Raw genomic sequence first — 112,570 nt, 5'->3', positions numbered from 1 at the left:
GTGGGCGCCTACGACCTGCTGCGCGACCGGCTGAACGTCATGGATCGCGCCGACCGCAACGTGCGCGCGAAAAACGTCGAGATCGCAGGGCTCTCCGATCCGAAGCTCGCGGACCACATGAGCCCGGAGCAGGCCGAGACGCTGGCCGAGGAGGTCGAGATGGCCCGCGGCCTGCTCCCCGCCTTCGACGGCCAGGCCTTCCGCGAGGGGCACATGACCCCGATCTGGTTCGGCTCGGCGCTGAACTCCTTCGGCGTGCAGGAGCTGATCCAGGGCCTCGCCGACCACGCGCCCCCGCCGCAGCCCCGCCCGGCCGAGCCGCGGCAGGTTTCGCCTGAGGAACCGAAGGTTTCCGGCTTCGTCTTCAAGGTCCAGGCGAACATGGACCCCAAGCACCGCGACCGCGTGGCCTTCCTGCGCCTGTGCTCGGGCCACTTCAAGCGGGGCATGAAGCTGCACCACGTAAGGTCCGGGAAACCCATGGCGATCTCGAACCCGGTGATGTTCCTGGCCTCCGAGCGCGAGGTTCTGGACGACGCCTGGGCGGGCGACATCATCGGCATTCCCAACCACGGCCAGCTTCGCATCGGCGACGCGCTGACCGAGGGCGAGAACCTGCGCTTCACCGGCATCCCCGCCTTCGCGCCCGAGCTGCTGCAGACCTGCCGCGCGGGCGACCCGATGAAGGCCAAGCACCTCGACAAGGCGCTGACCCAGTTCGCCGAGGAAGGCGCGGCCAAGGTCTTCAAGCCTCAGATCGGCTCGGGCCATATCGTGGGCGTGGTCGGCCAGCTGCAGTTCGAGGTGCTCGCGAGCCGCATCGAGCAGGAATACGGCCTGCCCGTGCGCTTCGAGCCCACCCAGTTCACCGGCGCGCGCTGGGTGAGCGGCCCCAAGGAGGCCGTCGAGGCCTTCATGAAGGGCAACAAGGGCCACATGGCCGAGGATTCGGACGGCGATCCCGTCTACATGATCCGCCTGCAGTGGGACCTCGACCGCATCGCCCGCGACCATCCTCAGGTGACGCTGTCGGCGACCAAGGAGATGCTCACCTGAAGGGCGCCGTCGCGCCGCATCTCCGACACGGTCCGCGCCACCATGGATGACGGCCGCAGCCGTTTCCGCGGCCTGAAACGGAGATTCGCATCATGATCGCCCGCAAGACCCTCGTGACCCTGATGGCGGCCGGCTTCGCCGCCGCCGCGCTGTCCGCCTGCAACACCGTCGACGGCGCCGGCCGCGACATCCAGGCCGCCGGCAGCGGCGTCTCCCACGCCGCCAACGAGGCCGAGGAAGAGCTGGAGGAAGCCGCCGATTGATCGCGGCCGCCGCCCGGCGCCGCCGCTCCGGGGCGGCGCGCCGGGCGCGGGTGCGCCCCGGCGGGCGCCGCGCTCACTCCGCGGCGATCGCCGCGCCGGGCATCCATTGGGGCGAGCGGTCCGCGGCCTCGGCGATCAGCCGGCCCAGCCCGTTCTCCTCCAGCGCGGCGAGGATCTCGCCGGCGTTGGCCACCGCCTCCTCCAGCCGCGGCGAGAGGATCTTGCGAAGCGGGCTCTCCACCGGCCCGGGGCGTGCGCCGAGACGCGCGCAGATCCGGTCGATCGTGGGCTGGTGCGCCTCGGCGGGCAGCAGGTCGCGCTCATAGTCCACCTGCATGTGCGGCAGGCCCGAGAGCGCCGCCCGCTCCATCTGCAGGAGGCCGAGCTGCATGCGCGCCTGGGCCACGAACGCCTGCGGATCGAGATGCACCGGCGCGCGCCCCGCCCCCGCCCCGCGGCCCACGTGATAGAGCGCCGTCTGCTGGGCGACCGCGAGCGAGGTGGCCTGGGCGAGCGTCCCGCGCGTGAGGTGGATCAGGACCGTCCCGTCCTCGACCAGCCCGCGCAGGAAGGCCGCGACAGAGCGCATCCGCTGCACCTCGACCAGCTGGTAGGAGAGCAGCTTGCAGCCATGCACCGGGGCCTTGCGCAGGGCCGCGAGCCGCGCGAGATGCGCGCGCGGGGCCAGCACCCCGAAATGCAGCGCCTCGCCCCGGCAGTGGATGTCCTCCACCTGCCCCAGCAGCTTCACCAGCAGGGTCGAGCCCGAGCGCGCCCGCCCGAAGATCACGAAATTCGGCCCCTCCCGCCCGCCGACCAGCAGCCGCTTCACCAGCGCCCCGGCCTCGTGCACATAGCCGTGGCGGGCGAAGACGTCGGGATGCCATCGGCCCCGGTAGGGCGCGCCGATCGGGTTCAGGCCGTTGAGCAGGCTCATCTCGCCGGTCCTTCCGACGATCCTGGGGTTGGTCGCCATGGGTCTGCATTCCGTTTCTGGCGATCTCGACCAGACGTCGAGATCCATGCAGCCAGTAGCGATCCCCATGGTTAAAGCGCATTTAACAACTTGTTAAAGAACCAATAACATGAATGATGCGCATTTACTTTCCGGTCATGATCCTGCCGGGCCGCCGGCTCCCGCCCCTCGCCGGCCGGGAGCGAGTCGCCGGGGCGGGGCGAAACCTCCGCCCGGGCCGTCCCGAGGCGGTCCTTGCGGGGACGGCGAAAGGAAATCTGCGTCCAATCCGCCCGTTTCGCGCCGGTTTCGTTGACTTTCGCGTCCATCTGGGCAAATAGGCCGCCAGACGCGCCGTCCGGGCGCGCGACGACGGGACCGCGCGGAGAACAGCGGTCCACTCACGTGACCGCAGATCCACTCCGCAAAGGACCGTTAATGAAATTCTCCGATCTCGATCTCGACCCCAAGGTGCTGCAGGCCGTCGAAGAGGCCGGCTACGAGACGCCCACGCCGATCCAGGCGCAGGCGATTCCCCATGCCCTGATGGGCCGCGACGTGCTGGGCATCGCCCAGACCGGCACCGGCAAGACCGCGGCCTTCACCATCCCGATGATCACGATCCTGGCCCAGGGCCGGGCCAAGGCGCGCATGCCGCGCTCGCTGATCCTGTGCCCCACGCGCGAGCTCGCCGCCCAGGTGGCCGAGAACTTCGAGACCTACGGCAAGCACCACAAGCTGACGATGGCGCTGCTGATCGGCGGCGTCTCGTTCAAGGACCAGGACAAGCTGATCGACCGCGGCGTCGACGTGCTGATCGCCACCCCCGGCCGCCTGCTCGACCATTTCGAGCGCGGCAAGCTGATGCTGACCGGGGTGCAGGTGATGGTGGTCGACGAGGCCGACCGGATGCTCGACATGGGCTTCATCCCGGACCTCGAGCGGATCTTCGGCCTGCTGCCCTTCACCCGTCAGACGCTGTTCTTCTCGGCGACCATGCCCCCCGAGATCACCCGCCTGACCGAGACCTTCCTGCACAACCCGCAGCGGGTCGAGGTGGCGCGCCAGGCGAGCACGGCCGAGACGATCACCCAGGCCGTGGTCCGTCACAAGCCGTCGCGCAAGGACCGCTCGGACGGCGACAAGCGCGAGATCCTGCGCCGCCTGCTGCGCAACGAGGGCGAGAGCCTGACCAACGCCATCGTCTTCTGCAACCGCAAGCGGGACGTGGACGTGGTCTACAAGTCGCTCAAGAAGCATGACTTCAACGTGGGCGCCCTGCATGGCGACCTCGACCAGTCGGTGCGCACCCGCACGCTGGACGGGTTCCGCTCGGGCGAGATCACGGTGCTGGTCGCCTCCGACGTGGCCGCCCGCGGGCTCGACATCCCCTCGGTCTCCCACGTGATCAACTTCGACATGCCCATCCACTCCGAGGACTACGTCCACCGGATCGGGCGCACCGGCCGCGCCGGGCGCAAGGGCAAGGCGATCTCGATCTGCTTCCCGCACGAGGAGAAGCACCTCGCCAAGATCGAGGAGATGATCGGCAAGGAAGTGCCGAAGATGGACAGCCCCCTGACCGCCGAGGCCGAGCCCGAGGTCGAGGAGACCGCGGGCGCCCCCGAACCGTCCGAGCGCGAGGCCGCCCGCGCCTCCCGCCGCCGGGCCCGCACCGCGCGCGGCCGCAAGAAGGACGAGGCCGAGACGCCCGAGGTCGAGACCGCCGCGTCGGAGCCCGAGGCCGCCGCGCCCGCCGAGGCGCCCGAGGCCGAGGAGGCCCCCAAGGAGCGTCGCCGCAGCTCGCGCCGCCGCAAGGCCGCCTCGGACGACCCGCGCGACGCGGCCCCCGTCGAGGATCCCCGCGACGCCGCCCCCGCCCCGCGCGCCGCCGAGCGCAATGCCGAGCGCGAGGAGCGCCCCGCCCGCCGCGAACGCGAGCGGGACCGCGACGAGCGCGCCGCCGACCGCTCGGCCGAGCGGACCCCGGATCGGAACGCCGACCGCAACGACCGGGGCGGGCGCCGCCGCGGCCCCGTGGTGGGCATGGGCGACCACGTCCCCGCCTTCATGCTGCGCGAAGTGAACCTGGAGCGGATCCTGGGCCGCAGCGTCTCGACCGAAGACGACGAGGCCGAGAGCGACCGGCGCAGCGAAGCCGCCTGACCTCTCGCCGGATCGCGATGCGACAGCAGCCCGCCGGCGACGCCGGCGGGCTTCTTCATGTCCCGGCCCGCCCGGGACCGCGAGCGGGGCGGGGGCGGCCGAAGGGCGCGGCCCCGCCCCAACCGGCATCAGGTGGTGTATTGTTCCACAATGATGCAGATGCGAGTCGCAATGGCGCCGATCCACCCCGGGTTGCCGTCAGTACGTTGCGTCAAGCGAATGCGTGCAGCCTTTTCCGCCCTCGATTGATCTGCCTATAGACTCCGTTCATGTCGACGCCGAAGCCATTCCCCTCTCAGCCACGGCCGCGCCCCGGGACGTGCGTGCCGGCATGAGCGCCCGGGTCCCCGTCGTCGTCATCGGCGCCGGCCGCGAGGGCCTGCGCCAGGCGCGCCTCGCCGCCGACTGCGAGGGGCTGTCCCTGCTCGCGGTCATCGACCCCGCCGACAGCGCGCGCGAGCGGGCGGCCGAGGCGGGGTTTCCCGTGGCGGCAGAGCTCGACGAGGCGCCCGCCGGCGTGGCCGCCGCGATCATCGCCCTGCCCATCGCCAGCCGCGCCTCGACCGCCGAGGCGGTGGCCGCGCGCGGCCTGCCGACGCTGACCGACCGCGGCCTGTCGCAGTCGCTGCGCGACGGCCGCCGCATCCGCGACGCCTACGCCCGCTCCGGCGCGCCCCTGCTGGTGGGCCACCACCGCCGCCACCATCCCGCCGTCGCCGCCGCGCGCGAGGCCGCGCGGGGCGGGCTGCTGGGCCGGATCGTGGCCGCCGACGCGGTCTGGATGCTGCGCCAGCCCGAGGACGGCGGCGGCTTCGCCTGGCGGGTGCGCTCGGGCTCGGGCGCCGCGCTGACCCAGTTCGCCAACGAGGTCGACCTGCTGCGCTGGCTGATCGGCGACATCGTCTCGGTCTGCGCGCTGACCTCGCGCGCGACGCCGCAGTCGCCGGAGACGGACTCGGCCGGCGCGGTGCTGCGCTTCCGCTCCGGCGCGCTGGCCACGGCGCTGCTGAGCTCGGTCGCGCTCTCGCCCTGGGGCTGGGAGGCGGGAACCGGCGACGACGAGGACATCGCGCGCAGCGGCGAGGACGCGCTGCGCCTGGTGGGCTCCGAGGGGGCGATGTCCCTGCCCTCGCTGACCTACTGGCGCCACAACGGCGCGGGCAAGGGCGACTGGTCCCGCGCGCTGTCGCGCCTGCCCCTGCCCAGTCCGACGCTGGACCCGCGGGCGGCGCAGCTCGACCATTTCGCCCGGGTCGCCCGGGGCGAGGCGGCGCCGCTGGTCGATGCGGACGACGCGTTGATGAGCCTCGCGGCCGCGCTGGCGGTGGAGGAATCGGCGCGCACCGGCAAGATGCTGGCCCCCGACCCCGACCGCCCCGACGCCTGGGAGCCGACCGCGGCCGCGATCTTCCGCGGTCTCGCCGCCCCCGACCCCACCTCCGGAGACGAGTAGGGCCATGGACCTCGAGGCCGCCCGCGCCTTCGCCGAGGACTGGGAGGCCGCCTGGAACAGCCATGACCTCGACCGGATCCTGGCCCACTACGCGCCCGACGTCGTGTTCCGCTCGCGCAAGGCGGCGGCGCTGGTCGGATCGGGGGAGGTGCGCGGCCTCGAGGCCCTGCGCGCCTACTGGGGCGCGGCGCTCGCCCGCCAGCCCGACCTCGCCTTCACGGTGACGCAGGTCTACGCGGGCCACGGGATGCTCGCCATCGCCTACCGCAACCACCGCGGGGTGGAGGCGCTGGAGACGCTGCGCCTCGGGCCCGACGGGCGGGTGGTCGAGGCCTCGGCCTGCCACGCGGACTGAGGGCGGTGGCCGGATCGCCTCGCGATACGGGCGTGTTGGATCTTTTCTCCGCGGGCGTTGGGGGCCATCATGGGCCGTCCCCTCTGCCAGCGGAGCCTGCGCCATGTCCCTCTCCGACGCCTACGAAGATCTCGACGCCACCGCCCTCGCGGGCCTTGTCGCGAAGGGCGAGGTCACGCCGTCCGAGCTGCTGGACGAGGCGCTGGCCCGCGCCGAGCGGGTGAACCCGCAGATCAACGCCCTGGTCAACCTCGTCCCCGAGACGGCCCGCGCCCTGATCGCCGAGGGCCTGCCCGAGGGGCCGTTCCGCGGCGTGCCCTTCGTGCTCAAGGACCTGGGCGCGGCGGCGGTGGGCTTCCCGGTCTCGTCGGGGTCGAAGCTGCTGGCGGGCTCGCAGCCGACCTTCGATTCCCACTTCTACGCCCGGCTCCGCGACGCAGGCCTGGTCACCTTCGGGCGCGGGACCTCGCCCGAGTTCGGCTGCGGCCCCGCGACCGAGAGCGCGGTCTACGGCGGCCCCACCCGCAACCCCTGGAACCTCGGGCGGACCTCGGGCGGCTCCTCCGGCGGTTCGGGGGCGGCGGTGGCCGCGCGGGTGCTGCCGGCGGCGCATGCCTCCGACGGGGCGGGCTCGACCCGGATCCCGGCCTCCTCCTGCGGGCTCTTCGGCTTCAAGCCGACGCGCGCGCGGATCAGCCAGGGGCCGAGCGTGGGCGAGGGCTGGGCGGGGCTGTCGTCCTCGGGCTTCGTCACGCGATCCGTTCGCGACAACGCCGCCCTGATGGACGTGGTCTCGGGCCCGATGCCGGGCGATCCCTACTGCGCGCCGCCGATGGAGATCAGCTACGCCCAGGCCGCCGACCGCGCGCCGGGCAAGCTGCGCATCGGTTTCCTGACCACCACCTTCACCGGCGCCCCGATCCATGCCGACGCGAAGGCCGCGGCCGAGGACGCCGCCGACCTGCTCGCCTCGATGGGCCACGAGGTGTTCGAGGCCTCGCTGCCCGAGGCCGACGTGATGGGCATGCTGCGCGCCACCGCCCGGGTGATCTCGGCCGGGACCGCGCGCACGCTGCAGGCCATCGAGGCCGCCCGCGGCCGGCCGATCCAGCCGGGCGAGGTCGAGCCCCTGGCGCTCGACGCCAAGCGGCTGGCCGAGACGATCTCGGGCGCCGACTACCTCGCCGCCATCGAGACCATCCACGCCTTCGGCCGCGCCTTCGCGCGCTATCTTTCGGATATGGACGTGCTGCTGACCCCTACCCTTGGGGAACCGCCCGCCGAATGCGGCCGCTTCACCCATGCCCACGGCGACTTCGAGGCGTTCCGCTTCGGGCCCGGCGGGGTGGCGGACTATTCGCCCTTCACGGCGGCCTTCAACGTCTCGGGCCAGCCGGCGGCCTCTGTCCCGCTCCACTGGAACGCCGAGGGGCTGCCGATCGGGGTGCAGCTCGCCTCCGCCTTCGGCGAGGACGCGATGCTGATGTCGCTCTGCGCCGATCTGGAGCGGGCGCGGCCCTGGGCCGACCGCAAGCCCCCGGTGCGCTGACCCCCGGGCCCGGAGGGCGACCCCCTTCGGGCTTCCCATCCCGGCCCCGTCCCGCCACTCTGCCCGCACCAGAAACGCACGGGAGGAGACGGCATGGACGGGACCTGGGAGGTCTACGCCCTGAAGTACGGCGAGGTGACCGCGCGCAGGCGGGCCGAGGCCTTCATCGGCGGCGATCCGCACGACGGGCCGATGCCGCTCGACTATTTCACCTGGGTGCTGCGCTCGGGCGAGCGGGCGATCCTGGTCGACACCGGCTTCGAGGCCGAGGAGGGCGCCCGCCGCGGCCGGGTGATCGAGCGCGCCCCGCACGAAGCGCTGGCGCCGCTGGGCCTCTCGCCCGAGACGGTGGACACGGTGATCGTCACCCACCTGCACTACGACCACGCCGGCGGGCTGCACCGCTATCCGGCCGCGACCTTCCACCTGCAGGCCGCCGAGATGGCCTTCGCCACCGGCCCCTGCATGTGCCACGAGCACCTGCGCCACCCGTTCACCGCCGAGCACGTCTGCGAGATGGTGCGCCACGTGTTCTCCGGCCGGGTGATCTTCCACGACGGCGACGCCGAGGTCGCCCCCGGCGTCACCGTGCACCGCATCGGCGGCCATTCCCGCGGGCTGCAGGCGGTGCGGGTGCGCACCCGCGAGGGGTGGCTGTGCCTCGCCTCCGACGCCTCCCACTATTATGCCAACTACCTGCAGGGGCGGCCGTTTCCCATCGTCGTCGACATGGAGGAGACGCTGGCGGGCTACGGGCGGATCCAGGCGCTCGCCTCCCAGCCCGGGCTGGTGATCCCTGGCCACGACCCGCTGGTGCGCCGCCTGTTCCCCGAGATCGCCGGCGGCTTCGTGCACCGGCTGGACGTGGCGCCGCGCAGCTTCGACCCGCTGGCGATGGCGGCGGAGGGATGAGGGCGGCGCGGGCCGCGACTCCGCCGCGGGTTGCGGCGGGGTGCGGCGCGGTCCATGGTCCGCCGACCGCGCCGCCGATCTGTGGAGCCGTTGTTTGACCCGTCGCCGCCGCTGGACCGACCGCCTTCCGCGCGCCGCCGCCGGGCGCCCCCGCCGGGCCGCCGGCCTCGTCGCGCTCGTCGCGCTCGCGGTCCTGGGCGGCGCCGTCCTGTCGCCGTGGGAGGGGGCGCCGTTCGGCGCCGGTCCGACCTCCGCCCAGGAGACCGGCGGCGACGCCAAGGCGAAGCGCGAGGCGCGCGCGAAACGCGAGGCCGAGGCCCGCGAGGACGCCGCCCGCGTCGCCCGCGAAGCCGCCACCCCTGAAGAGGTGCCGGTCTTCCAGCGCCCCCGCTTCCAGGCCCAGCTCGGCGAGATCCGCGAGGCGTTCCAGGACGGCCGACCGGTGGAGGGCGACGCCGCCCTGCAGCGCGCCGTCGCCGTCTGGCCGAAGATGCAGGGCCTGCGCGTGGCGCTGGCGCAGCTGCGCGCCCGCCAGGGCCGGCTGGAGGAGGCCGAGGCCCAGCTCCAGGCCGCCGCCGACGCGGGCTTCCGCAGCCCCGAGCAGATCGTCGGCGCCCAGGTCTTCGCCCCCCTGCAGGGCCGCCCCGCCTTCCAGGCCGCGCTGGCCTCGATGCAGGGCCCCGCGCCCGGGACCGCGCGCCCGGCGCCGGTCATGATCCCCGCCCCGATCGTCGACGGCGAGGCGGTGATCGCCGAATCGAACAGCGCCTGGTCCGAGGTCGACGGCGTGGTCCGCGCCGCCTTCATCCTGCCCGCCGCGACCGGCCCCGAGCCGCTGGTGATGGGCGGCGACTCGCCCGAGGCGCAGGCGCTGCGCCGGCTGGTCGCCTCGGGCGCCGCCAGCGGCAACCGCGGCGACTTCTACGAGAACCGCGACGACGACCACGCCCGCCTGCCGGTCGGGGTCTTCCGCCAGCTGCTGCGGCTCGAGCATTCGCCCGCCGTGCGCGCCCAGGGCTTCGGCCACGGCCTGGCCGAGGGCATCGCCGTCTCGCTCGACGGGGAGGACTATCCGCCGATCTTCGGCAACTCCTCGACCGCCTACACCGGCAAGCCCTACTGGCGCAGCATGGCGCGGCTGGGGCTGACCAAGGCCGGCGCGCCGAAGGAGCTGTGGCGCGAGTACGCCTCGAACCAGCTCTACATCTACCCCGAGCACAAGGACCACGACGGCTTCTACGGCGATGTGTTCCCCGCCAACACGCCCTACATGATCGTCAGCCAGGGCAGCTCCGGCTCGCCCCACACCGCGATGCGCGCGGTGGCGATGATGCTGGCGGCGCTGCGCCCCGACACCAAGGCCGAGCTGATCCGCCGGCGGATGATCGCCCCCACCCTGCAGATGCTGTGGCGGCGCGGGCAGGAGGGGATCGAGACCGACGAGGATTACCTCTCCGCCGCCGCCCACCCCACCGTCTTCGATCCCAAGACCGCCGAGCCCTTGCGGATGATCGAGATGGCGAACGCGCTGACGCCCGATCAGATCCCCCCGCTCGTCACCCTCCAGGTCCTGCAGGAGAGCCAGCCGACGCCCGGCATCACCCTGTTCGGCGACGGCCTGTCGGAGACGCTGTTCGACACCCCCTCGGCGATCGCCCGCGCCTTCCGCGGCACGGGGCGCACCCTGCGCCTCGAGGTCGCCGCCGCCGCGCGCAACGGGCCCGAGGGGCGCCCCGTCGCCTTCCGCTGGCGGGTGCTGCGCGGCGATCCCGACAAGGTGCGCGTGACCCCGGCCGGCGAGCGGGGCGAGCGCGCGCAGATCGAGGTCGACTGGCACGATACGGTCGCCGCCCCGCCGCGGGGCCTGCGCTCGCACCGCGTCGACATCGCGGTCTTCGCCGAGGTCGAGGGCGCGCCTCTGTCCGCGCCGGCCTTCGTCTCGGTCGCCTTCCCCCCGCGGCAGGAGCGCGAATACGACGCCGACGGCCGGATCCGGACGATCAGCTACGACGGCGCCGAGACCCAGGCCGAATACGCCGACCCCTGGCTCTGGCCCGAGCGGAAGTGGCGCGACATCTACCAGTACGACGCCCGGGGGAACCCCGACGGCTGGAACCGCGGCCCGACCGACGGCTACGCCTCGGAGCGCTACACCCGCCACGGGGCCGCGGTGATCGCCAGCGACGCGCAGAACCGACCGCTGCGCGCGCGGATCATGGCCTATCCCCTGGCCCCCACCCGCACCGGGCGCGAGGTGCTGCGCCGCGGCGGGGACCACGTGCTCGACTACAGCTACGAGGGGCCCGACGACCTCGTCGGCTACGCCACGCCGAACGTCGTCGCCGTGCCCGAGACCCCGCTCAGGAACTCCACCCGGTGACCGCAGAGACCGAAGACGCCCCGACCGACCCGCTGGAAGCCGCCTACGCCAGGGCCCTGGCGCTGGAGAAGGCCGGAGAGGCCGACGCCGCCGCCGAGGCCTGGCGCGAGGTGCTGGCGCTGGACCCCGAGGACCACGGCGGCGCCGCCGTGCGCATCGCCTCCCTTCAGCGGGGCGAGGCGCCCGACCGCGCGCCCCCCGCCTATGTGGCGACGCTCTTCGACCAGCACGCCGCCTCCTTCGAGGAGATCCTGGTGGGCCAGCTCGGCTACCGGGCCCCCACCCGGCTCGCGGAGATGCTGGCCGAACGGCTGCCCGCCGGCGCCGAGCCGAGCTTCCTCGACCTCGGCTGCGGCACCGGCCTGATGGCCGCCGCCCTCGACGCGGCCCTGCCGGCGGAGCGGGGGCATTCCACCGGCCTCGACCTGTCGGAGGAGATGCTGGGCGAGGCGGACGAGCGCGGCCTCTACGACGCGCTCTACGTGGGCGACGCGGTCGCCTTCCTCCATGCCCCGCAGGAGGACGAGGACGGCGACGTCTCCGGCCCCTGGGACCTGATCGCCGCGGCCGACGTTCTGCCGTATCTCGGCGCGCTGGAGGAGCTTTTCGCAGGCGCCTTCGCCCAGCTCGTCCCCGGCGGGCTGTTCGCCTTCTCGACCGAGACCCTGCCCGAGGACGCCTTCCCGCCCTCCGGCTGGACCGTGGGCCCCCACCAGCGCTTCCACCACTCCGAGCGCTACATCCGCAGCGCCCTCGCCGAGGCCGGCTTCGAGATCGCGGCGCTGGAGCCCTGGACGATCCGCACCAACCTCGGGAACCCCGAGCCCGGCCACCTGGTGATCGCCCGCCGCCCGGCCTGAGCCGGCCGCGGGCGCCCCGTCCCCGCCGTTCCGCGAAGCGCCCGCCCAGCAGGCGCCCCGGGCTCGACCCGGGGCTTTCTGCCCGCCGTCGCGCCTGGCGCAGGACGGCGAGGTCGGCGCGACGCCGGCGGCCGACGCGCCCGGCGGGCGCCGAGAGGACCCGGGTCAGGCCCGGGGCGCTCCCGTGACGACCGCCGCGCTCGGACCGCTCAGAGCTTCGCGAGGAAGGCGTTCACCGCCTCGGCCGTGGCCTCGGGCGACTGGACGGGCAGCAGGTGGCCGCCGGGCAACACCTGGAACTCGCCCTTGGGCAGCTTGGCGGCCATCTTCTCCATGGTCTTCGCCGGCGCCGTCTCGTCGGCGTCGGCGGCGAGGCACAGGACCGGCTGGCTGACCTTCTCCAGGTCGTCGCGACGGTTGAACGTGGTCAGGCAGCGGACCACGTCGCGATAGACCGTCTCGTCGAGCCGCCCCATCGAGGCCGCGAACCGCTCCATCCGCTCGGGCGAGACGCCGGACCCGGCCATCTGCTCGGAGGAGCGGCGGGCCAGCTCGGGCATCGTCATCCCCTCGTCCAGCGGCTTCAGGCGCGCGGCCAGGAACTGCTCGGCGAAGCTGGGGTCGCGCCCGCCGAAGGCCGGCGAGGTGGCGCAGGCGACGAAAGCCTTGACCTTGCCCGGATGGGTCAGCGCCGTCTCCAGCGCCAGCATGCCGCCGAAGGAATGCCCGAAGATCACCGCCTCGCCGCCCGCCGCGTCGATCTTGCCCGCCAGCCAGTCGGCGAGCGCGGGGAACGAGGCCGGACCGCCCCAGGGCTCGTCCCCCCAGCCGGGCATGTCGAGCGCCTGGGAGCCGGGAACCAGGGGCACGACCTCCTCGAAGGTCTCCTTGCCGGCGCCGATGCCGTGAACGAACAGGACGGTCATGATCTTCCTCCTCTCGGCCGGCGGGAACCCGGCCTTGTCTGTCGGGGGCGAACCGAACCCGGCCGGAGGGGGCGCGTCAAGCGCCGCCGGGGCCGCGCATGAACCCTGCGCGGATCCCGCGGCACTCATCTGCAACGCCGCCCGCCCGCCCGCCCCCGGATTTCACCGCCGCCCGATGGACAATGACAGACATCGCCGCTAGCGTCCGCGCCTCGGCCCGCTTCCGCCGACCAGCCCTCGGACGACCTCTCATGCCTCGACCCGAACCCGGACCCGCCATGCCCGGCGGCGGAGCCGTGCCGGAGCTTTCCCCCGCCCCCGTGCTCTCGCCCGAGGCCGCGCCCTCGGCCGCCGCGTCGCGCCGCGGCCTGCTGGTGGTGGCGCTGGGGGTGCTCGTCTTCACCCCCGACGCGCTGGCGATGCGGCTTTCGGGCCTCGACGGCTTCGCGCTGGCGAGCCTGCGGGGCTTCTTCGGCGGCACGGTGCTGACGCTGGGCTGCCTCGCGGTCTTCGGCCGCGGCCTGCCCCGGGCGATCCGCGGGCTGGGGCGCTGGGGCGTGGCGCTGCTGGCGCTGGAGGCGGCGACCACGGTGCTCTTCACCCTGTCGATCATGTGGACCAGCGTGGCCAACGCCATGCTGGCCTTCGCCGCCACGCCGATGCTGGCCGCGCTGATGGCGCGCGCCTTCCTGGGCGAGCGGATCCCGCCGCAGACGGCGGCCGCGATCGCCGCCACCGCCGCCGGCCTCGGCCTCGTCGCCGCGGGCGCCTGGGGGGAGGGCGCGCTGTCGCTGACCGGCATCGCGGCGGGCTTCGCCTCGGCCTTCTGCATCGCCTCCTTCTTCGTGATCCTGCGCCGGCTGAAGGCCGCCTCCGCGACGCCGGTGATCGGCCCGGGCTGGCTGCTGGGCGGCCTGCTCGCCCTGCCCTTCGCAAGCTTCGGCGCGCCCGAGCCCGCGCAGATCGGCTGGGCCTTCGTCTCGGGCGGGATCGTCATGCCCGCGGCCATCGCCCTGATCTCTTGGGGCTCGCGCCGGCTGCCGGCGGCCGAGACCTCGATGCTGACGCTGCTCGAGGTCGTCACGGGCCCGATCCTGGTGTGGATCGTGCTCGGCGAGAACCCGGGCCCCTGGACGTTCGCGGGGGGCGCGGTGGTGCTCTCCGCGCTCGCCGCCCATGCCGCCTGGCGCTGGCGCGCCGCCTCTCCCGCCACGGAACAGCCTGCCTGACATGCGCCTGCTGATCGTCTACTGCCACCCCGTCGAGGGCAGCTTCGGCTCCGCCGTGCGCGACGCGGTGATCGACTCCGCCCGCGAGGCCGGCCACGAGATCCGCCTCACCGACCTCTACGCCGAGGGTTTCGACCCGGTGATGCGCCGCGAGGAGCGCATCGGCTACCACGAGCCCGCGGCGAACGAGGTCCCGGTGGCCGAGCATCTCGCGAACGTGCGCTGGGCCGAGGGGCTGATCTTCGTGCATCCGACCTGGTGGTACGGCCCGCCGGCGATGCTCAAGGGCTGGCTCGACCGGGTCTTCGTCCCCCACGTGGCCTTCCAGATGCCGACCGAGACCACGGGCATCCGCCCGGGCCTGACCCACATCCGCCTGATCGGCCAGGTCAGCACGCTGGGCTCGTCGTGGTGGCTGTGGCGCTTCATGGGCCAGCCCGGCCGCCGGATCATCCTGCGCGGCCTGCGCGCCTGCTGCGCGCCCGCCTGCCGCACCTTCTGGCTCGGCCTGCACGCGATGGACACGGTCCCCGAGCCGAAGCGCCGCGCCTTCCTCGCCCGCGTCCGCCGCCGCATCGCCCGCATCCGCTGACCGCCCGCCCTCCGGCGCCCCCGGCCCCACGCCCCGCCGGGAGCGCCTGTTCTCCGGAGCCGTCTCTCGCTGATGCCGATCGGAGCGACTCGGTCGAAGCGGTCAGGGATCGCGCAGCGACCCGCCGCAGGCGGGCTTGTCCTTGACCGCTTCGACCGAGTCGCTCAGGCATCTTCAGCGAGAGACGGATCCGGAGGACAGGCGCGGGCGCTTCTGTTCTCTGGTGGGTCAGGAGCGTCCTCCCCACTGGCCCCCCGCGCCCCCATCCGCCAGACTGCCCCCAACAGGAGCCCCGCCGATGATCCCGATCACCCCGCCCTCCATCCGCCCCCCCTTCGCCCGCTACGCCCACGCCGTCGAGGTCACCGCCGGCGCCCGCCTTCTCTTCGCCTCCGGCCAGCTCGGCCTCGCCCCCGACGACACCCTCCCCGAGGGCGCGCAGGCCCAGGCCGCCCGCTGCTTCGCCAACCTCGCCGAGATCCTGGCCGAGGCCTCGATGACCCCGGCCAACGTCGTCCGTCTCAACGCCTTCGTCTCCGCGCGCGAGCACATGGCCGGCTACATGGCCGCCCGCGACGCCTTCGTGGCGGACCTGCCCACGCCTCCCGCCTCGACGCTGGTGATCGTGACGGGCTTCACCCGCCCCGAGTTCCTGGTCGAGGTCGAGATGATCGCCGCCGCCGAATAGCCCCATGGCCACCACCTGGCGCGACGAGGGCCTGCTGCTGGCCGTGCGCCGCCACGGCGAGGGCGCCGCGGTGCTGGAGATCCTGACCGCCGAGCACGGCCGCCACGCCGGCCTCGCCCCCGGCGGAGGCTCCCGCCGCATGGCGCCGGTGCTGCAGCCCGGCGCCCAGCTCTCGGTCGAGTGGCGCGCCCGCCTCGAAGAGCACCTCGGCTCCTGGCGGGTCGAGCCCGCCCGCTCCCGCGCCGCCGCGATCATGTCCGACCGCCGCTCGCTGGCCGCCATGTCCGCGATCAGCGCCCTGCTGGTGGCCTTCCTGCCCGAGCGCGAGCCGCACCCCGAGCTCTACGCCCGCACGATCGCGCTGGTCGACGCGCTGGGCGCCGACTCCGACTGGCCCGCCCTCTACGCCCTGTGGGAGCTGGCGCTGCTGGGCGAGCTCGGCTATGGCCTCGACCTCTCCCAGTGCGCGGCGACGGGCGCCTCGGGGCCCAACGCCGACCTCGCCTGGATCAGCCCGCGCACCGGGCGCGCCGTCAGCCGAGAGGCCGGCGGCCCCTGGTCCGACCGCCTGCTCCCCATGCCCCGCCTGTTCCTGGGCGACCCGAAGCACGGCGAGCCCGACATCGCGCTGGCCCTGCGCGCCACCGGCCATTTCCTCGACGCGCAGGTGGCCCCCGCCTTCAACCGCCGCGCCGCCCCCGAGGCCCGCGCCCGCCTCGTCGCCCTGTTCCGCCCCTGATCCCCGCTCCCCCCGAGTCGACAGCTGTCGACGCTGCAACCCGCGCGACGCCCGGGCGCCCCGGCGCGACGCCGGCGCCCCCTCGCAGAGCGCCTGTTCTCCGGAGCCGTCCATCGCGGATGCCGATCAGAGCGAGTCGCCCCCGGGGGTCAAGGATCGCGCAGCGACCCCCCGCAGGGGGGCTTGTCCTTGACCCACGGGGGCGACTCGCTCAGGCATCTGACGCGATGGGCGGATCCGGAGGACAGGCGCGGGGCTTGTTCTTTGGTGAGTCAGGAGCCCGCCGGAGGCTCCCCCCGTTGCCGATCCCCGACCCCGCCCCCACCCTCGCGACGCAGCCAAGCCCGCCCGCAGGGCGCCTGTAGACCGCTCCCTTCCAGGCCGCCCCCGGCGCCCGATGCGTCGCCCCCGGGCTCGCATCCCCGCCCCTGCCGGTCTAGGACTCCCCCTCGAAGCCGCCCATCGGAGCCGCCATGACCGACGCCCCCGCCGATCCTCTCGTGATCTTCACCCCCTCGGGCCGCCGCGGCCGGGTGCCCGTCGGGACCCCGGTGCTGCAGGCGGCGCGCAAGCTGGGGGTGGACCTCGACTCGGTCTGCGGCGGCCGGGGCATCTGCTCGCGCTGCCAGATCGCGCCCAGCTTCGGCGAGTTCTCCAAGCACGGCGTCGTCTCCCGCCCCGAGGCCCTCTCGGAGTGGAACACGGTCGAGCAGCGCTACAAGGACAAGCGCGGCCTCGCCGAGGGGCGCAGGCTCGGCTGCCAGGCCACCATCCAGGGCGACGTGGTGATCGACGTGCCGCCCGAGTCCCAGGTCCACCGCCAGATCGTGCGCAAGCGCGCCGAGGCGCGCGAGATCACCCTCGACCCCGCCCTCCGCCTGCATTTCGTCGAGGTGGCCGAGCCCGACATGCACCTTCCCTCCGGCGACCTGGAGCGGCTCTGCACCGCGCTCGAAGAGCAGTGGGGGGTGAGCGGGGCCACGGCCGGCCTGCCGCTCCTGCACCGCCTGCAGAAGGCGCTGCGCGAGGGCGGGTGGAAGGTCACCGCCGCCGTCCACACCCCCGCCGAGGGCGCCCCGCCCCGCATCCTCGAGGTCTGGCCCGGCTTTCGCGAGCGGCCCGTCTGGGGGGCGGCCATCGACCTCGGCTCGACCACCATCGCCTGTCATCTGGCGAACCTTCAGACCGGCGAGGTCGGCGCCTCGGGCGGCGTGATGAACCCCCAGATCCGCTTCGGCGAGGATCTGATGAGCCGGGTCAGCTATTCGATGATGAACCCCGGCGGAGCCGAGGAGATGACGGCCGCCGTGCGCCGCGCGCTCGCCGAGCTGCTGGCCGGGACCGCGAAGGAGGCCGGCGCCGAGCCCGCCGACATCCTCGAGACGGTGATCGTGTGCAACCCGGTGATGCACCACCTGGTGCTGGGCATCGACCCGGTGGAGCTCGGCTGGGCGCCCTTCGCGCTGGCGACCTCGGACGCGGTGAGCTGCTCGGCGGCCGAGCTCTCGCTCGACATCCACCCCGACGCGCAGGTCTACCTGCTGCCCTGCATCGCGGGCCACGTGGGCGCGGACGCGGCCGCGGTGGCGCTCTCGGAATCGCCGCACACCTCCGACGACCTTGTGCTGATCGTCGACGTGGGCACCAACGCCGAGATCCAGCTCGGCGACCGCAACCGGGTGCTCGCCTGCTCCTCGCCCACGGGCCCCGCCTTCGAGGGCGCGCAGATCTCCTCGGGCCAGCGCGCCGCCGACGGCGCGGTGGAGCGGGTGCGCATCGACCCCGCCACCAAGGCGCCCCGCTTCCGCGTCATCGGGCAGGAGGCGTGGTCGGACGAGGCCGGCTTCGACGCCTCCCGCATCACCGGGATCTGCGGCTCGGGCATCATCGAGGCGATCGCCGAGATGCGCCTCGCCGGGATCATCGACGAGGACGGGGTGATCGGCTCGCCCGAGCAGACCGGCTCCGGGCGTTGCGTGGCGGACGGGCGCACCTGGGCCTGGGTCCTGCACGACGGGACCGCCGAGGGCGGGCCGCTGGTCTCGGTCACCCAGAACGACGTGCGCGCGATCCAGCTCGCCAAGGCGGCGCTGACCGCAGGGGCGCAGCTGCTGATGGACCGCATGGAGGTCGAGACGCTGGACCGCGTGGTGCTGGCCGGCGCCTTCGGCGCCCATATCTCGCCCCTGCACGCGCTGGTGCTGGGCATGATCCCGGACTGCGCGGTGGACAAGGTCACCTCCGCCGGCAACGCCGCCGGCACGGGCGCGCGCATCGCGTTGCTGAACCGGGGCGCGCGGCGCGAGATCGAGCAGGTGGTGCGCCGGATCGAGAAGATCGAGACCGCCATCGAGCCCCGCTTCCAGGAGCATTTCGTGGGCGCCATGGCGATCCCCCACAAGACCGCCCCCTACCCCGAGCTCGGCCGTGTCGCGACCCTGCCCGCCGTCTCCTACGGCGGCGCGGGCGGCGGCGATGCGGGCGGCGGCCGCCGCCGTCGCCGCCGGGGCTGAGCGAGCCCCGCGCCGCCCGCCGCCCTGGGCGAACCCAGCGCCCCGGGCGCTCCGCCCGAGACCCCGGGAACGCCCCCTGCCAAGGGCGTGCCCCGGGCCTGACCCGGAGCCTCTCCGCCCTCGCCGCAACGCCTCGGCGGGGCGAGGGCGCGCGGGCGACCCTCGCCCGACGCCCCCTACGCCGACGTCGGTGGGACGCCCGCGGCCCTCGCCTCCTCCCGCCCGACCCCGCGCCCCCGTGGCCCGGCGCGGCGTGTCCCCGGGGCCACGGCCGGGCGCGACGGGGCGCGTCAAGGCTGGGCGAGCGCCCCGCGCGGCGCATCTTGCACGGCGAAGTTGAACGTCCGGCCCGCCGGCGCCACGCTCGGACCGCGCCCTGGGGCGGGCCGGCGCCGGGCCGGCCTCGCCGTCCCGCAACCGGCCGGAGCCTGCGCCAGATGACCGACGATCCCCGCCCCTCCTCCCGCCGCCTGCACCCGGCGTTGAAGCCCTGGGCGCGGGAGGCGAGGGCGGGACGGATGGACCGGCGGGAGTTCCTGGGGCTGGCCACCGCGCTCGGCGCCTCGGCCGCCGCGGCGCACGCTCTGCTGGGGCTGCCGGCCCCGCGCGCGCGGGCGCAGACCGTGGCCCCGGGCGGAACCCTGCGCTGCCAGATGCCGGTGAAGCCCGTGGCCGACCCGCGGGCCTTCGACGGCTCGGAGATGGGCAACGTCGCCCGCGGCTTTGTCGAGCCGCTGGTGCGCTACACCGCCGATTTCGTGTTCGAGCCCTGGCTGCTGGCGGACTGGGAGGTCGCCGACGACGCCCGTGCCTGCACCCTGCATGTGCGCAAGGGCGTGACCTGGTCGAACGGCGACGCCTTCGACGCCGCCGACGTGGTCTTCAACCTGACCCGCTGGTGCCAGGCCGGGGCGCCGGGGAACTCGATGGCCTCGCGCATGGCCGCCCTGATCGACCCCGAGACCGGCGAGGCCGCGGCCGGCGCCATCGAGCAGGTCGACGACCACACCGTCCGCCTGAGCCTGCGCATGGGCGACGTCACCCTGATCCCCAGCTTCGCCGACTACCCCGCCCTGATCGTGCATCGCGGCTTCGAGGCGGCGGGCGCCGACCTCTCGACCGCCCCCATCGGCACCGGCCCCTACCGCCTGGAGGAGATCGTCCCGCGCGAGCGCGCGGTGCTGGTCAAGCGGGGCGAGTGGTGGGGGGGCGACGTGCCGCTGGAGCGGATCGAGTATCACGACCTCGGCCCCGACCCCCGCGCCTGGGGCCGGGCCCTGCGCGACGGACGCATCGACATGGTCTACGAGACCACGGGCGAGTTCGTCGCGCTGTTCGACGCGATGGAGCTGACCCGGTGGGAGACGCCCTCGGCCGCCACCATCACCTGCCGGATGAACGTGGCCGCCGAGGTGGACGGCCGCCCCCCCTACGCCGATCCCCGCGTGCGCCAGGCGATCCAGGCGGCGGTGGACCCGGAGGTGGTGCTCGAGCTCGGCTACGCCGGCCAGGGCCGGCCGGCCGAGAACCACCATGTCGGGCCGATGCACCCCGAATACTTCCCCCTCCCCCGCCGCCGCCCGGACCCGGAGCGCTCCCGCGCCCTGCTGGCCGAAGCGGGGATGGCGGATTTCGAGCATGAGCTGATCTCGATCGACGACGACTGGCGGCGCGCCACCGCCGACGCGGTGGCGGCGCAGCTCCGCGACGCCGGCATCAGGGTGAAGCGCACGCTGGTCACCGGGCCCGACTACTGGTCGCGCTGGACCCGCTTCCCCTTCGCCGCCACCGACTGGAACATGCGCCCGCTGGGGGTGCAGGTGCTGGCGCTCGCCTATCGCTCGGGCGCGGCCTGGAACGAGACGGGCTTCTCGGACCCCGAGTTCGACGCCCTGCTGGACCAGGCGCTGGCCCTGCCCGACCCCGAGACCCGCCGCGCGCTGATGGAGGAGATCGAGCGCCGGCTGCAGGACTCGGCCGTCATCGTGCAGCCCTACTGGCGCACGCTGGTGCGCCACGCGGTCCCGCAGGCCAGGGGGGTCGCGATGCACCCGATGCTGGAGCACCACCACGACCTGTGGTCGCTCGACGCCTGAGGTCGCGGCCCCCCGGAACGCCCCCCTGAAACGAAATGGGCCCGTCGCAAAAGGGCAAGCGACGGGCCCGAGGCCAGAAAAGCTTTCGCGTGATCCGACGGGGTCACCCGACGATGAGCATCGCCATGGCGACCAGCGTCATCAAAGGCCCGGCGACCGTGCCGAGACTGAGAAGAAGCGCTTCGATCTTGTCCATGACACCCTCTTCTTCGTGAACCTTAGCATTCGATCTAGGCGCGCCTCATTCGCCGTCAAACCGGCGCCGTTGTTCCAAGCCGCGGAATCCCGCCTCGCGGCCGGCAACCCTTTGGTCGTAATGCAATTTGTTAACGCAAAAAAAATGCGCGGCCGTGTCGGCCGCGCAACGCTTGGTTTTCCAAGGGGATCGTCGGGCCCGTCCGCGGGGGTTCCGCAGGGCGCGCCGGTCACGCCTCGGTGGTCAGGACCACGCGGCCCACGACGTTGCCCTCGGCGAGGTCGACGATGGTGTCGTAGGCCTTCTCCAGGGGGCGGACGGTGATCGGAACCGACTTCACCTTGCCGGCCTTGACCAGCTCCATCAGCTCGCGCAGGTCCTTGCACGAGCCCACGTAGGAGCCGCGCACGGTCAGCGCGAGCTGCGGCAGCTTGGGCAGCGGCGCCTTGAAGGTGCCGCCGTGCAGGCCGACGATCACGTAGCGCCCGGTCTTGACCAGACCGTTGAAGCCGAGCTGCGCCGTCGCCTCCATGCCCACGGTGTCGAGCACCGCCAGCAGCTTGCCCTGGGACTTCTTCTGCAGCGCGGCGAGCGGGTCGGCCTCGTCGCGCACGTCGATGGTCTCGTCCGCGCCCATGTCGACGGCGGCGGCGAGCTTCTCCTGCCCCATGTCGACCGAGATCACGTTCTTGAAGCCCATCGCCTTGGCGATGGTGATCGCGGCGAGGCCGAGGCCGCCCGCGCCCATCACCGCCAGCCACTCGTCGTCATGGATCGGCAGCAGCTTCTTGAGGGCGGTGTAGACCGTCACGCCCGAGCAGGCGTAGGGCGCGGCGACGGTCGGGTCGACGTCGCCGATGTCGACCAGGAACTTGGCGTCCGGCACGATCACATGGGTCGAGAAGCCGCCCGGGCGCGCCACGCCGAGCGCCTGCATCTTCTGGCAGTCGTTCTCGCGCTCCTCCTGACAGGCGCGGCACTCGCCGCAGCCGATCCAGGGGTGCACCAGCATGGTCTTGCCGATCGGCGGGTCGACCACGTCGGGGCCGGCGGCGATCACCTCGCCCAGGATCTCGTGGCCGAGCGTGTGCGGCAGCTTCATGCCGCGGTCTTCCATGCGGAACTTCTGGCCGTCGCCGTAGTCGAAGTAGCCCTCCCAGATGTGCACGTCCGAGTGGCACACGCCCGAGCGGCGCACCCGCACGACCACTTCGCGGCCCTGGGGGGTGGGATCCTCGCGCTCGATCATCTCGAAGGGCTTGTGCCACTCCACCACGCAATAGCTTTTCATTTCGCTCTCCTCCCATTCGACGGACCGCGCCGGCGGGCGGCGGCCCCAGAGTCCAGCCGGCCCCCACACGGGACCGGGATTCGGCCGGCCCCCTGCGGGGCCGGCGGTCAGATCGTGCGGCCCCCGTCCACCTCGAGGATCACGCCGGTGATGAAGTCCGCCTCGTCCGAGCACAGGTAAAGCGCGGCGTTGGCGATGTCGCGCGGGGTCGACAGGCGCCCCAGCGGCACCGAGGCGCGGAAGGCCGCGCGCTTCTCGGGCGTGTCCTCGCCCATGAAGGTGGCCAGCAGCGGCGTCTCGCCGGCGACGGGGGCGAGGCAGTTGACCCGGATGTTCTCGGGCGCGAACTCCACCGCGAGGGAGCGCGAGAGCAGGTTCACCGCGCCCTTGGTGGAGTTGTACCAGCTCAGCCCCGGCCGCGGCCGGATGCCGGCGGTCGAGCCGATGTTGAGCATCACGCCCCCGCCCTGGGCGCGCCAGGCGGGCACGGCGACCTGGCAGAAGTTCCAGATCTGCTTGACGTTGATCGCGTAGACCCGGTCGAATTCCTCCTCCGTGGTCTCCAGGGCGGGCTGGTTCCTGTGCGACCAGCCGGCGTTGTTCACCAGCACGTCGACGCCGCCCATCTTCGCCTCGCAGGCCTCCCAGGCCTCGGCCACCGAGGCGCGCGAGGAGACGTCGCAGCCCACCGCGAAGGCGCCGTGGCCGATGCGGCCGGCGGCCTGCGCGGCCTTGCCCTCCTGGATGTCGAGGATGGCGACCGTCGCGCCCTCCTTCGCGAAGCGCTCGGCGATGCCTTCGCCGAAGCCCTGCGCTCCGCCGGTGACGATGCACCGCTTGCCCTGCATCCGTCCGGCGCCTGCTTCGAGCGACATCGCATTCCTCCCGGTATGTCGTTTGGGCCGAACCCTGACGCGGGCGCGCGGGAAGATCAAGCGGCCTCGCCGGCTTCCGCAACGCACCAATCCGATGCCGCAACGCCGCGAAAGCGCCGGGGAATCCTTGACGCGCCGGCCCGCTTGGCGGTCCTTGGAGGGCGGAGCGGAGCGAGGGAGGCCGGCATGGGCATCGGCGAGTGGATCATCGTGGCGCTGCTGGTCGTGGCGGGCCTGATCGGGCTGCACGCCGCCCGCCTGAAGCGGGGCCAGCGGCTGGCCGAGGCGGCGGCGCCGAAGACCGGCAGGACCACACGGGTCCCCGGCGGCGCGATCCACTGGGTCGAAGCGGGCGAGGGCCCGCCGATCGTGCTGATCCACGGCCTGGGCGGCAGCCTGCGCAACTGGACCTACGCGGTGTCCGAGCGGCTGGCCGACCGTCACCGGGTGATCTCGATCGACCGCCCCGGCTGCGGCTATTCCGAGCGCGCGGGCGACGATCACGCCGCCCTCTCGACCCAGGCGCGGATGATCGCCGACTTTCTCGACGCCGAGAAGATCGCCAAGCCGCTGGTCGTGGGCCACTCGCTGGGCGGGGCGGTGACGCTGACCCTGGCGCTGGAGCACCCTGAGAAGATCTCGGGCTTCGCGCTGGTGGCGCCGCTGACCCATCCCGTCTCGAAGCCGCCCGAGGCCTTCGCCGGCCTCGCGGTGCGCAGCCCGCTGATGCGGCGCGCGCTGGCCTGGACGGTGGCGGTGCCGTTGGCGAAGAAATACGCGGCCCGGACCCTCGCCATGGTCTTCGCGCCCGAGCCCGCGCCGGAGGATTTCGTGATCCGCGGCGGCGGCGTGCTGGGGCTGCGGCCGCGGGCCTTCGTGGCGACCTCGGCGGACTTCGCGGCCTCGGCCGGGATCGCCGAGCTGGCCCCGAAATGGGAGGCGATCGCCCTGCCCGGCGGCGTGCTCTACGGCGACGAGGACGCGCTGCTCGACCATCGCGAGCAGGGCGAGGCGCTGGTCGCGCGCCTGCCGCACCTGGAGTGGACGGTGCTCGAGGGACGGGGCCACATGCTGCCGATCACCGCGCCCGACGAGACGGCGGCCTTCATCCGCCGCATGGCCGAGCGCGCCTTCGCGACGCCCGCCTGACGCGCGGCCCGGCGCTGGCTCAGACGCTGGCGACGAGCACCACGGCGATGACCACGACCCAGACCGCGAGGCCCGACATCATCAGGTATTTCGCGTTGGTCAGCGTGTAGCGCCACATGAAGGCGCGCTGGATCGCGAACAGGATCGGCGTGCCGAAGAGGTAGAGCCAGATCAGGATCTGCGGCAGGCCCAGCGGGCGCGCGGCGCGCTGCGGGGCGACGCCCGGCAGGTTCACGCCCGACAGGCGCTGGGTGTCGGGGGTGTTCAGCGTCAGCGTGTCGCCCGACATCAGCCCCTTGGCCAGCGCGAAGGCGAAGCCCACGCCCAGCAGCAAGAACAGCGCCACCATCCCGTGCGGCAGGGACAGCAGGGGACGGTTGTACTTGCTCTTGCGGCGGCGGTTGCGGCGCTTGTCGCGGGTGCTGATCCGCGCCATCGGCCGTGCATGCGACCGGCCGGCCTGCTCGTCGTCGTTCACGCTCGCCCCCAACAACTCCGCGGCACGGCGCCTGCGCGCGCCCGTCCACTGACATCCGGCGCCCCGTCACCTGTCGGCGTCGGGATTCCGGTTCCACGATTCCGCGCCCGAACCGGACGACCGCCCGCCTCCGCCGCCGCCGGAGGCGATGGAGTCCACCACCCCCGCGATGAAGCTGCCCACGGCCCCCAGGCCGTCCTCCAGCGCCTCTCGCGCGCGGCCGCCCGCGCCCCCGCCCGAAGAGGACGAGGCCACGCGATCGGCCGGCGCACCGCTTGCCCCGGCGGGACGTTCGCTGTCAAGTTCGCGCATCGGCAGGCCCTCGTGCAGGCCCAGCATGGCGCGCCGCCAGATCTCGGCCGGCAGGCCGCCGCCGGTGACGCCGGTCAGGGGCGTGTTGTCGTCGTAGCCCATCCACACGCCCACCACGTAGTCGGCGGTGAAGCCGATGAACCAGGCGTCGCGCGCGGCCTGGGTGGTGCCGGTCTTGCCCGCCGCCTCCCGCCCGTCGAGCTGCGCCCGGCGCCCGGTGCCCGAGGAGATCACCTCCATCATCATCCCGGTCAGCCGGCGGGCGGTCCGCTCGGACATCGCCCGCCCGCCCTGGTTGCCGGAGTGGGTCATCAGCGGCGAGGACTCGCCGCGCAGGGTCACGCTGCGGATGCCCCAGGGGTCGGTGCGCACGCCGCCGTGGGCGATGGTCGCGTAGACCCCGGTCATGTCGAGCAGCGTCGCCTCCGAGGTGCCCAGCGCGATGGCGGGCCCGGGCGCGAGCTCGGCGGTCATGCCCATGTCGGCGGCCATGCGGCGCACCGCCGGCAGGCCGGTCTCGACCGCGGTGCGCACCGCGATGGTGTTCACCGACTTGGCCAGCGCCTCCGACAGGGTCATCCGCCCGAAGCGCTCGTCGTTGTAGTTGGAGGGGGTCCAGCCCTTGATGGTGATCGGCTCGTCGCGCACGATGTCGGCGGGCGAGCGGCCGGCCTCCAGCGCCGCGGCGTAGACCACCGGCTTGAAGGCCGAACCGGACTGGCGCAGCGCCTGGGTGGCGCGGTTGAACTGGCCGCCGAGCCCGGTGGGATTGCGCCCGCCGACGATGGCGCGCACCGCCCCGTCGGGGGTCATCACCACCACCGCGGCCTGGGCGTCGGAGCCCTCGCGCACGTTCTCCTCGAAGACCGAGCGCACGGCCGCCTCGGCCGCGAGCTGGGCGCGGCGGTCGAAGGTGGTGCGGATGCGCACGTCCTCGGTGGTGTCGCGGGTCAGCCAGGCGGGGCCGGATTCCATCACCCAGTCGGCGAAGGCGCCCCCCGCACGGTCGGAGGCGGCCTGCGACAGCTCCGCCGGGCGCGCGCGCGCGGCGTCCGCCTGTTCCTTGGTGAGGTAGTCCTGCTCCTCCATCAGCCCCACGATCACGTTCGCCCGGTTCTGGGCGACGGCGAGGTCGGAGGTGGGGGCGTAGCGCGAGGGGGCCTTCAGCAGACCGGCGAGCATCGCGGCCTCGGCCGGGTTCACCTCGCGCGCGGACTTGCCGAAATAGCGCTGGGCGGCGGCCTCGAACCCGTAGGCGCCGGCGCCGAGATACACCCGGTTGAGGTAGATCGAGAGGATCTCCTCCTTGGTGTATTTCAGCTCCATCGCCAGCGCCATCGGCAGCTCCTTGAGCTTGCGCTCGAGGCTGCGCTCGTTGGTCAGGAACACGTTCTTGGCGGTCTGCTGGGTCAGGGTCGAGCCGCCCTGCACCAGGCCGCCGGCGCGGATGTTGACGGCCATCGCGCGGGCGAGGCCCAGCGGGTCGATGCCGAAATGGGAGTAGTAGCGCCGGTCCTCGGCGGCGACGACGCCGTGGACGAGGTGGGGCGACATCTCGCCCGCCCGCAGCGCGCCGCCGAACTGGTCGCCGCGCCAGGCGAAGACCTGGCCCGCCTCGTCCACCAGCGTCACCGAGCCGCGCTCGCGCCCGTCGAGCAGGTCGGAGGCCGCGGGCAGCGCGAAATAATACCAGCCGACCGAGACCGCCACCACCAGCCCCACGCCCAGCGCGATGCGCGAGCCGATCAGCCAGGTCCAGCGGCCGAGGAAGAGCAGCACCGCGCGCACCGCGCGGTCGAGCCAGCCCATGCGTCCGCCGCGCGCCTTGCGGGGGCGCGCCTCGCGGGCGGGCTTCGGGGGTCGGGCGGCCTTGGGCGCGCGCGCCTTCGGGGCCGGCGCCGGGGCGCCCGCCTGCCGCTCGGCCTTGCGCTGGGCCGCGCGCCGCTGGGCCGTCGTCATGCGCCGGCCGGGAGGATCCTGTCTGCCTTTCGTCACGCCCTTCGGTCTCTTGTTCTGGAACCGCCTGCTCATATCGAGCTGTGACGGTATGAAGCTAGGTCAACGGGGCGGCTTTGTGGAGATCGCTCGACGATTTGCGGGTCGCATCGCCCCCGCAGGCGCGGCGTGGGGGCCACAACCGCGGGGCGCGCGGCGACAATGCGGCCGCGACGCGGCGTCGGGTTTCGACAACCGCGCGCGACGGGCGCTCAGGCCGCCCGCCCCTCCAGCGCCGCGGCGACGGCGCGGGAGGCGCGGCGGGCCGCGGCGCGCAGGGCGTCGGCCTCGAACCCCGCGAAACCGACCACCAGCCCGGGGCGCGCGGGCGGCGAAAACGCGGCCCCTGCGAGGGCGCGCGACGACAGGCCCGCGGCCTCGGCGACGGCGTGGACGCGGGCCTCGTCCGCGCCGGGCGGGGCCCAGGCGATCAGGTGCAGGCCCTGCTCGGGGGCGCGCGCCTCGAACGGGCCGCCCGCGAAGCCCTCGACCAGCGCGTCGCGCGCGGCGCGCAGGCGCTTGCGGGCGCGGCGCAGATGGGCGGCGTAGTGGCCCTCGGCCAGGAAGGCGGTCATCACCGACTGGGAGAGGGCGGCGGGATAGCGGTCGGTCGCATCCCGGATCGTCAGCGCGCGCGCGACCAGCTCCGGCGGCAGCACCGCGAAGCCCAGCCGCAGCCCCGGCGCGATCGCCTTGGAGAAGGAGGCGAGGTAGATCACCCGCCCCGCCCGGTCCATCCCGTGCAGCGAGGCCAGCGGCGCGCCGGTGTAGCGGAACTCGCTGTCGTAATCGTCCTCGAAGATCCAGGCGCCCGCCTGCGCGGCCCAGTCGAGCAGCGCGAGGCGCCGCGGCATCGACAGCGTCACCCCCAGCGGAAACTGGTGGGAGGGGGTCACGTAGGCCGCCCGCGCCCCGGCGCGCAGCCGCATGCCCTGGGCCACGTCCAGCCCCTGCCCGTCCACCGGCGCCGGCACGAGGTCGAGCCCCGCCCCCTCGAGGCAGGCCCGTGCCATCGGATAGCAGGGATCCTCGATCCAGGCCGCGTCGCCCGGGCGCAGGGTGGCGCGCACCGCGAGGTCGAGGGCCGCCTGCGTGCCGCCCGTCACCAGGATCTGCTCGGGCTCCGCCGCCATGCCGCGGGCGGCGCGCAGGTAGGCCGCGATCTCGACCCGCAGGGCGTGGTCGCCGCGGGGGTCGCCGTAGTGGAGGAAGCTGTCGGGCGGCCGCTCCAGAGCCCGGCGGTAGAGCGAGCGCAGCACCTGCAGGGTCCGCGCGTCGGCCGTGCCGCTGCCGAGCTTGCCCGGCTGCGGGCGCGGCGGCGCGGGGTCGCGGCGCAGGGCCGGCGCGCCGTGGGGGGCCGCGGGCACGGCCTCCGCCACGAAGGTGCCCGCGCCCTGGCGCGCCTCGACGAAACCCTCGGCGGCGAGCTGCTCGTAGGCCGCGACCACCGCCCCGCGGGCGACCTTCAGGCGGGCGGCGAGCTCCCGCGTCGGCGGCAGCTTGCCGCCCGGGGGGACGCGGCGCGTCTCGATCAGGCGGCGCAGCGCGGCGTAGACGGCGCGCGCCCGCGGCCCCTCCCCGGGGACGACCGGGGCGAGGGCGGACCAGTCCGGCGAATTGGTCTGCGATCTGGACATGGAAGTGGACCTTTCGCGGACCATTGTGCCGCGCCATTCCCTCGGGAGCAACGCAGGAGTTCCCGCCATGACCCAGACCCCGTCCGTAGCCGCCTATCCCGTCGAGCCCCGCAACCGCGCCCGTCGCAAGCACGAGCGGGCGTCCTACGACCACGCCTCGGTCCACGCGGTGCTGGACGCGGGCATGATGGCCCATGTTTCCTACGTGATCGACGGCCAGCCCTACGCCACGCCGACGATCCACTGGCGCGAGGGCACGCGCCTCTACTGGCACGGCTCCTCGGCCAGCCGGATGCTGCGCGCGCAGGCGGGCGGCCTGCCGGTCTGCGTGACGGTGGCGATGCTCGACGGGCTGGTGATGGCGCGCACGGGGATGAACCACTCGGCCAACTACCGCTCGGCCATGTGCTTTGGAACCGCCGCGCTGGTGGAGGGGGACGCGGAGAAGCGCCACGCCCTGCTGGCGATGATCGACCGCTTCTTCCCCGGGCGGAACGAGACCCTGCGCGGATTTTCCGAGCAGGACGTCAAGGCCACCAAGGTGGTGGGGATGGAGATCGAGACCGCCGTCGCCAAGGTCCGCACCGGCCTGAACGGCGACGAGCCCGAGGACCTCGCCAACCCCACCTGGGCCGGCGTGATCCCCGTGACCCAGGTGATCGGCGAGCGCGTGCCCTGCCCCCACAACGGCGCCGGAGCGGTCCCCTCCGGCCTCGCCGCCTGGGCGCCCGGGCGGCCCTTCGACGAGGCGATGGCCGAGCTCGCCCGGCTCTACGAGCCCGAGCCCGCCTGAGCCCGCCCCGCACGCCGCGCCGGCCCCGCCGCCTCTCCCGCCGCGTCGCCTGCCGCGGGCGGGGGGCGCGGGGGAACGGGCGGCGTGCGGATCGTATCCGGCGCGTGACGCGCAAACGCTCAACAAGACAGCACAAATTTTAGGCGCCCGCGGGCGCCTTTCCGTTGGGCGCCCTCGCGGACCGCCTCCGCGGCGCGGGCGGGGCCGGGCTCGCCGCCGGGCGTCGTCGAAAGGCGGAGCGGCGTCGCGGCGGGCTTGACCGCGCGCGGGCCGGCGCGGCGGCGCCCCCGCCGCCGCGCCGGCCGCTGCGTTCATCGGCCGGTCAGGGCCTCCGCGTTCGTCTCGCCGGGCCCGCGCCGCCGGCGCGCGGCCCCGCCGCGGGGGCGCCGGCCGAGCGTGCCGCGCCCCTCCCTCACGAAGTTGGCACGCCCCTTGAATGAAGGGGGGAGATGCAACCTGACGCAATCATAACCGGGGACGCAGGATGAAGCTGATCATCGCCGTCATCAAACCCTTCAAGCTCGAGGAGGTGCGCGAAGCGCTGACCTCGTCGGGCGTCCAAGGGCTCATGGTCTCGGAGGTCAAGGGGTACGGACGCCAGTCCGGCCACACCGAGATCTACCGCGGCGCCGAATATGTCGTGAACTTCGTTCCGAAGATCAAACTGGAGATCGTCGTGCCGGACGCCGCCGTCGACAAGACGGTCGAGACCATCGCCTCCACCGCCAAGACCGGCAAGATCGGCGACGGCAAGATCTTCGTCCTGGACGTCGAGCAGGCCCTGCGGGTCCGCACCGGCGAGACCGGCGAAGACGCGCTTTAAGCCCGACGGCCAAGACAGACGAAGAGGGATCGAGAGACATGAACCGACTTTTCCTTAAATCCGCGGGCCTGGCGCTGGGCGCCGCCGCGCTGGCCGCGCTGCCCGCGCTGGCCCAGGACGCGGAGCCTGCCGCCGGCGCGGTGCCCGAGCAGTCCGTGTGGGTGTTCAACACCCTGCTGTTCCTGGTCGCCGGCTTCCTGGTCATGTTCATGGCCGCGGGCTTCGCGATGCTCGAGGCGGGCCTCGTGCGCACCAAGAACGTGACGATGCAGCTGACCAAGAACGTCGCGCTCTTCGCCATCGCCGCGGTGATGTATTACCTGATCGGCTACAACCTGATGTACCCGCTGGGCTCCTGGTCGATCGGCTCGGACGAGACCGGCGGCTACCTCGGCGCCTTCGGCGTCGCGGTGATGGAGGCCGTGGGCATCGGCCCCGACGGCGCGGACGACCTCTCCTACGCCTCGACCGGCTCGGACTTCTACTTCCAGCTGATGTTCTGCGCGACCACCGCCTCGATCGTCTCGGGCACGCTGGCCGAGCGCATCAAGCTGTGGCCGTTCCTGATCTTCACCATCTTCCTGACCGCCCTGATCTACCCGATCCAGGCCTCTTGGAAGTGGGGCGGCGGCTTCCTCGACAGCCAGTACGGCTTCCTCGACTTCGCCGGCTCGACGGTCGTGCACTCGGTGGGCGGCTGGGCCGCGCTGGCCGGCGCCCTGGTGCTGGGTCCGCGCATCGGCAAGTACAAGGACGGCCGGGTCACCCCGTTCCCGGGCTCGAACCTGCCGCTGGCGACGCTGGGCACCTTCATCCTGTGGCTGGGCTGGTTCGGGTTCAACGGCGGCTCGCAGCTCGCCATGGGCTCGATCGGCGACGCCGCGGACGTGTCGCGCATCTTCGTGAACACCAACACCGCCGCCGCCGGCGGCGCCATCGCCGCCCTGATCCTGACCCAGGTGGTCTACGGCAAGATCGACCTGACCATGGTGCTCAACGGCGCCCTGGCGGGCCTCGTCTCGATCACCGCCGAGCCGCTGACCCCCGCCCTCGGCACCGCCACCGTCATCGGCGCCATCGGCGGCGTGATCGTGGTCTTCGCGGTGCCGATGCTCGACCGCATGAAGATCGACGACGTGGTCGGCGCGATCCCGGTGCACCTGTTCTGCGGCATCTGGGGCACGCTGGCGGTCCTGATCACCAACGACGACGCCACCATCGGCGGCCAGGTGATCTCGATCATCATCGTCGGCGTATTCGTCTTCGTGGTGTCGCTGGTGCTGTGGTTCGTCCTCAAGGCGGTGATGGGCATCCGCGTCTCGGCCGAGGACGAGATCGCCGGTCTCGACAGCGCCGAGCTGGGCATGGAGGCCTACCCCGAGTTCGGCAAGGGCTCGCAGATCTCCTGATCGCGGGCCGGCCCGGCCGGGGGGCCCTCCCCCCGGCCGACCCAGAGATTGCGGGAGGCGCGCGAGACGCCTCCCGCTCCGGATCCTCCCCGGGGCGGCGCCAGTCGCCCGACCTTCAGCCCGGCGCCTGGCGCCGGGCTCTTTTTTTGCGCGCCGCTCTGCGCCCGGGCGGGACGCCGCCGGCGGACGGGCGGCCGGGCGGGCGACGCTCGCGCGCAGCGCGGGCGAGATCCGTTCCGGACGCCGTCCCCGCGCAGGCTCTCGCCCCTGCGCTGCGCGTTGACGCCGCGCCCGCGACGCGGAACAAAGGCGGCATGAGCAGACCTCGCCTCTCCGCCGCCGCCCTGGCGCTGGCCGCCCTCGTCGCCGCGGCGCCGGCGCTTCTGGCCCCGCCCTCCGCCCAGGGCCAGGGGGCCGCCACCAGCCGCGGCCTGCCCGGCGGCGCCGGCGGCGTCACCGTGCGCCGCGGCGGCGAGGCGCAGCCCGGCCCGAACCGACCAGGCGTCGCCCCTGCGCCTGCCCCTGTCCCGGCGCCCGCCCCCGGCCCAGGCGCCGGCTTCTCCGCCCCCGGCGCCGGGCGCCTGCTCGACATCGACCGCACGGTCCCCTGCGTGCAGGCGGCGAAGCCGGACATGTCCCAGGCGATCCTGTGCTATCGCCCGCTGCTCGAGATCTGCCCCGAGGACGCCGAGCCCGACGACCGCCTCGCCTGCCGCCGCCGGGTCGAGCCGGAGTGGACCGCCCTCGCCGCCCGCTTCGGCGACCAGCCGATGACCCGGATGCTCGCCGGCGCCTTCGACCCGGCCGCCTGCGAGACCTTCGCGGCCCCCGGCAAGACGCCCGAGGAAGCCCGCCTCGACTGCCGCATCACCGCCAGGGCCACGCAGACCATCTACGGCCATATCGAGAGCCTGTGGGGCGGCCTCGGTCCCGGCCTGCGTCCGGGCCTGCGCCCCTGACCGGCCCCGCGCATCCGCGTTGACCGGAGGCCCGCCCTGCAGGCATGCTCCAGCCCATGACCCCGCTCGCCCGCCGACTTTCCGCCCTGGCGCTCGTCGCCCTCGTCCCCCTCGCCGCCGCGGCGCAGGAGACGCCCGCCCCGCGCGGCTGGCTCCTCGTCGGCCCCCTGCCGGAGGGCGAGACGCTGAACCTGCGCGCGGAGCCCTCGGGCGACGCGCCGGTGGTCGGCGCGCTGCCCGAGGGCGCGCTCGTCGTCTCCGCCGGCGAGCGGGCTGTCTCCTCCGTCCCCTGGCTGCGCATCGCCCAGGGCGAGCTGCAGGGCTGGGCGGCCGAGCGCTTCCTGCGCCCGGCCCCGATCCGCACCCTCGACGACGCGTCCTTCCCCGTCGCGGGCGCCTGCGGGGGCTTCGAGCCGATGTGGTCCCTGCGCTGGACCGAGATCGAGATCACCTACGAGCGCCTCGGCGAGCCCGCCGCGAGCCGTCCCGTGACCCGCGCCATCCCCGCCGAAGGCCGCCTCTCGGCCCTGCTCGAGGCCGGCGCCGACCCGGCCGAGCGCTGGCTGTTCCGCTACGAGGACGAGCAGTGCTTCGAGATGCCCCTCGACGCCCCCGTCTGGGGCCGCGGCACGCTGGTGATCACCGAGGGCGGAACCACCCGCTGGCTGACCGGCTGCTGCCGCCCCGCGCCCGAGGCGATCGGCGCCCCCTGACCCCGCGCCCCCTGACCCCGCGCCCCCGGCCGGACGTGGAAACCCGTCCCGCTGCCGCCGCCCGCGAGGTGGTTCGCGACGGTTCAGGGTCCGTTCGCGTCCCCCGCCGCTGCGTCGCAGCACGCCGCCGCCCGATCCCCCGTTGACGCTCCCGTCGCGCCGTCGCAGGCTCCGGACCGGGAACAGACACGACAGGGAGACCCACATGTCCCGCAAGACCCTCGCCGGCGCGCTGGCCGCCGCGGCGTTCGCCCTCTCGGCCCAGGCCGCCGCGGCCGAGGACCTCAAGATCTGCGTCGAGGGCGCCTACCCGCCGTTCTCCGAGACCACCGCCTCGGGCGAGGTCGTGGGCTTCGACATCGACATGGCCAACGCCATGTGCGCCGCGATGGGCGCGACCTGCGAGATGGTGAAGACCGACTGGGACGGCATCATCCCCGCCCTGATCGAGCGCAAGTGCGACGCCATCGTCGCCTCGATGTCGATCACCCCCGACCGCGCCCAGGTCATCGACTTCTCGGCCAAGTACTACAACACCCCCGCCGCCTTCATCGCGGCCGAGGGCACCGAGATGACCACCACCCCCGAGGGGCTCTCGGGCAAGACCGTGGGCGTGCAGCGCGGCACCATCCACCAGCAGTTCATGGAGGGCGAGTTCCCGGACGTGGAGCTGAAGCTCTACGGCACCCAGGACGAGGCCTATCTCGACCTGCAGTCGGGGCGCGTCGACGCGCTGGTCGCCGACCAGATCGCCATGGACGAGGGCTTCATCAAGACCGACGCCGGCGCGGGCTACGCCTTCTTCGGCGACACGTTCTCGATCCCCAAGTACCACGGCGAGGGCGCGGGCGTGGGCGTGCGCAAGGGCTCGGATCTCGCCGGGCGCTTCACCGACGCGATCGCCGAGATCCGCGCGTCGGGCGAGTACGACGAGATCCAGAAGAAGTACTTCGACTTCGACATCTATGGCGGCTGATCCCCTCCGCCGTCCGGCCGCCCCCCAGGGGGCGGCCGCATGAGCAAGCTTCTCGAGTATCTGCCGCTCCTGATGGGCGGCGCGCTGACCACCGTGGCGCTGGCGGTCTGCTCGGCCCTGCTCGCGACCACGCTGGGGCTGCTGGGGGCCTGGGGGAAGGTGGCGGGCAACGCGCTGGGGCGCGGGGCGGTGCGGGTCTACACCACCCTCGGCCGCGGCATCCCCGACCTGGTGCTGATCCTGCTGGTCTATTTCGGCGGCCAGCGGCTGATCAACGACGTGGGCGAGGGGCTGGGCCTGCCGTTCATCGAGATCTCCAAGTTCTGGGCCGGGGTCGCGGCGATCGGCGTCCTCTACGGCGCCTACCTGACCGAGACGTTCCGCGGCGCCTGGATCGCGGTGCCGCGCGGCCAGTCCGAGGCCGCCCGCGCGCTGGGCATGCCGCTGCGCGGCGAATTCCTGCGCGTGACCGGCCCCCAGGCCCTGCGCCACGCCCTGCCCGGCTACGGCAACGTGTGGCTGGTGCTGGTGAAGTCCACCGCCGTGGTCTCGGTCATCGGGCTCGACGACCTGGTCGGCCTGGCGGACAAGGCCGGAAAATCCACGCGCGAGCCGTTCCTGTTCTTCGTGGTGGTGCTGCTGGTCTACCTCGCGATCACCGCCGTCTCCGACAAGCTGCTGGCCTGGGCCGAGCGCTGGGCCAACACCGGCCAGGACGCCGGCAGAGGCGGGGGCGGGGGCCGGGACGACGGCGGCAAGCCGCGCGCCGCGGAGGCGACGGCCTGATGGACCTCACGCTCCCCCTCCGCCACTGGGAGATGTTCCTGCACGGGGTCTGGGTCTCGGTGACGCTGACCTTGCTCTCGGTCGTCGTGGGATTCGCGCTGGCCCTGCCCGGCGCGCTGGCCCAGCAGCGCCGCTCGCGTCTCGCGTTCCTGCCGCGCGGCTACGCCTATTTCTTCCGCGGCACGCCGCTGCTGGCGCAGACGTTCCTGATCTACTACGGCCTCGGCCAGTTCGAATTCGTGCGCGAATCCTGGGCCTGGGTGTTCCTGAAGGAGGCGTGGTGGTGCGCGCTGATCGCCTTCTCGCTGAACTCGGGCGCCTACCAGACCGAGATCCTGCGCGGCGCCTTCGCGATGACCCCCAAGGGCGAGCTGGAGGGCGCCAAGGCGCTCGGCATGTCCGAGCGGCAGACCACCTGGCTGGTGCTGCTGCCCTCCTCCCTGCGCCGGGCGATGCCGCAGTACGGCAACGAGGTGGTGTTCCAGCTGCATTCCTCGGTGGTGGCCTCGGTGATCACCATCCAGGACATCCTCGGCGCCGGGCGCACGCTGAACGCGCGCTACTACGTGGCCTACGAGGGCTTCGTGACGGCGGCGATCCTCTACATGGCCCTGACCTTCCTGCTGGTGGGCGCCTTCCGCCTGCTGGAGCGGCGCTACCTGCGCCACCTGCTGCCGCCCGAGGAGCTCAAGAAGCTGCAGAAGGGCGCGCTGGGCGGCGCGGCCTTCGGCTCGGCGCGGGTCTGATCCGCCTGACGTCGCGTCCCGCCCTGCGGCCGCGGCGTCTTCCGGTCCCGCCCCCCTTGCGACTCCGGCCCGCCAAGGCTATACGCAGCGCCGGAATTGACTGATCAAGACGGCCGCCGCGCATTATTGCGTGGGGCGCCGCGGGAGAAGAGACGATGAAGATCAAGAACTCGCTGCGGTCCCTGAAGCAGCGCCACGCCGATTGCCGTGTCGTGCGCCGCAAGGGCCGCGTCTACGTGATCAACAAGACCCAGCGCAAGTTCAAGGCCCGCCAGGGCTGAGGACGGCGCCCGCGCGCCTGCGCAGGGCTGTTGAGAGGATCTGAAGGGGGCCGCGCCCGGGCGCGGCCCCCTTCGTCATGTCCGGGCGCCGGAGTGCCGCGGCGGGTCGAAGCGATTCCCCGCCCCCTCCGACTCGGGGCCTCGAGCGCGACCTCATGCTCAACGCTCTCTGAAGATCCGGCCGGATTCGGCGAGCGATTCCGTGGGGTTGCCTAACAGCTTCTGACCATTTCGCGCCGCGCAGCGGCCCGAGCGGGCCCTCGCGAATTCTGCTGCGCGAAGAAATCGAGGCGGCGCGGCGCTTTCGGAATTCGTCTCGAATTGCGCTTGGGAAAATCGTTTCGTTGACGGCTCGAAAACCGATCCGGGCGATATTGGCCATGTCGAAGGCGAAACCCTTCGGCAGGCGGAGCGGCCAGGGGTGGGCGCGACGCCGGGACGACGGGCCGAGCAGCCAGGGGTGGGTGCGAGGCCGCGGGAAGAGGCGAAGCAGCCAGGGGTGGATGCGGAGCCGGACGACGGAACGGGAGAGGCGGCCAGGGGTGGGCGCGGCTCCCGACCCGGGAAGACCCGGACCGGCCTGCGACGAGCGAGCGAAGGCCAGGGACCGGGAGCGCAGGAGCGAGGGTCGCGACGTTTCGCGGCCGGGGTGGGCGAGACGAGCGTAACGGAGGGCCTCCGCGTATCGGCGGCCGAGATGGAGCGAGGCGGGCCGCGTGGCCCGACGAGGGTGGAACGTGCGTAGGACCAGGGCCCCGGCGTAGCGGCGGCCGAGACGGAGCGAGGCGGGTCGCGGCGTATCGGGACCCGGGCGGGTGGACGGAGCGTGAGTTCGATCGAGGGTCTGCAGCGTGCGTATCCCGCAGGCCCCGGCATCGAGGCGTGAAGCGTAGAGTGCGGCCCGGCGTCAGCGAGACGGGCGATCCTCCGGCAAGCGTGGTGTGGACGACCTGGGGTTCAGGTCCGACAGGACGCCGGAGCGAAGGGGCGGGCGGTTTCGCCCGACGCGTAGCGGATGGCCCGGGGTGGGCGCGTAGGAGAAGGAGCGGGAACATGGATTTCCCGGTTGTGGCCTTGGATCTCGAGGCCTGGTTCGACCGGCTGGTCGCCGCCCTTGCGGGCGAGCGGACCCCCTGCCGAACAAGGGGCTGAACCCCGCCGAAGCAAGCCGGCCGCCGCGTGGAAACGCGGCGGCCGCAACCTTTCCGGGGACGGCCGCGCCTCGATCCCCCGGGCGGCGCCCGGGACGACGCTCGCGAGAGGCCCCGGGGCGGGCCCAGGGCGCTCCCGAAGGGGCCAGGGGCCGGTCCGCGGGCTCAGTCGTAGCTGCGGGCGTCCTCGATGACCTTGCCGTCGTTGGGCAGGCTGCCGGGGGGCACGAGCTCGACGCGGCCCTTCAGCTTCAGGACGGCGGCGACGCTCTCGGCGACCTTCGCGGCGAAGCCCTCGCCCTCGGCGGTCTCGACCTTGACGGTCATCGCGTCGGCCTCGCCCTCGCGCGTGGCGATCACGCGGAGCTTGGCGATCTGGGGGTGGCGTTTCGCGAGTTCGGCCACCTGCTCGGGACGCACGAACATGCCCTTGATCTTGGTGGTCTGGTCGGCGCGGCCCATCCAGCCCTTGATGCGCAGGTTGGTGCGCCCGCAGGGCGAGACGCCCGCCAGCACCGCCGACATGTCGCCGGTGGCGAAGCGGATCAGGGGGTAGTCGCGGTTGAAGGTGGTGACCAGGACCTCGCCGACCTCGCCCTCGGGGACCGGATCGCCGGTGCCGGGGCGCACGATCTCCACGAGCACGCCCTCGTCCACGATCATGCCCTCGATCTCGCCGTCGGGGCCCGGGCTCTCATAGGCGATCGAGCCGAGGTCGGCGGTGCCGTAGCCCTGCAGGCAGGCGATGCCGCGGTCGGCGTATTCCTGGCGCAGCGACGGGAACAGCGCCCCGCCGCCCACGCAGGCCTTCTTCACGGAACTCACGTCCAGCCCCATCTCGGCCGCCTTGTCGAGGATCACCTTCAGGTAGTCGGGCGTGCCGGTGTAGGCGGTCACCCCGCAGTCGGCCATGGCGCGGGCCTGAAGCTCGGTCTGTCCGGTGCCGGCCGGCAGGACCGAGGCGCCGACGGCGCGCGCCGCGCTCTCGAACATCATGCCCGCGGGGGTGAGGTGGTAGGAGAAGCAGTTCTGCACCAGGTCGCCCTGCCCGATGCCTGCGGCATGCAGCTGCCGCCCTCCGCGCCACCAGTCGCGGGCGTCGCCGCCGGGCTCGTAGATCGGCCCGGGGCTCTGGAACACGTGGCGGATGCCGGTGGGGGTCACGGCGGCGAAGCCGCCGAAGGGCGGACGCTCGGCCTGTTTCGCCGCCAGCTCGGACTTGCGCAGGACCGGGAGCTTCGCGAGCGCCGCCCGGTCGCGGATGTCGGAGGGGTTCACGCCGGCCAGGTGCTCGGCCATGGCGGGGGCCTTCTCCAGCGCGTGCCCGATCAACGCGGGCAGGTCGCGGGCGAGGTCGGCGGCGCGCTGGTCGGCCGAGCGGGTTTCGAGGTCGTCGTAATAGCCGGTCATCGAAGATCTCCCGTGGGGGGAAGGGTCAGGGGCGGTCCCAGGGCGGCTGGGGGCCCAGCGGGCGCTCCATCTGGAACATGCCCTCCTCGGCCCCGCCGGTGCGGCGGAAGCCGAGGGAAAGGTAGAGCCGCTCGGCCCGCAGGTTGCCCTGCGAGACGTTGAGCGTCATCCGCCGCGCCCCCGGCATCCGGGCGCGCCCGGCGGCGGCGGTCAGGCGGATCAGCGGCCGGGCGAGGCCCTGCCCCCGCCGCGCGGGGTCCATCACCAGGAAGCACAGGTGCACGGCGTCGTCGCCCGGGCGCAGGCCGAAATGGGCGAAGGGGACGCCGTCGCGCTCGGCGTAGAAGAAGGCCGGCGAGGGGCGGGTCAGCAGCTCCTCCCACTCGTCCGCGTCGAAGGGGAAGCGGGCGAAGGGGTGGGCGAAGGCCATGTCCTGCGCGTCGCGGAACCAGCCCGCGAGCGGCTCCAGCGCCACGGGCCGGTTGCGCCGCCATGTCAGGCCCTCGGCCTCGCCGCGCGAGGGCGCCTCGGGATCGGAGGAGACGGGGGGCGCCATGACGCCGCCTCAGCCCTGCGCCGGGCGGGCCGGTCCGCGGGACTGCGGGCGGCGGGCGCGGCGATCGAGGGGGCGGGTCATCTGCGGTCTCCGGAAACGGCGGGGCGCGCGGGGGGTCGGGATCACTCCGGCGCCCCGGCCTCGCAGTCCTTCCATAGCATCGTCCTGGTCAGGGCGCGCCCGGCCGCGTCGTAGCGGGCGCCGCGCACGGCCATCAGCTCGGCCATCACCGCCTCGTAGCCGTCGAGGGGGCCGCAGGCGTGCGCGAGGATCGGCTCACGCGCGCAGAGGCCCTGGTCGTAGCAGTAGGCGGCCGCGGCCAGATGCGCGCGCAGGGGCTCGAGATCCTCCTCCGGCGTCTGCGAGCCCCGGCCCGCGATCGTGTCCGAGAGGGCGCGCATCGCCTCGGCCACGGCCGGCGAGGCGGCCTGGGCGAGGACGTCGAACGTGCGCTCGGGCGCCGGCGCGGCCTCCTCCCCGCTGATCAGGTAGAGCTGGACGTTCGCCGCCAGGACCCCTGCGAGCAGCGCGGCGCCCAGGGCCCAGGCGAGCGGCGAGAGCCCGGCGACGCGCGCGGCGGGCACGGAGGGGCGCCCCCCGCCCTGCCCGCCCGCGCCCAGGCGACGGCGGCGCAGCAGCCGGTCGGCCGCCATCGGCTCAGCTCAGCCAGCGCTTGCGGCGGCGGTAGGAGCGGACCTCGCGGAAGGACTTGCGGCCCTGGTCGGACATGCCGAGGTAGAACTCCTTCACGTCCTGGTTCTCGCGCAGCGCCTTGGCCTCGCCGTCCATCACCACCCGGCCGCTTTCCAGGATGTAGCCGTAGTGGGCGTAGCGGAGCGCGACGTTGGTGTTCTGCTCGGCGAGCAGGAAGGACACCCCTTCTTTCTCGTTGATAGATTTGACGATTTCAAAAATCTGCTCGACGAGCTGGGGGGCGAGGCCCATCGAGGGCTCGTCCAGCAGCACCGTCTCGGGGCGGGACATCAGCGCGCGGCCGATGGCGCACATCTGCTGCTCGCCGCCCGAGGTGTAGCCGGCGAGCGAGCTGCGACGCTCCTTCAGGCGGGGGAAGTAGGTGTAGACCATCTCCAGGTCGCGGGCGATCTCGGCGCGCCCGCCGGTGCGGGTGTAGGCGCCGGTCATCAGGTTCTCCTCGACCGTCAGATGCTCGAAGCAGTGGCGGCCTTCCATCACCTGGATGACGCCGGACTTCACCAGCTCGGCCGGATCGCCGGCGGCCACGTCGCGGCCGCGGTAGAGGATGCGGCCCTTGGTGACCTCGCCGCGCTCGGACTTCAGCAGGCCCGAGATCGCCTTGAGCGTGGTGGTCTTGCCGGCGCCGTTGCCGCCCAGCAGCGCGGTGATGCCGCCCTTGGGCACGGTCAGGCTGACGCCCTTCAGCACCAGGATCACGTGGTTGTAGATGACCTCGATGTTCGAGACCCGCAGCAGCGGCTCGCCCGGCGCGGGATCGGCCGAGAGCTCGGCGTCGGTGGTGGCCACGGCGGCGGCGGCTTTGGCTTCCGCGAGGGCGGCGTCGGTCATCGTCGGAGCGCTCCGGCTGGCGGCCGCGCGGGGGCGGCCGGGGAATTCTTCGGGGGGGCGGCGGGGGCCCGTGGGCCCCCGCCGGGTTCGCTCAGGCCGCGATCACTCGCAGGTGCGCGGGGTGATGTTGTTCTCGGCGGCGTAGGCCATCGAGTCCTCTTCGATCAGCGGGCCCACGACCTCCTCGTCGGGGGTCATGAAGTCCGAGACCAGCGTCCAGGTCTTCTCCGAGGCGTTCCACTGCTGGATCGCGCCCATGTGCGGCGCGCCGTGGTCCGCGCAGGAGGCCTGCAGGGGCTGGGCGAACTCGGGCAGCCCGATCTCGGCCCACCGCTCGGCGGTGATGGTCAGCGTCTCGTAGGCGTCGCGCATGTCGGCGGCGGTGATGTTCGACTTGCCGGTCGCCTCCTGGGCGGCCTTGATCGCCTCGGTCACGATCACGGCCGCGTAGACGCCGCGGTTGTAGCCGACCTCGCCGATCGTGGTGCCGTCGCCGGCGGCCTTGCCCTTGTCATGCACCAGGGTCTTGATCTGCTCGTAGGCGGGGAAGTCGGCGCCGGGCTTGTGCCAGGTGATCGACTTGTAGCCGTCCGCGCCCGCGCCGGCGGGCAGCACGTCCGCCTCGGAGCCCGACCACCACACGCCGATGAACTTGTCCATCGGGAAGCGGATGTTGGCGGCCTCCTGGATGGCGACCGAGTTCATCACGCCCCAGCCCCACATGAAGACGTAGTCCGGACGCTCGCGCCGGATCTGCAGCCACTGGGACTTCTGCTCCTGGCCCGGGTGGTCGACGGCGAGCTGGGTGAGGGTGTAGCCGTGCTTCTTCGACAGCTCCTCCAGCGTGCGGATCGGCTCCTTGCCGTAGGCGGAGTTGTGGTAGACGAGCGCGATCTTCTTGCCCTCGAGCGACCCGCCCTCCTGCTCCATGGCGTATTTGACCATCATCGAGGCGGCGTCCCAGTAGGTGCCGGGCATGATGAACACCCACTCGAACACCTTGCCGTTGACGGCCGAGGTGCGCCCGTAGGCCATCGAGTGCACCGGGATCCCGTCGGCCGAGGCCTTGGGGATCAGCTGGTAGGTGATGCCGGTGGACTGCGGGATGAAGACCAGCGGGTTCTCGCCCTTGAGCGCCTCGTAGCACTCGACGCCCTTCTGGGTGTTGTAGGCGGTCTCGCACTCCATGACGTTGATGCGCTCGCCGCCGACGCCGCCGTCGCGCTCGTTGAGAAGCGTCATGTAGTCGGAGAAGCCGTCGGCGTAGGGAATGCCCGACGGCGCGTAGGGGCCGGTGCGGTAGTTCAGCGCCGGAACGTTGAGGTCGGCGAGCGCGGGGCTCGCGGCGATCATGGCGGCGGCCGCCACGGCGGCCAGACGGGACAGTTTCATGCGGTTTGCCTCCCTAACTGTCTGAATTCGATCTCCCCGCCCCGTATGCCGGGGTCTTGGTGATGTTGCCGGTCCGCCGTCGCCTCCCAGGACGGCGGACCGGGGCGTTCCCCAGAAGCGTCCCCGTCAGTGCGGGAAGGGCCACAGGCGGAGCTTTTCCTTCATCAGGCGCCACAGCTGCGCGAGGCCGTGCGGCTCCAGGATCAGGAAGGCCACGATCAGCGCGCCGACGATGACGAACTCGAAATGCGTGGCGATGGTGGTGGGCCAGCCCATGCCGTCGACCATCAGGTTCTTCAGCAGCACCGGCATCATGATCATGAAGGCCGCGCCCGCGAAACAGCCGAAGATCGAGCCGAGGCCGCCGATGATGATCATGAACAGCACCAGGAAGGACTGGTTGATGCCGAAGGCCTCGGTCGGCTCGGCCGCGCCGAGATAGACCGAGAAGAACAGCGCCCCCGCGATCCCCACGTAGAACGAGCTGACGGCGAAGGCCGAGAGCTTGGTGCGCAGCGGGTTCACGCCGATGATCTCGGCGGCGATGTCCATGTCCCGGATCGCCATCCACTGCCGCCCGACCCGCCCGCGGGTGAGGTTGCGCATCAGCCAGGCGAGCAGGAACACGAAGACCGCGCAGAACAGGTAGGCGCCCCAGGCCGGCACCTCCGGCCCCGTCACGTCGACCCCGAAGACCGAGCGCGGCGGCGCCGTGATCTGGCCGGTGGCCGAGTAGTTGAAGAACCACGGCACCTTGTTGAAGAGCCACACCAGGAAGAACTGCGCCGCCAGCGTCGCGACCGCCAGGTAGAAGCCCTTGATCCTGAGGGACGGCAGCCCGAACAGCGCCCCTACGGCGGCGGTGATCCCGCCCGAGAGCAGCACCACGAAGAAGATGTTCAGCTCGGGGAAGGCGGTCATCAGCTTGTAGGAGGCGTAGGCCCCCACCGCCATGAACCCGCCGGTGCCGAGGCTGACCTGCCCGCAGTAGCCGGTCAGGATATTGAGCCCCATCGCCGCGATGCAGAACACCAGGAAGGGGATCATCACCGACTTGGCCATGTAGTCGGAGATGAACACCGGGATGATCGCGAAGGCGACGACCAGCACCACGTAGTAGCGCCAGCGGTCGAAGGCGATCGGGAAGGTCTGGGCGTCGTCGACGTAGGACGTCTTGTAGTCGCCGGCCTCACGGTAAAGCATCGATCTAGACCCTCTCGATGATCTTGTCGCCGAACAGGCCCTGGGGTCGGAACACCAGGAAGATCAGCGCCAGCACGTAGGCGAACCAGTTCTCGGTGGCGCCGCCGACCATCGGGCCGATGGCGAACTCGAAAAGCTTCTCGCCGACCCCGATGATCAGCCCGCCCACGATGGCGCCGGGGATCGAGGTGAACCCGCCCAGCATCAGCACCGGCAGGGCCTTCAGCGCGATCAGCGACAGCGAGAACTGCACCCCCGACTTCGCCCCCCACATCGAGCCCGCGACCAGCGCCACGAAGCCCGCGATCGCCCAGGTCACCACCCAGATGAACCGCAGCGAGATGCCCACCGACAGCGCCGCCTGGTGGTCGTCGGCGACCGCCCGCAGCGCGCGGCCGATGCGCGTGTACTGGCTGAAGGCCGTCAGCGCGACCACCAGCGCCACCGCCACGCCCGCCGCGATCAGGTCGAGCTTGTCGATGTACATCCCGTAGAAGCCCGAGTCCTCGGCCGCCCAGCTGACGGTCATGTCCTCGATCCAGAAGCTGCCGCCCTGGGGCAGGCCCAGGTCCAGCGCCTTGATGTCGGAGCCCCACATCAGGTCGCCGAACCCCTCGAGGAAGTAGGCGAGCCCGATGGTGGCCATGAACAGGATGATCGGCTCCTGGTTCACCAGATGCTTGAGGATGATCCGCTCGACCAGGATGGCGAAGAGCAGCATCACCGCCAGCGCGCAGAGGATCGCGAGGATCGTCGGCATCTCCCAGCCGAAGCCGTGGATCTCGGTGCCCAGCACGGCGTTGATGAGTTCCGCGAAGGGCACCTGCCCGTCCTGGAAGCCGACCAGCGTCAGGGCCGCGAAGAGCGCCATGACGCCCTGCGAATAGTTGAAGATGCCCGAGGCCTTGAAGATCAGAACGAAGCCCAGCGCGACGAGCGAATACATCACGCCCGTCAGCAGCCCGTTCAGGATCACCTCGATGGTGTAGAGAAATTCGGCGCTCATGCCGCGGTCCCCTCCCTGTGGATCGCGTCGATGGAAAGGGTTCAGTCGTGGCTGACGCCGAGATAGGCGTCGATCACGTCCTGGTTGGCGCGGACCTCCTCGGGGGTCCCGTCCCCGATCTTGCGTCCGTAGTCGAGCACCACCACCCGGTCGGCGATGTCCATGACCACGCCCATGTCATGCTCGATCAGCGCGATGGTGGTCCCGAACTCGTCGTTCACGTCGAGGATGAAGCGGCACATGTCCTCCTTCTCCTCGACGTTCATGCCGGCCATCGGCTCGTCGAGGAGCAGCAGCTTGGGCTCGGCCGCCAGCGCCCGGCCCAGCTCGACGCGCTTCTGCAGACCGTAGGGGAGGCGGCCGACGGGGGTCTTGCGGATCGCCTGGATCTCGAGGAAGTCGATGATCTCCTCGACCCGGCGGCGGTGCTCGACCTCCTCGCGCTGGGCGGATCCCCACCACATCGCCTGCTGCCAGAAGTTCGTCTTCATCATGGTCATGCGGCCCGTCATGATGTTGTCGAGCGTCGTCATGCCCTTGAAGAGCGCGATGTTCTGGAAGGTGCGGGCGATCCCCTGCTGGGCGATCTCATAGGGCTTCATCGGCCCGCGCTTCGCGCCGCGGAACCAGATCTCCCCCTCCTGGGGGTGATAGAAGCCGTTGATCACGTTGAGCATCGAGGACTTGCCGGCCCCGTTGGGGCCGATGATGGCGCGGATCTCGTGCTCTTTGATGTCGAAGGAGATGTCCTTGATGGCCGTCACGCCGCCGAAGCGGAGCGTGATGTTCTTCATCTCCATCACCGTGCCGCCGATGCGCCGCGGCTCGATGCCGTGGGCCTCTTCCTGGCTGGCGTAGGCGACGTCGTCGGACGCCGCCTCGGCTGCATGAATGCTCACTCGCGCCTCCCTTCGCGAGCGGCCGATGGACCCCGCCGTCCGATCAGCCGCTGCTGTTGATGCATTCGCCGACGCCGATCGGTTCCTCGACGGCGGCGAAGAAGAGGAAGGCGTTCCCGGCGCCCGCCTCGATGACGATGGACACGTTCACGCCCGGGCGGGTCTCGCCGCGGGTCTTGATCTTGCGCGCGTAGGTGCGGTTGTCGCCGAAGGGACAGGCCACGTCGCGGAACGTGCGGTTGTCGGTGTTGTTCTCGATCCAGGTCTCGAACTTGGCGATCGCCTCGGCGATGTCGATCGGCACCGTGGTGGCGGTGGTGATCGGGAACGCCACGCGGCAGCCCTTGTAGGTCTCGGAACCCGCCACGTGCTCCATGTGCACGAGGATCGGCACGATGCCGACCGAGTGCCAGGCGACGCCGTTCGAGCGCACGTCGATCCGGTTCGCGTCCAGCGGGTTCATCGGGTTGAGGTCGCCGGTGACGATGGCCGCGTTGCGCATGATCGGCTCGGCGCAGCGGTGGAAGGCGAACTCGTACCAGTCGTTCTCGGTCTGGCCCGCCAGCGCGGGCGCGCCGAGGCCGGCGAGGGGCAGCGCGACCGCCAGCCCGCACAGGGCCCGCCGCGCGGTTCCGAGGAAATCGGGGCGCATCTCGTTACTCCGATACAGGCGGCGGGAGCTCCGCCGCATACGCACGCGCGACCCCCGAGGGGTCCGGCCCGCCGCGGAGCCCTCCCGCTCCGTGCGTCGGCCGGGACGCGCCCCGGGCATCGTGAACGAGAAGTTTACACCGATCCGTGGCGTTAAGCACGTATGCATCTTCCGGCATGACGCCGCGGCCGACCGGCCCGCGCCGTCCCGGGGGACGGACAGGCCGGCCGGGCCGAGCCCCGACGGGGCGCCGGCGGCATGCAGGAGCGCCAAGCTCATTCGGCGGCGACCTTCGCGCCCGCAGGAAACACCTTGGCGTCGCGGATCTGCAGCGTGGCCGAGATCGCGCCCTTGCGCCCGTCCTCGTAGGTCACCTCGACCGAGGCGTAGACCTCCGACGCGCCGGCGTAGAGCGCCTCGATCAGGGGCGCGTAGCGCTCCTCGACGATGCGGCGGCGGACCTTGCGGGTGCGGGTCATCTCGCCGTCGTCGGCGTCGAGCTCCTTGTGCAGCACCAGGAAGCGATGCACCTGGCAGCCCGAGAGCATGTCGTCCTGCGCCAGCGAGGCGTTCACCTCCTCCATGTGCTCCTGGATCATGTCGTAGACCTTGGGATGGCCCGCGAGCTCCTGGTAGGAGGCGTAGGAGATGTTGTTGCGCTCGGCCCAGTTGCCCACCGCCGAGAGGTCGATGTTGACGAAGGCCACGCAGCGGTCGCGGTCGGCGCCGAAGACCACCGCCTCGAGCACCGAGGGGAAGAACTTCAGCTTGTTCTCGACGTACTTGGGCGCGAACAGCGCGCCGGAGGAGAGCTTGCCCACGTCCTTGGCGCGGTCGATGATGCGCAGGTGGCCGGTGCCTTCCTCGAAGAAGCCCGCGTCGCCGGTGGCGACCCAGCCCTCGGCGTCCTTGGTGTCGGCGGTCGCCTCGGGGTTCTTGTAGTATTCCTGGAAGACGCCGGGGGAGCGGTAGTAGATCTCCCCGCTCTCGCGGATCTGGATCTCGACGCCGGGGGCGGGCACGCCCACGGTGTCGGCGCGCACCTCGCCGTCGGGCTGCACGGTGATGAACACCGAAGCCTCGGTCTGCCCGTAGAGCTGCTTCAGGTTGATCCCGAGCGAGCGGTAGAACTGGAAGATCTCCGGCCCGATCGCCTCGCCCGCGGTGTAGCCCACGCGCACGTTCGACAGGCCCAGCGCGTTCTTGAGCGGCGCGTAGACCAGGAGCTCGCCCAGCGCGTATTTCGCCCGGTCCGCGGCCGAGACCGGCTTGCCGTCGAGAATGTCCGCGCCCACCCGGCGGGCATGGGCCATGTAGCCGTCGTAGAGCTTCTTCTTGAAGGTCCCGGCGTCCTCCATCCGGATCGAGACGTTGGTCAGCAGCGTCTCGAAGATCCGGGGGGGCGCGAAGAAATAGGTCGGCCCGATCTCCTTGAGGTCGGACATCATGGTGTCCGGGCTCTCGGGGCAGCTGACGCAGAAGCCCGCGACATAGGCCTGGCCCATCGAGAAGATGAAGTCCCCCACCCAGGCCATCGGCAGGTAGGCGAGGACGCTGTCGGTCTCGACCAGCTTGTCGAACTCGGCCGTCGCGCGCGCGGTGACGATGATGTTGTCGTTCGACAGCACCACGCCCTTCGAGCGCCCGGTGGTGCCGGAGGTGTAGAGCATCACGCAGGTGTCTGCGCCCTGCTGGGCGGCGCAGATCGCGTCGATCCTCGGGCCCGCCTCGGCCGCGGCGCCCTGCCCGTTCGCCACCACCTCGGCGAAGGCGTGCAGGGTGGTGTGGTCGTATTTCCGCAGGCCCCGGGGGTCGAGGTAGATCATGTGGCGCAGGGCCGGCGCCTGCTCCAGCTCCACCACCTGCAGCAGCTTGTCGACCTGCTCCTGGTCCTCGACGATGGCGAAGGCGGCGCCGGAATGGTCGAGCACATAGGCCATCTCGTCGGCGGCGGCGTCGGAATAGACCGGCACCGGCACCGCGCCGCACATCTGGCACGAGACCATCGACCAGTAGAGCTGCGGGCGGTTCTTGCCCACGATCGCCACCCGCTCGCCCGGCTGCAGACCGAGGCCCATCAGCCCCATGGCCAGCGCCCGGGCCTCCTCGCGCAGCTCCGACCAGGTCCAGGTCTGCCAGATGCCGTACATCTTCTCGCGCGCAGCCGGGCGGCCGCCGCGGACGCGGGCGTTGTGGTCGAGGAGCTTCGGAAACGTGTCGAGCGCGCCGTTCGGCGCGGGCGAAGTGCTCACCGGCGATGTCCTCCCTTCGATCCGCCGCGGGGCGCGACGGGTCAAACCTCCCAGATGCGCGTTCCTGTCATGCCGTCGACGGGGCTGCGGCCGGGTCTCCCAATCCGGTCGCGGTCGGCGGCCGGCTCTCCGGCCGGGGTCGTTCGAACGCTTTCGATTCTCTTACGGCGCCGACGCGCCGGGCGCAAGACCCGCCGGGGCCGCGAATCGGCCCGAGGGGGCGATCCGCGGCGATTTTCCGCCCTCCGCCGCGCGGGAAAATTCCTCGCACGGGGAAACGGTTGCGGGGCGCGCCGAGGCCGCCCGCGCCCGCGTCACTTGGTGCCGAACATCCGGTCGCCGGCGTCGCCCAGGCCGGGGACGATGTAGCCCTTGTCGTTGAGCTTCTCGTCCAGCGCGGCGGTGACGATGCGCACGTCGGGATGGGCCTGGCGCATCCGCTCCACCCCCTCGGGGGCGGCGAGCAGGCACAGGAAGCGGATGTCATGCGCCCCCCGCTCCTTCAGCAGGTCCACCGCCGCGGCCGAGGAGTTGCCGGTCGCCAGCATCGGGTCCACCACCAGCACCGGGCGGTCGGCGAGGTCGGCGGGCACCTTGCAGTAATACTGCACCGGCTTCAGCGTCGCCTCGTCGCGATAGAGGCCCACGAAGCCGACCCGCGCCGCCGGCGCCAGTTCGAGAATCCCGTCGAGCAGCCCGTTGCCCGCCCGCAGGATCGAGATCAGCGCCAGCTTCTTGCCGGCCAGCACCGGGGCGCGCATCTCGGTCAGGGGCGTGTCGATGGCGATCTCGGTCAGCGGCAGGTCCTTGAGCGCCTCGTAGCCCAGCAGCAGCGAGATTTCGCGCAGCAGCTGGCGGAAGGAGGCGGTCGAGGTCGACTTCTCCCGCATCAGGGTCAGCTTGTGCTGCACCAGCGGGTGCTCGACGATGGTGAGATGCTCGGACATGGGCGCGCTCCTGCTGACGGACTGAGGACTACATGCCAGCCCCGGACGCGATCGTCCATCGCGCCCGCCCGCGCGCGCGCGGGCGGGATGGCGCAGGGAATCGCGCCCTACAGGCGCGCGGCGAGCTCCGCCTTCGTGGCCGCGTCGCAGAAGGCGGCGTCGAGCGCGTCGCGGGCCATGGCGGCGAACTCGGCCGGGCCCCAGCCGAAGGCGGAGGTCAGCTCGAGGTATTCGCGGGTCATGTCGGTCTGGAAGAACGGCGGGTCGTCGGTGGAGACCGAGGCCCTGGCCCCCATCGCCCGAAGCTGCCCGATCGGATGCGCGCGCCAGTCGCGATAGGACATCAGCGCCACGTTGGAGCCCGGGCAGGTCGCGAGGTGCACGCCCTCGTCGATGATCCGCGCGAGCAGCGCGGGATCCTCGACGGCGCGCACTCCGTGGTCGACCCGGTCGAGCTTCAGCGCGTCGAGCGCGTCGCGCACGCTCTGCGCCCCGCAGGCCTCGCCGGCGTGGGCGGTCAGCTTCAGGCCCCCCTCGCGGGCGATGTCGAAGGCGGGGGCGAAGTCGGCGGGATGGAACAGCCGCTCGTCCCCTGCGAGGCCGAGGCCGGTGACCCGCGGGTGCCCGCAGTCCACCGCCAGCCGCGCGGCGCGGGCGGCGCGGTCGGGGCCGAGGTGGCGGATGGTGGTGGCGACGAAATTGGCCTTGATGCCGGTCGCGGTCTCCGCGGCCTCCGCGCCCTCGGTGATGGCGGCGAGGTATTCGGCGAAGCGCACGGGATCGCCCTCGGCCACGTGGTCCGAGGAGATCGCGAGCTCGGCGTAGATCACCCCGTGCTTGGCGCACTCGCGCAGCACCGACTCGGCGAGCTGGCGGTGATCCTCGGGCGTGACGAAGAGGGCGGCGACCCGGTCGTAGGCGCGCAGGAAGTCGGTGAAGTCCTCCCAGGCGTAGCCGCCGTCCTCGGCGAACATGCCGTGGGTGCTGACGCCCTTGCGGGCCGCGACCTCGCGGGCCAGCGCCGGGGGCGTGGCGCCTTCGATGTGCAGGTGAAGCTCGATCTTGGCGGTCATCTCGGACTCTTCCGTGCCGGGAGGGGGAGAAACGGCTCGCCGTGCCGCCCAGGCGCGAGGCCGAGGTGGGCGGCCAGCGTCTCGGCCACGTCGGCGAAGCGCACGACGCCGTGGTTTCCGGGCGCGACGTCTGGGCCGGCGCAGAGCACGGGAACCCGCTCGCGCGTGTGGTCGGTGCCGGTCCAGGTGGGGTCGTTGCCGTGGTCGGCGACGATCAGGAGGAGGTCGCCGGGCTGCAGGAGGCTCAGCGCCTCCGGCAGGCGGGCGTCGAAGGCCTCGAGGTGGCGGGCGTAGCCGGCGGGGTCGCGGCGGTGGCCGAAGTCGCTGTCGAACTGCACGAAGTTCGCGAAGACGAAGTCGCCGGGGCCCGCGTCGCGGATCGCCCCGCAGGCGAGCGTGAAGAGGGCCATGTCGTCGGGACCCTTGAGGCTTTCCGGAACCCCCTGCCCCGCGAAGATGTCCTGGATTTTTCCAATGCCCACCGTGCGCCCGCCCGCGGCGACGACGCGGTCGCACAGCGTCGGTTCCGGCGGGGGCACGGCGTAGTCGTGGCGGTTGGGGGTGCGCTGGAAGGTGGTGGCGTCCTCGCCGGTGAAGGGGCGGGCGATGACCCGGCCGACGCGCAGGCCCATGTCGTCGAGGATCTCTCGCGAGGCCTCGCAGAGCGCATAGAGGCGCTCCAATCCAAAGGCCTCCTCGTGGGCCGCGATCTGCAGGACGCTGTCGGCGGAGGTGTAGACGATGGGGCGGCCGGTCGCGACGCTCTCCTCGCCGAGGCGGGCGATGATCTCGGTGCCCGAGGCATGCTCGTCGCCGAGGATGCCCGGCAGGCCGCCGGCCTCGATCAGGCGCTCGACCAACGCGCCGGGGAAGGCGGGGCGGGTGTTGGGGAAGTAATGCCAGTCCTGCGAGAGGGGCGCGCCGGCCAGCTCCCAGTGGCCGGTGATCGTGTCCTTGCCGGCGGAGACCTCCTCGCCGGCCGCGAAACAGGCCTCGGCGCCCTTGCTCAGGCCCGGGGGGACGGCGCCGGAGGCGACCTCGGCGGCGTCGCCGATGCCCAGCGCGCAGAGGTTGGGGAGCGAGAGGGGGCCGGAGCGGCCGTCGTCCGCCCGGCCCTCGGCGCATTCGCGGGCGATGTGGCCGAGCGTGTCCGCGCCCTCGTCCCCGAAGGCGGCGGCGTCGGGGGCGCCGCCGATGCCGACCGAGTCCATCACGAAGAGGAAGGCGCGGGCCATCAGGCGGTCTCCGTCACGTCCTTGGGGCCGATGCGGCCGAGGATCGCGTCGGGGACCTCGGGCGCCGTCTCGCCGATCGTGTAGGCGGCGATGACCCGCTCGGCGGCGCGGCGGGCGTCGTCGTGGCTGCGGGCGTGGACGCGGGCCAGCGGGAAGTCGCCGTCGACCACCGCCCCGATGGACGCGCAGTCGGAGAGGCCGACGGCCGGGTCGATCGCGTCCTCCGGCTTGCGGCGGCCGCCGCCCAGCTCGACCACCGCGTTGCCGAGCGCGCGGCCGTTCACGGCCTGCACGATGCCCTCGGACGGGGGCGGGATGTCGAGGACGATGGGGGCGTCTTCCAGATAGAGGGAGAAGCTCTCCACGAAGTCGGTGGGGCCGCCGAGGGCGGAGACCATGCGCGCGAAGGTCTCCGCCGCGCGGCCGTTCTCGAACACGCGGGAGATGCGGGCCTCGCCGTCCTCGGCGTTGGCGGCGATGCCGGAGAGGGCGAGGAGCTCGCCGCCGAGCGCCACGGTGACGTCCCACAGGCGCGGGTCGACCTCGGCCCCGGTCAGGAAGCGCACCGCGTTGGCGACCTCGAGCGCGTTGCCGCAGGCGGTGGCGAGCGGCTCGTCCATGTCGGTGATCAGGGCGGAGGTGGTGCAGCCCGCGCCGTTGGCGACCCCGACGAGGGAGCGGGCCAGCGCCTCGGCCTCCGCCCGCGTGCCCATGAAGGCGCCGGAGCCGCATTTGACGTCGAGCACCAGCGCGTCGAGGCCGGCCGCCAGCTTCTTCGACAGGATGGAGGCGGTGATCAGGTCGAGGCTCTCCACCGTCCCCGTCACGTCGCGGATGCCGTAGAAACGCTTGTCGGCGGGGGCGATCTCGGCGGTCTGGCCGATGACGGCGCAGCCGACCTCGCGCACCACCCGCTCCAGCGCCTCCGGGCCGGGGGCGACGTCGTAGCCGGGGATCGAGCCGAGCTTGTCGAGCGTGCCGCCGGTGTGGCCGAGGCCGCGGCCGGAGATCATCGGCACGTAGACCCCGCAGGCCGCGAGCGCCGGCGCCAGCATCAGCGAGACGTTGTCGCCCACGCCCCCGGTGGAGTGCTTGTCGGCGACCGGGCCCGGAAGATCCCACTTCAGGACCTCGCCGGAGTCGCGCATCGCCTCGGTCAGCACCACCCGCTCGGGCAGGGTCATGCCCTGGAAGTAGACGGCCATGGCGAGCGCGGCCACCTGCCCTTCGGAGACGGCGCCCGAGGTCAGGCCCTCGACGAAATAGCGGATCTCCTCGGGCGCCAGCGCCTGGCCCGCGCGCTTCTTGAGGATCACTTCCTGCGGCAGCATCAGTAGCCCTCTGCGGCGGTGACGGGGGCGGCGCCGTTCAGGGTCGCGATCAGGCTGTCCAGAAGGCCCGAGGCGCCGAAGCGGAAGGTCTGGGGGCTAGCCCAGCCCTCGCCCATGATCCGGTCGGCCATCTCCAGGTAGGCCCAGGCCTCGGCCGTGGTGCGGATGCCGCCGGCGGCCTTGAAGCCCAGCGGGCGGTCGGCCTGCGAGATCGCGGTCAGCAGGATCTCGGCCGCCGAGAGCGTGGCGTTCACCGGCACCTTGCCGGTGGAGGTCTTGAGGAAGTCCGCGCCCCCCTCGATCGCCGCGTCGGCGGCGCGACGCATCATCGCGGCGCTTTCCAGCACGCCGGTCTCGAGGATCGCCTTCACAGGGGCGTCGCCGGCGGCGCGCTTCACCCGCTCGACCCGGCTGCGGACCGAGGCGTCGCGCCCCTCCATCAGCTCGCGCCAGGGGATCACCATGTCGATCTCGTCGGCGCCTTCGAAGAGCGCGTCGCGCGTCTCCTCCATCGCCTCCTCGTCGGTGGCCTCGCCGGTGGGGAAGACCACGACGGTGGCGATCTTCACGTCCGGCGCCGCGATCTCGCGCGCCAGACGCGCGAAGCGGGGCCAGACGCAGAGCGCGGCGACCGAGCCGTAGCGGGTCACCGCCCGCTCGGCCAGCGCGCGGATCGCGTCCTCGTCGCAGTCGTCGTTGAGGTTGGTCAGGTCCAGGCAGCGCAGCGCCAGGCGCGCGGCATCCTGTTCGGCGAGCAGGTCGGTCATGCGAAGCTCCGCACGAAGGCGCGGACCAGGGCGCGGAAGCGCGTCTGGGCCTTGGCGGCCTCCGATTTCGTCTCGGCGTGGGAGAGGGGGCGGCCGGTCATCCCGGCGCCGTAGTTGGTGATCACCGAGACGGCGGCGACCTCCAGCCCCAGGAAGCGGGCGAGGATCGTCTCGGGGACCGTGGACATGCCCACCGCGTCCGCGCCCAGGATGCGGGCGGCGCGGATCTCGGCCGGGGTCTCGAAGCTGGGGCCGGAGAACCAGGCGTAGACGCCCTCGTTGAGCATCTCGTCGGCGGCCTTGAGGCGGGCGCGCAGGTGGGGGGCGTAGGCGTCGACCATGTTGACGAAGCGGTCGTCGGTCGCCTCCCCGATCAGCGGGTTGAGGCCGGAGATCGACATGTGGTCCATCAGGCTCATCAGCGAGCCCGGGGGCATCTCGTCGCGCAGGGAGCCTGCCGAGTTGGTCAGCAGCACCGTGTCGGCGCCGAGCGCCTTCACCGTCTCCAGCGCCGGGCGCATCACCGCGGCCTCGCCCTTCTCGTAGTAATGGGCGCGGCCCGAGAGCAGCGCCACGCGCACCCCCTCGAGCGTGCCGACCACCAGCGCGCCGGCATGGCCGGAGACGCCGGAGACGGGAAACTCGGGCAGGTCGGCGAAGGGGAAGGCGGTCGCGTCCTCGAGCTCGTCGGCCAGCGCCCCCAGTCCCGAGCCCAGCACCAGGCCCAGCCGGACGGGCGCGCGCCCGGCACGGTCTGCGATGATCTCGGCGGCTCGGGTCATGGACGCTCCTTGGCTCGGGGGTCGAGGTCGGCGGGGCCCGGCGGGCGGGCCCCGTGGCATCTAGGCTTCGCGCACCCGGCGCGCCAGTGCAATCGTGGATGGAGAGGGGGGCGTCGCCGCGCGATCGCCGGCCGGGCGCGGGCGGACACCGGGAGGCCCCGGGTCGAGCCTGGGGCGCGCCACAGCCGCCGCGGGCGCCCTGCCCGTCCCGGCTCGCGGCGCGGCGCGGCGCGGCGTAGGGCGCATTTCAATGCGCCGCACGCGAACCGGCTCCGGGGAACGGCGCATTGAAATGCGCCCTACGCGTCCATCGCGAAGCTCGCCGGCAGCAGCTCGGCCAGCGTCCAGCTCGCGCGGATGCCCTCGGCATTGGCGGAATGGACCACGGTGTCGGGGCGGCCGAACTCGGCCAGGCGCTGGCGGCAGCCGCCGCAGGGGGTGAGCGGGGTCGAAAGCTCGCCCGCCACCACCACTTCCGTGATCACCCGGTCCTCGAGGGCGGTCGCGGCCATGATCATGTGGCCGATGGCGGTGGTCTCGGCGCACCAGCCCTCGGGGAAGGACTGGTTCTCGATGTTGGCGCCCGAGAAGATCGCGCCCGAGGCGGTGCGCAGCGCCACCCCCACCGCGAAATTCGAGAACGGCGCATAGGCCTTGGCGCGGGCGGCGAGCGCCGCGCGGAACAGGTCCTCGGGTCCGGTCATGTCGCCCTCACACGTGCAGGCGCGCAGGCGCGACGCCGTCCAGCTCCAGGATCTTCCACTCGCCCCGGTGCGTGTGCATGGCCGTGGGCTGGTTGATCAGCTTCCAGTGCTCGGGCCCGAACGTGTCCGACAGATGCGTCATGGCGATCGAGAGCACTCCGAAATGACAGGCCAGCGCCGGCTTCTTCGCGCCAGAGGCGCGGATCGCCTCCAGCGCGGGGACGAGGCGGGCCCAGACCTCGTCCATCGTCTCCGACCAGGGCGCGCGATAGTGGCGGTCGGCGACCATCCTGGGCGCGTGATCCTTCATGGCCTTCAGCGCGGTGGGCGAGATCTGCCACTCCTGCAGCCGCCCGTCGACCTGGATCTCCAGCCCTGCAGCTTCGGCGAAGGGGGCGATGGTCTCCTGGCTGCGGCGGTAGGGGGAGGCGAAGATCGCGTCGATCCCCTCGCCCTTCAGCCGCTCGGCCAGCGTCACGGCGTCGGCGGCGCCCTTCTCGGTCAGCGGATCGCACAGGCCTTCGCCCGACTTCTCGCAGTGGCGCAGGATGATCAGATCCATCTCGCGCAGGCTGGGATCGGGGGGGAAGGCCATCACCGCTCCTTCACGTAGGGCGTGCCGCCGGCCCTGGGCGGGATCGCCTTGCCGATGAAGCCCGCCAGCAGGACCACGGTCAGGATATAGGGCAGCGCCTGGATCAACTGAACCGGCGCCTCGCCGATCAGCGGCAGGTCCTTGCCCTGCAGGCGGATGGCCGCCGCATCCAGGAAGCCGAACAGCAGGCACGTCCCCATCACCTGCACCGGGCGCCACTTGGAGAAGATCAGCGCGGCGAGCGCGATGAAGCCCTTGCCCGCCGACATGTCCTTCACGAAGCCCGCCGACTGGGCGATGGCGAGGTAGCTGCCCGCCAGCCCGCACAGGATCCCGGCGCAGACCATCGCCAGATAGCGCAGGCCGGCGACCGAGATGCCGGCGGTGTCCACCGCGGCCGGGTTCTCGCCCACCGCCCGCAGGCGCAGGCCGAAGCGGGTGCGGTAGAGGACCCACCAGGAGAAGGGCGCGGCCAGGAACGCCACGTAGACCAGCAGGTAGTGGCCCGAGAGCAGCTCGGAATAGATCGGGCCGAGGATGGGCACGTCGCGCACCGTCTCGGCGAGAGGCAAGGTGATCGTCTCGAACCGGCCCTCGCCCATCAGCGGCGGGGTGCGGCCGCCCTGCTGGAACCAGCTCTGCCCCAGCAGCACGGTCAGCCCGGCGGCGAGGAAGTTGATCGCCACGCCCGAGACGATCTGGTTGCCGCGGAAGGTGATGCAGGCCGCCCCGTGCACCAGCGCGAAGGCGATGGCCACGACCATCCCCGACAGCGCCCCCAGCCAGGGCGAGCCGGTCAGCGCCGCCGTCGCCGCCGCCGCGAAGGCCGCCGCCAGCAGCTTGCCCTCGAGCCCGATGTCGAAGACGCCCGAGCGCTCGGCATAGAGCCCCGCCAGCGCCGTCAGCAGCAGCGGCGTCGCCAGCCGGACGGTGGAGTCGAGCAGCAGGATCACGTCCATGAACATCAGGCGGCTCCCTTCGCCGTGGCGGTTCGGGCGAAGACCCGGGCCACCACGGGCCGGAACATGAACTCCAGCGCGCCGGCGAAGAGCACGACGAGCCCCTGGATCACCACGATCATGTCGCGGGTGATGGCGGGCATCTCGAAGCTCAGCTCCGCGCCGCCCTGGTAGAGCACCCCGAACAGCAGCGCCGCCAGCGCCACCCCCACCGGATGCGCGCGCCCCATCAGCGCCACCGCGATGCCCACGAAGCCCGCGCCGCCCGCAAGCTCCAGGAACAGGCGGTTCTGGTCCCCCATCACCGGGTTCAGCGCCATCATGCCGGCGAGCCCGCCCGAGATCATCATGGTGATCACGGTGATCCGCACCGGGTTGATGCCGGCGTAGACGGCCGCGGCGGGGTTGGCGCCGAAGGTGCGGATCTCGTAGCCGAGCTTCGTGCGCCAGATCAGCAGCCACACGCCCACGCAGGCGAGGATCGCGAGGAAGAAAGACAGGTTCAGCGGCGCGCCGCCGATGTTCTGGCCGAACAGCTCCATGAACCAGCCGATCTTGGGCAGGCGTCCGGCCTCCTCGAAGGTGCGGCTCTCGGGCGCCATGGTGCCGTCGACCTTCAGGACGTTGACCAGCAGGTAGACCATCAGCGAGGCGGCGAGGAAGTTGAACATGATCGTGGTGATCACGATGTGGCTGCCGCGTTTCGCCTGGAGATAGGCGGGCACGAAGGCCCAGCCCGCCCCGAAGGCCGCGCCGGCGCAGATCGCCAGCGGCGCGATGATCCACCACGGAAGGAACGTGTCGAAGGCGAGGCACACCAGCGCCACGCCCAGGCCCCCGATATAGGCCTGCCCCTCGCCCCCGATGTTGAACAGCGAGGCGTGGAAGGCGACGGCGACGCAGAGCCCGGTGAAGATGAAATTCGTCGCATAGAACAGCGTGAAGGCGATGCCCTCGCCGAAGCCGAAGGCGCCGTAGAGGATATGCTCGACCGCCTCGACCGGGTTCTCCCCGATCAGCATGACCACGCCGCCGGCGACGAGGAAGGCCACGATCAGGTTCAGGAGCGGGATCAGGCCGAGATCGACCCAGCGGGGGAGTTGGGCGTTCAAATCTCGGCTCCGCTATTCGATTTAGATCCAAGGCGCGCGTCTTTCCAAACGACGGGAATGCGCGCGAACTTCTCGGGGAAGAGGTTCCTGACACGGGCTGAGGGATGCGCGCATTCCAGGATGCGCACGCCCCAGTTCTCGACCAACGGCTTCGCACGAGCCGCCTGCCCTCCGACGAACACGACGGTTTCCAGGCGTGGCAGGAGGGCGCGAAGCTCCCCGAGCGTCGCAAGTCCACGTCGCCGCTCGGCCGCATCGAACTTCACGCGCCCGTTCCACCAGGGCATCACGTTCCAAAGCAGGGTCTCGCGTCGATCCCATCCTGCCTCGTCCATGAAGGTGAAGATCGCCTCCGCGGTCGGGTCGTCGTTGTCACGCGAGATGAAGCCAGAGCCGACGCGCTTCGTTCCCTCTGCGTCCGTCATCGGGCCGGGCTTCTCCAGCAAGAACAGGGCGCGTGCGTCTACGCCGCCGTCCAGCGGATCGAAATCCGGAACGAAGCCTTCTCCCGCGGCGCGCAGCTTCTCGACGTATCGGGTCAGCGCCGCCATATGCGGCGCGCTCAAGAGCTCGCGTCGAGCCTCGCAAGCGGCGGGATCGGCCAACGATTTGGGCGCTTGAGGAAGCGTGGTCACGCCGCGTCCTCCTGCTCCACGCCGCTCATCAGCAGGCCGATCTCGCGCTCGCCGGCGTCGCCGGACAGCTCGCCCATCACGCGGCCGTCGAACATCACCAGGATGCGGTCCGACAGCGCCCGGATCTCGTCGAGCTCGACCGAGACCAGCAGGATCGCCTTGCCGGCGTCGCGCAGCTCGATCAGGCGGCGGTGGATGGCCTCGATGGCGCCGACGTCGACGCCGCGGGTGGGCTGGCCGACGATCAGGACCTGGGGGTCCTGCTCGATCTCGCGCGCAAGGACGATCTTCTGCTGGTTGCCGCCGGAGAAATTCGCCGTCTTCAGGTCCGGGTTCGGCGGGCGGACGTCGAAATCCGCCATGTGCTGCTCGCAGGCCTTTCGGATGGCGCCGCGATCCAGGAACAGGCCGGGCGAGTAGTCGGGGTTCCCGTGGTAGCCGAGGATCACGTTCTCCTTGGCCGAGAAGGCGGTGACCAGGCCCATGCGGTGGCGGTCCTCGGGGACGTGGGCGAGGCCCATGCGGCGCAGCTCGGCGGGGTCGGCGACGGTGCGCTCGTGGCCGCAGACCTCGATGGCGCCGGAGGCCAGCGGGCGGATGCCGGCGATGGCCTCCAGCAGCTCCGACTGGCCGTTGCCGGCGACGCCGGCGATGCCCACGATCTCTCCAGCGCGCACCTGGAAGGAGACGCGGCGCAGGCGCTCGACGCCCATGCCGTCGATCACCTGCGCGTCCTGGACCTTCAGGCGGGTCTCGCCGGGCGTGGCGGGGCCCTTCTCGACGCGCAGCAGGACGCGGCGGCCGACCATCAGCTCGGCCAGCTCCTCGACCGAGGTCTCGGCGGTGCGGCGGGTGGCGACCATCTCGCCCTGGCGCATCACCGAGACGGCGTCGGTCGCGGCCATGATCTCGCGCAGCTTGTGGGTGATCAGGATCACCGTCTTCCCCTGCGCCTTCAGCTGGCCGAGGATGCGGAACAATTGATCCGCCTCGTCGGGGGTCAGCACGCCGGTGGGCTCGTCGAGGATCAGGATCTCGGCGCCGCGGTAGAGGGCCTTGAGGATCTCGACCCGCTGCTGCTGCCCCACGGGCAGGTCGCCGACCACGGCGTCGGGATCGACGCGGAGGGCGTATTCCTTCTCCAGCGCCACCAGCTCGCGCCGCGCGGCGGCGCGGCCGCGGTTGAGGAGCGCGCCGCCCTCGGCGCCCAGCATCACGTTCTCGAGGACGGTGAAGTTCTCGACCAGCATGAAGTGCTGGTGGACCATGCCGATGCCCAGCGAGATCGCGGCCTGGCTGTCGGGGATCGAGACCTTCGAGCCCCCCACGAAGATGTCGCCGCTGTCGGCCTGGTAGAAGCCGTAGAGGATCGACATCAGCGTGGACTTGCCCGCGCCGTTCTCGCCGATGATGCCGTGGATGGCGCCGGCCTCGACCTTCAGGGCGATGTCCCTGTTGGCGTGGACGGGGCCGAAGCTCTTGTTCACGCCCACGAGCTCGATGGCCGGGGCCGGTGGGCTGGTGGTCATCCGCGGACCTCTCTCCCCTGCCCCGGCCGGTGGGCGGGGTCGCGTTGCGTCGTGACGGCGGCGGCGCCTACTGGACGGGGCAAGGCCCGTCCACGGTGCTGTCGTGGACCTTGATCTCTCCGTCCGCGATCAGGTCGGCGGCCTGGCGGGCGGCCTGCTCCATCTCGGGCGTGATCAGGTCGCGGTTGTGCTCGTCGAGCGCCCAGCCGATGCCGCCCTCGGCGATGCCGAGCGAGACCACCCCGGCCTTGAAGCCCGCCACGCCGTCCTTGAAGGTCTCGTAGACCGCGACGTCGACGTTCTTGAGCATGGTCGTGAGGATCCGGCCCGGGTGCAGGCCGTTCTGGTTGGAGTCGGTGCCGATCCCCAGCACGCCCGCGTCGGCGGCGGCCTGCAGCACCCCGATGCCGGTGCCGCCGGCGGCCTGCATGATCACGTCGGCGCCCTGCTCGATCTGGGTGCGGGCGATCTCGGCGCCGCGCACCGGGTCGGACCAGGCGGCGGGGGTGTCGCCGGTGTAGTTCACCAGCACCTCGACGGTCGGGTCGGCGGCGCGGGCGCCCTGGATGTAGCCGCAGGCGAACTTGCGGATCAGGGGGATGTCCATGCCGCCCACGAAGCCCAGCTTGCCGGTCTCCGAGGCCATGGCCCCGAGCATGCCGACGAGGAAGCCCCCCTCGTGCTCGCGGTAGACGATCGAGCGGATGTTGCCGCCCGAGACGACCATGTCGACGATGGCGAAATGGGCGTCGGGGAACTCGGGCGCGACCTTGGCCAGCGCCGCGGCGTGGTTGAAGCCGATGGCCACGATCGGGTCCTTGCCGTCGCGCGCGAAGTTGCGCAGCGCCTGCTCGGACTGGGCGGCGCTGTCGATCTGGAACTCGGCGAAGCTCTCGTCGGTCTCCTCCGACCAGGCTTTCGCGCCGTTCCAGGCGCCCTCGTTGAAGCTCTTGTCGAACTTTCCGCCGGTGGAATAGATCACCGCCGGTTCGGCATGGGCCTCGGTCCCCACGGCCAGCGCCACCAGCGTCAGCGCCAGCACCCCGGCGACGACCGCGTCGCGCATGGCGCGGGGCGGCGGCGAGGACGGGGCGGGACCGAAGGCGCGGACGGCCGACGGGACCGCGGGAGCGAAGACGCGGGAAATGCGCGGTCGCCTCGAGCCAGCGTGCATGGGGATGTTCCGGAATAGCGCAGGTCGTGGGCAGGCCGGCCGGCGGAGACCGCGCTCCGCCGGCCGCGTGGCGATCGGGCGGCTCAGTAGGGGCAGGCGCTGTCGGACATGTAGTCGTGCACGCTCACCTCGCCGGCGATGATCGCGGCCTTGGCGGCCTCGACGGCGTTGAGCATCTCGGTGGAGACGAGGTCCTTGTTGTGCTCGTCCATGGCCACGCCCACGCCGTCCTCGGCCAGGCCGAAGACCGAGAAGCCGGCCGACCACTCGTCGTTCTTGACGTCCATGAAGGTGTCGTAGACGGCGACGTCGACGCGCTTGAGCATCGAGGTCAGGACCGAGCCGGGCGCGAGGCCGTTCTGGTTGCTGTCCACGCCGATGGCGAGCTTGCCCTCGTCGGCCGCGGCCTGGATCACGCCGATGCCGGTGCCGCCGGCGGCGTGATAGACCACGTCCGCGCCCTCGGCGAACTGCGACTTGGCGAGCTCGGTGCCGCGGGCGGGGTCGTTCCAGGCGGCCGGCGTGGTGCCGGTCATGTTGGCCAGCACGTCGACGCCGCCGACCGAGGCGACGCCGCCCTTGTAGCCGCATTCGAACTTGCGGATCAGGGGGATGTCCATGCCGCCGATGAAGCCGACCTTGCCGGTCTCGGAGGCCATGGCCGCCATGATGCCCACGAGGTAGGAGCCCTCCTCCTCCTTGAACACGATGGAGCGGACGTTGGGCTGGTCGACGACCATGTCGACGATGGCGAAGTGGCTGTCGGGGAACTCGGGGGCGACCTTCTCGAGCGCGGCGGCGAAGGAGAAGCCGATGGCCACGATCGGATCCGCGCCGCGCTGGGCGAAGCGGCGCAGGGCCTGCTCGCGCTGGGCGTCGTTCTGGATCTCGAACTCCTGGTATTCGACCCCGGTCTCGGACTTGAACTGCTCGGCGCCGGTGTAGGCGGCCTCGTTGAAGGATTTGTCGAACTTGCCGCCGTGATCGTAGATCACCGCCGGCTTCAACTCCGCCTGCGCGGCCACGGCGCCGAGCGCGAGCGCGGAGGCCGCTGCGAAAAGGGTGCGGATCATTCGTGGTTTTTCCTTTGCCTCGCGGGCCGCGAGCGGCCCTCCTGTCGGGGTGCGCGAGACCCTCGGTTCCGGCTCCCCCCGGGCGCCCTCGTCGCCGGGAAAGGGTCGGGACCTCGCTGCGACGCACACGGTCGCGCGGAATCGAAACGCTTGCAAGAGCGGACGCGGGGTCGTCGCGGGCAGGAAAACGTTGCGGCGGAGGGCCGAGGGGACGTCGCGACGGGTGACGCGGCGTCGGGAAGCCGGCTAGGATCGCCCCGCCCGCCCCTGACCCCGCCCCCCGGAGACCGCCGATGTTCCTGCGCCTCGCGCCCGCCGTCCTGCTCGCCCTCGCCGCCCCCGTCTGCAGCCCCGCGGCGGCCGAGGACTACCCGCCCCTGCAGCCCCTGCTGGGGACGACGACGGACGTGCTCGGCGCCCCGATCGCCTGGCCCGAGGGGCAGGCGAAGATGACCTCGGCCATCGTGACCATGCTGCCCGGGCAGAGCACGGGCCTGCATCGCCACCTCGCGCCGCTGTTCGCCTGGGTGCTGGAGGGGGAGATCACCGTGACCTACCAGGACCCCGCCGGGACCGTGCGCGCCTACCGCGCGGGCGAGGCGCTGGTCGAGGCGCACGAGGTCCCCCACGAGGGGGTCAACACCGGCGCGGGCCTGCTGCGCATCCTGGTGGTCTTCGCGGGCGCCGAGGGGCTTGAGAACACCGTCTCCCTGCCCTGACCCTCCCGTCGCCTGACGCTACGTCCGGCCTCGCGTCGCGCACGAAAAGTTTACGCGCGCGTCGCGCAGCCTGTATGCTGACGTCGGGAGCAACGCCCGGCCTCGAGACCGGGCCCCCGCCCCGCCGCCAGGGGCGACCAAGGGAGACCGCCATGCTGAAGATGACCGACGAGGCGCTCGCCGCCGCGGAGGAAGAGGCCCGCACCACGCCGCTCGAAGACTTCGACGTCTCGCGGGCCGAGCGCTTCGCCGCCGACGTCCACCGCCCGTTCTTCGCCCGCCTGCGCCGCGAGGCCCCGGTGCACCTGTGCCGCGAGAGCGAGTTCGGCCCCTACTGGTCGATCTCCTCCTACGAGCAGATCATGAAGGTCGACACCGACCACCGCCGCTTCTCCTCGCTGGGCGGCATCTCGCTGGGCGAGCGCAACCCCCAGTTCAACCCGCGCAGCTTCATCTCCGAGGACGCGCCGGTGCATCCCAAGTGGCGCAAGCCCGCGATGCCCGCCGTGGGCCCCGACCGGCTGGGCGACCTCGAGGCGCTGATGCGCCGCCGCATCGCCGCGGTGATGGACGAGCTGCCGATCGGCGAGGAATTCAACTGGGTCGAGCGCGTCTCGATCGAGATCACCACCCAGATGCTCGCCACCCTCTTCGACTTCCCGTGGGAGGAGCGTCACAAGCTGCCCTACTGGTCGGACGTGGTGACCTCGAACCCCGGCATGGGCAACAACAGCCTCGACGAGATGGAGCGGCGCAGGATCCTGCTCGAGTGCCTGTCGGCCTTCCAGGGCCTGTGGGCGGCGCGCAAGGACGGGCCGCCGGCGATGGACTTCATCTCGCTGATGGCCCAGCACCCGGACACGAAGGATTTCGGCGACGACCCGTTCACCCTGCTGGGCAACCTGATGCTGCTGATCGTGGGGGGCAACGACACCACCCGCAACTCGATCTCCGGGGGCGTCTGGGCGCTGAACCGCCACCCCGAGCAGTACGACCGGCTGACCGCGGACCCGTCGCTGATCCCCAACATGGTCTCCGAGATCATCCGCTGGCAGACCCCGCTCGCCTACATGCGCCGCACCGCGCTCGAGGACGTGGAGATCGGCGGCCGCACGATCCGCGAGGGCGACAAGGTGATCATGTGGTACGTCTCGGGCAACCGCGACGAGGCGAAGTTCGAGGAGGCCGACGACTTCGACATCGCCCGCAAGAACGCGCGCAACCACATCTCCTTCGGCTACGGCGTGCACCGCTGCATGGGCAACCGGGTGGCCGAGATGCAGCTGCGCCTGGTGTGGGAGGAGATCCTCAAGCGCTTCTCGCGCGTCGAGGTGGTGGGCGCGCCGGTCCGGGTCATGTCCAACTTCGTGCTCGGCTACGAAGAGCTTCCGGTGGTCCTCCACCGCTGACGCCCCCGGGTCGCGCCGGCCGGCCCCGGCGCGACCCCTCCCGCCGCCCTGCCCGCGCGGCCTCTCCCTCCCGCACGCCCCGGCACTGCCCACGCCCCCGGCGCGGCGGCTCACCGGGCCGCCGGGCGCCGTGTCTCCGGCTGGCGCCCGGCGGCCCGCCCCGCGCTGCGGGCCCGCCCGGGCGAGGCGCCCCACCCGCCTCCGAGCATCCGTTTCGTCGCCTTGACTTGGCCCCATCCCACGGCGACAACGGCGCGCCCCGCCCGGACCGGCCCTCGCCGGCCGACAGGACGGGTCCCGGACACCGGACGGACATCGAAGGCATGGCGGGCAGGACCAAGCGCATGGCGAAGGCGCAGAAGAAAGACGGACTCTGGGAGCTCGTGAAGACCGTCGTCTACGCGCTGCTGATCGCGGGCGTGTTCCGGTCGCTCCTGTTCCAGCCGTTCTGGATCCCGTCGGGCTCGATGAAGTCGACGCTGCTGATCGGCGATTTCCTGTTCGTCTCCAAGTACGCCTACGGCTACTCGGCCCATTCCTTCCCCTTCGGCCTGGCCCCGTTCTCCGGCCGCATCCTCGCCTCCGAGCCCGAGCGCGGCGACGTCATCGTCTTCAAGCACCCCCGCTCGAACGAGGATTACGTCAAGCGCCTGATCGGCCTGCCGGGCGACACCATCCAGATCCGCGAGGGCATCCTCTACATCAACGGCGAAGCCGCCCCCCAGCGCCCCGACGGCGAGTTCCTCGAGCCGGTGATCCGCGGCCATTCCCTGCAGTGCAAGGAATACCCCCGCATCGACGGCGAGGTGATGTGCCTCAAGGAGCGCTATATCGAGACGCTGCCCAACGGGCGCGAGCACATCGTGCTCAACGCCGACGACAACTCCTCTCCGCTGACGGACAACACCCGCGAGTTCGACGTCCCCGAGGGGCACTACTTCTTCATGGGCGACAACCGCGACAACTCCAACGACAGCCGCCAGTCGGTGGGCATGGTGCCCTTCGAGAACCTGGTGGGCCGCGCCGACCTGATCGCGCTCAGCTTCGGCGGCGAATTCTGGGAGGTCTGGAACTGGCGCGCCGACCGTTTCTTCGTCTCGATCGACTGATCGAGGGGCGGCACGTGACCCGGACCGCGGAGGCGGCCCGGTGAGCCGCCGCGACCTCTCCCGCCACGCCGCGGAGCTTTCCGCGCGCCTCGGGGTGACGGTGCACGCCTCCGTGACCCTGGAAGAGGCGCTGACCCACCCGTCCGCCTCCTCCTCCGCCCGGCCCGACAACCAGCGGCTGGAGTTCCTGGGCGACCGCGTCCTGGGCCTGGTCATCGCCGAGGCCGTGTTCGAGGCCTTCCCCGACGCCCCGGAGGGCCGCCTCGCCCCCCGCTTCAACGCCCTGGTGCGCAAGGAGACCTGCGCCGAGGTCGCCGAGACCCTGGGCATCGGCGCCATGCTGCGCCTCGGCCGCTCCGAGACGCTCGCCGGCGGGCGACGCCGCCCCGCCGTGCTGGGCGACGCGATGGAGGCGCTGATCGCCGCCATCTACCTCGACAACGGCATGGCCGACGCCCGCGTCGCGATCCTGTCCGCCTGGGGCGAGCGGATCGCGCGGGCCGAGCGCACCACCGCCGACGCCAAGACCGCGGTGCAGGAGTGGGCCCAGGCCCGCGGCCTCGCGCCCCCCGCCTACCTGGAACGCGGCCGCTCCGGCCCGGACCACGCGCCCGTCTTCACCATCGCGGCCCGGATGGCCGACGGCGCCGAGGCAGAGGGCGCCGCCTCCTCCAAGCGCGCCGCCCAGCAGGAAGCCGCCAAGGCCCTGCTCGCCCTTCTGGAATCCCGAGAATGACCCCCGAGAACGAGACCCCCGAAGGCGACGAGCCCGACGCCCTCCCCCCCGAGGAGAGCGGCGCCGACGAAGGCGCCGAGGACGCGGCCGAGGCCCTGCCCCAGGGCCCGACCCGCTGCGGCTTCGTCGCCCTGATCGGCGAGCCGAACGCCGGCAAGTCGACGCTGCTGAACCGGATGGTGGGGGCCAAGGTCTCGATCGTCACCCACAAGGTGCAGACCACCCGCACCCGCATCCGCGGCGTGGCGCTGGAAGGCGCCTCGCAGATCGTCTTCGTCGACACGCCCGGCCTCTTCCGCCCCCGCCGCCGGCTCGACCGCGCCATGGTCGCCGCCGCCTGGACCGGCGCCGACGACGCCGACGTGATCTGCCTGCTGGTCGAGGCCCATCGCGGCATCACCGAGGGCGTCGAGGAGATCCTCAAGGCCCTCGACGAGCGGGTGCGCAAGGCCCCCGTGGCGCTGCTGATCAACAAGATCGACCGGGTGAGGCCCGAGGCGCTGCTGACGCTGGCCCAGGCGCTGAACGAGCGTCGCGACTTCGCGCGCACCTTCATGATCTCGGCCGAGAAGGGCCAGGGCTGCGACGACCTCAAGCGCTGGCTCGCCGCCCAGGTCCCCGTCGGCCCCTGGCACTACCCCGAGGACCAGATCGCCGACCTGCCGCTGCGCGTCATCGCCGCCGAGTTCACCCGCGAGAAGCTGACCCAGCGCCTCCACCAGGAGCTGCCCTACCAGCTCACCGTCGAGACCGAGGCCTGGGAGGACCGCAAGGACGGCTCCACCGTGATCCGCCAGATCGTCTACGTCGGCCGCGAGGGCCACCGCGGCATCGTGCTGGGCAAGAAGGGCGAGACGATCAAGGCCGTGGGCTCCGCCGCGCGCGCCGACCTGCGCGCCTTCCTCGACCGCGACGTGCACCTGTTCCTCGAGGTCAAGGTCCGCCCCGAGTGGGAGAACGAGCGCGAGCGCTACGACCAGATGGGCCTCGACTTCGACGGCCGGAAGGGACGCTGAGCGCGATGGAGCCGCGCCTCGCCTCCGGCTTCTGGGTGCAGGCCTACCGCCGTCGCCTCGAGATGGCGATGATCCCCTGCTACATCACCGCGCGGGGCGACGAGACCGCCGGCGCGGTGCTGGTCAAGGTCGCGACCCTCGACGGGAACGCCACCGCCTACGAGCGGCGCGCCACGATGGAGGGCCGCAGCTGGATGGTCCTCGCGCAGGGCCCCGAGCGGGAGGTGGACGCCGCCATCGCCCGCCAGCGCAGTTTCGATCCCGACCTGTGGGTGATCGAGCTGGAGGACGCCCAGGGCCGCACCCTGCTCGACGAGCCGGGCCTGGCATGATCCGCGCCGCCGCCGTGCTGGCACCCGTCCTGGCCCTGGCCCTCCTCGCCCCCTCCTCGGCCGCGGCGGCCTGCGCGGGCGAGACCGTCGTCTCCTGCCCGATCGGCGAGCGGCGCCTCGAGGTCTGCCTCGAGGCCTCCGATCCCCCGGCCTTCACCTACGCCTACGGCCCGCCCGGCGCGCCGGAGCTGACCCTGCGCGAGCCGCTCTCCGCCGGCACGGTCATGCCCTGGACCGGCGTCGGCCGCAGCCTGTGGGAGGCGGTCGCCTTCCGGGCGGGCGCCTATCGCTACGAGGTCTGGCACTCCCTCGACCGCCTGACCGAGGACGCCCCCCTCGAAGCCGGCGTGAGCGTCCTGAAGGGCGAGAGGCTGGTCGCGTCCCTGACCTGCCGCCCCGGCCCCGGAACCGTCGTCGCCCCGATCTTCACCCTCTCCGACGCGATGATCGAGGCCGGCTGGCGCTGGGACCTCGACGCCCGCGCCTGGCGACGCGACGCGCCCTGAGAGGCGCCCGGACGGCCCGACGGCCTCCCGGGCCCGCAGGCGCCCTGCGGGCGGGCTTGCGCGGAACGGCGGAGGCCGCGCCCTTTCCCGCCCGCGCCCGAAACGCGACCGCCCGGTCGGCGCGGGACCGCGCCGCCGGGCGGACAGGGGGATCCCGGCGCAAGCCGGGGGGCGGGCGGGCCGACGGCGCCCGAAGGGCGCCGAGGTCCGATACGCCCCCGCGCCGGCGCTTACTGCGCGACCGAGGCCAGGTAGGCCGCCACGTCCTCGCCGCCCTTGTTGAGCTTGAAGGTCATCGAGGACTTCGCGGACTTGTCGTCGAGGTAGGCCTGCAGGAAGGCCCGCGGATCGGCCACGTATTCAGCGATCTCCGCCTCGGTCCACGCCAGGCCCTTCTCGCCCGCCGCCACCAGGTCGGGACCGTAGCGGAAGCCCTCGACGCTGCCGGCCTTGCGCCCGATCACGCCGTAGAGGTTCGGGCCGGTCTTGCCGCCGCGCTGGATCACCTCGTCGCCGTTCGAGATCTCGTGGCAGGCCTTGCAGCGCGCGAAGAGCTTCTCGCCCGCCGCCGCGTCCGCGGCCGCCGCCGGCGCCGCCGCGCCCAGACCCATGATCCCGAACGCCGTCCCGATGGCTGCGAGCTTCGCGACCTGTTTCATGTGCATGCTCCCTGGCTGTCCCGCGCCGGCGCGCCTCGCGCCGCCGCGCCTCGGCCCGCCGCCCGCGGACCGGCTCTTCCGGCCCGGGCCGGCGCGCCGCATCCCGTGGTTCCTTCCAGACGCCCTACGGCGCCGGCTGCGATCCGGATCAACCCGCGCCCGCGAAACCGGGCGCCGCGCGCCCTCAGGCGGCGGCGCGCGCCAGCGCGCACTGGCTCCACAGCGCGTGCAGCGCCTGGGCCAGCTTCTCGATCTCCGTCTCCGTGTGCAGGGGCGAGGGCGTGAAGCGCAGCCGCTCGGTCCCCTTGGGCACGGTCGGATAGTTGATCGGCTGCACGTAGATGCCGTAGTCGTCCAGCAGGATGTCCGACAGCATCTTGCACTTCACCGGGTCCTTCACCATCACCGGCACAATGTGCGACGGGTTGGGAAGATGCGGTATGCCCAATTGGTCCAATCTCGCCCGCAACAGCGCCACGTTCCGCCGCTGCGCCAGCCGCTCCGCGTCCGAGGCCTTCAGGTGCCGGATCGAGGCGCAGGCCCCCGCCGCCACCGCCGGCGGCAGCGCGGTGGTGAAGATGAAGCCCGAGGCGAAGCTGCGCACCCAGTCGCAGACCGCGGCGGAGCCCGCGATATAGCCGCCCATCACGCCGAAGGCCTTGCCCAGGGTCCCCTCGATGATCGTGATCCGGTCCATCAGCCCCTCGCGCTCGGCGACGCCGCCGCCCCGCGGGCCGTAGAGCCCCACCGCGTGGACCTCGTCGAGATAGGTCATCGCGCCGTACTGGTCGGCGACGTCGCAGATCTCCCGGATCGGGGCGATGTCGCCGTCCATCGAGTAGACGCTCTCGAAGGCCACCACCTTCGGGCGCCCCGGCTCGATCTGCGAGAGCTTGCGCGCCAGGTCCTCGACGTCGTTGTGCTTCCAGATCTTCCGCTCGGCCTTCGAGTGCCGCATCCCCTCGATCATCGAGGCGTGGTTGAGCGCGTCCGAGACGATCACGCAGCCCGGCAGCCGCGCCCCCAGCGTGCCCAGGCTCGCCCAGTTCGAGACGTAGCCCGAGGTGAAGATCAGGGCGCTCTCCTTGCCGTGCAGGTCGGCGAGCTCGCGCTCCAGCTCGACATGGTGCACGTTGGTGCCCGAGATGTTGCGCGTGCCGCCCGCGCCGGCGCCGCAGGTCTCGATCGCCTCGACCATCGCCGCGCGCACCGCCGGGTGCTGGCCCATGCCGAGGTAGTCGTTCGAGCACCAGACCGTCACCTCGTGGCGGTCGTCGTTCGCCATCGTGCCGTCGCGCCGGCGCGTCGCGCGCGGAAACGCGCCCACGTGCCGCTCGAGGTTCGCGAAGACGCGGTAATTGCCCTCCGCGCGAAGGTCGTCGAGCTCGCCGCGGAAAAAGGCCTCGTAGTCCATCCGCCGGTCCTCCGTTGCGCGAAGGGTCGGAGAGGGGCAGCCATCCCGGCGCCGGTCGCCCGACCCGATCCGCGCGCGTACGTCAGCGTTCGTCATCGGGGCGACACCTGTGCCATAACCGCAGGCGCCGCGTCTCCCCAATAAACCGCGGCATTTGGATGCTGCAAGCCGTTTATATTCCCGTTTATGAATATTTTTTCCGCAAGGGCGGCGGCCTGCGCGACGTCGGCCGTCTCCGCCCCCGTTTCGCGACGCGATCACCGCCTCCACGCCCCGGGGACGCCCACATCCCGCCGTGATCGCCCGCCATGTTGCGAATTCGACGATGCGTCGCCACGTCCTCTGTTGTTATAGCGACGGGTCGACTATCTAGAGGAATGCTTGAATGCCGGCATTGCCGGCCCGGGCAGATATAGCGAGTGATTATGACGACCGCGCTGGATACCCGCCCCGATGCGGGGCACGCCGCAGACCTGCAGGGCATGGAGGCCCGCGCCGACGAAGCCACCGCCTTCCTCAAGGCGCTCGCGCATGAGGGACGGCTGCGCATCCTGTGCGCCCTGGTCGAGGGGGAGAAGTCGGTCACCGAGCTCGAGCGCCTGTTGTCGGCGCGCCAGTCGGCCGTCTCCCAGCAGCTCGCCCGGCTGAGGCTGGAAGGACTGGTCGACAACCGGCGGGAGGGGAAGATCATCTTCTACCGCATCGCCGACGACCGCGCCGCCCGGCTGCTGCAGGTGCTGCACGACATCTTCTGCGACGACGAGGCCGAGACCGCCGGCGACGCCTCGGACTGATCCGGGCTTCGGGCGCGCCGCGCGCGCCCGGGCCCACCCCGCCGCCGCCCGCCCCGCCGCGCGAGCCTCCTCGCCGCGGAGCCGAAGGCGCGAGCCGGACCGACCTCGCTTCGCCCGCCCCCGTTCCGCCCGCACCGCGCCTTCCCGACCGACCCCGACGAACCGCATCGCCCGCCCCTCGCCGCCCCTCAGCGCGGCGCCGCTCGAGACGTCCGCACCGCCATGTTCCGCATAGGACAGACCCTCGCCGCCGGCCCGTTCTTCGTGCTGGGCTTCACCGTGCTCGCCATCTGGAGCCTCGCGGCGACCTCCGAGTACGCGGTGCCCGTGGCGCTGGCGATCCTGGCCTGGTTCCTGGTCAACGGCCTGACCACCGCGCTGATGCGCATCCGCTTCGTCGGCCGCTTCCGCCGCGGCGGCGTCCGGGTCGTGGCGGTGGCGATCCTGTTCGGCGCCCTGGTGATCGCGGCGCAGATGGTGGTGCTGTCGCTGTCCTCGCTGACCGACGACCTGACCCTCTACGGCAACCCGCTGTTCCTGCGGGTGTGGTACTGGCTCAACGGCCAGGGGCTGAGCGACCACCTCACCAAGGAGGCGCTGTTCGAGCGCTTCGCCGGCGAGGGCGGGCTGACCGCGATGCTGGACATGGCGCGCTCGGCGGTCTCCGACGCCTCGCTGATCTTCCTTTACACGATCTTCCTGCTGACCGACGACCGCTTCTTCCAGGCCAAGCTGCGCAACCTGGTGCACGACGCCACCAACCTCGCCCGCCTGCGCGCGATCATGGACGAGATCGGGCACGAGACCGGGCGCTACCTGTGGCTGATGACGCTGGTCAGCGCCGGCGTCGGCGTGACCACCTCGGCGACCTGCTGGGCGCTGGGGATCGAGGGCGCGGCGCTGTGGGGCTTCGTGGCCTTCGCGCTGAACTACATCCCCACCATCGGCTCGCTGCTGGGCGTGGCCGTGCCCACCGCCTTCGCCACCCTGATCACCGGCGACCCGGGGACGGTGCTGCTGCTGGCGGCGATGCTGGGCGTGATCCAGTTCATCGCCGGCAACGTCATCGTCCCGCGCCTGATGGGCGACCAGCTCAACCTCTCGACCTTCGTGATCCTGCTGTCGCTGGTGGCCTGGGGGGCGATCTGGGGCGCGACCGGCATGTTCCTCGCCGTGCCGATCATGGTCGTCCTCGTGATGATCTTCTCGAAGTTCGAGACCACCCGCCCCATCGCCATCCTGCTGTCCAAGACCGGCGAGGTGCCGCGTCCCGAATGGGCCTCCCCCGACCGCGAGCTGCATGTGGATCCCGTCTCGGGCGAGGTCACGCGGCGCGAGCTGGTGGTGCCGGCCGGGGGCGAGACCATGCACCGCGCGGCGGCCGAGACGCACCGCGCCTCCACCTCCGCCTCCGGCCACGGCGAGGCGTCCCACCGCCCCGCCGGCGAGCGCGAGGAGCGTCGCGGCGGCTACGACGACGACGCCCACGCCCGCCGCCGCGGCTGAGGCGCGGGACGGGCGTCGGCGAGCGGGCCCTGCGTCAGCGGAAGCTCGGCCCGTGGGCCCACAGCGTCAGCGACCAGCGCCGGCCGCGCGTGACCGGCGCGACGCGGTGCAGCGCGAAGGCGGGGAAGGCGATCGCCGCCCCCTGGGCGCGGTCGGCGGTGCGCGGGCGGCCGTCGCCGTTGATCTCCAGCTCGCCCCCCTCGTAGTCGCCGGGATCCGAGAGCTGCACCACCACCGTCAGCTTGCGCCGCCGCGCCAGCGGCCCGTCGCCCACGTCCGAATGCCAGTCGAACCCGCCCTGCTCCGACCCGTCGTAGAGCGCCACCTGCGCACGTTCGTCGAAGCCCTCGACGGCGAAGTCGAAGGCGGCGCGGTTGGCCTCGGCGAAGGCGCGCGCGAGGCGGGCCGAGATCCACTCGGTCTCCGGCTGGTCGTCGAGCCAGGCGATCCGCGCGCGGCGGATCTCGGACTGTCGGCGCCCGCCGACGAGACGGGCCTCGGCCAGCGAGGCCGCTTCGGCGAGGGCGATCACCTGCGCGCAGTCCTCGGACGAGAACAGCGCGGGCAGCGCGTGGGGCGTGAGCATGGGGGCAAGGAACCGGACGCGGGCCGGGAAGCGGCGCGCCCGGGCCGGTTTAGGGCAAGCGGAGCCTCCGTCTCGCCCGTTCGCGACGCGGCCGGCGTCGCGTTCGGCGCATTCCGGCCCCGGCCCGCCCCCGCCGGCCGCGCCCCTGCCGGGCCCGCCCCCGCGCGCTCAGGGCCCGGCGAGCGCCAGCGCCGCCGTCAGCCCGTCCCCTCCGCAGGCGAGGCCCAGACCCGCGCGCGAGACCTCGGCCGAGGCGAGGTTCGCGCGGTGGCCCGGGCTCTCCTCCCACAGCGCCAGCAGGGCCGCGGCGTCGGCGATGGGCCCGGCCGCGAGGTTCTCGGCCGCCGTGCGCCAGCCCACGCCCGCGGCGCTCAGCCGCTCGCCCACCCCCGCGCCGTCGGGGCCGCGATGGGCGAGCCGGCCCTGCGCGGCCAGCCGCTCCGCCCAGGCCTGGGCCGCGGCCTGCGCGCCGGGATCGACGCGCAGCGGCGCGAGGCCGCGGGCGGCGCGCCAGTCGGAAAGCAGCGTCGAGAACGTCTCGCGGAACGCCGCCCGCGCCTCGGCGTCGCGCGGACAGGCGGCCGCGCCCGAGGCCGCCAGCGCCGCGGCCATCGCCAGCGCCGCCGCCCTCATCCCAGCCCCCGCACGATCAGCGCGGCGCCGGCGAGGCTGAGCACCGCCAGCACGCCGGCGCGGAAGGTCCGCTCCGGCAGCCGCCGGCGCAGCGCCGCGCCCGCGCGCACGCCCGCCACCGAGAGCACGATGCCGCTCAGCGAGATCGTGGCCGTCTCGACCGTCATGATCCCCAGCCGGGTCAGCGCCGCGCCCATGGCGAGGGTCGACAGGGTGAAGGAGAGGTTCAGCGTGTGCAGGAACACGCCCCGCGGCATCTCCAGCGACATCAGGAAGGGGGTGATCGGCAGCACCTGGCTGCCGGTCAGCCCGTTGATCACGCCGGTGACCAGCCCCACCCCAGGGGCGAGCGGCCGCTCGAGCGCCGGGCGCAGGCGCCAGTGGGGGGTGGCGAAGGCGAAGGCGCACCAGGCGACCAGCGCGCAGCCGAGCGCGGCGCCGGCCATGTCGCCGTCCACCCGCCCCAGCAGCGCCGCGCCCGCCAGCACGCCCAGCGGCGCCGCCGCCAGCATCGGCCAGAAGCGCCGCACGGCCGGCGCCACCGGCCCCGCCCCCAGCATCACCGTGACGTTGGAGGCGAGCGAGGGCGCCAGCACCAGCGGCAGGCTGGCCTTCAGCCCCAGCGACAGCGCCAGGATCGGCAGGCAGGAGGTGGAATAGCCCAGCCCCGTCGCGCCCTTCACGAAGCCCGCGAACAGCATCGCGAAGACGATCACCGCCAGCTCGCCGCCGGTATAGGAAAGCGTCATCCGGTCCCCTCGACCCGTTCCCGCGCCCTGCCCCTGCGCAGCCCGCGACCGGGGCCGTCATGCGCCCGGCCCGCGCGATTGTCCAGACCAGCGCCCGGCGCGCCCCCGCGGCTCAGGCGCCCGCGCGCACCAGGTGGTTGTCCCAGGCGAGGCCCGGCGTCTCGCGCCGCGCCGTCTCGCGCCCGTCCGGGCCGATCCAGCGCAGCCAGCCCATGCCGTCCGAGAGCAGCAGCCCCGCCCCCGCCGGCGCCGCGCCGCAGACGTCGGGCTGGTCGATCTCGGCCAGGAACGCCCCCGTCTCCACGTCGAACAGATGCGCGACCCCGCCGCGGGGCGAGGTCACCGCCGCCATGCGTCCGTCGCCGGAGAAGGCGACCGAGCCGCCGTAGCCCTTCAGCCGGCGCTGCGCCTCGGCCGGCGCCTCCAGCAGCCGCAGCGCCTCGCCGCGCCGGTGCAGGGCGAGGATGGCGGGGGCGCGCGCGGCCTCCCCCTCCCACTGCATCGCGGCCGCGATCGTGCCGTCGGCCCGCATCGCGATATGGCGAAGCGAGGCCTGGCGCGCCGGCGGCTCCACCGCCTCCAGCACCGCGCCGGACCGCGGGTCGAGATAGGCGAGCGAAGGGCGCATCGAGGGCAGGTTGAGCTTCTGGCGATCCATCGCCGGGTCGGTGAAGATCCCGCCGTTCGCCACCGCCAGCACGCCGTCGGCCATCTCGATCACGTCATGGGGGCCGAGCCCGCCCGAGGGGATCTCGCCCAGCCGCCGCCAGTCGGCGGCGTCCCAGACGCCCAGGATCCCCCGCTCGCGCGCATAGTCGTTCTCGGGCGTATAGAGCCGGGTCCCGTCGGCGGAGATGCAGCCGTGGCCCATGAAATGCACGCCCTCGGGCGTCTCCAGCCGCGCGATCCCGGCGCCCGTGACGAGGTCGACGACCAGCCCGAAGGTCCCCGGCCGGCGCGCGAAGGCCACCGCCTCGGGCCTCGCGGGATGCACGGCGGCCGCGTGGCCGCGATCCGGCAGGGGCAGGCGGAACAGCTCCGCCCCGTCCGCCGCGAGCCCCACCAGCGCGAAGGCGCCCGAGGGGAGCCGGGCTGCGACCAGGTGGGCGAGCGCCGGCGAAAGCTCCGCCCCGCCTGCCGCCTGCATGAGGCTTCCGTCCATCGCCGCCTCCCTCAGTCGCCGTCGAGCGCGTTGAACCCGGGCGAGATGCCGACCGCCGGCCCCGCCAGATGCTCGAACCGCTCGCGGGCGGTCTCGGCGGCGGACTGCACGGACTCGATGGCGAAGCGGCGGCCGGGGTCCTCGACCGCCTCGTGCAGGGGCGCGGGCGCGCGGCGGGCGAGCTGGATCGCCCGCTCCCATCCCGCGCGCTGGGATTTCAGCGCCTCGGGCTCGAGCGCGGGCGCGAAGCACTCGGCCAGCGTCGAGAGCGCCTGCAGCGACAGCTCCACGTTGCGCAGGCTGCGCGCGGAGCGCCAGGCCTCGGCCTTCGCGGGCCAGGCGCGGTCGAAGGTTCCCAGCGGCTCGCCCAGGCGCTTCTCGATCGTCATCCGCGCGCCGCCCATCAGGGCGGTGTAGAGGACGCGCGGCGGCTCCTCGACGCTGCGGTAGATGACGCCCTCGCCGCGGGCGGCCCGGCGCATGTCGGGGGCGTGGCTGTCGCGCCAGTCGACGTGCAGCGCCTCGGCGGTGCGCGCGAGGTCGGCGGCGATCGCGGCCAGCAGCCGGCAGGGGTAGCCGCCCGAGAGATCCGGGCGCCCGGCGTCGAACACCAGCCGCTCGACCGCCATCAGCCCGCGGGCGGCGACCGAGACCTCGTGGAACGCCTCGGGGTCGTCGACCACCGGGTCCTCGTCGGCCAGCAGCCCGTCGACGGAGCGGCGCACGAAGCCGCGCGGGTCGGGCCAGAACTCGACGGCGAGCGCCCGCCCCTCCGCCTCGGCGGGGCCGAAGCGCAGGTGGCTGATCGCCATCCAGTCGTCGAAGGCGCGGTGGTAGGCGGCGCGCAGCACCGAGGGGCGCGCGCAGCCCTTCGCGGCCTCGGCCAGCGCCGCGGCGGCGGAGGCGAAGCGCTTGTGGCCGGGCAGCACCTGGGTCTCGAGCGCGGCCTCGGCGATCTTCGCCAGAACCTCGGTCGAGGTCGCGGCGGAGGTGCGGCGCGAGGCGACGAAGGGCGAGGCGATCATCGCCGCCCCCAGCGCCATGAACCCCCGGCGGGCGGGGCCGCGCGGGCGGGCCGCCGCGCCGGCTCCATCGCCGGGCTTCGCCCCGGCTCCATCGCGGGGCTTCGCCAGCGCCTCATTGCGGGGCTTGGCCCCGGGGGCGTCGCGGTCGTCTTCGCGGTCGGCGTCGTGATCGGGGGGCATCACAGGGACTCCAGGAAGCTCAGCAGGGCGGCGCGCTCGGGCGGGGGCATGGCGACGACGCGGTCGCGGGCGGCCTGCGCCTCGCCCCCGTGCCACAGGATCGCCTCCAGCAACGTGCGGGCGCGCCCGTCGTGCAGGAATTCGGTGTGGCCGCTGACGGTCGCGGTCAGGCCCACGCCCCACAGCGGCGGGGTGCGCCACTCGCGGCCCGTGGCGCGCGCCTCGGGGCGGCGGTCGGCCAGGCCCTCGCCCATGTCGTGCAGCAGCAGGTCGGTGTAGGGCCAGATCAGCTGGAAGGACTGCTCGGGCCGGTCCTCCAGCCGCTGGGTCACGAAGCGGGGCGTGTGGCAGGCGGCGCAGCCGGCCGCGTGGAAGGCCCGCTTGCCGGCGAGCGCCTGCGGCGCCTCCCAGTCCCGCCGCGCCGGCACGGCGAGGTTGCGGGCGTAGAAGGTCACCAGCCGCAGCGCCTCTGCGTCCGCCTCGAAGCCGTCGCGCTCGGGGTCGTCGCCGTGGGGGGCGTCGCGGCACTCGGTCTGCGCGGGCATGCACTCGCCCCAGGGGGCGGGGTGCAGGGGGGTCGAGATGCCGATGTCGCCCGCGAAGGCCGCGGCCGACTGCTCCTCGACCGTGGCCTTGCCGGCCTTCAGCCCGAAGCGGCCCAGCAGCGGGCGCTGGTGGCGCGCCGACCAGACCACGTTGGCCCGCCCCGAGATCCCGTCCCCGTCCGCGTCCTCCGGGTCGGCGTTCGCGAGGATGTCCTCGACCGAGATCGCCTCCAGCAGCCCCAGCCCGATCATCTGCGGCGCGATGCGGGGCGAGAGCATCGCCCCCGCCGCCAGCGGCCCGTGGCCGAGGTCCCCGGCGCGCCAGCTCGGGCGGCGCAGCTCGGCGGTCTCGTCGCCCGCCAGCGCGACGGTCTCGTAGGTCCACTCCACGCCCAGCCGGTATTCCGGGGTCATCCCGGGCAGCGCGAAGTCCTGCAGCTGCTCGCCGTAGACCGGGTCCGGCAGGGTGGCGAGGTATCCCTCCACCGCCTGCAGCCCCGCGGGCAGGTCCGAGGGCTCGCCCGGGACCGAGACGCGCAGGAAGATCGTGCGGGCCGCGCCCTCCCCCTCCCCGCCCTCGGGCGGCACGTGCCCGCGCCCGTCCTTGAGGTGGCAGCGCTGGCAGGAGCGGGCGTTGTAGTAGGGCCCCAGCCCGTCCGAGGCCTTCGTCGAGGACGGCGAGGAGACCCACAGCTTGCGGAACAGCCCGTTGCCGAGCTTGAAGTCCATCTCCCGCTCGAAGGGCATGTTGGCCGAGGACTGGGAGAACGCGTCGCGGTTGGCGAGCTTGCGCGAGGTGGCGGCGCCGCCCGGCATCGCCTCGAAGGGCTCGGCGGCGGAAAAGTCCTCGACCGGCGCCAGCGCCACGGCGATGCGCGCCCGCTCGGCCGGCGTGCGCGGCACGACGGGCAGCGCGGGGTCCTGGAGGGCGGCGGCCGGGATCCCGCCGGCCCCGAGCTCCCCCGCCCCGGCCGCGACCGGCGCGGCCAGCGCCAGGGCCAGCAGCGGCAGCGCGCGCGACACGCGGCGGGATCGGGCGGCGAGGACCATGACGACTCGGCTCCGGCATCAACCCGAGCGGTATGGTCGGAAATTCGCGCCGCCCGCAAGGCGTCGGCCGGTCACAGTGCGCGGCGCCGCCCCCTGCCCGGCCGGCGCCGCGAAGCCAGGCGCCCGACGATGACGTTCTCGTAAAATGACGAACAATGTCGCGCGTCGCCGCAATATAAGCCCGCGTATCGGAAACATTGAGTTTACGCATTCCCCGGCCCGTCGTTTTACGCAGCGCCTGCATGGTCGAAACGGAGGCCCCCTCCGGACCTGCGCCGCATTGTCACAAAGGAGTCACGCTCGGCGTGGAGATAAGGGGACCTTACCCAGGACCGACCCCGTTGCGGTCCAAGGCAGACTGGCTCTCGAGCGGGGCCGCGTCCTCCCGCGCGGACCCCGACCTGATGAAAGGCCCCCCTATGCCTGTCCCCCCTCCCTCGCCCGGGCCGCGCTGGCCCCGGGGCTCGCGCTGGCGCTGGCCGGCCCGGCCGCCGCGCAGACCATCCCCGAACTCGAGTGGCCGCTGCTCGGCGGCACGCTGGAGCTCTACGGCCAGATCAACCGCGGCGTGCTGGTCTATGACGACGGCCGCCAGACCGAGGTCTATCCGTTCGTCGACGCCGCCAACTCGAACTCGCGCATCGGCCTGCGGTTCGAGAAGGACTTCCGGACCTGGTCCTTCGAGAACGTCTACGAGATCGGCTACGACCCCTACTCCACCGGCCGGGTCAACGTGGTCGACGATTCCATTTCCGACCAGGAGTGGCAGCTGCAGAAGTCGAACATCCGCCGGATCGACTTCATCTTCCACTTCGCCCAGTTCGGCGACCTCTCGGTCGGCCAGGGCGGCATGGCGACGGACGGGGTGGCCGAGCGCGACCTCTCGGGCACCGGGCTGGTGGCGTCCTCGGCGCTGGCGGACTCGGCCTCGGGGCAGCTCTTCCGCTTCACGGGCGCCGGGGGGCCGGGCTCGATCTCGGGCGTGTCGGTGGGCGACGCCTTCGCCAACTTCGACGGCTCGCGCCGGGTGCGCGTGCGCTACGACACGCCGCGCTTCGCAGGCTTCGGGGTCTCGGCCTCCTACGGGCGCGACCTGCTCAACGACAGCCGCGCGGTGCGCGAGCAGAACCTGTTCGACGCCTCGCTGTCCTATGTGGGCGGCTTCGGGGACTTCGCGCTGCAGGGCGCGACGGGCATGGCGCTGCGCGACGACAACGACGCGCGCTACCTCGCCTCGGCCACCACCCTGCACAAGCCCACGGGCCTGAACCTCACCCTCGCCGGAGGCCTGACCGAGGGCGAGGCCTCCTTCGTCTACACCAAGGTCGGCATCACGCGGGACCTGGTGTCCTGGGGCTCGACCTCGTTCTCGGTGGATTACTACACCGGCGACGACGTGAACCTGGACGCGGGCGCGGGCATCACCTCGTCCTCTTCGGACAGCTACGGCCTGGCCGTGGTCCAGAAGATCGACGCGGCCAATCTCGAGGTCTACGCGACCTACCGCAACTACGACTATTCCGACAACTCGGCCGACTACTCGGACGGCGACGCCGTCTTCACCGGCGTGCGCTTCCGCTTCTGAGCGGCGGCCCGACCGCAAGACAGAAGGGCCGCCCCCACCGGGGCGGCCCTGTTGCGTTGCAGATCCGGACGAGGCCCGGGGCGCAGATCCGGGCGAGGCCCGGGGCGCAGGCCCGTCCGCTTACTGGAAAACGGCCGTGGGGTTGTCGAGGCTGTCCGACCCCTCGAAGGCGATGGGCTGCAGGTTCAGGGCCGCGACCGCGCGCTCGATGGCGCGGGTCTGCTCGACCAGCGCCTCCACCGCGCCGCCGATCAGCGCCTCGCCGGCCTGCGAGCCCCGCGCCAGCATCTGGTCGTAGGAGAAGCCCGCCTCGGCCGCGATCTTGATCTCGCCGAGCGCCTGCACCGAGCGGTCCAGCGCCTCGCGCAGGTCGGCGTCGGTCTGCGCGTCGGTCTCGGCCACCAGCTCGGAGACGGAGGGGCCGGACACCACCGTGCCGTCCACCCGCACGTAGCGCCCGGTGTAGACGTTGCGCACGCCGATGCCGTCGTAGAAATGCGAGTTGTGGGTGTTGTCGGAGAAGCAGTCGTGCTCCTCCTCCGGGTCGTTGAGCATCAGGCCCAGCTTCATGCGCTCGCCCGCCTGCTCGCCGTAGGAAAGGCTGCCCATGCCGGTCAGGATCGCCACCACGCCCGCGTCGGGATCGGCCATCAGCGCCTCGCGCGCCGCGCCCGCGTCGCCCCAGGCGCCCACGATCTCCTCGAGGTCGGAGACCAGCAGATCGGTCGCGGCCGTGAGGTATTCGGCGCGGCGGTCGCAATGGCCGCCGGTGCAGGCCTCGCCCGCCGCGTAGTCGGTCCAGGGGCGGGCGCCGGCGCCGTGGTCCGTGCCGTTCAGGTCCTGGCCCCACAGCAGGAACTCGATGGCGTGGTAGCCGGTGGCGACGTTGGCCTCGATGCCGTCGGCCTCGTGCAGGGTCTGCTGGAGCAGCTCGGGCGTGATCTCCGAGGCGTCGACCGTCTCGCCGTTCAGCTCGAAGCTCTCCGAGGCGACGACGTTGATGCCGGCGTAGGGGTTCTCGTCCGTGGCGCCGCCGTCCTCGACGTAATCGATCAGGCCCTCGTCCAGCGGCCAGGCGTTCACCCGGCCCTCCCAGTCGTCGACGACCGGGTTGCCGAAGCGGAACGCCTCGGTCTGCTGGTAGGGCACGCGGGCCTGCAGCCAGGCGGCCTTCGCGGCGGCCAGCGCCTGGGGCGAGGCCTCCGAGGTCAGCGCCGCGACCGCTTCCTGCAGGCGCTTCGCGGTCGCCAGGCTGTCCTCGTAGCCCGCCTTCGCGATGTCGGCGTAGGTCGCCAGAACCTCGGTCTTCTCCACCGCCGCGGCGGGGAGGGCGAGAAGCGCGAGCGGGGCGGCGACGAGCGCCAGGCGGGCGGCGCGGGAAGGAGCGGGCATCGGAGATCTCCTGCGATGGGCGTCGGACGGGCTCGGATCTCCCCGCTGGTTAGCCGAGCGAAACGCTCGGGAAAAGGGGCGCGGCGAGTCCCCGATCAAAAAAGTCGGTTTCCGCAGGTCCCGAGCGGCCCCGCGCTGCGCCGTGCGGACGGCGTGCACGACCGCGGGCGGGACCGGCGATTGTCGAGCGGGGCGAAAGAAAATTGCTGATCGGCGGTCAATTCCGTTGCGTCGCCTTGCCTGCGACAACTTGACGAAGGCGTCGCGCCCCTCCTAGCGTCCGTTCCACAACGCAATTCCGCGGAATGGGAACCGGTCCGGGAGGGATCGCCGGTCCCGCGCCGCGCAGGGAGGAATTCGCCATGAAGCTCGTCGTCCGCCTCGCCGCGGCCGCGTCCCTTGCGGCGCTGGCCGCAGGCGCCGCCTCGGCCGAGATCAGGATCGCCCATGTCTACGGCAAGACCGGCCCGCTGGAGGCCTATGCCAAGCAGTCCCACACCGGGCTGATGATGGGGCTGGAGTACGCCACCGGCGGGACCATGGAGATCGACGGCGAGAAGATCGTCGTGATCGAGAAGGACACCCAGCTCAAGCCCGACCAGGGCAAGGCGCTGCTGGCCGAGGCCTATGGCGACGACGACGTGGCGCTGGCGGTCGGCCCGGTCTCCTCGGGCGTGGCGCTGGCGATGCTGCCGGTCGCGGAGGAATACGAGAAGATCCTGATCGTCGAGCCGGCGGTGGCGGACTCGATCACCGGCGAGAACTGGAACCGCTTCATCTTCCGCACCGGGCGCAACAGCTCGCAGGACGCGATCTCGAACGCGGTGGCCTTGGGCAAGGAGGGGGTGAAGATCGCCACCCTCGCCCAGGACTACGCCTTCGGCCGCGACGGCGTGGCGGCGTTCAAGGAGGCGCTGGCGGGCACCCCGGCCGAGCTGGTGCACGAGGAATACGTGCCCACCGACACCACCGACTTCACCGCCGCGGCCGAGCGGATCTTCAACGCCATGAAGGACCTCGACGGGAGCAAGAAGCTGTTCGTGATCTGGGCGGGCGGCGGCAACCCGATGTCCAAGGTCAACGCCATGGACCCCTCGCGCTTCGGGATCGAGATCGCCACGGGGGGCAACATCCTCGCCGCGATGCCCGCCTACAAGGAGTTCCCGGGCATGGAGGGGGCGACGTATTACTACTACGAGATCCCCAAGAACCCGATCAACGACTGGCTGGTCGAGCAGCACGAGGCCCGTTTCGGCTCGCCCCCCGACTTCTTCACCGCCGGCGGCATGGCCGCGGGGCTGGCGGTGGTCGAGGCGATCAAGAAGGCCGGCGGCACCGACACCGAGGACCTGATCGCGGCCATGGAAGGCATGGAGTGGCAGACCCCCAAGGGCCTGATGAAGTTCCGCGCCGAGGACCACCAGGCCCTGCAGTCGATGTATCACTTCAAGATCAAGGTCGACCCCGAGGTCGAGTGGGCGATCCCCGAACTGGTCCGCGAGCTGACCATCGAGGACATGGACATCCCCATCCGCAACTGAGGCGCAGACCTCGGCGCGAGGGCGCCCCGGGCTCGACCCGGGGCCTCTCGCGGCCCGCCCCGGGCGACGCCCTCGGGGGCGGGGCGCGACGGCCGCCGGGGGACGCGGCCTCCACGGCCAGGACGACGGCGCGACGACCTCCTCGGGAGGCGCTCGCGGCCCGGGCGGAGGCGGTCTCGCCGCCGCCCGCCCGCCCACCCCGGCGGCGAGACCGCCTCCGCCCTCCTTCCGGCGCCCGGCTCCGGGGCGGGCGTCGCCAGAAATCGCAGACCTCACGGCGGAGCTTCCCTTGACCGATCCCGTCCTCGAGACGAAGGGCCTCACCATCCGCTTCGGCGGGCATGTCGCGGTGGATCACGTCTCCTGCGCCTTCGGGGCGGGGGAGCTGACCGCCATCGTCGGGCCCAACGGCGCCGGCAAGACCACCTATTTCAACCTGATCTCCGGCCAGCTGCCCGCCACCGAGGGCCAGGTGCTGCTGGAGGGGCGGGACGTCACCCGCGCCTCCGCCTCGACCCGCACCCACCTCGGGCTGGGGCGGGCGTTCCAGCTGACCAATCTGTTTCCCAGCCTGACGGTGCGCGAAAACGTCCGCCTGGTCGCCCAGTCCAAGGCCCGCAAGGGTTTTGATATGTTCTCCATGGCCTCCCGCCACCCGGAGCTGATCGAGGCCGCGGACCATGCGCTGGAGCGGGTGCGGCTGACGCGGCTCGCCGACCAGACCGTCTCGGCGCTGTCGCATGGCGACCAGCGCAAGCTGGAGGTGGCGCTGCTGATCGCGCTCCAGCCCCGCGTCTACATGTTCGACGAGCCCACCGCCGGCATGTCGATGGACGAGGCGCCCGTGGTCCTCGACCTGATCGCCGAGCTGAAGGCGGAAGGCGGCCACGCGATCCTGCTGGTCGAGCACAAGATGGACGTGATCCGCACGCTCGCCGACCGCATCATCGTCCTGCACAACGGCGCGCTGGCGGCGGACGGGGAGCCGGCCGAGGTCATGGCCTCCGCCGTCGTGCAGGAAGCCTACCTCGGCAAGGAGATCGCCGATGTCTGAGCCGCTCCTGCGCCTCGAGGGCGTCTTCACCGACATCGAGCAGTATCACATCCTGCAGGGCGTCGACGTCGCGGTCCCCGCCGGCGAGGTCACCATGCTGCTCGGCCGCAACGGCGCCGGCAAGACCACGACCCTGCGCACCATCATGGGCCTGTGGCGGGCCCGGCAAGGCCGGATCCTGCTCGACGGCCGGGACATCGCCGCCCTGCCCACCCCGGTCATCGCCCGTGCGGGCGTGGCGCTGGTGCCTGAGAACATGGGCGTCTTCTCCGACCTCTCGGTCGAGGAGAACATGGTGCTGGCGGCCGTCTCCGGCCCGCTGGACCGGGCGCGGCTCGACTGGATCTTTTCCGTTTTTCCGCCGCTGAAGACGTTCTGGAAGCTGCCCGCCGGAAACCTCTCGGGTGGGCAGAAGCAGATGCTCTCCGTCGCCCGGGCGGTGTGCGAAGAGCGAAAGCTCTACCTGATCGACGAGCCGTCCAAGGGCCTCGCCCCCGCCATCGTGGGAACGCTGGTGAAGGCGCTGAAGGACCTGAAGGCCGCCGGCGCGACCATCCTGCTGGTCGAGCAGAATTTCTCGATGGCCCGCGCGCTGGGGGACCACGTGGCGGTGATGGACGACGGCAGGATCGTATGGACCGGAGCGATGGCCACGCTCGCCGCCGACCCCGCGCTTCAGGAGAAGCTGATGGGTCTCAGCATGGAAGGGGGCCACGGATGACCGAGCTTGCGCCCGAGCACCGCCCCACATTCTCCCGCGCCTCGCTGGCGGACCGGCTGTCGCCCCACGCGCCGGTGCTGCTGCTGCTGGCGCTGGCGGCGCTGGGGTGGCTGGCGATCGACCAGCAATCCTCGTGGCTGACGCTGACGGTCTCGGGCCTCGCCATGGGGATGATGATCTTCACCATGGCCGCGGGCATGACGCTGGTGTTCGGCCTGATGGACGTCATCAACTTCGGCCACGGCGCCTTCGTCTCGGTCGGGGCCTTCGTCGGCGTCACCGCGCTGATGCTGATGCCGGGGATGACGGCCGAGGCCTCGATCTGGCTCAACGGCTTCGCGGTGCTGCTGGCGGTCGCCTGCGCCATGCTCGCCACCGGCGTGATGGGCTACGCCTTCGAGCGGGTGATCGTGCGCCCCGTCTACGGCGCCCACCTCAAGCAGATCCTGGTCACCATGGGCGGGCTGATCGTGGTCGAGCAGCTGATCTACGTCCTCTGGGGCCCGGTCGAGATCTTCATCGAACGTCCCGCCGCCTTCCAGGGCGCGATCACCTTCGCCGGCGCCGCGCTGGAGAAATACCGGCTGGTGGCGGTGGCCCTCGGCCTCGTGGTCTTCCTCGCCCTGCGCCTGACCCTGAAGCGCACCCGCATCGGCCTGATCGTGCGCGCCGGCGTCGAGAACGGCGAGATGGTGCAGGCGCTGGGCTACCGCATCGAGCGCGTCTTCATCGGCGTCTTCGTCGCGGGCTCGGCGCTCGCGGGGCTCGGCGGCGTGATGTGGGGCCTCTACGAGCAGGTGATCACCGCCCACATGGGGCAGGAGACGATGATCCTCGTCTTCATCGTGATCATCATCGGGGGGCTCGGCTCGGTCGAGGGCTGCTTCATCGCGGCGCTGATGGTGGGGCTCCTGCAGAACTACGTGGCCTTCCTCGCGCCCAAGGCGGCGCTGATCTCCAACATCGGGCTGATGGCCGCGATCCTGATGTGGCGGCCGCAGGGGATGACCCCTGTCGTGAAAGCGAAGTGAGGGCCCCATGCTGACCCGGATCCTCTCGGGGGACATGCCCCGCTCCCGCGCCCTGAGCCTGGTGCTGCTGGTCATCTTCCTCTGCCTCGCCTTCGCGCCGTTCCTGTTCCCCGGCACGCGCTCGCTCGAAACCGCGGCCCGCATCTCGGTCTTCATCGCGCTGGCGGCGAGCTACGACCTGATGCTGGGCTACGCGGGCATCGTCAGCTTCGCGCACACCATGTTCTTCGGCATGGGCGCCTACGGGGTCGCGCTGGCCTGCGAGAACATGGAGCGCGGCTTCCTGCCCGTGGTGGTGGGAACCCTAGCCGGCGCCCTGCTCGCCGCCGCCGTGGCGCTGGTCATCGGCCTGTTCTCCCTCCGCGTGCGGGCGATCTTCTTCGCCATGATCACGCTGGCGGTCGCCTCGGCCGTGGCGGTGCTGGTCTCCCAGCTCAGCGCGATCACCGGGGGGGAGGACGGCCTCTCCTTCTCGATCCCGCGGGAGCTGACGCCCGCCTTCCGCTTCGCCGAGGGCAAGCTGCTGGGCGCCAGCCTCAACGGCAAACTGCTGAACTATTACCTGGTCTTCGGCGGCTCGCTCGTGATCTTCCTCGGGCTGCTGCGGGTGGTGAACTCGCCCTTCGGCCGGGTCCTGCAGGCGATCCGCGAAAACGACTTCCGCGCCGAGGCGATCGGCTATCGCGTGGTCGCCTTCCGCACGCTCGCCACCTGCCTCTCGGCCGCCTGCGCGGCGCTCGCCGGATCCTTGTTCGCGATCTGGCTGCGCTACGTCGGGCCCGGCACGGCGATGGGGTTCGAGATCATGATCGACGTGCTGCTGATGGTGGTGATCGGCGGCATGGGCACGCTCTACGGCGCGGCCATCGGGGCGACCCTGCTGGTGCTGGCGCAGACCTACCTGCAGGAGGTCATGGCCGGCGCGGCCGAGACGACCGCCGGCCTGCCGCTGCTGCCCGACCTGCTGAACCCCGACCGCTGGCTGCTGTGGCTGGGGCTGCTGTTCATCGCCTCGATCTACTTCTTCCCCTCAGGCGTGGTGGGGCGGCTGCGGCAGGCCCGGCGGCCGGCGGGGCGGACGTAACCAAGCCTTAGAGGATTCCGGCGCAGAAGACGCCGAGCGGCGGCGCGACCCCTCCGGGCGCGCCGCCCCTCCCGCGTCCGCAGCTCCGGAGCCCTCGCCGATGACGATCGCCCTGCCCGCCCGCCTGTCCGCCGTCGCCGTCTGGGCGGCCTGCCTCGTGGCCCCGCTGGGCGTGATCGCCGCGGCAGGGGTCGCGGCGCTGAGCGCGCCGCCCGCGGCCGCCTCGGCGCTCGACCTCGCCGTCGCCGTCCACCGGGAGGGGGAGGCCGACGCAGAGACCTCGATCACGCTCGCCGAGCTCGCGGCCATGCCCCAGACCCGGGTCCGCGCCGTGACCCCCTGGACCGAGGGCGTGGTGGAGTTCGAGGGCGTGGCCTTCGCCGACCTCGCCGCCCGCGTGGGCGCGAGCGGGGGGCCCGTGGCCCTGACCGCGCTCAACGCCTACCAGATCACGCTCGACGCCGGGCAGATCATCGCCGACGGCGGCGTGCTGGCGATGAAGATGGACGGCAAGCCCATGTCGGTGCGCGACAAGGGCCCGCTGTGGCTGGTCTTCCCGTCCGAGGCCCGCCCCGAGCTCGCGGCCACCGACAACACCCATATGTGGATCTGGCAGGTCAATGCGATCGCCTTCGGCCCGCGCTAGGCGCTGGCTGGACTGGCTGCCGTTCCCGGTCGCGGCGGCCGCCGTCGCGATCTTCGGGGTGATGGTCTGGTCGGCCAGCGTCGACTTCCGCGCCACCCGCGAGCTGGAGGAAAGCCGCGCCGCCATCGTCGAGGGCGCAGTCTCCTGGCTCGCCCACCAGACCGAGATCGAGATGCTGCGCCTGGCCGACCGGATCGCCCAGGCCCGGGCCGCGGGGGCGGCGCCCGACGCCTCCGCCCCCTCGCCGATCCCCGACGCCGTCGCCCTGCAGTACGACATCCTGTGGAGCCGGCTCGACCTGCTGACGACCGAGAGCTTCTCCGCCCGCGTGCAGGTCGCGCGCGACGGGCCTGCGCACCTGCGCCGCCTCGCCGCGATGATCGAGGCGCTGGAGGCGCTGGACGCGCGCCTGGGCCTCGTCCCCGGAGCGCCCCCGCCCGAGGATCCGTTCCCCCACGCCGACGCCGCGCTGGAGGCGATGCTGGGCTTCGTGCGCGCCTGGGAGGAACCGCTGCGCCGCATGGGCCGGGCCGTCTACGACGACGAACTGCGCCTGCGCCCCCAGCTCTTCCAGGCGCTGAGCGAGCTGCGCGAGCGTCAGCGCCGCCAGCAGATCCGCTTCGCCGTGCTGGCGCTGGCCTCGGGCCTCGCCGCCGCGCTGGCGCTGCGCTTCGTGCTGCGGCTGGCGAGCCGGCTGCTCGCCGCGCGGGCGCGCTTCGACGCGGCCCTCGGGGCCTCGGCCAACGGCGTCGCCTTCTTCGACGAGGCCGGCCGCCTGCAGCAGTGCAACGAGGGGTTCCGCGCCCTCCACGCCGTCGAGGGCATGACCTGGGCGGAGGGGCGCACGGCGCGCGAGCATTTCGCGGCCCTCGCCCCCCACGTCCCCGACGCGACGGGGCGCGAGAGCCAGTGGGCCGAGGCCGAGGCCGCCCTCTACGGCCCCGCGCGCGAACGCCGCCTGCAGGTGCGCGCCGACGGGCGCAAGCTGCTGGTCGACAGCGGCCGCCCGACCGAGGGCGGCTACATGATCGCCGTCGCCGACGTCACCGACCTGGTCGCCGCCCGCGACAAGGCCGAGGCGCTGTCGGCCGAACGCTCGGAGATGCTCGCCGTCATCGGCCACGAGCTGCGCACCCCGATCGCGGCGCTGATCGGCGCGCTGGAGCTCGCCGACGAGGGCGAGGGGCCGGGCGATCCCGTCCGCCGACGCCACCTGTCCAACGCCCGCCAGGCCGCGGAGGTGATCGCGACCATGTCCGAGGACGTCTTCGAGTTCGCCGCCGTCACCGGCGGCACGCTGGAGAGCAAGCCCCAGGACTTCGACCTCCACGACCTCTTCGACGCGGTCTGCGTGGCCACCGCCCCGCGGGCGGAGGCGCGGGGCCTGGCCTTCCAGGCCGACCTTTCGGCGCTGCGCGGCGCCTGGGTGCGCGCCGACCGGGTGCGCCTGCGCCAGGTGGCGGAGAACCTGCTGACCAACGCGCTCAAGTTCACCCGCCGGGGCCATGTGGCGCTGCGCGCCTATCTCTCCGAGCCCGACGGCGAGGGCCGCCGCCGCCTGCTGGTCGAGGTCGAGGACACCGGCCCCGGCGTCCCGCCCGAGGCGCGCGCCCTGATCTTCGAGCCGTTCCGCCAGCACTGGGGCGCCGCGCGCCGCCGCGCGGGAGCGGCGGCCGAGGCCGACGCGCCCCGCGGCTGGACGTCGCCCGCGCCCCTGCTCGCGCCGCCCGCCGCCGCGCCCGGACGCAGCCCCTCGGCCGAGCGGCGCACCGCGACCCGCGGCCTGGGCCTGGGCCTCGCGATCTGCCGGCGGATCCTGGCGGGGATGGGGGGCGAGATCGAGCATCGCCCGCGCCCGGGCGGCGGCTCGATCTTCTGGTTCTCGGCGCTGGTCGCGCAGGCCAGGCGTCCCGCCCGCCGCCCCCGCCCGGCGCTGGCGGCGCTGGAGGGGGCCGGCGCCTCGGTCCTGCTGGTCGAGGACGATCCGCTGCTGGCGGAGGTCACCCTCGCCCAGCTCGCGCGCGCGGGCTTCGCGGCCGACCATGCCGACACCGCCGCCGGCGCGGCGGCGATGGGCACGGCCAGGGCCTACGACCTGGTGCTGCTCGACCTGCAGCTTCCCGACGGCACCGGCGCCGACGTCGCCCGCGCCCTGCGCGCCGCGCCCGGCGGCTCGCGCGACAGCCTGGTGGTGGCGCTGACCGCCTATGCCGACGAGGAGGTGGTGGCCGAGGTCCGCGCCCAGGGCATCGATCACATCCTCACCAAGCCGCTGGCCCCGGACCGCATCGCCGCGATCCTTCGCGGCCGCGCGGGCGCCGCCCCGCAGGAGGCCCTGCCATGACCGCCGGATCCCAGCAGCCCCCCGAGGCGATGGACGCCGCGCGCCTGTCGGACCTGCTGTGCGTGATGGCGCCTGACCGGCTGGGCGCCCATGTCGCGGGCCTGCGCGCCGCGCTGCAGGGGATCGCGGGCCCCGGCGCGCCTCCCCTGCCCCGCGCGACAGAACCCACGGCCTGGACCGGCCTCGCCCGCCGCGCCCATGCGGCGGCGGGCCATGCCCTGCTTCTTGGGTTTCCCGGGATCGGGGGGCGGCTGAACGCGCTGGAGGGCGCGGCCAAGCGCCAGGACCCGGAGGCCGCCGCCGTCGCGCTCGCGGCCCTGCGCGAGGAGCTCGCGGCCGGCGGGCCGCGCCTGCCGCCGATCTGAGCCGGCGCGGAGCGCGCCGCGGCGCCTGACGGGCGGACGGCGCTCAGTTGCGCCCGTTGGGTCCGCGGCGGTCGCGCGCCTCTGGATGGGCCTCGTCCACCTCGCCGGCGTGCAGCAGGGGCGCGACCTCGCCGGAGCGCGACACGTCGGCCGCCTCCATCAGCGCCGCCACCCGCTCCAGCGAGGCGACCAGCATCGACTGCTCCCAGTCCGCCAGCCGGTCGAACTTCTCGGCGAAGCGCGACTGCAACGGATCGGGCGCGGCCTCTAGCGCGGCCTGCCCCTCGGGCGTCAGCGACAGCCAGAACTGGCGACGGTCGGTCTCGCCCCGCCGGCGGCGCACGAAGCCGCGCGCCTCCAGCTTCTCGATCAGCGCGGTGGCGGTGGCCTGGGCCACGCCGACCGACTGGGCGATGGTCTTGGGCGTCGCCTCCGCGCGCTCGGCCAGGTGGTCGAGCACCATGAGCTGGGGCGTGGTGAGCCCGGTCTCCCGCGCCAGCGCCCGGGCCGAGCCCTCGGTCGCGCGGAGGATCCGGCGCAAGGCCACCAGCGAAGATTTCACGCGGTCCTGCATGGCGGAGCGGGTTCCAGGGACAGACGGCAGCGCGGCCGCTGCCAGCGACCTCGCCGCATCATATTCGAAGGATCGTGCGTTTAAAGCCATGACGTGGATTTCGTTCCGCCTCCGAAGGATTTCCAGCCCCTGAACGCGAAATAAATTTACGAAATGAAGTTTACTGGCGCGAAAATATGCAGCCTGAAAACGCATAACTAATTGATTTTGCTTGTGTGAAATCACCTCAGCCACGCGGGTGCGCAAAAACTCCTTCGGGGTTGAAATTTCCATGACCCCCCGTATCTTTCAATCAACCGAAACGACCAACGATGGACTCATGCCCCGCGACACTCTCCAGACCGATCTTCCGACCCTTCGCACGCCCACCGCCGAAGATGGCGCGGCCGTGTGGGACCTGATCCGGAACTGCGAGCCGCTGGACCGCAACTCGCTCTACTGCAACCTGCTGCAGTGCGATCACTTCGCCGACACCTGCGTGGTGGCGGAGAAGGACGGCGAGACGCTGGGCTGGATCTCGGGCTACATCCCCCCGCAGGAGCCCGACACCCTGTTCATCTGGCAGGTGGCGGTCTCCGAGAACGCCCGCGGCATGGGCCTGGCCGGCAAGATGCTCCAGGACCTGCTCGATCGGGAGGTCTGCGCGGACGTGAGCCGCCTGAAGACCACCATCACCCGCTCCAACGACGCGAGCTGGGCGCTGTTCCGCCGCTTCGCCGACCGCCAGGACGCGGTGCTGAAGCGCGAGCCGCACTTCAAGCGCGACGACCACTTCGAGGGCCGTCACGACACGGAATACATGGTCACCATCGGCCCGTTCGGGGCGCTCGCGGCCGCCGCCGCCTGAGCCCCGGAGACCGACCGGGGCCCGCGGCGTCCTCACCGATCGCGCGGGTCCCGGAAGGGCCCATCCCCAGACCATCGACAAGAAGGGAGGTTCTCCCATGACCTCGACCGAGCATACGGCCGACCTGAGCATCTACACCCGGCGCGAGTCCGAGGCGCGCAGCTACTGCCGCTCGTTCCCCACGTCCTTCGTCTCGGCGCGCAACGCGCGGATGACCGACGCGGACGGGCGCGAATACATCGACTTCCTCGCCGGCTGCTCTTCGCTGAACTACGGGCATAACGACCCCGACATGAAGCAGGCGGTGATCGAGCACCTGGCCGCCGACGGCATCGGCCATGCGCTGGACTTCCACACCGGCCCGAAGCAGGCGTTCCTCGAGACGTTCGAGCGCCTGATCCTCGAGCCGCGCGGCATGGACCACAAGGTGATGATGGTCGGCCCCACCGGCACCAACGCGGTCGAGGCCGCGATGAAGCTGGCGCGCAAGACCACGGGCCGCGAGAACATCGTCGCCTTCACCAACGGCTTCCACGGCATGACGCTGGGCGCGCTGGCCGCGACCGGCAACGCCGGCAAGCGCAACGGCGCGGGCATGGCCCTTTCGGGCGTCACCCGCCTGCCCTACGAGGGCGCCTTCGGCGAGGGCGTGGACACGCTCGCCCAGATCGAGGCGATGCTGGAGAACCCCTCCTCCGGCCTCGACCACCCGGCCGCGTTCCTGCTGGAGCCCGTGCAGGGCGAGGGCGGCCTGAACGCCGTCTCGGCCGAGTGGCTGCGCGGTCTCGACCGCATCGCCAAGAAACACGGCATCCTTCTGATCCTGGACGACATCCAGGCGGGCTGCGGGCGCACCGGCACCTTCTTCTCCTTCGAGGAGATGGGCGTCGAGCCGGACATGATCCCGCTCGCCAAGTCGCTCTCGGGCATGGGCCTGCCCTTCGCCTGCCTGCTGCTGAAGCCGGAGCTGGACGTGTGGAAGCCCGCCGAGCACAACGGCACCTTCCGCGGCAACACCCACGCCTTCATCACCGCGCGCGTCGCGCTGGAGAAGTTCTGGGCCGACGACGCCTTCTCGAAGGAAATCAAGGAGAAGGCCGAGATCCTCAACCATCGCCTGTCGGCCATCGCCGGCATGATCCCCGAGGCCCGCGTCAAGGGCCGGGGCATGATGCAGGGCGTGGACGTGGGCTCGGGCGAGCTCGCCGAGGCGATCTGCGCCGACTGCTTCAAGGCCGGCCTGATCATCGAGACCTCGGGCGCGCACGACGAGGTGGTCAAGGTGCTCTGCCCGCTTACCATCGAACGCGAGACCCTGACCCAGGGGCTCGACATCCTCGAGGCCGCCGTGGCCGCCCGCGTTGCGGGCCAGGCCCCGAAGATGGCCGCCGAATAAGGAGTTACCGCCAATGATCGTCCGTGACCTGAACGACGCCATGGGGACCGAGCGCGAGGCCGCCGCCGAGCGCTGGCGCTCGGTCCGGCTGCTGCTGGCCGATGACAAGATGGGCTTCAGCTTCCATATCACCATCATCGAGGCCGGTTCGGAGCATACGTTCCACTACAAGAACCACTTCGAGAGCGTCTACTGCATCTCCGGCGAGGGTTCGATCGAGGACCTGGCCACCGGCGAGGTGCACCAGATCAAGCCGGGCGTGATGTACGCGCTGAACCTGCACGACAAGCACACGCTGCGCTGCAAGACCGAGTGCGTCTTCGCCTGCACCTTCAATCCGCCCGTCACCGGGAAGGAGGTCCATCGCGCCGATGGTTCCTACGCCCCGGCCGAGGAAGAGTCGGCCGCCTGAGGGCCCGCGCCCCGTCGACGGGGCGCAGCGACAGGGCCTCGCCCCCGGCTTCCGGCCGGGGGGCGAGGCTCCCGACACCAGACGCTCTCCAGGCGACCCCAACGAACAGGGACCCCCGTGACCTGCAACGATAACGCCCCGCTTCGCGAGCACACCGTCGAGAAGATCGGCGGCACCTCGATGAGCCGCACCTGCGAGCTTCTCGACGGCCTCTTCATCGGCGACCGGACCGAGGACGCGTTCTACAACCGCGTCTTCGTGGTCTCCGCCTACGCCGGCATCACCAACCTGCTGCTGGAGCACAAGAAGACGGGCGACTCCGGCGTCTACGCGCTGTTCGCCAACGCCGACCACGATCATGGCTGGTCGGACGGGCTCAACCGCGTGCTCAAGGCGATGACCGACGCCCACCACGAGATCCTGGACGACAAGGCCGACCTGCGCGCCGCCGACGACTTCGTGCGCGAGCGGGTGGAGGGCGCGCGCTCGGTCCTCATCGACCTGCAGCGCCTGTGCTCCTACGGCCATTTCCAGCTCGACACCCACCTGCTGACGGTGCGCGAGCTGCTCTCGGGCCTGGGCGAGGCGCATTCCGCCTTCGTCACCGCGACCCTGCTGCGCCGCCACGGGGTCAACGCCCGCTTCGTCGACCTGACCGGCTGGCGCGACGAGACCCATCCCTCGCTCGACCAGCGCATCGACCTGGGCTTCGAGGACATCGACCTCGCCCGGGAGCTGCCGATCGTCACCGGCTACGCCCAGTGCCGCGAGGGCCTGATGCGCGAGTTCGACCGCGGCTATTCCGAGGTCACCTTCTCGCGCATCGCCGCCCGCACCCGCGCGCGCGAGGCGATCGTGCACAAGGAGTTCCACCTCTCCTCGGCCGACCCCAAGGTCGTGGGCGCGGATGCGGTGCGCAAGCTCGGCCGCACCAACTACGACGTGGCCGACCAGCTCTCCAACCTCGGGATGGAGGCGATCCATCCCCGCGCCGCCAAGACGCTCCGCCAGGCCGGCATCCCGCTGCGCGTGACCAACGCCTTCGAGCCGGAGGACCCCGGCACCCTGATCGACGCCGAATACGGCGGCGAGACCCGGGTCGAGATGGTCACCGGCCTGCCCGTCCTCGCGCTCGAGGTGTTCGAGCAGGACATGGTCGGCGTGAAGGGCTACGACGCCCGGATCCTGGAGAGCCTGACCCGCCACCGGGTGCGCATCGTCTCCAAGAGCTCCAACGCCAACACCATCACGCATTACGTGGACGCCTCGCTGAAGCTGGTGAAGCGGGTGGAGGCGGACCTCGCCGAGACCTGCCCCGGCGCCCGGGTGCGGGCGCGCAAGATGGCGCTGGTCTCCGCGATCGGGCGCAACCTCGAGGGCCTCTCGGTCGCCCGCCGCGGCCTCGCCGCGCTGGAGGCCGCGCAGGTGAAGGTGCTGGCGGTGCAGGACAACGGCCGCGCCGTGGACGTGCAGTGGCTGGTGCCGGCCGAGCAGGCCGACGACGCCGTGCGCGCCCTGCACGAGGAGCTGGTCGCCTCCGCCGAGGAGACCGCGAAGCCCGAGCTCGACGCCGAGCCGCTGGAGGCCAAGGCCGCCTCGCTGCGCGCCGCCTGAGGCCGGCCGCCGGCCGAACCGGGCCGCCGGCCCCAAGCCGACGCTTGCGACGAAACCGCCCGCGCCTCCCGCGCGGGCGGTTTTCCGTTGCGGGCCCGGTCCCGGAAGCGTGGGTCCGGTCTCGGAGGGCGCGCCCGGCCTGCCTCAGGTCCTCGGCGATGGGGTCGGCGGGCGGGCGATGCGCGCCCGCAGGGCGCGCGAGTCCCGACCCGCCGACGGTTCTCATGGCGGGATGAAGGGATGAAGGCTCGACGGAGCGGCTCTCGCCGGCCCTGCGGGCCGGCATCGCCCGCCCGCCGACCCCGTCTCAGGCGCCCGTCTCAAGCCCCTCGTCTCAGGCGGAGTCTCGGGCCTCGGCCGGGACGGCGGTCTCGCGGGGCGCCCTGCCCTCCACCTGCCGCCAGAGCCCGTCGCGCTTGGCGAAGCTCATCCCCGACAGGCGCAGGAAGTCCTCGCCGCCCTCGCCGACCGCGTGGCGCTCGACGTCGACGCGGCCCTCGCCCAGGGTCAGCAGGTTGAAGTCGTTCTCCTCCCCGCGCGTGCGCAGCGACAGCGAGGTCCCCGCCTGCACCTGCAGCATCCGTCCGCCCAGGATCGGCATCGCCCGCCAGGTGTGCATGTGCCCGCACAGCACCATCTCCGCCCCCGCGTCGGCGAGGCGGCGGGCGTGGTCCTCGGCGTCGCGCAGCGGGGCCTTGGGGTCGTCGGGGAGCTGCTCGAGCGGGTGATGCAGCGCCAGCACCGTCAGCGCCTCGCGCGGGGGTTCGGCGAGGGCCTTGCAGGCGCGCGCCATGTCGCCCGGATCGAGCCGGCCGCGCTGCCACTCCACCCGGCTCGCGCTGTTCGCCCCCACCACCCGCACGCCCTTCATCCGGGTCGTCGGGGCGACGTCCAGCGCGATGTAGCGCCGGTAGCGCCGCCAGGGGCTCACCAGCCGGCGCGCCACGTTCTCCAGCGGCGCGTCATGGTTGCCGGGCACGCAGATCACCGGGCCGGGGAGCTTCTCGACGAACTCGCGCGCCATGCGCCACTGGCTCGAGCGCGAGCGCTGGGTCATGTCGCCGGTGATCACGGTCAGGTCGGGAGCGAGGCGCGCCACCGCCTCCAGCAGGCGGTCGGCGATGCGGGGCGGCACGCGGCCGAAATGCAGGTCGGAGAGATGGGCCAGTCTGAGCATGGAGGCAGGTTAGCCCCCCTCGGCGGGCGCGAGAACCTCCAGCGCCCCGTCCTTGCGCAGGAAATGGAACGGCCCGGTCATCTTCTCCCGCTCGCCGTCGCGCGCCACCAGGCGGCGGGTGCGGCGGGTCTCGACCAGGATGTCCTTGCCGTAGAGCATCTCGAAGTCCCGGCCCGGCTTCAGCGTCTTCAGCCCCAGGGCGGCGGCGAAGCGGATCAGGTCGAAGGGCTCGCCGTCGGGGGCGAGGAACAGGGCGAATTCGCCGCCCCGCACCCGCTCGGCCGCCTCGAAGAAGTCGAACTGCTCGAGCTGGAAGGCGTTGTTGGCGACGAAGGCGAGCGGGGTGCGCACCCGCGTCACCTCGCCGTCCACCGTCACCTTGGCGTTCAGCGGCGCGCGGAACTCGGCCAGCGCGGTGACCACCGACCAGTGGGCGGCGACGCGGCTGCGGCCGAAGCGGTGATAGACGCTCTCGCGCGTCTCCAGGATCTTGGCGTAGGCGCCGAGGCTGGCGTTGTTGAGGAACACCCGCCCGTTGACCTCGCCCAGCGGCAGCGGCCGGGGCGCGCCCGTCGCCAGCACCTCGACCGCCTCCTCGGGCGTCTCGGGCAGCCCGAGGCTGCGGGCCACGTAGTTGAACGTGCCCAGCGGGATCACCCCCAGCCGCGCGCCGGAGCCGGCGATGGCCCCCGCGACCGCGTTGATGGTGCCGTCGCCGCCGCCGGCGACGACGGTGCCGAAGCCCTCGTCGGCGGCCTGGCGCGCGGCGGCCTCGAGCTGCGAGCCCTTGCGGATCAGGCGCAGGCGCGCGGCGAGGCCGTGGCGGGCGAACTCGCGCTCCAGGCTCGCCGCCAGCGCCTCGGCGCGGCGCTTGCCGGAGCCGGCGTTGAGGATCACGCAGGTCTCGTCGGCCCGCTCGCGCGGCGGGGCGTCGGCGTCGGTCGCGTCGGTCGCGGTGGCGGGGACGGCGGACATATGGGGGCTCCCGTGGATCGGCTCTCTACGAATGTGGAGTCGTATCCGGCGGGGCCTAGGCCGAATTCCGCCGATTTGCGGGCGCGCCCTGCGACACGGCCGCCCCTCGGGACGGGGCGGCCGCAGGTTTCGGGGCCGGGATCAGGAGGACTCGGCGTGCACCACCTCGCCGAACCGCTCCCAGCTCTCGCCGTTGAAGCGCATCAGCTGCATCGCCTCGATGGGCGCGTGGTCGGTCGCGGAGGTGTTGATGGTGATCCCCGGCAGCAGCAGCGGCGCGCGCAGCCCCTTCAGCGAGGCCGCCTGCCTGACGATGTTCTCCCGGCTGAAGTCGTCCCCGCAGCGCTTGAGCGTCTCGACCAGCGTGTAGGCCGAGGCGTAGCCGTAGACGGTGAAGGACGAGGTCTGGTCCCCCGCGGGATACCATTCGTTCATGAACCTGCGCCACTCGGCGACCTCTTCGTGGTCGGCCCACTGGGGGTCGTCCACCTCCATCAGGTAGCCCGCCGAGATCAGGCCCTTCGAGGCCTCCAGCCCCGCGGGCTGCAGCACCGAGCCGACGGAGATCGAGACGTTGTTGAGGAAGCGCTCGGCCTCCCAGCCGATCTCGGCCGACTTCTTGATCGCCTGGGCGGCGAACTTCGGGGTGGCCACGATGAAGAACACGTTGGCGCCCGAGGCCTTGAGGTTGATGACTTCCGAGTCCACCGTCGGCTGGGCCACCTCGTAGGGCGCCTCGGCGACGATGACGTCCTCGCGCCCCGCCAGCCCGCGCTTCAGGCCGGTGAGGTAGTCCTTCCCGTAATCGTCGTTCTGGTAGAGCACGGCGATCTTGGGGTTCTCGATGTTGGCGAGGATCCACTGGGCGTAGATCGCCCCCTCGGTCGGATAGTTGGGCTGCCAGCCCGAGGTCCAGGGGAAGTTCTCGGGATCGTTCCACTTCGAGGCGCCGGTCGCCACGAACAGGTGCGGGACCTTCTTGGCGTTGACGTATTTGTGGATCGCGGTGTTGGTCGGCGTGCCCAGCGTCGCGTGCAGCAGGTCGACCTCGTCCTGCTCGACCAGGCGGCGGATCTGCTCGACGGTCTTGGGCGGCGAGTAGCCGTCGTCGTAGCTGATCCACTCGATCTTGCGCCCGTTCACGCCGCCCTGGGCGTTCACCATCTCGATATAGGCGCCGATGGTCGAGCCGATCTGGCCGTAGGCCGAGGCCGGGCCCGAGTAGGCCATGGTGTTGCCGACCTTGATGACGTCGTCGGCGGCGAGCGCGGCGGCGGGGATCCCCGCGGCGGCAAGGGCCGCGGCCCCGGCGCCCAGCAGTGTGCGTCTGTTCAGCATCTCGTTTCCTCCCGTCCGCGCCGATCCATGGGTCGCCTTAGGGTTCGCGCCCCTTAGTTTCCGGGGCCCCAGACGCCACGGGGCCCGATCCGGCGCGGTGCGGATCGGGCCCCGATGTGCAGATCCCCCCTCGCGGGGGGCGCGGGTCGGCCGCCGCCCGCAGGCGGCGGCCGAGAGGATGTCGGTTCAGCTCGACTCGGCGTGGATGACCTCGCCGAAGAACTCCCAGCTCTCGCCGTTGAAGCGCATCAGCTGCATCGCCTCGATCGGGGCGAAGTCGGTCTCCGAGGTCTTGATCTGGATGCCGGGCAGCAGGATCGGAACCCGCACGTCGAGCGAGGTCGCCGCGGCCAGGATCTCCTCCGGGCCCGCGTCGGGACCGGCCTTCTCGAGCGCTTCCTGCAGGGTGATGGCGATGGCGTAGCCGAAGGTGGTGAACGAGGACGTCTGGTCGCCGTCGGGGTAGTACTCGTCCATGAACTTGCGCCACTCGGCCATCTCGGCGTCGTCGGCCCACTGCGGGTCGGTCGACTCCTTCATGTAGCCCGCCGAGATCAGGCCCTTGGAGGCCTCCAGCCCCGCCGGCTGCAGCACGCCGCCGACCGAGACCGAGACGTTGTTGAGGAAGCGGGTCGCCTCCCAGCCGATCTCGTCGGACTTCTTGATCGCCTGCGCGGCGAACTTGGGCGTGGCCACGATGAAGAACACGTTGGCGCCCGTCGACTTCAGCGAGATGACCTCGGAGTCCACGGTGGGCTGGGCGACCTCGTAGGGGGTCTCGGCCACGATCAGGCTGTCGGCCTTGTCGCCGAGACCCATCTTCATGCCGTGCAGGTAGTCTTTGCCGTAGTCATCGTTCTGGTAGAGGATCGCGATCTTGGGATCCTCGATGTTCTCCATGATGTACTTGGCGTAGATCGCGCCCTCGGTGGGGTAGTTGGGCTGCCAGCCGGTGGTCATCGGGAAGTTCGACGGGTCGTTCCACTTGGACGCGCCGGTCGAGACGAACAGGTGGGGCACCTTCTTCGCGTTCACGTACTTGTGGATCGCGGTGTTGGTGGGCGTGCCGAGCGTGGCGAAGAGGATGTCCACCTCGTCCTGCTCGACCAGGCGGCGGACCTGCTCCACCGTCTTGGGGGGCGAGTAGCCGTCATCGTAGCTGATCCACTCGATCTGCCGGCCGTGCACGCCGCCCTCGGCGTTGATCTTGTTGATATAGGCCTCGATCGTCTTGCCGATCGTGCCGTAGGCCGAGGCCGGGCCCGAGTACGGCATGGTGTTGCCGATCTTGATGGCGTCCTGCGCCACCGCCGGTCCGGCGATCATCGCAGCGGCCGCCGCAGCGGCCATCCAGGTCTTGCGTCCGAACATGCGGAACCTCCCATTCGCGCTTTTCGTTACGTAAACCTTAGGGTATGCCAGCCTTAGCTTTTCACCCCCAGGATGGTTCGGGGCCCGGTCCGGCGCGTGCGGACCGGGCCCCGATGGTCACCCCGCCCCCAGTCTCTCCCTTGGGGGCGGGATCTTGTCGGCGCCGGGCGGGGCCGCGATCTTCGCCGCGTGCCCCCGCCCGTTCCTGCGCCGGGTCAGCGCCGCCGGATCACGAGGACTCGGCGTGGATGATCTCGCCGAACAGCTCCCAGGTCTCGCCGTTGAAGCGCTGCAGCTGCATCGCCTCGATCGGCGCGAAGTCGGTCGGGCCGGTGGTCATGGTGATGCCGGGCAGCAGCATCGGGTTCTCGACGTGGTCCATCGAGGTCGCGGCCTCGAGGATCGCCTGCGCGTCCGCGCCCTCGCCCGCCTGCTCCAGCACGTGCTCCATGGTCTTGGCCACGCCGTAGCCGAAGACCGTGAAGGACGAGGCCTGGTCGCCGTCGGGATAGTACTCGTCCATGAAGGCGCGCCACTCGGCCATCGCGGGGTCGTCGGCCCACTGCGGGTCCGTCGCCTCCTTGAGGTAGGCGGCCGAGATCACGCCCTTCGACGCCTCGAAGCCCGCGGGCTTGAGCACTGCGCCGACCGAGACCGAGACGTTGGACAGGAAGCGCTCCGCCTCCCAGCCGATCTCGTGGCTCTTCTTGATCGCCTGGGCGGCGAACTTGGGCGTGGCGACGATGAAGAACACGTTGGCGCCCGAGGCCTTCAGCGACAGCACCTCGGAGTCCACCGTCGGCTGGGCGACCTCGTAGGGGGCCTCGGCCACGATCAGGCTGTCGGCGGCCTCGCCGAGGGCCTCCTTCATGCCGATCAGGTAGTCCTTCCCGAAGTCGTCGTTCTGCCAGAGGATGGCGATCTTGGGGTTCTCGACGTTCTCCTGGATCCACTTGGCGTAGATCGCGCCCTCGGTCTGGTAGCTGGGCTGCCAGCCGGTGGTCATCGGGAACTTGTCGGGCATGTTCCACTTGGCCGCGCCGGTGGCGAGGAACAGGTGGGGCACCTTCTTGGCGTTCACGTATTTCTGGATCGCCGTGTTCGAGGGCGTGCCCAGGTTCTGGAACAGAACGTCCACTTCGTCCTGCTCGATCAGGCGACGGGTCTGCTCGACCGCCTTGGGGGGCGAGTAGGCGTCGTCGTAGGTGATGAATTCGATCTGCCGGCCGGCCACGCCGCCCTCGGCGTTGAGCTTGTTGAAATAGGCCTCGATCGTCCGGCCGATCTGCCCGTAGGCGGAGGCGGGACCGGAATAGGGCATGGTGTTGCCGATCTTGATGGCGTCCTGGGCGGCGGCAGGGCCCGCGGCGGTCAGGACGAAGGCCGAAGCGGCCGCCATCATCAGGGAACGTCGATTGAACATGTAGAACGGGTCTCCCAAAGGGGGGCTGTGAACGAGAACGGCCCTTCTGCCGAGGCCGCTTGGGTCCGCCGGGATCGGCGGTCCGTCGAGGGGCGCTCCCTGCGCGCCGCGGCCCTTCTGGTGGAGCCGCTCCGCTTCGCCCCGGGGCCGGTCGCCGGGCCTCCCGCCCGTCTCGCCGGCCGCATTCCTTGCGCCTCGCGGCGCGCCGGACCCCTCGCCGATCTCCCGTCGGACGGGGGGTCCGCGCCGGGGGCCGCGGCGTGCGCGGCCCCCGGGATCGCGTCGGGGCCTCAGCGGCCCAGCTTCGCCACCAGCGCGCGCAGCAGCCCGCCCGCGCCCTGCGGCGCCAGGTAGATCACCGCGATCAGGAAGAAGCCGTAGAAGGCGCCCGCGAGGCCCTTCGAGATCTCTTCCGCCACGTTGGGGATGAAGACGATGAAGGCGGCGCCCAGCAGGGCGCCCGGCAGCCAGCCCACGCCCCCGATCACCAGGCCCACCAGGATCGCCACCGAGAGGGCGAAGGTGAAGCTGTCGGGCGCCACGAACTGGATCACGATGGCGCCGAGGCACCCCGCGATGCCGGTGAACATCGCCGAGATCCCGAAGGCGGTCGCCTTGTAGACCGAGGTGTTCACCCCCATCGAGCGCGCCGCGATCGGGTTGTCGCGGATCGCCATCAGCGCGCGGCCCGTGCGCGAGCGCACCAGGTTGCGCGCCAGCCAGTAGAGGAACAGCCCCACCGCGAGGGTGAAGAAGTAGAGCCACTGGTCGGCGTTGAGCACCGCGTCCAGTCCGAAGGGCGCGTCCGGCTTGATGATGACGATGCCCTGCACGCCGCCCGTCCAGTGCTCGAACGGGGTCAGCTTCAGGAACTGGGGCGTCGCCACCGCCAGCGCGAAGGTCGCGAGCGCGAGGTATATGCCCTCGAGCCGCAGCGCCGGCAGGCCGAACAGGAAGCCGACCACGAAGCACAGGATCCCCGCCACCGGCAGCGTCCACACGTAGCCGATGCCGAGGTTCTCCATCATGATCGCCGCCGTGTAGGCGCCGACCGCGTAGAAGGCGCCGTGGCCCAGCGAGAACTGGCCGTTGATGCCCGTCAGCAGGTTCAGACCCAGGATGGCGATGGCGTAGACCATCAGCATCGTCATCTGGAAGATGGTGAAGTTCTTGAAGATGAAGGGCAGCGCCAGCGCCCCCAGCAGCAGGATCACGAACACCGCCTGGCCCAGGGTCGATTTGCCCCCCGCCGCGGCGGCCCGTCCCTTGGGGACGGGGGCCGCCTTGGCCGAGCCGGAGGCGCCTCCGGTCATGGTTTCGTCGCTCATCGCCATGTCAGACCCTCTGCACCACGCGGCGGCCCAGCAGGCCCGCGGGTTTCACCAGCAGCACCGCGACGATCAGGAACAGCGCGATGGGAAGTTTCAGCTCGCCCCCGATGACGGGGATGTAGGTGCCGGCCAGGTTCTCCACGACGCCGACGATGAAGCCGCCGATCACCGCGCCCAGCGGGCTGGTCAGACCGCCCAGAACCGCGCCCGCGAAGCCGTAGAGCAGGATCGAGAGCATCATGTTCGGCTCGAGGAACACCACCGGCGCGATCAGCATCCCCGCGACCGCGCCGATGGCCGAGGCCATGCCCCAGCCGAGCGCCGTCATCATCGAGACGCGGATGCCGACCAGCCGGGCGCTCTCGGGGTTCACCGCCGCGGCCCGCATGGCGAGGCCGACGCGGGTGAAGGTGAAGAAGCCCCACAGCAGCAGCAGGACGATCAGCGTCACGCCGATCATGCCGGCCTGGTGCTTGCCGATCATCGCGCCTTCCCACAGCGGCCCGTCCCCGAAGGGCGAGGGCACGGCCTTGATGGTGAAGTCCCAGATGAAGCCCGCGAAGCTGTTGAAGATCGCGAACAGCGCGATGAAGATCACGATGTGGCTCAGCACCGGCGCGTTCTCGATCGGCTTGAACACGATCCGCTCGATGGCGAAGCCGCCCACGAAGCTGACCAGGATCACCAGCGGGAACACGACCCAGTAGGGCAGCCCCCACTGCAGCATCTGCCAGGCGATGTAGGTCGAGAACATCGCCATCTCGCCCTGGGCGAAGTTCAGGTGGTGAATGGCCTGGTAGATCATCACGACCGCCAGCGCCACGCAGGCGTAGATCGCCCCCGTGGCGACGCCGGCGACGATCTGTTGAATGAACAGTTCCATCGCTCAGTACCCCAGATAGGCGGCGCGCACGCCTTCGTCGTCGCGGATCGTCTGCGCCTCGCCGGCCATCACGATCTCGCCCGTCTCGATCAGATAGGCGTGGTCGGCGATCCCCAGCGCGAGGGAGGCGTTCTGCTCGACGACCAGCATCGAGACGCCCGCCTCCTTCTTCACGTCCGCGAGGATGTCGAAGATCTGCTTGGTGATCATCGGCGCGAGGCCGAAGGACGGCTCGTCCAGAAGCATCAGGCGGGGCCGCAGCATCAGGGCGCGGGCGATGGCCAGCATCTGCTGCTCGCCGCCCGAGAGGGTCCCCGCCTGCTGGGTCCGCCGCTCCTTCAGGCGCGGGAAGAAGTGGTAGCACCGCTCGATGTCGGCGGAGATGTCCTTGCCCATCGGCCGGGTCATCGCGCCGAGCTGCAGGTTCTCCTCGACCGAGAGCGTGGTGAAGGTGCCGCGCCCCTCGGGGACGTGGGCGATGCCGCGGCGCACGATCGCCTCGGTCGAGAGGCGGTCGATCCGCTCCCCGTCGTAGGTGATCTCGCCCTTGCGGCGGATCATGCCGCAGATGGCGCGCAGCGTGGTGGTCTTGCCGGCGCCGTTGGCGCCCAGAAGCGTCGCGACGCCGCCCTGCTCGACCTCGAAGCTGATGCCGCGAAGCACCGTGAGGTCGCCGTAGGAGGCCTCGAGCCCCTTCACTTCAAGGATCGGGCTCATTCGTCTCCTCCCAGGTAGGCGGCGATGACCTCGGGGTTCTTCTGCACCTCTTCGGGCGTGCCCTCGGCGATCTTGCGGCCGAAGTTCAGCACCACCACGCGGTCGGAGACCGACATCACCAGCGCCATGTGATGCTCGACCAGCAGGACGGTCACGCCCTTCTCGTCGCGCACCATCTTGATCAGCTTGCCCAGTTCCTCGACCTCGTCGTGGTTGAGGCCGCCGGCGGGCTCGTCGAGCAGCAGGAGCTTCGGCTCGGTCGCCATGGCGCGGGCCATCTCGACCCGCTTCTGGGTGCCGAAGGGCAGGCCCGAGACCGGCAGGTCCGCGACCTCGTTCAGCTCCAGCCAGTCGATCAGCTCCTGCACGCGGGCGTCGATGTCCCGCTCGCCCTTGCGCACCCACGGCAGGCGAAGCGCGTCCGAGACCGGGTCCGACCTCGAGGCCGAGTGCGCGCCGACGCGGATGTTGTCGCGCACGCTCAGGTTCGAGAAGCTCGCCACGTTCTGGAAGGTGCGCCCGATGCCCATCCCCGCGATCCGGTGGGCGGGCTCGCCCAGGATCGAGGTTCCGTTGAACCGGATGTCGCCGTCGTTGGGCGTGTAGAGCCGGCTCAGGCAGTTGAAGAGCGTGGTCTTGCCCGCGCCGTTGGGGCCGATCAGCCCGAGGATCTCGCCCTCGTGGATGTCGAACTCGATCCCGTCGAGGGCCACGATCCCGCCGAAGCGGACGGTCACGTTCTCGACCGCGATCACCGGCGTGCCGGCGGTCGCGGCTTGCCGCATGGGCGCGTTCATCGGGCCCCTCCGTTGCGATGGGCCGGCGTGCGCACGCGGGCGTTGAATAGGGGTACGGTGCGGATGCACGGCGCAGCCGACATCCGTCCGCCCAAGGCGGTCTTGCCGTTCATGTCTCCTCCCTGACGTCGCGTGCTGGCGCGATCTTGTTGGACTTGAACGCAGTCGAGCAGATTTGCCGACGCATATCAAGCGCCTGATTAAACGGCGATTCCAGAGGCTTCACGACCGCTTCATCGAAAAAGTCAGCCTTGCTGACCACCCGATCAAGAGGTTGAAGTTCATGGCCTTCCGAATTCTTTCCCGCAGCGCAGCAATTACTTTTCGGCGGTGCACTCGGCCTTGCGCAGGGCCTGAGACCTGAGGTCAACTCTCAGGCGAGCTGAGTCGCGGCTCAAGAATCATGAGTCGGACTCATCCCCTTCCCGCCGCCCGGAGCCCTCCGTGACGAGACGACCCCAGAGCACCCGCCGGCAGCGCGTCGAGGAGATGGAGCGCCAGATCGTCGACGCGGCGCTGGACGCCTTCTCGATCCACGGCTTCGAGGCCGCGCGGGTCGCCGACATCGCCCGCGCCGCCGGCGTGGCGGAGGGGACCGTCTACCTCTATTTCCGCGGCAAGGACGCGCTGTTCGACGCCGTGCAGCGGCGCTTCTACTCGCAGCTCACCCGCGAGGCGCAGGCCGGCGTCGCCCGCCTGGTCGGGGCCCCTGCCCGGCTCGCCTTCCTGGCCGAGCACTGGCTGGGCGCGGTGGCGCCGGCGTGGAAGATCTTCGCCCGGCTGACCTACCAGATCGGCTTCATCGAGGAGTACCGCACCTCCGACGCCTACCGGATGCACCACGCCTATACCGAGGTCTTCGACCACGTGGCGCGCGAGGGCGCGGCGATGGGGGAGCTGCGCGAGGATCTCGCGCCCTCGATGATGCGGGCGATGTTCTACGGCGGGCTCGGCTACGCCTGCCGGGCGGCGCTGACCAAGGGGGTGCCCGTCTCCGAGATCCCGGCCGCCACCGCGGGCCAGGTGGTGGAAGCCTTCCTCTCCGGCCTCGGCCGCGCCCCGGCCGAGCGCGGGACCGACCCCGACGCCGCCGCCCTGCGCCAGGCCGCCGACCGGCTGGAGCAGGCGGCCGAGCGCCTCGAAGGCGCCCTCGCGCGGCGCGCCTGACCGCTTCCTGACGCCCGTCTGAACGCCCCGGCGGCTTCCGGCCGGCGGCAGGCGGACTCCGCTTGCCGGCCGGTTATTTAACGGGTTAGTTAAGAGGGCCGCGCCGCCCTGCCCGGGGCGTAACAGACGGCCGATAAAAGACCAATCGGGGAGGATTCAGCCCATGCGGCTGACGGAAGAGCATCGCGCCATCCGCGATACCATGACCAGATTCGTCGAGACCGAGGTGAACCCCCACGCCGACGCGTGGGAGGCCGCCGGCATCTGGCCGGCGCACGAGATCCTCGGAAAGCTCGGCTGCCTGGGCCTGCTGGGCATCAACAAGCCCGAGGAGTTCGGGGGCCAGGGTCTCGACTATTCGTTCCACGCCTGCTTCCTCGAGGCGCTGGGCAACGCGCGCTGCAACGGCGTGAACATGGGCGTCTCGGTGCAGACCGACATGGCGACGCCCGCCGTCGCGCGCTTCGGCTCGGACGCGCTGCGCCGCAACTGGCTGCGCCCGGTGATCGAGGGGAAGATGGTCGCCTCGATCGCCGTCTCGGAGCCGCAGGCGGGCTCCGACGTCTCCCAGATCGCGACGCAGGCGGTGTCGGACGGGGGCGACTACGTCATCACCGGCACGAAGATGTGGATCACCAACTCCACCCAGGCCGACTGGCTGTGCCTGCTGGCCAACACCTCCGACGGCGCGAAGCATTCCAACAAGTCGCTGATCCTGGTGCCGATGGACGCCAAGGGGATCGAGGTCTCCAAACCCCTGGAAAAGCTGGGGATGCGGGCCTCGGACACCGCCCAGATCTTCTTCGACGGCGTGCGGGTGCCCAAGTCCCACCTGATCGGTCAGGAGGGCCGCGGCTTCCAGATGCAGATGCAGCAGTTCCAGGAGGAGCGCCTCTCGGCCTGCTTCGTGAAGTGCCGCACGCTGGAGCTCTGCATCGAGGACACCATCGCCTACACCTCCGAGCGGAAGGTCTTCGGCAAGCCGATCCTCGACAACCAGACCGTGCACTTCAAGCTCGCCGAGCTGCAGACCGAGATCGAGGCCCTGCGCGCCATGGCCTGGCGCGCGGTCGACCTGATGCTGGCGGGCGAGGACGTGACCACGCTCGCCTCGATGGCCAAGCTCAAAGCCGGGCGGCTCGCGCGCACGGTGCCCGACGCCTGCCTCCAGTATTTCGGGGGCCAGGGCTTCATGTGGGACAATTTCGTTTCGCGTTGCTACCGCGACCTGCGCCTGACTTCGATCGGCGGCGGCGCGGACGAGGTGATGCTGCAGATCATCGCCAAGCGGATGGGCGCCTACCCGCGCAACTGACGCCCGAGATCCACCGCGACCGGGGCGGCGGCTGGTGCGCCGACGCCCCGAGGGGGCCCGACCGCGCCGCCGCTCACCGGCGCCCGGGTCTCCGCGCGGCGCGCGGTTCCTGTCGCCGCGCGCCGCGGACCCCCTGCCCCGTTCCGGCCGGCGGCGCCGGGACGGGTCCTTTCTTCCCCCCGGTTTCGCGAAACCGTCGCGCGCCTGTCGCGGGCCTGCGACATCGGCGGATGACGGTGCGCGCGCGCGGGTGCATCATCGCCCCAGCGAACAACCGTCAGGGAGTCTCCCCATGCCCCGCCCCATCGACCTCGGCCGCCGCCGCCTGCTGCAGGCGGGCGCCGCCGCCGGCGCGCTGATCGCGCTGCATCCGTTCTCGGCCCGCGCCGCGGCCAACCAGGCGCACCTGCGGGTGATGTCGACCACCGACCTGCACGTGCACGTCTTCCCCTACGACTACTACGCCGACCGGCCCAACGACTCGATGGGCCTCGCGCGCACCGCGGCGCTGGTGGAGGGCATCCGGGCGGAGGCGACCAACGCCATCCTCGTCGACAACGGCGACTTCCTGCAGGGCAACCCGATGGGCGACTACATCGCCTACGAGCGGGGGATGAAGGAGGGCGACGTCCACCCCGTGATCAAGGCGATGAACGTGCTGGGCTACGCCTGCTCGACGCTGGGCAACCACGAGTTCAACTACGGCCTGGGCTTCATGGACAAGGTGCTGGCCGGCGCGAATTTCCCGTTCGTCTGCGCCAACGTCGCCCGCGGCAAGCTCGCGGCCGAGGCCCGCGCCGACGACCTCTGGCTGCCCCCCTACGTGATCGTGGAGGCGCAGGTGACCGACGGCGCCGGCGAGGCCCATGCGCTGAAGCTCGGCCTCATCGGCTTCACGCCCCCCCAGATCATGTCCTGGGACAAGCGCCACCTGGAGGGCAATGTCGAGACCCGCGACATCGTCGAGGCCGCCCGCGCCTGGGTCCCCCAGATCCGGGAGGAGGGCGCCGACCTGGTGATCGCGCTCGCCCACACCGGGATCGGCTCGGACGCCTACGCGCCGATGATGGAGAACGCGGCGATCCCGCTGGCCGCCGTCGAGGGCATCGACGCCATCGTCACCGGCCACAGCCACCTCGACTTCCCCGGCTCCAAATACGAGGGCTTCGGCGGGCTCGACGTCGCCAGGGGCACGATCTCCGGCAAGCCCGGCGTGATGGCGGGGTTCTGGGGCTCCCACATGGGCCTGATCGACCTGATGATCGAACGCGAGGGCGGCCAGTGGCGCGTCGTCTCCGCCACCACCGAGGCCCGCCCGATCTACGAGCGGGTCGAGCGCAAGAACGTGCCCCTCGTCGAGAGCGTCGCCGCCGTGGAAGAGGCCGCGCGCGAGGACCACGAAGCCACGCTCGCCTACGTCCGACGCCCGGTCGGCGAGACCTCGGCGCCGCTGCACTCCTACTTCGCGCTGGTCGCCGACGACCCCTCGGTCCAGATCGTCTCCAACGCCCAGACCTGGTATGTCGAGCAGATGCTGGCGGGCTCGGAGCACGCGGGTCTGCCGATCCTGTCCGCCGCCGCCCCCTTCAAGGCCGGCGGCCGCGGCGGGCCGGAGTATTACACCGAGGTCGAGACCGGCCCCATCGCCATCAAGAACGTCGCCGACCTCTACCTCTACCCCAACACCGCGCGCGCCATGCTGATCTCGGGCGCCGACGTGAAGGAGTGGCTGGAGATGTCGGCGGGCATCTTCAACCAGGTCGAGCCCGGCGCCGCCGACGCCCCCCTGATCAACCCCGGCTTCCCCTCCTACAACTTCGACGTCATCGACGGGGTCAGCTACCGGATCGACCTCTCCCAGCCCGCGAAATACGACCGCGACGGCGCGGTCGTGAACCCGGACGCCAGCCGCATCGCCGACCTGACCTTCCAGGGCGCGCCGCTGGACCCGGAGGCGAAATTCGTCATCGCCACCAACAACTACCGCGCCGGCGGCGGCGGCAATTTCCCGGGCGTGACCGAGGACAAGATCATCTTCGTCGCCCCCGACACCAACCGCGACGTCATCGTGCGCTACATCGTCGACCAGGGCACGATCAATCCCTCCGCCGACGCCAACTGGTCCTTCGCGCCGATGGCGGGGACCACGGTCGTCTTCGACACCGGCCCCGGCGGGCGCAAGTACGCGGGCTCGGTCGAGGGCGTGCGCATCGAGGACGCGGGCGAGGGCGCCGACGGCTTCGCGCGCTACCGCATCACCCTCTGAGAACGCGAAACGGCCGCCCCTGCCGGGGCGGCCGCCAGTCCGACCGTCGCGCTCGCGGCCCTCAGGCCTCGCGGCGGCGGCGCTTCACGTAAGCGAGCCCCAGCAGCGCCGAGGCCAGCAGCCCCCCCGCCGCGGGAACCGGGACCGGCGCGGCGTAGGCGGTGATCGTGCCGAAGGGCCCGGTGTAGCTCAGCGACCCGCCCAGGGCGTAGCCGATGTCCTGCAGCGAGAAGATCGAGGTCTGCGACAGGAACCCCTCGGCGCCGATGAAGCCGGTCATCAGCTCGCCCGAGAAGCTGGAGTCGGAGGCGCTGTTGCCGAACCCCTCCTCGTCCCAGTGCGAGCCCGCGGTGCCCGCGCCGCCCACGTCCTCGAGCGGGATGAAGCCGCCGGCCGAGGGATACTCGAGGTCGTAGGCCGCCAGCGCATAGGACCCCACATAGGCGTCGGGGGCGGCGAGCAGGCCGTTCGCCTCCCAGAAATAGCTGCTGAAGCCGAGGCCGTGGATCATCTCGTGCAGCAGCACGTCGGCCAGGATGCTGGCGTCGTTCATCAGCGTCAGGTCGGCGGCGTCGATCTCGATGCGCGCGGCGTAGGGCAAAACGAAGTCGCCGTCGGTGATCGGGGTGTAGACCAGCGCCTGGGCCAGCGTGCCCCCGTCGCCGTCGAGGTCGGTCAGCCGGAACTCGAAGTCGTAGCCGAGCGCCGGCGCCCCGCCGAGACCGTAGGTGTCGTAGAACGCCCCCAGCGTCTGGGTGGCATAGCCGGTGATCAGCCCGTCGAGCGTGGTCTTCGCCTGGGTCGCGGCGGCGACGATCTCGGAGGTCAGCGGCTGGGTGTCGGCGCTGGCCAGGAGGTTGGCCTGGAACGTGCCGTAGCCGTCGATCTTCAGCGCATCGTAGGCGCCGCCGCCCGGGTTGACGGTATAGGCCGCGGCAGGCGCGGCGAGCCAGAGGCTCGCGGCGAGCGCGGCCGCGACGGGACGAAAGCAGGACATGACACCCCCCCAAGGGATTGAAACGCGTCCGGAAGGGGCGGCGACCGCTCCCGGACGGGGGCACGTTAGCTCACCGTTCAGGATCCCGCCAGCGGTCCGTTGCAGGCGGGAACGAGCGCGCGCGGCGCGCGTCCCGGGGGCGATGGACGCGGCGCGCGGGGCGGTCCATGCTCCGCCGCATCATAACCAGACACGATCCGGGAGACCGCCCTTGGCCCGCCTCGCCCCGCCCGAGCTTTCCGACATGTCCGACGCCCAGAAGGAGGTGGCCGAGGCCATCCTCTCCGGCCCCCGCGCCGCGATCATCGGCCCCCTGGGCTTCTGGCTGCACCGCCCCGGCCTCGCCGCGCCGGCGCAGGAGCTGGGCGCCTACTGCCGTTTCGGCTCCTCGTTGCCGACGCGGCTGTCGGAGATCGCGATCTGCACCGTGGCCCGGGTGTGGAGCGCGCAGTTCGAGTGGTACGCCCACAAGAAGATGGCGCTCGACGCGGGCGTCTCGCCGGCGGTGCTCGACGCGATCCGCGACCGCACGCCCCCGCCCTTCGCCGACGCGCAGGAGGCGATCTGCCACGAGTTCAGCCTGGTCGCCCAGCGCGACCGCACGGTCCCGGCCGAGCTCTACGAGCGGGCGCTCTCGATCCTGGGCCGCGACGGGCTCGTCGACCTGGTGGGGATCAACGGCTACTACGCCCTGGTCTCGCTGACGCTCAACGTCTTCGACGCCGACCTGCCCGAGGGCGTCGAGCCGGAGATGTGATCGCCGCGGGCCGGGGCGCCCGCCCGCGGGGGGCGGGTCCGCCGCGCCCCGGGCGCGCGCCTCACTTGCGGCGCGAGGGGACCGAGATCATCCGGCCCAGGAACTCGCCGCCGAAGATGTGGATATGCAGGTGGGGCACCTCCTGGTGGGCGTCAGGGCCGGCGTTGGACAGGATCCGACTGCCGCCCTCGGCCTGGGCGGGGGCGAGGCCCAGGGTCTTCGCGGTGTCGCCGACGGCGCGCATGAAGTCCACGATCTCGGCCTCCGAGGCGTGCGCGGCGAAATGGTCGTAGGTCACGTAGGGGCCCTTGGGGATGACCAGGACATGGACCTCGGCCTGCGGGTGGATGTCGTGGAAGGCGAGGCTGTGCTCGGTCTCCAGCACCTTCTTGCAGGGGATCTCCCCGCGAAGGATCTTCGCGAAGATGTTCTGGTCGTCGTAGCTGTAGCTCATCGGGCGTTCCCTGGGCTTGGATGGCGCGTTCGGCCCAAGGGTTAGCCCAGCCGCCCGCCCCCCGTCCATCGCCCCCCCCGCCCTCCATCGCCGCCGCGCCGCGCGCGAGCGCCCCCGCCTCCCCGCCCGCCCCGCCGCGCCGCTCACGGCCTCCATCGCCACGCCCGCCCCGGGCCCGGCCGGCCCCACGCCCTCCCGGGAGCGCCTGTTCTCCGGAGCCGTCTCTCGCGGATGCCGATCAGAGCGACTCGTGCGAAGGGGTCAAGGATCGCGAAGCGACCGCGCTTGCGCGGCTTGTCCTTGACCCCTTCGGGCGAGTCGCTCAGGCATCCATCAGCGAGAGACGGCTCCGGAGGACAGGCGCGGGCTTGTTCTTGGGTGAGTCAGGAGCCCGCCGGAGGCTCCTCCCTTCCCCGATCCCCCGCACCGCCCCCCATGCGCCACCCGGCCAAGCCCGCCCGCAGGGCGCCTGCAGACCGCTCGCCCGCCGCGCCTGCGCGGCGCGGCCGGCCCCTGGGGGCCGGCCGATCCGCTCACTCCCGCCACCACACGTCCGGCAGCCAACCCGGCCAGTCGCCGTAGAGGGGAAGCCGCTCGGGGTGGTGGAGGTCGGCGCGGTAGGCGATGCGGCTCTCGGGCGCGTACCACAGCGGGATGAACCACAGGCCGGTGGTCAGCGCCCGGTCCAGCGCCCTGACGGCCGCGCGGTGATCCTCGGGCGTCTGCGCCGCCA

The 112,570-nt window shown here is 72.1% G+C and carries 104 protein-coding genes (2 of these 104 cut by a window edge); 51 read left to right on the top strand and 53 right to left on the bottom strand.

Annotated features, from left to right (window positions below; translation table 11 throughout):
- Together BM064_RS18215 and BM064_RS18210 are read left to right on the top strand one after the other, a co-directional pair.
- Nucleotides 1–1,056 carry the 3' portion of a peptide chain release factor 3 gene (locus BM064_RS18215; RefSeq protein ID WP_092861945.1) on the top strand. 549 nt of this gene lie to the left of the window's left edge, so 1,056 of the gene's 1,605 nt are visible here — the last part of the coding sequence; its start codon lies beyond the left edge, outside the window; its stop codon occupies nt 1,054–1,056.
- A 92-nt stretch (nt 1,057–1,148) separates the two neighbouring features.
- On the top strand, nt 1,149–1,319 hold the full coding sequence (locus tag BM064_RS18210) for an entericidin A/B family lipoprotein (RefSeq protein ID WP_092861943.1): 171 nt from the start codon (nt 1,149–1,151) through the stop codon (nt 1,317–1,319).
- 73 nt (nt 1,320–1,392) lie between these two features.
- On the opposite strand, the gene BM064_RS18205 is transcribed toward BM064_RS18210, so the two are convergent.
- Complete coding sequence (locus BM064_RS18205; RefSeq protein ID WP_143103377.1) at nt 1,393–2,256, bottom strand: sulfotransferase family protein; 864 nt, start codon at nt 2,254–2,256, stop codon at nt 1,393–1,395.
- Nucleotides 2,257–2,712: 456 nt separating this feature from the next.
- Here BM064_RS18205 and BM064_RS18200 point away from each other — a divergent pair, with 456 nt between their 5' ends.
- The 7 genes from BM064_RS18200 to BM064_RS18170 all read left to right on the top strand — a co-directional run bounded on the left by BM064_RS18200 (nt 2,713) and on the right by BM064_RS18170 (nt 11,949).
- Nucleotides 2,713–4,440: a DEAD/DEAH box helicase gene (locus BM064_RS18200; protein WP_092861939.1), complete on the top strand. Its 1,728-nt coding sequence runs from the start codon at nt 2,713–2,715 to the stop codon at nt 4,438–4,440.
- Between the two features lie 331 nt (nt 4,441–4,771).
- Nucleotides 4,772–5,893 carry a Gfo/Idh/MocA family protein gene (locus tag BM064_RS18195; protein WP_092861937.1) on the top strand — a complete coding sequence of 374 codons (1,122 nt, stop codon included), beginning with the start codon at nt 4,772–4,774 and terminating at the stop codon, nt 5,891–5,893.
- A 4-nt stretch (nt 5,894–5,897) separates the two neighbouring features.
- A complete protein-coding gene (locus BM064_RS18190; protein WP_092861935.1) occupies nt 5,898–6,248 on the top strand; it encodes a YybH family protein in 351 nt (116 codons plus the stop codon).
- A gap of 103 nt (nt 6,249–6,351) precedes the next feature.
- Nucleotides 6,352–7,797, top strand: coding sequence for an amidase (locus BM064_RS18185; protein ID WP_092861933.1), 1,446 nt, complete (start codon nt 6,352–6,354; stop codon nt 7,795–7,797).
- A gap of 93 nt (nt 7,798–7,890) precedes the next feature.
- Complete coding sequence (locus tag BM064_RS18180) at nt 7,891–8,709, top strand: N-acyl homoserine lactonase family protein (protein ID WP_092861931.1); 819 nt, start codon at nt 7,891–7,893, stop codon at nt 8,707–8,709.
- A 94-nt stretch (nt 8,710–8,803) separates the two neighbouring features.
- A complete protein-coding gene (locus BM064_RS18175; RefSeq protein WP_092861929.1) occupies nt 8,804–11,089 on the top strand; it encodes a hypothetical protein in 2,286 nt (761 codons plus the stop codon).
- Nucleotides 11,086–11,949 (top strand): class I SAM-dependent DNA methyltransferase, encoded by an 864-nt coding sequence (locus BM064_RS18170; protein WP_092861927.1) that lies wholly within the window; start codon nt 11,086–11,088, stop codon nt 11,947–11,949. The genes BM064_RS18175 and BM064_RS18170 overlap by 4 nt, the downstream gene beginning before the upstream one ends.
- A gap of 209 nt (nt 11,950–12,158) precedes the next feature.
- On the opposite strand, the gene BM064_RS18165 is transcribed toward BM064_RS18170, so the two are convergent.
- The gene (locus BM064_RS18165) at nt 12,159–12,875 is read right to left on the bottom strand and encodes an alpha/beta fold hydrolase (RefSeq protein WP_177236318.1); all 717 of its coding nucleotides are present in this window, start codon (nt 12,873–12,875) and stop codon (nt 12,159–12,161) included.
- A 278-nt stretch (nt 12,876–13,153) separates the two neighbouring features.
- Here BM064_RS18165 and BM064_RS18160 point away from each other — a divergent pair, with 278 nt between their 5' ends.
- From BM064_RS18160 to BM064_RS18135, 6 genes are all read left to right on the top strand, one after another.
- Nucleotides 13,154–14,104: a DMT family transporter gene (locus BM064_RS18160; RefSeq protein WP_177236317.1), complete on the top strand. Its 951-nt coding sequence runs from the start codon at nt 13,154–13,156 to the stop codon at nt 14,102–14,104.
- Between the two features lies 1 nt (nt 14,105).
- The gene (locus BM064_RS18155; protein ID WP_092861923.1) at nt 14,106–14,696 is read left to right on the top strand and encodes an NAD(P)H-dependent oxidoreductase; all 591 of its coding nucleotides are present in this window, start codon (nt 14,106–14,108) and stop codon (nt 14,694–14,696) included.
- A gap of 298 nt (nt 14,697–14,994) precedes the next feature.
- On the top strand, nt 14,995–15,384 hold the full coding sequence (locus BM064_RS18150) for a RidA family protein (protein ID WP_092861921.1): 390 nt from the start codon (nt 14,995–14,997) through the stop codon (nt 15,382–15,384).
- 4 nt (nt 15,385–15,388) lie between these two features.
- Nucleotides 15,389–16,123: a DNA repair protein RecO gene (gene recO, locus BM064_RS18145; RefSeq protein ID WP_092861919.1), complete on the top strand. Its 735-nt coding sequence runs from the start codon at nt 15,389–15,391 to the stop codon at nt 16,121–16,123.
- A 473-nt stretch (nt 16,124–16,596) separates the two neighbouring features.
- The gene (locus BM064_RS18140) at nt 16,597–18,636 is read left to right on the top strand and encodes an ASKHA domain-containing protein (RefSeq protein ID WP_092861917.1); all 2,040 of its coding nucleotides are present in this window, start codon (nt 16,597–16,599) and stop codon (nt 18,634–18,636) included.
- Nucleotides 18,637–19,073: 437 nt separating this feature from the next.
- A complete protein-coding gene (locus tag BM064_RS18135) occupies nt 19,074–20,732 on the top strand; it encodes an ABC transporter substrate-binding protein (protein ID WP_092861915.1) in 1,659 nt (552 codons plus the stop codon).
- A 425-nt stretch (nt 20,733–21,157) separates the two neighbouring features.
- On the opposite strand, the gene BM064_RS18130 is transcribed toward BM064_RS18135, so the two are convergent.
- Complete coding sequence (locus tag BM064_RS18130; protein WP_092861913.1) at nt 21,158–22,219, bottom strand: alcohol dehydrogenase; 1,062 nt, start codon at nt 22,217–22,219, stop codon at nt 21,158–21,160.
- 107 nt (nt 22,220–22,326) lie between these two features.
- Complete coding sequence (locus BM064_RS18125; RefSeq protein WP_092861911.1) at nt 22,327–23,094, bottom strand: glucose 1-dehydrogenase; 768 nt, start codon at nt 23,092–23,094, stop codon at nt 22,327–22,329.
- A 186-nt stretch (nt 23,095–23,280) separates the two neighbouring features.
- Here BM064_RS18125 and BM064_RS18120 point away from each other — a divergent pair, with 186 nt between their 5' ends.
- Nucleotides 23,281–24,243, top strand: coding sequence for an alpha/beta fold hydrolase (locus BM064_RS18120; RefSeq protein ID WP_177236316.1), 963 nt, complete (start codon nt 23,281–23,283; stop codon nt 24,241–24,243).
- Between the two features lie 19 nt (nt 24,244–24,262).
- Here the strand turns inward: BM064_RS18120 and BM064_RS18115 are convergent, their stop codons facing one another.
- The 3 genes from BM064_RS18115 to pdxR all read right to left on the bottom strand — a co-directional run bounded on the left by BM064_RS18115 (nt 24,263) and on the right by pdxR (nt 28,665).
- Nucleotides 24,263–24,721 (bottom strand): hypothetical protein, encoded by a 459-nt coding sequence (locus tag BM064_RS18115; protein ID WP_143103375.1) that lies wholly within the window; start codon nt 24,719–24,721, stop codon nt 24,263–24,265.
- Between the two features lie 66 nt (nt 24,722–24,787).
- On the bottom strand, nt 24,788–26,992 hold the full coding sequence (locus BM064_RS18110) for a transglycosylase domain-containing protein (RefSeq protein ID WP_092861905.1): 2,205 nt from the start codon (nt 26,990–26,992) through the stop codon (nt 24,788–24,790).
- Between the two features lie 248 nt (nt 26,993–27,240).
- Complete coding sequence (gene pdxR, locus BM064_RS18105; protein WP_092861903.1) at nt 27,241–28,665, bottom strand: MocR-like pyridoxine biosynthesis transcription factor PdxR; 1,425 nt, start codon at nt 28,663–28,665, stop codon at nt 27,241–27,243.
- 67 nt (nt 28,666–28,732) lie between these two features.
- On the opposite strand from pdxR, the gene BM064_RS18100 reads away from it, so the two are divergent.
- From BM064_RS18100 to ykgO, 9 genes are all read left to right on the top strand, one after another.
- Nucleotides 28,733–29,458, top strand: coding sequence for a pyridoxamine 5'-phosphate oxidase family protein (locus tag BM064_RS18100; protein WP_092861901.1), 726 nt, complete (start codon nt 28,733–28,735; stop codon nt 29,456–29,458).
- 484 nt (nt 29,459–29,942) lie between these two features.
- Nucleotides 29,943–30,281: a P-II family nitrogen regulator gene (locus BM064_RS18095; RefSeq protein ID WP_092861899.1), complete on the top strand. Its 339-nt coding sequence runs from the start codon at nt 29,943–29,945 to the stop codon at nt 30,279–30,281.
- A 38-nt stretch (nt 30,282–30,319) separates the two neighbouring features.
- A complete protein-coding gene (locus BM064_RS18090; RefSeq protein WP_092861897.1) occupies nt 30,320–31,690 on the top strand; it encodes an ammonium transporter in 1,371 nt (456 codons plus the stop codon).
- Nucleotides 31,691–32,004: 314 nt separating this feature from the next.
- Complete coding sequence (locus BM064_RS18085) at nt 32,005–32,649, top strand: hypothetical protein (RefSeq protein ID WP_092861895.1); 645 nt, start codon at nt 32,005–32,007, stop codon at nt 32,647–32,649.
- A gap of 44 nt (nt 32,650–32,693) precedes the next feature.
- A complete protein-coding gene (locus BM064_RS18080) occupies nt 32,694–33,362 on the top strand; it encodes an SH3 domain-containing protein (protein ID WP_092861893.1) in 669 nt (222 codons plus the stop codon).
- 205 nt (nt 33,363–33,567) lie between these two features.
- Nucleotides 33,568–34,338: a lysine/arginine/ornithine ABC transporter substrate-binding protein gene (locus BM064_RS18075; protein ID WP_092861891.1), complete on the top strand. Its 771-nt coding sequence runs from the start codon at nt 33,568–33,570 to the stop codon at nt 34,336–34,338.
- Nucleotides 34,339–34,377: 39 nt separating this feature from the next.
- A complete protein-coding gene (locus BM064_RS18070; protein ID WP_092861889.1) occupies nt 34,378–35,124 on the top strand; it encodes an ABC transporter permease in 747 nt (248 codons plus the stop codon).
- Entirely contained in the window at nt 35,124–35,870 is a 747-nt protein-coding gene (locus tag BM064_RS18065; protein ID WP_092861887.1) for an ABC transporter permease, read from the top strand. Before BM064_RS18070 ends, BM064_RS18065 begins: the two co-directional genes overlap by 1 nt.
- 155 nt (nt 35,871–36,025) lie before the next feature.
- Nucleotides 36,026–36,151, top strand: a complete 126-nt coding sequence (gene ykgO, locus BM064_RS18060; RefSeq protein WP_092861885.1) for a type B 50S ribosomal protein L36 — start codon at nt 36,026–36,028, stop codon at nt 36,149–36,151.
- A 1,316-nt stretch (nt 36,152–37,467) separates the two neighbouring features.
- On the opposite strand, the gene BM064_RS18055 is transcribed toward ykgO, so the two are convergent.
- The 24 genes from BM064_RS18055 to BM064_RS17940 all read right to left on the bottom strand — a co-directional run bounded on the left by BM064_RS18055 (nt 37,468) and on the right by BM064_RS17940 (nt 62,133).
- Nucleotides 37,468–38,712 (bottom strand): phenylacetate--CoA ligase family protein, encoded by a 1,245-nt coding sequence (locus BM064_RS18055; protein WP_092861883.1) that lies wholly within the window; start codon nt 38,710–38,712, stop codon nt 37,468–37,470.
- 25 nt (nt 38,713–38,737) lie between these two features.
- Nucleotides 38,738–39,268, bottom strand: coding sequence for a GNAT family N-acetyltransferase (locus BM064_RS18050; protein WP_092861881.1), 531 nt, complete (start codon nt 39,266–39,268; stop codon nt 38,738–38,740).
- 122 nt (nt 39,269–39,390) lie between these two features.
- Nucleotides 39,391–39,921, bottom strand: coding sequence for a hypothetical protein (locus tag BM064_RS18045; RefSeq protein ID WP_092861879.1), 531 nt, complete (start codon nt 39,919–39,921; stop codon nt 39,391–39,393).
- A gap of 4 nt (nt 39,922–39,925) precedes the next feature.
- Nucleotides 39,926–40,813 carry an ABC transporter ATP-binding protein gene (locus BM064_RS18040; RefSeq protein ID WP_092861877.1) on the bottom strand — a complete coding sequence of 296 codons (888 nt, stop codon included), beginning with the start codon at nt 40,811–40,813 and terminating at the stop codon, nt 39,926–39,928.
- A gap of 102 nt (nt 40,814–40,915) precedes the next feature.
- Nucleotides 40,916–42,205, bottom strand: a complete 1,290-nt coding sequence (locus BM064_RS18035; protein WP_092861875.1) for an ABC transporter substrate-binding protein — start codon at nt 42,203–42,205, stop codon at nt 40,916–40,918.
- Between the two features lie 126 nt (nt 42,206–42,331).
- Nucleotides 42,332–43,408 (bottom strand): branched-chain amino acid ABC transporter permease, encoded by a 1,077-nt coding sequence (locus BM064_RS18030; protein WP_092861873.1) that lies wholly within the window; start codon nt 43,406–43,408, stop codon nt 42,332–42,334.
- Between the two features lie 4 nt (nt 43,409–43,412).
- Nucleotides 43,413–44,414 (bottom strand): branched-chain amino acid ABC transporter permease, encoded by a 1,002-nt coding sequence (locus tag BM064_RS18025; protein ID WP_092861871.1) that lies wholly within the window; start codon nt 44,412–44,414, stop codon nt 43,413–43,415.
- 41 nt (nt 44,415–44,455) lie between these two features.
- The gene (locus tag BM064_RS18020) at nt 44,456–45,214 is read right to left on the bottom strand and encodes an ABC transporter ATP-binding protein (protein WP_092862258.1); all 759 of its coding nucleotides are present in this window, start codon (nt 45,212–45,214) and stop codon (nt 44,456–44,458) included.
- Nucleotides 45,215–45,356: 142 nt separating this feature from the next.
- Nucleotides 45,357–45,965: a hypothetical protein gene (locus tag BM064_RS18015; RefSeq protein WP_092861869.1), complete on the bottom strand. Its 609-nt coding sequence runs from the start codon at nt 45,963–45,965 to the stop codon at nt 45,357–45,359.
- Between the two features lie 275 nt (nt 45,966–46,240).
- Nucleotides 46,241–48,217, bottom strand: coding sequence for an AMP-binding protein (locus tag BM064_RS18010; protein WP_177236315.1), 1,977 nt, complete (start codon nt 48,215–48,217; stop codon nt 46,241–46,243).
- Nucleotides 48,218–48,531: 314 nt separating this feature from the next.
- Nucleotides 48,532–49,164 carry a uracil phosphoribosyltransferase gene (gene upp / locus BM064_RS18005; protein WP_092861867.1) on the bottom strand — a complete coding sequence of 211 codons (633 nt, stop codon included), beginning with the start codon at nt 49,162–49,164 and terminating at the stop codon, nt 48,532–48,534.
- A 107-nt stretch (nt 49,165–49,271) separates the two neighbouring features.
- Nucleotides 49,272–50,237 carry an adenosine deaminase gene (gene add / locus BM064_RS18000; RefSeq protein WP_092861865.1) on the bottom strand — a complete coding sequence of 322 codons (966 nt, stop codon included), beginning with the start codon at nt 50,235–50,237 and terminating at the stop codon, nt 49,272–49,274.
- Nucleotides 50,234–51,472: a phosphopentomutase gene (locus BM064_RS17995; protein ID WP_092861863.1), complete on the bottom strand. Its 1,239-nt coding sequence runs from the start codon at nt 51,470–51,472 to the stop codon at nt 50,234–50,236. The genes add and BM064_RS17995 overlap by 4 nt, the downstream gene beginning before the upstream one ends.
- Complete coding sequence (gene deoA / locus BM064_RS17990) at nt 51,472–52,803, bottom strand: thymidine phosphorylase (protein ID WP_092861861.1); 1,332 nt, start codon at nt 52,801–52,803, stop codon at nt 51,472–51,474. The genes BM064_RS17995 and deoA overlap by 1 nt, the downstream gene beginning before the upstream one ends.
- Entirely contained in the window at nt 52,803–53,570 is a 768-nt protein-coding gene (deoC, locus tag BM064_RS17985; RefSeq protein WP_092861859.1) for a deoxyribose-phosphate aldolase, read from the bottom strand. Before deoC ends, deoA begins: the two co-directional genes overlap by 1 nt.
- On the bottom strand, nt 53,567–54,352 hold the full coding sequence (locus BM064_RS17980) for a purine-nucleoside phosphorylase (RefSeq protein WP_092861857.1): 786 nt from the start codon (nt 54,350–54,352) through the stop codon (nt 53,567–53,569). The genes deoC and BM064_RS17980 overlap by 4 nt, the downstream gene beginning before the upstream one ends.
- 299 nt (nt 54,353–54,651) lie before the next feature.
- The gene (cdd, locus tag BM064_RS17975) at nt 54,652–55,056 is read right to left on the bottom strand and encodes a cytidine deaminase (protein ID WP_092861855.1); all 405 of its coding nucleotides are present in this window, start codon (nt 55,054–55,056) and stop codon (nt 54,652–54,654) included.
- 7 nt (nt 55,057–55,063) lie between these two features.
- The gene (locus BM064_RS17970) at nt 55,064–55,651 is read right to left on the bottom strand and encodes a histidine phosphatase family protein (RefSeq protein ID WP_092861853.1); all 588 of its coding nucleotides are present in this window, start codon (nt 55,649–55,651) and stop codon (nt 55,064–55,066) included.
- Nucleotides 55,651–56,616, bottom strand: a complete 966-nt coding sequence (locus BM064_RS17965; protein ID WP_092861851.1) for an ABC transporter permease — start codon at nt 56,614–56,616, stop codon at nt 55,651–55,653. Before BM064_RS17965 ends, BM064_RS17970 begins: the two co-directional genes overlap by 1 nt.
- Nucleotides 56,616–57,722 carry an ABC transporter permease gene (locus BM064_RS17960; protein ID WP_245779206.1) on the bottom strand — a complete coding sequence of 369 codons (1,107 nt, stop codon included), beginning with the start codon at nt 57,720–57,722 and terminating at the stop codon, nt 56,616–56,618. The genes BM064_RS17965 and BM064_RS17960 overlap by 1 nt, the downstream gene beginning before the upstream one ends.
- Nucleotides 57,719–58,357: a uracil-DNA glycosylase gene (locus BM064_RS17955; RefSeq protein WP_218161073.1), complete on the bottom strand. Its 639-nt coding sequence runs from the start codon at nt 58,355–58,357 to the stop codon at nt 57,719–57,721. The genes BM064_RS17960 and BM064_RS17955 overlap by 4 nt, the downstream gene beginning before the upstream one ends.
- The gene (locus BM064_RS17950) at nt 58,354–59,886 is read right to left on the bottom strand and encodes an ABC transporter ATP-binding protein (RefSeq protein WP_092861849.1); all 1,533 of its coding nucleotides are present in this window, start codon (nt 59,884–59,886) and stop codon (nt 58,354–58,356) included. Before BM064_RS17950 ends, BM064_RS17955 begins: the two co-directional genes overlap by 4 nt.
- Before the next feature lie 67 nt (nt 59,887–59,953).
- Entirely contained in the window at nt 59,954–60,952 is a 999-nt protein-coding gene (locus tag BM064_RS17945) for a BMP family lipoprotein (RefSeq protein WP_092861847.1), read from the bottom strand.
- A 191-nt stretch (nt 60,953–61,143) separates the two neighbouring features.
- On the bottom strand, nt 61,144–62,133 hold the full coding sequence (locus tag BM064_RS17940) for a BMP family lipoprotein (protein WP_092861845.1): 990 nt from the start codon (nt 62,131–62,133) through the stop codon (nt 61,144–61,146).
- A gap of 293 nt (nt 62,134–62,426) precedes the next feature.
- Here BM064_RS17940 and BM064_RS17935 point away from each other — a divergent pair, with 293 nt between their 5' ends.
- From BM064_RS17935 to BM064_RS17905, 7 genes are all read left to right on the top strand, one after another.
- Nucleotides 62,427–62,852: a cupin domain-containing protein gene (locus BM064_RS17935; protein WP_092861843.1), complete on the top strand. Its 426-nt coding sequence runs from the start codon at nt 62,427–62,429 to the stop codon at nt 62,850–62,852.
- A gap of 152 nt (nt 62,853–63,004) precedes the next feature.
- Nucleotides 63,005–64,261 (top strand): cytochrome P450, encoded by a 1,257-nt coding sequence (locus tag BM064_RS17930; RefSeq protein ID WP_218161072.1) that lies wholly within the window; start codon nt 63,005–63,007, stop codon nt 64,259–64,261.
- A gap of 323 nt (nt 64,262–64,584) precedes the next feature.
- On the top strand, nt 64,585–65,370 hold the full coding sequence (gene lepB / locus BM064_RS17925; RefSeq protein ID WP_245779205.1) for a signal peptidase I: 786 nt from the start codon (nt 64,585–64,587) through the stop codon (nt 65,368–65,370).
- A 40-nt stretch (nt 65,371–65,410) separates the two neighbouring features.
- On the top strand, nt 65,411–66,106 hold the full coding sequence (gene rnc, locus BM064_RS17920) for a ribonuclease III (protein WP_281244884.1): 696 nt from the start codon (nt 65,411–65,413) through the stop codon (nt 66,104–66,106).
- The gene (gene era / locus BM064_RS17915) at nt 66,103–67,122 is read left to right on the top strand and encodes a GTPase Era (protein WP_092861841.1); all 1,020 of its coding nucleotides are present in this window, start codon (nt 66,103–66,105) and stop codon (nt 67,120–67,122) included. Before rnc ends, era begins: the two co-directional genes overlap by 4 nt.
- 5 nt (nt 67,123–67,127) lie before the next feature.
- Nucleotides 67,128–67,454, top strand: coding sequence for a DUF1491 family protein (locus BM064_RS17910; RefSeq protein WP_092861839.1), 327 nt, complete (start codon nt 67,128–67,130; stop codon nt 67,452–67,454).
- Nucleotides 67,451–67,960, top strand: coding sequence for a hypothetical protein (locus BM064_RS17905; RefSeq protein WP_092861837.1), 510 nt, complete (start codon nt 67,451–67,453; stop codon nt 67,958–67,960). Before BM064_RS17910 ends, BM064_RS17905 begins: the two co-directional genes overlap by 4 nt.
- A 230-nt stretch (nt 67,961–68,190) precedes the next feature.
- Here BM064_RS17905 and BM064_RS17900 read toward each other — a convergent pair whose 3' ends face one another.
- Nucleotides 68,191–68,619, bottom strand: coding sequence for a c-type cytochrome (locus tag BM064_RS17900; protein ID WP_143103374.1), 429 nt, complete (start codon nt 68,617–68,619; stop codon nt 68,191–68,193).
- A gap of 184 nt (nt 68,620–68,803) precedes the next feature.
- Nucleotides 68,804–70,033, bottom strand: a complete 1,230-nt coding sequence (gene hemA / locus BM064_RS17895; protein ID WP_092861835.1) for a 5-aminolevulinate synthase — start codon at nt 70,031–70,033, stop codon at nt 68,804–68,806.
- A gap of 425 nt (nt 70,034–70,458) precedes the next feature.
- On the opposite strand from hemA, the gene BM064_RS17890 reads away from it, so the two are divergent.
- Nucleotides 70,459–70,827, top strand: coding sequence for an ArsR/SmtB family transcription factor (locus BM064_RS17890; protein WP_425426182.1), 369 nt, complete (start codon nt 70,459–70,461; stop codon nt 70,825–70,827).
- 222 nt (nt 70,828–71,049) lie between these two features.
- Nucleotides 71,050–72,333, top strand: a complete 1,284-nt coding sequence (locus tag BM064_RS17885) for an AI-2E family transporter (RefSeq protein WP_092861833.1) — start codon at nt 71,050–71,052, stop codon at nt 72,331–72,333.
- Nucleotides 72,334–72,367: 34 nt separating this feature from the next.
- Here BM064_RS17885 and BM064_RS17880 read toward each other — a convergent pair whose 3' ends face one another.
- The 6 genes from BM064_RS17880 to BM064_RS17855 form a co-directional block, all read right to left on the bottom strand.
- Nucleotides 72,368–72,919: a 2OG-Fe(II) oxygenase gene (locus BM064_RS17880; RefSeq protein ID WP_092861831.1), complete on the bottom strand. Its 552-nt coding sequence runs from the start codon at nt 72,917–72,919 to the stop codon at nt 72,368–72,370.
- Between the two features lie 168 nt (nt 72,920–73,087).
- Complete coding sequence (locus BM064_RS17875) at nt 73,088–73,552, bottom strand: CAP domain-containing protein (RefSeq protein ID WP_092861829.1); 465 nt, start codon at nt 73,550–73,552, stop codon at nt 73,088–73,090.
- Nucleotides 73,549–74,301, bottom strand: coding sequence for a sulfite exporter TauE/SafE family protein (locus BM064_RS17870; RefSeq protein WP_092861827.1), 753 nt, complete (start codon nt 74,299–74,301; stop codon nt 73,549–73,551). Before BM064_RS17870 ends, BM064_RS17875 begins: the two co-directional genes overlap by 4 nt.
- Nucleotides 74,302–74,413: 112 nt before the next feature.
- A complete protein-coding gene (locus tag BM064_RS17865; protein WP_092861825.1) occupies nt 74,414–75,463 on the bottom strand; it encodes a DUF1513 domain-containing protein in 1,050 nt (349 codons plus the stop codon).
- An 11-nt stretch (nt 75,464–75,474) separates the two neighbouring features.
- The gene (locus tag BM064_RS17860) at nt 75,475–76,668 is read right to left on the bottom strand and encodes an imelysin family protein (RefSeq protein ID WP_092861823.1); all 1,194 of its coding nucleotides are present in this window, start codon (nt 76,666–76,668) and stop codon (nt 75,475–75,477) included.
- A complete protein-coding gene (locus tag BM064_RS17855; RefSeq protein ID WP_092861821.1) occupies nt 76,668–78,263 on the bottom strand; it encodes a di-heme oxidoreductase family protein in 1,596 nt (531 codons plus the stop codon). Before BM064_RS17855 ends, BM064_RS17860 begins: the two co-directional genes overlap by 1 nt.
- A 568-nt stretch (nt 78,264–78,831) precedes the next feature.
- Here BM064_RS17855 and BM064_RS17850 point away from each other — a divergent pair.
- Nucleotides 78,832–79,848 carry a hypothetical protein gene (locus BM064_RS17850; RefSeq protein WP_092861819.1) on the top strand — a complete coding sequence of 339 codons (1,017 nt, stop codon included), beginning with the start codon at nt 78,832–78,834 and terminating at the stop codon, nt 79,846–79,848.
- A 120-nt stretch (nt 79,849–79,968) separates the two neighbouring features.
- Here the strand turns inward: BM064_RS17850 and BM064_RS17845 are convergent, their stop codons facing one another.
- Nucleotides 79,969–81,240: an imelysin family protein gene (locus tag BM064_RS17845; RefSeq protein ID WP_092861817.1), complete on the bottom strand. Its 1,272-nt coding sequence runs from the start codon at nt 81,238–81,240 to the stop codon at nt 79,969–79,971.
- A gap of 362 nt (nt 81,241–81,602) precedes the next feature.
- Between BM064_RS17845 and BM064_RS17840 the strand changes: the two genes are divergently transcribed.
- The 8 genes from BM064_RS17840 (at nt 81,603) to BM064_RS17805 (ending at nt 90,026) form a co-directional block, all read left to right on the top strand.
- The gene (locus BM064_RS17840) at nt 81,603–82,781 is read left to right on the top strand and encodes a substrate-binding domain-containing protein (RefSeq protein ID WP_092861815.1); all 1,179 of its coding nucleotides are present in this window, start codon (nt 81,603–81,605) and stop codon (nt 82,779–82,781) included.
- Nucleotides 82,782–83,070: 289 nt separating this feature from the next.
- Complete coding sequence (locus tag BM064_RS17835; RefSeq protein WP_092861813.1) at nt 83,071–83,835, top strand: ABC transporter ATP-binding protein; 765 nt, start codon at nt 83,071–83,073, stop codon at nt 83,833–83,835.
- The gene (locus BM064_RS17830) at nt 83,828–84,556 is read left to right on the top strand and encodes an ABC transporter ATP-binding protein (RefSeq protein WP_092861811.1); all 729 of its coding nucleotides are present in this window, start codon (nt 83,828–83,830) and stop codon (nt 84,554–84,556) included. Before BM064_RS17835 ends, BM064_RS17830 begins: the two co-directional genes overlap by 8 nt.
- Nucleotides 84,553–85,587 carry a branched-chain amino acid ABC transporter permease gene (locus tag BM064_RS17825; protein WP_092861809.1) on the top strand — a complete coding sequence of 345 codons (1,035 nt, stop codon included), beginning with the start codon at nt 84,553–84,555 and terminating at the stop codon, nt 85,585–85,587. Before BM064_RS17830 ends, BM064_RS17825 begins: the two co-directional genes overlap by 4 nt.
- 7 nt (nt 85,588–85,594) lie before the next feature.
- Nucleotides 85,595–86,671 carry a branched-chain amino acid ABC transporter permease gene (locus BM064_RS17820; RefSeq protein WP_092861807.1) on the top strand — a complete coding sequence of 359 codons (1,077 nt, stop codon included), beginning with the start codon at nt 85,595–85,597 and terminating at the stop codon, nt 86,669–86,671.
- Between the two features lie 100 nt (nt 86,672–86,771).
- Entirely contained in the window at nt 86,772–87,317 is a 546-nt protein-coding gene (locus BM064_RS17815) for a putative pterin-binding protein (RefSeq protein WP_092861805.1), read from the top strand.
- Nucleotides 87,292–89,661: a hybrid sensor histidine kinase/response regulator gene (locus BM064_RS17810; protein ID WP_092861803.1), complete on the top strand. Its 2,370-nt coding sequence runs from the start codon at nt 87,292–87,294 to the stop codon at nt 89,659–89,661. The genes BM064_RS17815 and BM064_RS17810 overlap by 26 nt, the downstream gene beginning before the upstream one ends.
- On the top strand, nt 89,658–90,026 hold the full coding sequence (locus BM064_RS17805; RefSeq protein WP_092861801.1) for a hypothetical protein: 369 nt from the start codon (nt 89,658–89,660) through the stop codon (nt 90,024–90,026). Before BM064_RS17810 ends, BM064_RS17805 begins: the two co-directional genes overlap by 4 nt.
- 43 nt (nt 90,027–90,069) lie before the next feature.
- Here BM064_RS17805 and BM064_RS17800 read toward each other — a convergent pair whose 3' ends face one another.
- Nucleotides 90,070–90,600, bottom strand: a complete 531-nt coding sequence (locus tag BM064_RS17800) for a MarR family winged helix-turn-helix transcriptional regulator (protein WP_092861799.1) — start codon at nt 90,598–90,600, stop codon at nt 90,070–90,072.
- 319 nt (nt 90,601–90,919) lie between these two features.
- Here BM064_RS17800 and ectA point away from each other — a divergent pair, with 319 nt between their 5' ends.
- The 4 genes from ectA to BM064_RS17780 all read left to right on the top strand — a co-directional run bounded on the left by ectA (nt 90,920) and on the right by BM064_RS17780 (nt 94,869).
- On the top strand, nt 90,920–91,447 hold the full coding sequence (gene ectA / locus BM064_RS17795; RefSeq protein ID WP_092861797.1) for a diaminobutyrate acetyltransferase: 528 nt from the start codon (nt 90,920–90,922) through the stop codon (nt 91,445–91,447).
- 97 nt (nt 91,448–91,544) lie between these two features.
- Nucleotides 91,545–92,843 (top strand): diaminobutyrate--2-oxoglutarate transaminase, encoded by a 1,299-nt coding sequence (gene ectB / locus BM064_RS17790; RefSeq protein ID WP_092861795.1) that lies wholly within the window; start codon nt 91,545–91,547, stop codon nt 92,841–92,843.
- A 13-nt stretch (nt 92,844–92,856) separates the two neighbouring features.
- A complete protein-coding gene (locus BM064_RS17785; protein WP_092861793.1) occupies nt 92,857–93,255 on the top strand; it encodes an ectoine synthase in 399 nt (132 codons plus the stop codon).
- 117 nt (nt 93,256–93,372) lie between these two features.
- Nucleotides 93,373–94,869, top strand: a complete 1,497-nt coding sequence (locus BM064_RS17780; protein ID WP_281244883.1) for an aspartate kinase — start codon at nt 93,373–93,375, stop codon at nt 94,867–94,869.
- Between the two features lie 334 nt (nt 94,870–95,203).
- Here BM064_RS17780 and BM064_RS17775 read toward each other — a convergent pair whose 3' ends face one another.
- From BM064_RS17775 to BM064_RS17735, 9 genes are all read right to left on the bottom strand, one after another.
- Nucleotides 95,204–96,046, bottom strand: coding sequence for a metallophosphoesterase family protein (locus tag BM064_RS17775; RefSeq protein ID WP_092861791.1), 843 nt, complete (start codon nt 96,044–96,046; stop codon nt 95,204–95,206).
- A 9-nt stretch (nt 96,047–96,055) separates the two neighbouring features.
- Nucleotides 96,056–97,021: a diacylglycerol/lipid kinase family protein gene (locus tag BM064_RS17770; protein WP_092861789.1), complete on the bottom strand. Its 966-nt coding sequence runs from the start codon at nt 97,019–97,021 to the stop codon at nt 96,056–96,058.
- A gap of 141 nt (nt 97,022–97,162) precedes the next feature.
- The gene (locus BM064_RS17765) at nt 97,163–98,359 is read right to left on the bottom strand and encodes an ABC transporter substrate-binding protein (RefSeq protein WP_092861787.1); all 1,197 of its coding nucleotides are present in this window, start codon (nt 98,357–98,359) and stop codon (nt 97,163–97,165) included.
- A gap of 186 nt (nt 98,360–98,545) precedes the next feature.
- Nucleotides 98,546–99,730 carry an ABC transporter substrate-binding protein gene (locus BM064_RS17760; protein ID WP_092861785.1) on the bottom strand — a complete coding sequence of 395 codons (1,185 nt, stop codon included), beginning with the start codon at nt 99,728–99,730 and terminating at the stop codon, nt 98,546–98,548.
- A gap of 229 nt (nt 99,731–99,959) precedes the next feature.
- Nucleotides 99,960–101,153, bottom strand: coding sequence for an ABC transporter substrate-binding protein (locus BM064_RS17755; protein ID WP_092861783.1), 1,194 nt, complete (start codon nt 101,151–101,153; stop codon nt 99,960–99,962).
- 290 nt (nt 101,154–101,443) lie between these two features.
- Nucleotides 101,444–102,481, bottom strand: coding sequence for a branched-chain amino acid ABC transporter permease (locus BM064_RS17750; protein ID WP_218161071.1), 1,038 nt, complete (start codon nt 102,479–102,481; stop codon nt 101,444–101,446).
- Between the two features lie 7 nt (nt 102,482–102,488).
- A complete protein-coding gene (locus BM064_RS17745; RefSeq protein WP_092861781.1) occupies nt 102,489–103,367 on the bottom strand; it encodes a branched-chain amino acid ABC transporter permease in 879 nt (292 codons plus the stop codon).
- Nucleotides 103,368–103,370: 3 nt separating this feature from the next.
- Nucleotides 103,371–104,084 carry an ABC transporter ATP-binding protein gene (locus tag BM064_RS17740; protein WP_092861779.1) on the bottom strand — a complete coding sequence of 238 codons (714 nt, stop codon included), beginning with the start codon at nt 104,082–104,084 and terminating at the stop codon, nt 103,371–103,373.
- Nucleotides 104,081–104,881, bottom strand: a complete 801-nt coding sequence (locus BM064_RS17735; protein WP_245779204.1) for an ABC transporter ATP-binding protein — start codon at nt 104,879–104,881, stop codon at nt 104,081–104,083. Before BM064_RS17735 ends, BM064_RS17740 begins: the two co-directional genes overlap by 4 nt.
- Before the next feature lie 444 nt (nt 104,882–105,325).
- Between BM064_RS17735 and BM064_RS17730 the strand changes: the two genes are divergently transcribed.
- From BM064_RS17730 to BM064_RS17720, 3 genes are all read left to right on the top strand, one after another.
- Nucleotides 105,326–106,048 carry a TetR/AcrR family transcriptional regulator gene (locus tag BM064_RS17730; protein WP_143103373.1) on the top strand — a complete coding sequence of 241 codons (723 nt, stop codon included), beginning with the start codon at nt 105,326–105,328 and terminating at the stop codon, nt 106,046–106,048.
- A gap of 163 nt (nt 106,049–106,211) precedes the next feature.
- Nucleotides 106,212–107,363 carry an acyl-CoA dehydrogenase family protein gene (locus BM064_RS17725; RefSeq protein WP_092861775.1) on the top strand — a complete coding sequence of 384 codons (1,152 nt, stop codon included), beginning with the start codon at nt 106,212–106,214 and terminating at the stop codon, nt 107,361–107,363.
- 292 nt (nt 107,364–107,655) lie between these two features.
- Nucleotides 107,656–109,629, top strand: coding sequence for a bifunctional 2',3'-cyclic-nucleotide 2'-phosphodiesterase/3'-nucleotidase (locus BM064_RS17720; RefSeq protein WP_092861773.1), 1,974 nt, complete (start codon nt 107,656–107,658; stop codon nt 109,627–109,629).
- 61 nt (nt 109,630–109,690) lie between these two features.
- Here BM064_RS17720 and BM064_RS17715 read toward each other — a convergent pair whose 3' ends face one another.
- Entirely contained in the window at nt 109,691–110,626 is a 936-nt protein-coding gene (locus tag BM064_RS17715) for a leishmanolysin-related zinc metalloendopeptidase (protein WP_092861771.1), read from the bottom strand.
- A 211-nt stretch (nt 110,627–110,837) separates the two neighbouring features.
- On the opposite strand from BM064_RS17715, the gene BM064_RS17710 reads away from it, so the two are divergent.
- Entirely contained in the window at nt 110,838–111,383 is a 546-nt protein-coding gene (locus tag BM064_RS17710) for a carboxymuconolactone decarboxylase family protein (RefSeq protein WP_245779203.1), read from the top strand.
- Nucleotides 111,384–111,444: 61 nt separating this feature from the next.
- On the opposite strand, the gene BM064_RS17705 is transcribed toward BM064_RS17710, so the two are convergent.
- Both BM064_RS17705 and BM064_RS17700 read right to left on the bottom strand, forming a co-directional pair.
- A complete protein-coding gene (locus tag BM064_RS17705; RefSeq protein WP_092861769.1) occupies nt 111,445–111,837 on the bottom strand; it encodes an HIT domain-containing protein in 393 nt (130 codons plus the stop codon).
- A 533-nt stretch (nt 111,838–112,370) separates the two neighbouring features.
- On the bottom strand, nt 112,371–112,570 hold the end of the coding sequence (locus BM064_RS17700; protein ID WP_425426181.1) for an extracellular solute-binding protein. The gene runs 1,501 nt beyond the window's last position; 200 of the gene's 1,701 nt are visible here — the last part of the coding sequence; the start codon falls outside the window, past its right edge; its stop codon occupies nt 112,371–112,373.

Origin of the sequence: Albimonas pacifica (assembly GCF_900113695.1) — a bacterium.
Lineage (GTDB): Bacteria > Pseudomonadota > Alphaproteobacteria > Rhodobacterales > Rhodobacteraceae > Albimonas > Albimonas pacifica.
The sequence above is the reverse complement of the archived record's forward strand: the minus strand, read 5'-3'. Positions and strand labels throughout refer to the sequence as shown.

Coding starts and splice junctions, on each gene's coding strand:
- BM064_RS18210 (WP_092861943.1), top strand. CDS start 1,149: ATGATCGCCCGCAAGACCCTCGTGACCCTGATGGCGGCCGGCTTCGCC.
- BM064_RS18205 (WP_143103377.1), bottom strand. CDS start 2,256: ATGAGCCTGCTCAACGGCCTGAACCCGATCGGCGCGCCCTACCGGGGC.
- BM064_RS18200 (WP_092861939.1), top strand. CDS start 2,713: ATGAAATTCTCCGATCTCGATCTCGACCCCAAGGTGCTGCAGGCCGTC.
- BM064_RS18195 (WP_092861937.1), top strand. CDS start 4,772: ATGAGCGCCCGGGTCCCCGTCGTCGTCATCGGCGCCGGCCGCGAGGGC.
- BM064_RS18190 (WP_092861935.1), top strand. CDS start 5,898: ATGGACCTCGAGGCCGCCCGCGCCTTCGCCGAGGACTGGGAGGCCGCC.
- BM064_RS18185 (WP_092861933.1), top strand. CDS start 6,352: ATGTCCCTCTCCGACGCCTACGAAGATCTCGACGCCACCGCCCTCGCG.
- BM064_RS18180 (WP_092861931.1), top strand. CDS start 7,891: ATGGACGGGACCTGGGAGGTCTACGCCCTGAAGTACGGCGAGGTGACC.
- BM064_RS18165 (WP_177236318.1), bottom strand. CDS start 12,875: ATGACCGTCCTGTTCGTTCACGGCATCGGCGCCGGCAAGGAGACCTTC.
- BM064_RS18160 (WP_177236317.1), top strand. CDS start 13,154: ATGCCCGGCGGCGGAGCCGTGCCGGAGCTTTCCCCCGCCCCCGTGCTC.
- BM064_RS18155 (WP_092861923.1), top strand. CDS start 14,106: ATGCGCCTGCTGATCGTCTACTGCCACCCCGTCGAGGGCAGCTTCGGC.
- BM064_RS18150 (WP_092861921.1), top strand. CDS start 14,995: ATGATCCCGATCACCCCGCCCTCCATCCGCCCCCCCTTCGCCCGCTAC.
- recO (WP_092861919.1), top strand. CDS start 15,389: ATGGCCACCACCTGGCGCGACGAGGGCCTGCTGCTGGCCGTGCGCCGC.
- BM064_RS18140 (WP_092861917.1), top strand. CDS start 16,597: ATGACCGACGCCCCCGCCGATCCTCTCGTGATCTTCACCCCCTCGGGC.
- BM064_RS18135 (WP_092861915.1), top strand. CDS start 19,074: ATGACCGACGATCCCCGCCCCTCCTCCCGCCGCCTGCACCCGGCGTTG.
- BM064_RS18130 (WP_092861913.1), bottom strand. CDS start 22,219: ATGAAAAGCTATTGCGTGGTGGAGTGGCACAAGCCCTTCGAGATGATC.
- BM064_RS18125 (WP_092861911.1), bottom strand. CDS start 23,094: ATGTCGCTCGAAGCAGGCGCCGGACGGATGCAGGGCAAGCGGTGCATC.
- BM064_RS18120 (WP_177236316.1), top strand. CDS start 23,281: ATGGGCATCGGCGAGTGGATCATCGTGGCGCTGCTGGTCGTGGCGGGC.
- BM064_RS18110 (WP_092861905.1), bottom strand. CDS start 26,992: ATGACGACGGCCCAGCGGCGCGCGGCCCAGCGCAAGGCCGAGCGGCAG.
- pdxR (WP_092861903.1), bottom strand. CDS start 28,665: ATGTCCAGATCGCAGACCAATTCGCCGGACTGGTCCGCCCTCGCCCCG.
- BM064_RS18100 (WP_092861901.1), top strand. CDS start 28,733: ATGACCCAGACCCCGTCCGTAGCCGCCTATCCCGTCGAGCCCCGCAAC.
- BM064_RS18095 (WP_092861899.1), top strand. CDS start 29,943: ATGAAGCTGATCATCGCCGTCATCAAACCCTTCAAGCTCGAGGAGGTG.
- BM064_RS18090 (WP_092861897.1), top strand. CDS start 30,320: ATGAACCGACTTTTCCTTAAATCCGCGGGCCTGGCGCTGGGCGCCGCC.
- BM064_RS18085 (WP_092861895.1), top strand. CDS start 32,005: ATGAGCAGACCTCGCCTCTCCGCCGCCGCCCTGGCGCTGGCCGCCCTC.
- BM064_RS18080 (WP_092861893.1), top strand. CDS start 32,694: ATGCTCCAGCCCATGACCCCGCTCGCCCGCCGACTTTCCGCCCTGGCG.
- BM064_RS18075 (WP_092861891.1), top strand. CDS start 33,568: ATGTCCCGCAAGACCCTCGCCGGCGCGCTGGCCGCCGCGGCGTTCGCC.
- BM064_RS18070 (WP_092861889.1), top strand. CDS start 34,378: ATGAGCAAGCTTCTCGAGTATCTGCCGCTCCTGATGGGCGGCGCGCTG.
- BM064_RS18065 (WP_092861887.1), top strand. CDS start 35,124: ATGGACCTCACGCTCCCCCTCCGCCACTGGGAGATGTTCCTGCACGGG.
- ykgO (WP_092861885.1), top strand. CDS start 36,026: ATGAAGATCAAGAACTCGCTGCGGTCCCTGAAGCAGCGCCACGCCGAT.
- BM064_RS18055 (WP_092861883.1), bottom strand. CDS start 38,712: ATGACCGGCTATTACGACGACCTCGAAACCCGCTCGGCCGACCAGCGC.
- BM064_RS18050 (WP_092861881.1), bottom strand. CDS start 39,268: ATGGCGCCCCCCGTCTCCTCCGATCCCGAGGCGCCCTCGCGCGGCGAG.
- BM064_RS18045 (WP_092861879.1), bottom strand. CDS start 39,921: ATGGCGGCCGACCGGCTGCTGCGCCGCCGTCGCCTGGGCGCGGGCGGG.
- BM064_RS18040 (WP_092861877.1), bottom strand. CDS start 40,813: ATGACCGACGCCGCCCTCGCGGAAGCCAAAGCCGCCGCCGCCGTGGCC.
- BM064_RS18035 (WP_092861875.1), bottom strand. CDS start 42,205: ATGAAACTGTCCCGTCTGGCCGCCGTGGCGGCCGCCGCCATGATCGCC.
- BM064_RS18030 (WP_092861873.1), bottom strand. CDS start 43,408: ATGCTTTACCGTGAGGCCGGCGACTACAAGACGTCCTACGTCGACGAC.
- BM064_RS18025 (WP_092861871.1), bottom strand. CDS start 44,414: ATGAGCGCCGAATTTCTCTACACCATCGAGGTGATCCTGAACGGGCTG.
- BM064_RS18020 (WP_092862258.1), bottom strand. CDS start 45,214: ATGGAGATGAAGAACATCACGCTCCGCTTCGGCGGCGTGACGGCCATC.
- BM064_RS18015 (WP_092861869.1), bottom strand. CDS start 45,965: ATGCGCCCCGATTTCCTCGGAACCGCGCGGCGGGCCCTGTGCGGGCTG.
- upp (WP_092861867.1), bottom strand. CDS start 49,164: ATGTCCGAGCATCTCACCATCGTCGAGCACCCGCTGGTGCAGCACAAG.
- add (WP_092861865.1), bottom strand. CDS start 50,237: ATGACCGCCAAGATCGAGCTTCACCTGCACATCGAAGGCGCCACGCCC.
- BM064_RS17995 (WP_092861863.1), bottom strand. CDS start 51,472: ATGGCCCGCGCCTTCCTCTTCGTGATGGACTCGGTCGGCATCGGCGGC.
- deoA (WP_092861861.1), bottom strand. CDS start 52,803: ATGCTGCCGCAGGAAGTGATCCTCAAGAAGCGCGCGGGCCAGGCGCTG.
- deoC (WP_092861859.1), bottom strand. CDS start 53,570: ATGACCGACCTGCTCGCCGAACAGGATGCCGCGCGCCTGGCGCTGCGC.
- BM064_RS17980 (WP_092861857.1), bottom strand. CDS start 54,352: ATGACCCGAGCCGCCGAGATCATCGCAGACCGTGCCGGGCGCGCGCCC.
- cdd (WP_092861855.1), bottom strand. CDS start 55,056: ATGACCGGACCCGAGGACCTGTTCCGCGCGGCGCTCGCCGCCCGCGCC.
- BM064_RS17970 (WP_092861853.1), bottom strand. CDS start 55,651: ATGGCCTTCCCCCCCGATCCCAGCCTGCGCGAGATGGATCTGATCATC.
- BM064_RS17965 (WP_092861851.1), bottom strand. CDS start 56,616: ATGTTCATGGACGTGATCCTGCTGCTCGACTCCACCGTCCGGCTGGCG.
- BM064_RS17950 (WP_092861849.1), bottom strand. CDS start 59,886: ATGACCACCAGCCCACCGGCCCCGGCCATCGAGCTCGTGGGCGTGAAC.
- BM064_RS17945 (WP_092861847.1), bottom strand. CDS start 60,952: ATGCGCGACGCGGTCGTCGCCGGGGTGCTGGCGCTGACGCTGGTGGCG.
- BM064_RS17940 (WP_092861845.1), bottom strand. CDS start 62,133: ATGATCCGCACCCTTTTCGCAGCGGCCTCCGCGCTCGCGCTCGGCGCC.
- BM064_RS17935 (WP_092861843.1), top strand. CDS start 62,427: ATGTTCCTGCGCCTCGCGCCCGCCGTCCTGCTCGCCCTCGCCGCCCCC.
- BM064_RS17930 (WP_218161072.1), top strand. CDS start 63,005: ATGCTGAAGATGACCGACGAGGCGCTCGCCGCCGCGGAGGAAGAGGCC.
- lepB (WP_245779205.1), top strand. CDS start 64,585: ATGGCGGGCAGGACCAAGCGCATGGCGAAGGCGCAGAAGAAAGACGGA.
- era (WP_092861841.1), top strand. CDS start 66,103: ATGACCCCCGAGAACGAGACCCCCGAAGGCGACGAGCCCGACGCCCTC.
- BM064_RS17910 (WP_092861839.1), top strand. CDS start 67,128: ATGGAGCCGCGCCTCGCCTCCGGCTTCTGGGTGCAGGCCTACCGCCGT.
- BM064_RS17905 (WP_092861837.1), top strand. CDS start 67,451: ATGATCCGCGCCGCCGCCGTGCTGGCACCCGTCCTGGCCCTGGCCCTC.
- BM064_RS17900 (WP_143103374.1), bottom strand. CDS start 68,619: ATGAAACAGGTCGCGAAGCTCGCAGCCATCGGGACGGCGTTCGGGATC.
- hemA (WP_092861835.1), bottom strand. CDS start 70,033: ATGGACTACGAGGCCTTTTTCCGCGGCGAGCTCGACGACCTTCGCGCG.
- BM064_RS17890 (WP_425426182.1), top strand. CDS start 70,459: ATGACGACCGCGCTGGATACCCGCCCCGATGCGGGGCACGCCGCAGAC.
- BM064_RS17885 (WP_092861833.1), top strand. CDS start 71,050: ATGTTCCGCATAGGACAGACCCTCGCCGCCGGCCCGTTCTTCGTGCTG.
- BM064_RS17880 (WP_092861831.1), bottom strand. CDS start 72,919: ATGCTCACGCCCCACGCGCTGCCCGCGCTGTTCTCGTCCGAGGACTGC.
- BM064_RS17875 (WP_092861829.1), bottom strand. CDS start 73,552: ATGAGGGCGGCGGCGCTGGCGATGGCCGCGGCGCTGGCGGCCTCGGGC.
- BM064_RS17870 (WP_092861827.1), bottom strand. CDS start 74,301: ATGACGCTTTCCTATACCGGCGGCGAGCTGGCGGTGATCGTCTTCGCG.
- BM064_RS17865 (WP_092861825.1), bottom strand. CDS start 75,463: ATGGACGGAAGCCTCATGCAGGCGGCAGGCGGGGCGGAGCTTTCGCCG.
- BM064_RS17860 (WP_092861823.1), bottom strand. CDS start 76,668: ATGCCCCCCGATCACGACGCCGACCGCGAAGACGACCGCGACGCCCCC.
- BM064_RS17855 (WP_092861821.1), bottom strand. CDS start 78,263: ATGGTCCTCGCCGCCCGATCCCGCCGCGTGTCGCGCGCGCTGCCGCTG.
- BM064_RS17845 (WP_092861817.1), bottom strand. CDS start 81,240: ATGCCCGCTCCTTCCCGCGCCGCCCGCCTGGCGCTCGTCGCCGCCCCG.
- BM064_RS17840 (WP_092861815.1), top strand. CDS start 81,603: ATGAAGCTCGTCGTCCGCCTCGCCGCGGCCGCGTCCCTTGCGGCGCTG.
- BM064_RS17830 (WP_092861811.1), top strand. CDS start 83,828: ATGTCTGAGCCGCTCCTGCGCCTCGAGGGCGTCTTCACCGACATCGAG.
- BM064_RS17825 (WP_092861809.1), top strand. CDS start 84,553: ATGACCGAGCTTGCGCCCGAGCACCGCCCCACATTCTCCCGCGCCTCG.
- BM064_RS17820 (WP_092861807.1), top strand. CDS start 85,595: ATGCTGACCCGGATCCTCTCGGGGGACATGCCCCGCTCCCGCGCCCTG.
- BM064_RS17815 (WP_092861805.1), top strand. CDS start 86,772: ATGACGATCGCCCTGCCCGCCCGCCTGTCCGCCGTCGCCGTCTGGGCG.
- BM064_RS17810 (WP_092861803.1), top strand. CDS start 87,292: ATGCGATCGCCTTCGGCCCGCGCTAGGCGCTGGCTGGACTGGCTGCCG.
- BM064_RS17805 (WP_092861801.1), top strand. CDS start 89,658: ATGACCGCCGGATCCCAGCAGCCCCCCGAGGCGATGGACGCCGCGCGC.
- BM064_RS17800 (WP_092861799.1), bottom strand. CDS start 90,600: ATGCAGGACCGCGTGAAATCTTCGCTGGTGGCCTTGCGCCGGATCCTC.
- ectA (WP_092861797.1), top strand. CDS start 90,920: ATGCCCCGCGACACTCTCCAGACCGATCTTCCGACCCTTCGCACGCCC.
- ectB (WP_092861795.1), top strand. CDS start 91,545: ATGACCTCGACCGAGCATACGGCCGACCTGAGCATCTACACCCGGCGC.
- BM064_RS17785 (WP_092861793.1), top strand. CDS start 92,857: ATGATCGTCCGTGACCTGAACGACGCCATGGGGACCGAGCGCGAGGCC.
- BM064_RS17775 (WP_092861791.1), bottom strand. CDS start 96,046: ATGCTCAGACTGGCCCATCTCTCCGACCTGCATTTCGGCCGCGTGCCG.
- BM064_RS17770 (WP_092861789.1), bottom strand. CDS start 97,021: ATGTCCGCCGTCCCCGCCACCGCGACCGACGCGACCGACGCCGACGCC.
- BM064_RS17765 (WP_092861787.1), bottom strand. CDS start 98,359: ATGCTGAACAGACGCACACTGCTGGGCGCCGGGGCCGCGGCCCTTGCC.
- BM064_RS17760 (WP_092861785.1), bottom strand. CDS start 99,730: ATGTTCGGACGCAAGACCTGGATGGCCGCTGCGGCGGCCGCTGCGATG.
- BM064_RS17755 (WP_092861783.1), bottom strand. CDS start 101,153: ATGTTCAATCGACGTTCCCTGATGATGGCGGCCGCTTCGGCCTTCGTC.
- BM064_RS17750 (WP_218161071.1), bottom strand. CDS start 102,481: ATGAGCGACGAAACCATGACCGGAGGCGCCTCCGGCTCGGCCAAGGCG.
- BM064_RS17745 (WP_092861781.1), bottom strand. CDS start 103,367: ATGGAACTGTTCATTCAACAGATCGTCGCCGGCGTCGCCACGGGGGCG.
- BM064_RS17740 (WP_092861779.1), bottom strand. CDS start 104,084: ATGAGCCCGATCCTTGAAGTGAAGGGGCTCGAGGCCTCCTACGGCGAC.
- BM064_RS17735 (WP_245779204.1), bottom strand. CDS start 104,881: ATGAACGCGCCCATGCGGCAAGCCGCGACCGCCGGCACGCCGGTGATC.
- BM064_RS17725 (WP_092861775.1), top strand. CDS start 106,212: ATGCGGCTGACGGAAGAGCATCGCGCCATCCGCGATACCATGACCAGA.
- BM064_RS17720 (WP_092861773.1), top strand. CDS start 107,656: ATGCCCCGCCCCATCGACCTCGGCCGCCGCCGCCTGCTGCAGGCGGGC.
- BM064_RS17715 (WP_092861771.1), bottom strand. CDS start 110,626: ATGTCCTGCTTTCGTCCCGTCGCGGCCGCGCTCGCCGCGAGCCTCTGG.
- BM064_RS17705 (WP_092861769.1), bottom strand. CDS start 111,837: ATGAGCTACAGCTACGACGACCAGAACATCTTCGCGAAGATCCTTCGC.